Here is a 114,400-nt window from a genome sequence, read left to right on the forward strand (position 1 = left end):
CGCCGTCGGTGTCCGCGTCGCCCTCACCGTCGGTGTCCGCGTCGCATCGACCCAAACCGAGCCGGACCACACCGCACCGGGCCGCGCCCAGCGGGGCCACCCCGCCACCGGCCGCGCCCGTCACCGGGCCGAACGCGGCGGCTATGGCGCTGGCCGGCCTGTACGTCATCGCGTTCGGCGCCACGCTCTACCGGCTCGCCAGCCGGCGCGCGGGGGAACCACCCGCCGACGGCGACTGACGTCGCGCGCCCTCTACCAACCGGCCTTGCACGACTCGGAGAAGCCCGGCCGCCTTGGCCCAGGCCACCACGATCGCCAATCGGGGAGTTCGGCGCTGCCGCGGGTGCGGAACATCCGGGTACTCCTGCGGGCAGGCGCACCATCTCAGCCGCGAGCCGGCCGGCCGCCGTCGTTCGCCGGGTGGGTCCGGTTGCGTGGCCACGCGGCGTCGGTCGCCGCCCGCAGCAGCCACTCGAGCGGCCCGTGGCGGTGGCGGCGCATCCACCAGTGGCAGGCCGCCAGCTGCACGACGAAGAGGGTGAGGGCGATGGCGAGCACCCACGGCGGCGACATCCGGCCGACCAGGCCGGCGCCGTATCCGGTGAAGACGAGGGCGCAGACCAGCGACTGGGTGAGGTAGGCGGTGAGGGTCATCCGGCCGGCCGGTGACAGCGCGCGGGCCACCCGGCGGCCCCGGGCGCCGGAGACCCAGCGCAGGAGCAGCGCGGCGTAGGCGGCCGTGAGCAGCGGCGCGGTGACCATGTCCACGCCGAGAGCGAGCAGTTGGTAGGCGGTGCCGGGGTGCTCCAGGCTCGCGTGGGCGTAGACGATTCCACCGAGCAGCCCCACCGGCAGACCGAGCCGGACGATCCGGCGCAGTGTCCGTTCCCGGTGCGTGAGCTCGACCAGGAGGTTGCCCTTGCCGGCGGCCAGGCCGAGCAGGAAGGCGGCCAGGACGGCCGGCGCCTGGAAGAACACCAGCAGCGCCAGGACGTCCGGCAGCTGCTCCAGATAGGTGGCGACGACCGAGCCGGGGCCGCCCCGCAGCCCCTCGGTGGTGTGCCGCGCCTGCGCGCCGACCGCGGCGACGTCGATGCCGCCGCCGGCCGACTGTTGGACGGCGGCCAGGATCAGGTAGGCGGCCGCGGTGACGATGAGCAGGGCGATCGCCGCGCGGACCGCGTTCGCCGGCCGCGTCCGGCGGGCGGCGAGCAGGATCAGCCCCAGGCACGCGTACGTGGTGAGGATGTCCCCCGGGAACAGCACGACGGCGTGGAGGACACCGATCGCGAACAGCGCCCCGAGGCGGCGGAGGAACCGGGGTACGAGGCGGCTGCCACCGCGCGCCGCCGAAGCCGCCTGCAGGGTGAAGCTGTAGCCGAAGAGGAAGGAGAACAGCAGGTAGAACTTCGTCTCGAACAGCACCGCCACCCCGTAGCGGACGCCGTCGTCGAGCGGGCTGCCGAACCCGGGATCCTCGAGGCCGGTGCCGTGGTAGGCGGACGCGAAGTACGTGATGTTGACCATCAGGATGCCCAGGAGCGCGAAGCCGCGCAGCGCGTCGACGGCCGGGATACGTACCGCCGCTCCGCCCGGTGCCGCCACGTGCCGAACCTCCACCATGCCGCCTCCAAACTATCAATACTAAAACGATCGTTGCGCCGATGAACGTATCGTTGCTGATAGACTTTGAGGAAGTCACCTTGGCGGCAAGGAGAAGTGACAGTGGACACAGCAGAAAGCGGTTCGATCACCGTGCGACGGGGCGTTCCCGCGGGCGCCGAGCGCCGGGTGGCCGAGCTGTACTGGGAGGCGTTCGGCCGCAAACTGGGCGCGGCCCTGAACCCGCCGGAGACGGGACGGCGCTTCATCGCCACCCACCTACGACGTGACCGTGCGGTGGTCGCCCTCGCCAGGAACCGGGTGGTGGGCGTCGCCGGATTCAAGCTGGACGGCCGGGGGCTCACCGGTGGCGGCGCCACCGACGTCCTCAAGACCTACGGCGCGGTCCGGGGCCTGCCTCGGCTGGCGCTTCTCGCCCTGCTGGAACGCGACCCGGCGGCTGGGCAGCTCGTCATGGACGGCATCGCCGTCGACGCGGACCATCGGGGCCGCGGTATCGGCGGCGTTCTGCTCGCGGAGATCGTCCGCGTCGCTGCCGAGAATCGCTGCGGCCAGGTGCGTCTGGACGTCATCGACGTCAACCCGCGCGCCCGGGCGTTGTACGAGCGGCACGGGTTCACGGCGGTCCGCACCGAGCAGACCCCCTTCCTGAGGCGGCTGATGGGCTTCGGCGCCGTCACCACCATGCACCGCGATGTCGGCACGGCACGGAACCAAGCCCGGTGATCACCACCCGCCTGCTGGTCCATGCGATGGTGCGCGAGGACGGCACGGTCGACGCGGACGAGCTGTACACCATCGCGGGTGCCCTCGGCATGACCGACCAGCAAGTGCGTCTGTGCATCAAACGGCTCGTGGCCGAGGGCCGATTCACCCACGAGGGCCGCGGCCGGAGGGCGGTGCTGCGCACCACCGCCGACATCACCGGCGCCATCGCCCCGGAGACCGGTTACGTCCGGTACGCCTACCGCCAGGATCGCGGCGAGGCCCCGTGGGACGGCACCTGGCACCTACTCGCGTTCGCGATCCCCGAATCGGCCCGCGCCGCCCGCGACTCCCTGCGCGACACCATCCTGCGGCTGGGTGCCGCCGCGATACAGGGCGGACTGTACGTGACCGCCAATCCCGTCGCGCCGCACGTCGAGGCCGCCGCCCGGCAGCTCGGCGTCCTCGGCTCCCTCACCGTGCTCACCACCCGGGACCTGCGACTGGGCGAGCACCGCGATCCCGCCACGCTCGCCGCCCGGCTGTGGCCCCTCGACGACATCGCCGAGCGCTACGACCGGCTCGCCGCCCTCGCCCGGGCCGGCCTCGACCGGCTCGGCGACACCGCCCCGCTCGCGGAGACCGACCAGCTCGTGATCGCCCTCGAACTCGCCGCCGAGTTCACCGACGCCATGAATCCCGATCCGCTCCTTCCGCCCGAGCTGCTTCCGCAGCCCTGGAGCGGCACCCACGCCCGCCACCTCGCGGCCCTGTGCTGGACCCGCCTGCTCGAACGCGGACCGGAGGCGACCGGCGGGGCACGGCCCCGGCTGTTCCGGCTCTACGCCGACGTCATCCGCGAGGCGGCCCACCCCTGATGGCGAGGAGGGGGGTGGGCGCCTGCGATCGGGCCGGGCCGCTCCCGCAGAAGCGGCCCGGCCCGCAGAGCTCGCCGCCGGAGGCGCAGGGCGGCGTCCGGCCGTGTCCTATGCCGCCCGGGAGCGCTCCGCCAGCGTGTTGAGCAGGGCCGCGCCGGTGGCCGCGTCGCCGACCGTGACCACGAACGAGCGATCCGCGCTGCGCTCGACCAGCAGGCTCTCGCCGGCCCGAAGGACCACCCCGACCCGGCCCCGGCGTCCGACCCGCCAGCCCCAGCCGCCGAACTCACGAATCGGCCGGACCTCGGCGACCGACGCCCGCTCGACCTCCTCCAGCGGGATGTGGGTGCCCGGCCAGCCCAGCACCGAGCGGACGGTCAGGCCTGTCGCGTCGACCCGGACCGTGAAGGCGAACATCGCCGCGAACAGGGCGGCCAGCAGGACCGGCACGATCAGCAGCGCCCACTCGCGCAGCACGACGGCGAGCACGGCGACGACGGCGATCGCGAGGGCGCCGGCGATCAGGCCGGGGCCGCCGTCGGCGCGGTGGATCCAGACGGCGCGCTCGTCGCCGCCCAGCGCCAGGCGTGGGGCGTCCGGCCCGACGGGTCCGCCGGCCGGCTCGCGCGGGTCCTTCCGGACCAGCAGCGCCGCGACGACCGCGGGCGCCAGCGGCAGCACCAGCAGGCCGGCGACGGCCCAGCCGGGCAGTGTCGCCCGGCTCGCGTCGGTCAGCCCGCGCTGGACGCCGGCGGTGAACAGCAGCAGGCAGGCGCCGAAGCCACCGGCCCAGACAGCGGACGCCGCGACGAGCCGGCGGGTGGTCGCGGTGCTCCCCCAGAACCAGCCGATCGCGGCGAACAGCGCGAGGAGCAGCACCACCAGGACGCCGGTGCTGAGCGTCAGCGCTTTCAGGGAGGAGAACCCATCCGGCACGGACGACCGGCCGCCCCAGTGCGAGGCGAGCGGGTCCGGCAGGTCGTCACGCCAGGACCACACCACGGTGGCGGCGATCGCGACCAGCACGAGCGCGGTCAGTGACGAGAAAAGGACTGTCGTGCGGGACGGGGCGGTCATCGGCTCATCGCTTCCTTGAGCAGGGCGGTCAGGGTCTCGGCGGACAGGTTCGCGGCGCGGGCCGCGCGGACCAGGGCGGCCAGCGCGCTGTCGACCGGGGACAGATCGGCGGCCGCGCGGCTGGTGACCACCGCTCCCCGGCCCCGGCGCAACTCGATCAGGCCCTCGTCGCGCAGCTGCTGATACGCCTTGAGGACGGTGTGGACGTTGAGCTCCAGCGAGTCGGCGAGGTCCCGGGCGGCCGGCAGGCGGTCGCCGGGCACCAGGTCGCCGCGGGCCGCCGCGAGACGTGCCTGGGCGGCGAGCTGCGCGTAGAGCGGCTCGTCGCTGACGGGATCGATTCTCCAGAGCATGACTCGCAGACTACTTGTTCTAGGCCAACTAGAACAAGTTCATTTTGTGCCCGATCGGGCGCGGGCCGGTGAATCGATCAGGCCGGGCGCGGCATGCTGGAGACGGAATGCGCATCTACTACCAGGACGCCGACATCACGGTGGCCGCCTCGGGCGTCGAGGTGGGTGGCCGGCGATACCCGTTGGCCGAGATCGAGGGCGCCTGGCGGCAGGCTCGGCGCGCGGTCGGCCGCCGGGTGCTGACCTCGCTCGCGGTGCTGCTCGTGGTGCTCGCCGCCGAGGTGCTGATCGTGCTGCTCACCCGGTGGGTGTGGGCCGGGCGCACGCTCGCGGTGGTCGCCGCGGCGCTGCTGGTCCGGGTGGTCGCGCAGCTCATGGCCGGCACGTCGGCGCTGCAGGCGGTGGAGGACATCCGGCGCTACGGGCGCTCGCGCGAGCTGTGGGTCAGCGTCGCCCACGCGCCGGTGCTGCTGATCTGCACCGACGACGCCATCCGGTACGGCCAGGTCTGCCGGGCACTGACCCGCGCCCTGGACGACCGGGACGACCGGGGCTGAAGCGCATCGCACGATCGGGCCGACGCGACTGTCCACCACCCGCACGATCGGGACGACAGATACTGAAAACAACTACCGGTACGACCGGGGTTGAAAACGCCCCCTGCCGGGCAAGGTGGTCGTTACGGCGCCGCCCGGGTTCGAGTGGTCACGGTCCCCGTGCCCGGTCGTGACGGTCCGCCGGTCCCGCCCTGGATCACGATCCGGGCGGGGCGAGCGGCGGGCGCTCCTCGTCCCCCGGCCGCCGCTCCACCAGCCGGGCCAGATTGGCCAGGGCCATCCGGGTACCCGCCTCGTTGTCGGCCGGCCGAACCCCGCCGGGCAGGCCCTCGTGCTCGACGAGCACCTCGGTGCCGCCGCCGGCGTCGGTGAGCGTCGTGGTCATCGTCATGACGCCGGCGAAGCCGGGATCCGCGGTCTCGAACTCGATCACCTCGACCACCTGCTCGTCCGGGACGAGCCTGCGGAAATGACCGTGGTACGTGTCGGTGTGCGCCTCGGACTTGCCGGAGTTCTCCGGCGCCCGGTAGGTGAGCGAGACCCGGAACGTGCCGCCCTCGCGGGGGTGGAACTCGTGCACGTGGCCGGTCATCCCGTCGGGCACCCGCCACGCGGCGATCGCGGCCGCGTCCAGGAGCGCGCGGTAGACGACCGGGCGCGGGGCGCGGACGAGGCGGGAGACCCGGGTCGCGCTCATCGGACGAGGGTACCGTGCCCCGGGCGTACGCCTAATCGGTCGATCTCGATCCGCCGCCGCGCGGAGACCGCATGCTGAGCGCGCTCAGCACGATGACGGCGAAGCCGGTCAGCAGGTCGTTCCAGAGGGCGGTGGTGGAGTCGGCGTAGCCGCGGACGAACGGCGAGGCCATCACCCAGGCGCCGACCAGGGCGGTGACCACGCTGACCGGGCCGGTGCCGGCCGGGTGGACGGCCCGCAGGTAGGCCAGCGCCACCAGGGCCAGGCCGGCGATCACGTCGCTCCACCCGGCGTACGGCACGGTCGCCACGTTGTGGTCGAACAGCAACGGGGATGCGGTCAGCCAGGCGCCGAGCAACACGGTGAGCTCGCTCGGCGTGTGGGTGAGCTCGAAGATCACCCGCCGCCCGCCGCGGACCGGGTGCCAGTGCCGTAGAGGTGGGCTCAGGTGCATGGTTCTCCCCCGTTTCGGTTCGTCCCGGCTCTCGGTGCCCCGTTCACGATGCCACGTCCGGGCGGCCCGAACCCGCGCTCTCGGCATCCTGTGCCCGCTGACAGCCGGCCGGGCGACCTCGGCGCCGGCCCGAGGGATCATCGCGACGCGCCGGCGCCCGGGGGTCGGCCACCGGGCGTGGGCGACGGCGGCGGAGGGCCGGATGCCGCGACTGCTGGCGGACGCCTGCTCACCAGGTGACCGCCGGCGCCGGGGTGTACTCGAACCAGTCGAAGCGCACCGTGCCGGCCGCCGCGAACATGCCGATCACCCGGCCGGTGAAGCCACCGGTCACCTCGGTCGACAGGTAGCGACCGTCCAGCGTGGCCAGCGCGGTGAACGTGCCGTCCGGCTCCTCGACGCCGAGCGCGAGCGTGTCCGGCCCGTCGCACGGATCCCGCACCTCGCCGGCGAGCACGTCGACCCGCAGGATTACCGGCCCGGACGGCACACCCGGCACCCGGGATGGCGGCGCTGGACACCCCCGACCCTGCGCCGGGCTGCTGCCCGCGCGGCGGTCCCCGGCGCCGGCGGTCTCGGGCTGTGGATGTGCCACCAGGTGTGCGCGTTCGTCGGCCTGCACCGCGGTCCGGACCGCTGCGGTCACCGGGGAGCCGGCCGCAGGGCGGCGGTGAACCGCGCCGCCACCGCCGCCACCGCCGCGCGCAGCTCCGGTCCCTCCTCGACGGTGAACCGGAACGGCACGGCCGCCAGCCACTCCTGCGCGTACATCGCCGGGTTCCGCGTGCTGCCGGTCAGCACACAGCGGTCGCCGTCGGCCGCGAGCTGCCCCATCGGCCCCCGGATCCAGGGCGCCACCTCGCCGAACGGCGCGTGGAACACCAGCCGGACCGGGAATTGCCACCCCAGGCCCAGATGCCGCTCCAGCATGGCGACCGGGTCCAGGCCGGCGGGTGCGACGAAGTCCGGACCGATGTCCCGTACGGCGTGCACACGGTCCACCCGGTACGTGCGGACCTCGCCGGCGCGGTGCGAGTGGCACAGCAGATACCACCGCCCGAAACGGACCACCACCGCCCACGGGTCCACCTCGGCGTCGTAGCGGTCGCCGCCCTCCCGACCGTAGGTGATCACCACGCGCCGGCGGGCGGCGACCGCGCCGACCAGGGCGCTGGTGAGAGCCGGGCTGGGCCGGGACGCCCGCGGGTCGGGGGCGGCCGCGGCGTACGCCCGGAGAGCCGCCGCCTGCCGGCCCACGCCCTCCGGCAGCGCCCGGATCACCCGGCTCAGCGCGGCGCCCACCGGGTCCTCGGCGTCGATCGCGGCCGGCTGCCCGTCGAGGACCGCCATCACCAGGCCGAGCGCCTGCTCCTCGGTGAAGACCACAGGCGGCAGCCGGGTGCCGCGGCCGAGCCGGTACCCGCCGTACGGCCCGCGCACCGACTGGACCGGGACACCTGCCTCCCGCAGGATCGCGATGTACCGCCTGGCGGCGCGCTCGGTGACCCCGAGCAGCCCGGCCAGCTGATCGGCTGTCGCCCCGGGGCGGTCGCGCAGGATCTCCAGGGTGCGCAGGGCGCGGGCGGTCGGGCTCGGTCCCGTCGGCATGACCCGCACGGTACCGGAAGCCGATCGTCCGGAATCCCCGCTACGTTGATCTCCATGAGTGGAGAACAGATCGTGCTCGTCGGCGGATTGTGGACCGACGCGGCCGTGTGGGACCGCGTCGTGCCGGAGCTGGAGGCCCGCGGCCGGCGGGCCGCGCCGGTCCGGCTGACCGGGCGGACGCTGGACGAGCAGGTGTCCGAGGTGCTGGCCGTGGTGGACGCGGCGCCCGGCCCGGCGGTGGTGGCCGGGCACTCGGCGGCCGCCGCGCTGGCCTGGATGGCGGCGGACGCCCGGCCCGGCCGGGTCGTCAAGGTGGTGCTGATCGGCGGCTGGCCGAAGCCGGACGGCACCACGTACGCGGCCTTCTTCGAGATCACCGGCGGGGTGATGCCGTTCCCGGGCTGGGCCGCCTTCGAGGGCCCGGACTCCGCCGACCTGGACGAGCAGGCGCGGGCCGCCTTCGCCGCGGCGGCGGTGCCGGTCCCGGAGGGCGTGGCCCGCGGCGTGGTCCGGCTACGCGACGAGCGCCGGTACGACCTGCCGGTCACCCTGGTCTGCCCGGAGTTCGACCCGGACGACGTACGGTCCTGGATCGCCGAGGGCGAGCTGCCCGAGCTGGCCCGGATCAAGCACCTCGACCTGGTCGACATCGACTCCGGCCACTGGCCGATGCTGACCCGCCCGGCCGAGCTGGCCGGCATCCTGGCCGCCGTGTGACCGATCGACGACGGCGGCCTACCCGCCCTCCCGGGTTCTGACCCACCTCACCGCGGTGGCCGGCAGCCGCGCAGGGCGGCCGCCAACGGGTCCAGGCCCAGCGAGCCCAGCTCCAGCGCCGCGCGGTGGAACGCGCGCCGATCCCCGGAAAAGGCCGAGCGGCCCGCCAGCCACACCCGCTCACCCGCCTTGTAGGCCAGCGCCTGCCCGGGCCGGCCCAGATAGCGGGCGAGCTCGGCGGACGCGTACGGCCCCTGGTGACAGCGGTCGCGCAGCAGCTCCAGCGCCGCGTCCGGCGTCCACGACGCCCGGTCGCCGGACGGCATCGGCAGGCGCAGGTGCAGGCCGATGTCGAGCACCACCCGGGCCGCCCGCAGCAGCCGCATGAACAGATATCCCAGGCGGGCGCCCGGCTGGTCGTAGCAGCCGAGCTCGTCCATGAGCCGCTCGGCGTACAACGCCCAGCCCTCCTGCCCGCCGGCGAGGCCGCCGAGCAGGTTCAGCCGCTGCCCCGGTCCGCCCCGGCAGACCTCGTGGCCGAGCTGCAGGTGGTGGCCGGGGACGCCCTCGTGATAGGCGGTGCTGTAGGCGTACCAGGTGGGGAAGCCCGTCGCGTCCTCGGGGAGCGACCACCAGACCCGGCCCGGCCGGGTCAGGTCGCGCGACGGCCCGGTGTAGGCGATGCCTGACGACACGGTCAGCCGTGACTCGATGCGCCGCAGCGGGGCGGCGACGTCGAAACACACGCCGTCCAGCCGCTCCATGGTGGTCTCCAGCAGCTCCTGCAGCCAGGCGGCGAACGCCTCCCGGCTGGGCAGGACGCCGGGCGCGCCGGGGCTGTCGAGCCGGGCGATCACCTCCCGCACGCTGCCGCCCAGGGCCTTCGCCTCGGCGATCAGCTCCGCCTCGGTCGTCCGGAACTCGTCCCAGCCCCAGTCGTACAGCTCGCGCAGGTCGGGCTGGGCCGCGAGGAAGGAGCGCACCCAGAGCCCGTACCGCCGCGGACCGAACGCCTCCTGCTCGACGGCCCGCGGCGCCAGCTCCGCGGTCAGCGTCCCGGCCAGTTTCCGGTACGCCTCCCCGGCGCCCGCGGCCGCGGCACGCAACGACGCCCGCTGAGGTCCCTCGCCGTAACGGCCGGCCAGGGCGGCGTCGTCGCCGGCCCAGGTGTGGCAGCGCCGCGCGACCAGCTCCACCTGGCGCCGGGTCGGCAGGTGGCCACGGTCCGCGGCGAGCAGCAGGCTGCGCGCGTACCCGTCCAGGGCCGCGGGGATCGCGGCCATCCGGGCGCCGACCCGCGCCCAGCCGTCCTCGACGGCCACGCCCCCGGCGTCGCGGGCCGGCACCGCGGCCTCGACGGCCTGACGGACGAGCGCGAGCGGACCGGTGGCCGCCGCGTGCAGCTCGCGCAGGTCCTCCCCGGCGTCGTGGAACGCGATCCGGGTGCGCAGCCGCTCGGCGAGATGGGCGCGCAACGGGGCCACGACCGGCGGCGCGTCGCCCGCGGCCTCCAACTCGCGCAGGGCGCGGGCGGCGAGGCCGGCGCGGGCCTGGTGACCCTCCGGGCTGTAGTCGGTGAGCCGGTCGGCGTCCTGCTCGCCGGCCTCGACGACGGCGGTGCAGGGGTCGAGGGCGGCCAGGTCGCGCAGCAGCCGATCCGCGAACTCCTCGATCATGAGGGCCAGGCTAGACGGGTGGTCCGGCGGATGCGGCCTCACGGGCCGTATCGGGTAGCCCGACGGCTGCAGATCGGCACCTGGCTAATTAGCATGCCGGAATGGTCGAGCACGAGGACATGGGGCATCCATCGCCTCAGCGGCAGGACCGTTCAGCCCGGTCCCGAAGGAGGCTGGGTGGTGCGGAAACCGCGACAGTTGAATAGGCCGGCTCACCAATTGAGAAGAAGACCGTTATGGACCTGACACTAATGATCGGCCCTGCCGACCGGGGACAGAAGTTGAGAATGGCTGAGGTGGCCCAGGATCTTGCCGCGGTCCTCGGCTTCGACTTCGGGCCATCACCCGGCACGGAGGATCTGCATGGCGGCACCGAGGTGGCACAGGCCCGGCTGCAGTGGGAGTCCGGGGACAACGAGCCGTGGAACAGCCACCCGATCTTGCTCGACTTCGCTGTTACAGAGCCTCCCGAGCTGCCGTATGCGCATGCGTTGTTCGACCGGCTCGAAAGCCTGCGCCGCTATCGGCTCGTCCTATTGGTCGATCACGCTTGTGCCCGGTCAACACACTTTCCCTGTGCCAGCTGGTGACGAGTGAACAGGGCGAAGCGGCGGAACCTGCTGGTCCCGCCGCGCCGCCTTCCGCGCCGCGCCCCTGCGCAAGCCCGCGTCGCCGCTGACCCACGAGCCCGCGTCCCGACCACCGCCAGCCGTACCACCGCGATCCGCCTGTCAGCGACATCATGAGCGATCACAGCCATGTTCGAACCCGACGCGCCTGACCGCCGACCCGCCCCCAGCAGTGCCGGAAGTGATCGACAAGACGTGACCGGCGGGCGAAACCCGCGACAATCGAACAGGCGTCGAGCACCCCACCGACCAGCAAACGTTGTTCAGGGCCCGCTATCTCGGCGGCGTCCACTGGTAGTGCGTCGAGGTGGTGATGTCGTGGAAGCCGCACCGGCGCAGGATGGGTGCGCTGGCCGGGGACGCGTCGACGTGCAGCAGCCGGAAGCCGCGAGCGACGGCTTCGCGTGCCCGACCGGCGATCATGGCGCGGTAGAGTCCGCGCCGATCCGTTCAGTGAACCGGCTGGTCCACCCGCCGGTTGTCACAGCGATAGAAACGGTACGACCGCGTCCAGGAACCCGGCCGGCCGTTCCTGATGTACGTAATGACCCGCGGCGATCGTGACCAGCCGGGCGTTGGGCATCCGCGCCGCCGACGCCGCCAGGAACGCCTGCCGATCGTCGCTGCTGGCGCCGTCGACGATCAACGTCGGCGTCTTGACCGCGTCGGTGCCGTCCCACCACGCCGGATCCGGATGGGTCAGCTGAGCACGGATCGCATTGACCACCGCGAAGTCGAACGGCGTCGGCTCGTCCGGCGCCGCCAGCGGCGGCCGGTACAGATCCCCGGGCCGCGGCACGGTCGCGTCCTCCAGCACCAGTCGAGTGACCCGGTCCGGGGCCGCCTGCGCCACCAACACCGCCACGACCGCCCCCATGGAATGCCCGACCAGCGCGACGCGCTCCAGCCGCATCGCGTCCAAGAAGCCGAGCACGTCGTCGCGCATCAGCTCGAACGAGTAGTCGCCGGGTCGGCCACTGTCCCCGTGCCCACGCAGATCGAGCACGAACACCCGGAATGCGGCCGCCAGACCGTCCAACACCGGCGACCAGTCCAGTCCACTGTCACCCAGCCCGTGCAACAGCACCACGGGTTGCCCGCCGGCCTCCCCGGCCACCCGGTAACCAATGCTGACATCACCGACGTCCACCGATTCGATCACAAGGTCACCTTAGCGCTGGGACCCGGTCCCCGGCCTTCGCCGCTGTACCCGTTCGGCGCGCTACGCGAAGCTTGTCGGTCGAGTTCCGCTTGCCGGAGATCCGCCGGGCCTGCACCGCCGGCGGTGACCGGATAGTCGCCGCCGCGCTTGCCCGGCGAACGGCGCGTCACCGGCCGCCGAGGCCGCCGCCGGCGCCGCCGCGAACACGTGCGGTCAGTCCGCCACCAGCGGTGCGGCGACCTCCTCGGCGACGATCGCGGTGAACGCCTCTAACGCCGCCACGTCGTCGTACGGGTTCACGACATACTCCTCGGCCCAGGCGGCCGCGTTCGGGTATCCGCTGCCAGCAATGCGCTCGGCAGCGGCTTGGAGGTCGTACGCCGTTCGCCGGAGCTCGACGGTGGGACCCAGCAACGCCCAGTAGGCGCCTCGCGGGCCGTACGCCATCCCGACGCTGCCCGGATTGACGACCCGTCGCCGATTGACCAGGCGGTCGAACGGCATGTGCGTGTGCCCGCAGATCACCGTCCGCTCGGTAACGCCGCGCAACACCTGTTCCCATCGCTGGATCGGGGAATCGACCAGGATGAACTCGTCGTCGCGGCGCGGCGTCGCATGGCAGAACAGCGTCGGCCCCAGGCCGTCGACGTCGATGCTGACGGTCATCGGCAGATCCGCCAGCAGAGCGCGGTGCCGCTGCTCGAGCATCGGCAGGCACCCTGCCACGACTTCGGCTGCGGGGCCGGTGACGGCCTCACCGTCGAAGCCTGCGACCAGTTCCCGCTCCCCGTTGCCGTGGACCCACACCGCTTTGTCTCCCAACGAGACGAGCCGATCAAGGGTTTGCGCTGGCATCGGTCCCCCGGCGATGTCCCCCAGCAGGACGATCCGATCCACGCCGATCTGATCGACCTCGTCCAGGACAGCCTCGAGCGCCGGTAGATTTCCATGTATATCGGCAAGGACGGCGATTCGCATCCGACCATCATGGCCATGCTTCCGAGCTTTGGCAGCCCCACACCGGATGCCTACGATCACGGTGCGGGGCGTGCGCCCGGTGTGCCGCCGTCCTGCTGCCTCCCCCGAGGCTCGGGCCACCGTCCCGCCAACGCTCGACACCGGCGTGGGCCTCACGGGCGGTGGAGCACGATCTACGCTGACGGCCATGATGGAGAGGCCGACGCGGCGCTGGCAAGGTAAGGTGGCGGCCCAGGCGGCGGCCGTGGCCGCCGGAGATCTGGACCCGGCTGAGGCGTACGCCGCCGAACTGTGGCCGGCGGACTTCACGGCGGCCGTCGACGCCGCCCTGGACGCGTACGAACAGGACGTCGCGGGGCTGGACCCGGCGGCGGACGAAGCGCTCTGGGCCGCCGTGGAACGAGTTGTGCTGGGGTTGAACGCCGCCGATGAGCGCCATGGCGCCATCGAGACCGGGGAGCGCGAAGAGCTCGCCGAGTACGTCGACGCCGTGCTGACAGCCGCCGGCGTGGATGTCGCCGCCCTCGCCGCCCGGCGCGGCCTCGACCGGGCGGAGCTGACCGACTCCTGGCGTGCCTGGTGATCGTGCACTTCGACGGTGGCCGAGCTGGACGGTGCGCCGGATGCCGCCGGCGGCGAGCGCCGTCCGATGCCGGGCCGTCGCGCCTTTCGATGGACGCCCTTCACCGGTGGTCAGCACCGTAGGACTCGCGCCGCGTCCGGGTGAGGGCCGGGTGAACGCCCGGCGGCGTCGCGGGAGGCGGCCCGGGACGGTGGGGTCCCGGGCCGCCGGGCGCGTCACTGCAGGCGGAAGCTCTGCGCCGCGGTGCCGTTGCAGGTGTACTGGACCAGCTGGACGCCGTCGGACAGGGCGGCGGCCGGGACGTCCAGGCACTTGCCGCTGTTGCGGTTGACGAAGTGGTAGTAGCCGCCGCCCTCGGCGACCGGCTGCCACTGCTGGTTGGCGCCACCGCCGTACGTCCAGGTCTGGATCTTGGCGTTGTCGGCGGTGGAGACGTCTGTCACGTCGAGCGCCTGCGTGGCGTTGCCGCGGTTGTTGATGCGCACGTAACCGCCGCCGGTGGTGGCGAACTGGTACTGCTGTGCGGTGGAGCCGTTGCAGGCGTACTGCTGGATGGCGGTGCCGTTGACGGTTCCGGCCGACTTGGCGTCGACGCACTTGGCGCTGTTCCTGTTGACCACCGAGTACCACGTGGCCGGGTCGATGGTGTCCGTGGGCGGCGGCGTGGTGGTGCTCTGGCCGCCCAGCCACTTGATGCCCTGGATCAGCCACTGGTTCTGCTGGGCGCTGGCGAACGTCGACGAGGTCCGGGTGTTGGTGTCGTAGTTCATGCCGTTGTGCCCGAAGTTCGCGTACAACATCCTGTAGTTCTTGTTGGTCCAGGCGATCGGGTAGAAACCGCTGCGCCACTGCTGGTTCGGGTCGGTGCCGACCGGGAAGGTGGACGGGTCGAGCGAGGCCAGGATGTCGATGTCCGGGTTCTGCCGCAGGTCCTTGCTCCACGAGTACCACTCGCTGACCGACGACGGGATGGTGGCCGGCAGGCCGGCTGTGGACGGGTGGGTGCGGTCGTCGATCCGCAGCGTCTCGGCGGTCGGTCCCCAGGTGTTGGAGACGAAGTTGCCGGAGCCGAGGAAGGTGTTGTAGTACCAGCTCCACGCGTTCGCGTCGGTGGTGAACGCGCTCACGTGGAAGCCGAGGAAGCCGCCGCCGTTCTGCATGTACTGCTGGAACGCGGCGCGGCGTTCGGCCGGCGGCGCGTCGTCCAGGAACATGACGACCTGGACGCCGGCCAGGCCGGTGGCGCTCAGCCGGCTCCAGTCGGTGGTGGCCTCCCAGGTGAAGCCGTTCTGGGCGGCGGCCTTCGGGAACCAGTCCCGGGCCTCCTTGTCGAAGTCGATGTGCGCCGCGTCCCAGGTGCCGTTGTAGAAGGCGAGCACCTTGAAGCCGGTGGCGGCGGACGCCTCGGCGGTCCGCGCCACAAGGCCGGTGGCGACCACGGTGAGCAGGGCGATTGTCGCCACAAGGGCGGGCTTGAGCAGTTTTCGAGCCACGGGGGACACCTCGGGGAGGACGGGGGCGGAGGGGCGGCGCCGCTGGCGTTCATCCTCAGGTATCGATGACCGGGCCCGCAAGGTAAACACTCTTAATAGTTAATCTGACTGCCGGAAATCGTTGCGTCGTTACACTGCCTCGACCCCCGTTCGGCAACGCGATCCCCGGAATGGCTGCACATGTCCCTCTACAGCACCCAGCGCCTCAAGGCGCTCCGTATGATCGTCACCGGTGGCGGCACCGGCGGGCACACCTACCCGGCCCTCACCACCGTCAACGCCCTGCAGGCCCGGCTCGCCGAGACCGGCACCGCGCCCGAGCTGCTCTGGGTCGGCGTCGCCACCGGCCTGGAAGCCAAGATCGCCGCCCGCAACGGCATCCCGTTCAAGGCCATCATCACCGGCAAGCTGCGCCGCTCGACCAGTCCCCGCGACATCGCCCGCAACCTCGTCGACGCGTTCCGCATCCCGCTCGGCATCCTGCAGGCCGCGTTCACCGTCGCCCGCAACCGGCCCTCGGTGGTGCTCAGCACCGGCGGATTCGTCTCCGTCCCGATCGGGCTGGCCGCCTGGCTGTTCCGGGTGCCCTACCTGCTGCACGAGCAGACCCTGAGCCTCGGGCTGGCCAACCGGATCCTGGCCCGCGTGGCCACCCGCATCCTGCTCAGCCACGAGGCCTCGCTCGATCACCTGCCGGCCGGGGCCCGCAGCCGGGCGGTGGTCACCGGCAATCCGATCCGCCCGGCCGTCCTTTCCGGCGACCCCGGCAAAGGCCTTGCGGCGTACGGGCTGGACCCGGCCGTACCGCTCGTCCTGGTCACCGGCGGGGCGTCCGGAGCACAGCAGGTCAACCGGATGCTCGCCGGCGCGCTGCCCGACCTGCTGCCGTACTGCCAGATCGTGCACCAGTGCGGCGGCCTCAGCCTCACCGAGATGCACGAGGTGGCCCGCGGCCTGCCCGCCCACCTCGCCAACCGGTACCACGTGGTCGACTTCATCCACGACGAGCTGCCCGATCTGCTCGCCGCGGCCGCGGTCGTGGTGGCCCGCAGCGGGGCCGGCACGGTCGCCGAGCTGACCGCCCTCGGCAAGGCCTGCGTGCTGATCCCCTACCCGTACGCCGCCGGTGACGAACAGCGCATCACCGCCCGTCACCTCGCCCAGCACGGCGCGGCCCTGATGCTCGACGGCGACGAGGCCACCCCGGAACGGCTCCGCGACGCCGTCGCCGGCCTGCTCGCCGACCCCGGCCGGCGCACCGCGCTGGCCCGCGCCGCCGCGGACCAGGGCCGGCCCGGCGCCGCCGACCAGGTGGTCACCGAGATCCTCACGGTGGCCGCGACCGGAGCCGCCTGACCGGCGACGACATCGATTCATTTGCACCCGCCTACTAGAACGGCGGGATGCGACGAATCATGGTTGCCGCGGTCGCGGCGAGCGCACTGTTGCCGGGGGCGCCGGCGCCCGCCTGGGCGGATCCGCCGGCTCCCTCGGCGAGCGCGCCGCCACCCGGCTGGTCCGTGGACCACAAGACGCTGACCTGGACCAGCGACCGGCCGATCCCGCCCGGCGACGCGGCCGTCGAGTTCTGGTCCGGGGACCGGCTGCTGGGCCGGGCCGAGGGCGCCCCGGACCTGCGTACGTTCGTGCTGCCCGGGAGCCGCCCGGGCAAGCTGGCCGATCTGCGGGTCCGGATCGGCGGCAAGCGGGTCGACGCGGCGGCGCCGCGGCCCGCCCGGCGGCGCGCGGCGACTCCCCCGCCGGCCACGCCGGCGCTGCCACCCAACCCGGTGGACCCCGGCGTCAAGGGCCCCTACCGGACCACGAGCGGCGAGTACACGCTGCCCAGCGTGCAGCTCAAGGAGTACCCGGCCCCGGTCGAGATGCAGGCCGTGGTGGTCGCGCCGGTGAACGCGCCGGGCCGCCGGCCGCTGGCGCTGTTCCTGCACGGCCGGCACTGGACCTGCTACTCCGGAGACGACCTGAACTCGATCACGCTGGACTGGCCGTGCGCGGCCGGCGCCCGGGCCGTACCCAGTCATCGGGGTTATCTGCAGGCGCAGGAACTGCTGGCGTCGCAGGGCTACGTCACCGTGTCGATCTCGGCGAACGGCATCAACGCGCAGGACAACGACGTTCCCGACCTCGGCGCCCAGGCCCGCTCCTCGCTGGTCCGGATGCACCTGGCGCACTGGGCCGACTGGTCCGGCAGCGGCCGCGGCAGCGCGCCGGCAGTGGTGCGGTCGGCACCGCGGGCCGACCTGTCCCAGGTCCTGCTGATGGGGCACTCCCGCGGCGGCGAGGGCGTCAGCCGGGCCGCGCTGGACAGCCTCACCCCGCCCCCGGCCGCGCAGGACGACTACCACGGCGCGGTGCGCTGGACGATCCGTGGGCTGCTGCTGATCGGGCCCACCGCGTTCGGCCAGAACCCGCACCCCGACGTGCCGTCGGCGACGATCCTGCCCGGCTGCGACGGCGACGTCGCCGACCTGCAGGGCCAGATGTACGTGGACGCCACCCGCGGCCTCGGCTCCGGCCGGGCGCTGCACAGCGCGTTGTACGTGGTCGGCGCCAACCACAACTACTTCAACACCGAGTGGACGCCGGGGCAGGCCGCCGGCCCGGCCGTCGACGACTTCTTCAGCGACGAGCCGGACCCGTTGTGCACGCCCGGCGTGGCGCCGGCCCGGCTCACCCCGGCGCAGGAGCAGACCGTCGGGGCGACCTACATCGCGGCCGCGGCACGCCTGTTCGTCGGCGGTGACGACCGGGCGCGCCCGCTGCTGGACGGCTCCGGCGTGCGCGCGCCGTCGGCCGGGCCGGCCCGGGTGCTGAGCCACGCGGTCGGCGGGAACCGCAGCCCGGTGATCGTTCCGGACCGGTCCACCAGCGTACGCGACGGCCGTGTCTGTGAAGAGGCTCCGGACGACCCGGAGAGCGCCTGCCTGAGCGGTGACCCCACGTCCGGCGGATCGCCGCACTTCGTGCCGTTCTCGGTGCCCGAACCCGGCAGGTACGCGGTGGCCTTCGGTGGCACGGCGACCGCCACGCTGCGACCCGCGAAGGCGATGCCGGTGGCCGGGGCGCGGGCGCTCGCGCTGCGGTTGGTCGTGCCGCCGAACGCGCCGGCCACCTCGTTCGGCGTCGCGGTCACCGACGACCGCGGGCGGCGCACCACGCTGGGCACGGCGACGGTCACCGGGGTGCCCGGCACCGGGTGGACGGCGTCGTACTGGGCTCAGGAGGTCCGCCTCCCGTTGCCGCGCGACATCCGGGCGGTGGCGCGGCTGGACGTCACCCCGCACACCGGTGGGCCCGCCTGGCTGATCGACGCCTGGGGCTGGCGGCCGGGCACACCCGCGCCGCGACCGGCCGCGCTCGACCGGGTGGACGTGGGCGGTGTGACCGTTGACGAGGGCGACTCGGGCACGCGCACGTACCGCGTTCCGGTCACGGCGTACGGCCGGCTGACCGCCCACGTCCGGCTGTTCCTGACCGACCCGGCGACGTACGAGACGAAGTCCTGGGTGGCCGCGATCAAGCCGGGCAGCACCCGGCTGACCGTGCCGATCACGGTGGTGGGCGACGACACCTACGGCGGGGACAAGGCGTACGCGCTGACCGCGAAGGCGCTCCGCAACGCGGTGGTGGGCGACTACACCGGCGGCGTGTACGCGACGGAGGACGAGCCGATGCCCACGATCACGTTCACCCCCGACTCCGCCTCGGCGGCCGAGGGGACGTCGCTCACCTGGACGGCGACCCTCTCGGAGGCCGCCGGCGACTCCCTCTACCTGCTCCTGGTGCCGCAGGCGCCGGCAAGCTCGCCGGAACTGTCCTCCACGGACGTCGACCCGGAGTGGTTCAGCGCGTTCTCCGGCGAGGAGCCCACCCCCTCGCGCCCGCTGTCCGGCACCGGCCTGCAACTGTTCACGGTGATCGAGCCGGGCACCACGTCGGCGACGATCGAGGTGCCGACCGTGAGCGACGGCGTGGCGGAAGGCTTCGAACACGTACGCTTCCAGGCTTTCGTGTTCCCGCCGGACTTCGGCGACCAGATCCCGGTCGGCACGATCGACGGCACCGTGACCGACTGACCCGAGACGCCCGGGGCCGCCGGCCGGCCCCGGGCACCGCCGGCGGCGCGGATAGGATCTGCCGGTCGAAGGGGTGGGCGGACATGACGGACGTGGTGCGGACACTGCGGTGGTACGGCGGGATCGCCGTGGTGCTGTTCGGCGTCGTCCCGGCGGTGATGCTGAGCATGCTGGTGGCTCGCGGCAACACCCCGCAGTCGGTCGGCCTGCTGCTCGTCCCCGGGATTCCGCTGGTCCTGGCCGCGCTGACGCTGGCCTGGCGGGGCATCACCGGCGCCGATCCGGAGGTGAGCGCCCGGTGCATGCGACGCAGCATGGCCTTCGTCGCCGGCGCCGACCTGCTCATGCTCGGCGGCAACGCCCTGATCCGGATGGCCGCCGGCTGACACGGTCCGCGCGTCCCGGACTCCGGCTACGCGCCGGCCCCGGACCGGTCGCGCCCCGCCCCTGTTCGACCGGGTCATCCCGGAGGACGCGGGGCAGGGCGGGACCGGCCGGTCAGGCGGCGGCGACCGTGCCCGCCGCCACCTCGTCGAGCACGGTGCGCAGGATGTCGCGCACGTCCGAGACGAGGTGCACGGTCAGCGCCGCGAGCACGTCGGCCGGCACGTCGTCGAGGTCGGGCTCGTTGCGCTGCGGCAGGTAGACCTCGGTGAGGCCGGCCCGCTGGGCGGCGAGCAGCTTCTGCTTCACCCCGCCGATCGGCAGCACCCGCCCGGTCAGTGAGACCTCGCCGGTCATCCCGACCTCGGCGCGCACGTTGCGGCCGAGCAGCAGCGACACCAGCGCGGTGGTCATCGTGACGCCCGCCGACGGCCCGTCCTTGGGCACCGCGCCCGCGGGCACGTGCAGGTGGATCGGGTGGTCCAGCTGTTCCGGCGAGATGCCGAGCTCGCCGGCGTGCGCCCGCACGTAGGAGAGCGCGATCTGCGCGGACTCCTTCATCACGTCGCCGAGCTGGCCGGTCACCGACAGGCCACCCTTGTCGCCGGGCAGCAGCGACGCCTCGATGTAGAGGACGTCGCCGCCCATCCCGGTCACGGCGAGGCCGGTGGCCACGCCCGGGACGGCGGTGCGCTCGGCCGACTCCGGGGTGAAGCGGGGACGTCCGATCAGGTCCTTCAGGTCGGCGGCGTCCACCGTGGCGGGCAGCTCGCCCAGGGCGGCCTTGCGGAACGCCTTCGCGAGCAGGCGCTCGAACGAACGTACCCCCGCCTCGCGGGTGTAGTTCGCGGCGATCTCGCGCAGCGCCGCCTCGGTGACCGTCACCTCGCCGGGCGACAGCGCCGCCCGTTCCAGCTGGCGCGGCACGAGGAAGTCGCGGGCGATGGCGACCTTGTCGTTCTCGGTGTAGCCGTCGATCGCGATCAGCTCCATCCGGTCGAACAGCGCCTGCGGAATCGTCTCCAGGGTGTTCGCGGTGGCGATGAACAGCACGTCGGACAGGTCGAGGTCGAGATCGAGATAGTGGTCGCGGAAGGTGTGGTTCTGCGCCGGGTCGAGCACCTCGAGCAGAGCCGCCGCCGGGTCGCCGCGGTAGTCGCTGCCCACCTTGTCGACCTCGTCGAGCAGCACGACCGGGTTCATCGAGCCGGCCTCGCGGACGGCCCGCACGATGCGGCCGGGGAGCGCGCCGACGTACGTCCGCCGGTGCCCGCGGATCTCCGCCTCGTCGCGCACCCCGCCCAGGGCGACCCGGACGAACTTGCGGCCGAGGGTGCGCGCGACCGACTCGCCGAGCGAGGTCTTGCCGACGCCGGGCGGGCCGGCCAGCAGGATCACCGCGCCGGAGCCGCGGCCGCCGACCACCTCCAGGCCGCGGGACTCGCGGCGGGCGCGGACGCCGAGGTATTCGACGATGCGTTCCTTCACCTCGTCGAGGCCGTGGTGGTCGGCGTCGAGCACCGCGCGGGCCGCGCCGAGGTCGGTGTTGTCGGTGGTGCGCACGGTCCACGGCAGGTCGAGCACGGTGTCGAGCCAGGTGCGGATCCAGCCGGCCTCGGGGTTCTGGTCGCCGGCCCGCTCCAGTTTGTCCACCTCGCGCAGCGCCGCCTCGCGGACCGCGTCGGGTAGGCCGGCCGCCTCGACCCGGGCGCGGTAGTCGTCGGTGCCGTCCGCCTCACCGTCGCCGAGTTCCTTGCGGATCGCCTTGAGCTGCTCGCGCAGCAGGTATTCCCGGTTGCGCCTCTCGACCGACTCCCGTACATCGGTCTCGATCTTGTCGTTGACCTCGGACTCGGCCAGGAAGTCCCGGGTCCAGTCGATGAGCAGCCGCAGCCGGGCCTCGATGTCCGGGGTCTCCAGCAGCTCGCGTTTGCGGTCGTTGGACAGGTAGGGGGCCCAGCCGGCGGTGTCGGCCAGGTCGCCGGGGTCGTCGATGGCGCTGACCGAGTCGATGACCTGCCACGCCTCGCGGCGCTGCAGGACCGAGACGACCAGCTTCTTGTATTCGGCGGCCAGTTCGCGGGCGTGCGCGCCGGCGACGCCGGCCGGGACGGGCTCGGCCTCGACCCAGAGCGCGGCGCCCGGGCCGGTCACGCCGCTGCCGATCCGGGCGCGTACGCCGGTCCGCAGCACCGCCGCGGGTGAGCCGCCGCGGATTTTCCCGACCTGCTGGACGGTCGCCACCACGCCGTACGACGCGTAGCGGTCTTCGAGCCGGGGGGCGATCAGCAGTTCGGATCCGGCCGAGGTGCGCGCGGCGTCGACCGCGGCCTGGGCCTTCTCGTCCAGCTCGACCGGCACGACCATGCCCGGGAGCAGGACGATGTCGTCGAGGAACAACACGGGGAGTCGTTTGCTCGTCACCGGTACCTCCGAGGAGTTGAGTACGGTCGGCTCAACCAGGGCGGGTCGGAGGATCTTCCGGCGTTCACTGCCAGCGAAACTGACGATAGCCGCCGGTCGATATGGTGAGCCCCGTGAAGTATCGACTCCTGGCTATCGCCACCTCGCTCCTCGTGGCCCTGTCCCCGGCCACCGTCGCGCACGCCGCGGACGACCCCCTGCTCGACCAGCTGAGGGCCGTCCCCGGACTCTCCGTCGTCTCCGAGACCCAGGGCACCGGGTACCGGTTCTTCGTGCTGACCTACCGCCAGCCCGCCGACCACCGCCACCCCGGGGCCGGCGGCTTCGACCAGCGCCTGACCCTGCTGCACCGGTCGAACACCGCCCCCACCGTGCTCTACACCAACGGGTACGGTCTGGCCGCCAGCCCGCGCGCCACCCAGACCGAGCCGACGTCACTGCTCAACGGCAACCAGGTGTCGGTGGAGCACCGGTTCTTCACCCCGTCGCGCCCCGCCCCGGCGGACTGGTCGGATCTGGACATCTGGCAGGAGGCGACGGACGAGCACCGGATCGTCACCGCGCTCAAAGGCGTCTACTCCGGCCGCTGGATCCAGACCGGCGCCAGCAAGGGCGGCATGACCTCGGTTTACCACAGGCGGTTCTACCCCGGCGACGTCGACGGGGTGGTGGCCTACGTCGCGCCGGACGACGTGATCAACCCGGCCGACGCGGCCTACGACACATTCTTCGACGCGGTCGGTACGCAGTCCTGCCGCACCGCCCTGGACGAGGTCCAGCGCGAGGCGCTGCGCCGCCGCGACCGCCTGGTCGCTCACCTGGAGGCGGACGCCGCCGCGAACGGCTGGACGTTCAGCCGCAGCATCGGCAGCGCCGACCGCTCGTTCGAGATGACCGTGCTCGACTCGGTGTGGGCGTTCTGGCAGTACAGCACGGCCGCCGACTGCGCGGCGGTGCCCGCGGGCACCGCGACCGACGACGAGCTGTACGGCTGGATCGACACCGTGGCCGGCTGGAGCTTCTACACCGACCAGGGCCTGGAGCCGTACTTCCCGTACTACTACCAGGCCGCGAGCCAGCTCGGCTGGCCGAGCCTGCGCTTCGAGCACCTGCGCGGGCTCCGCCACTACCCGGACCTGTACACCGCGAACTCGTCGCTGCCGGCCGAGCTGCGCCGGGCGCACAACCCGCTGCCCATGCTCGACGTCGACTTCTGGGTGCGTACCGCCGCGGAGCGCATGCTCTTCGTCTACGGCCAGAACGATCCGTGGAGCGCCGAGCGGTTCACGCCCAGCAAGCGCGACTCCGCCCTGTACGTCGCGCCCGGTGCCAACCACGGCGCGAACATCGCCCGGTTGAGCCCGGAGGACGCCGCCCAGGCGACGGCCGCGCTGCGCCGCTGGGCGGGCGTGCCGGCGAGCCTGACGTCCGTAGCATCGGCGGGTCCGCCCCTCGACGACATGCTGGGTGACCGCCGCCGCCTCCGCTGACCGGCCGCGGGCGACCGCGAGCCGCGGCGCGGCTCGCGGTCGCCCGGCGAAGACCGACGAGGAGTCCGCTCGGCCGTGCCGTCAGGCGCCCGCTTGGGACAGGCTGAACGCGACCAGGAACCCGGCCACCGTGACCAGCCCGATGAGCAGGTGCGCGTCCTCGAACGCCTCCGGGATCATGGTGTCGGCGACCATGGACAGGATCGCGCCGGCGGCCAGCGCCGTGATGCCGGCCAGCACCGTGGCCGGCGCGTCGCCCAACAGGGTGTACCCGGCGACGGCGGCCAGACCGCTGATCACCGCGATGGCGGTCCACAGGCCGAAGACGAACCCCTTGCCGCGGCCGGCGGTGCGCATGCCGGCCGCGCTGGACAGGCCCTCCGGCACGTTGCTGATGAACACCGCGGCCACCGTGACCACGCCGACGGAACCGCCGCCGAGCAGGCTCGCGCCGATCACTATCGACTCCGGGACGCCGTCGAGCAGCGCGCCCAGGGCGATGGCCGTACCCGAACCGGACTGTTCCGTCTCGGACGGCTGCTGGGCGCCGGAGCGCTTGCGGTGCCGGGCGCCGCGCCGGGCCAGCAGCACGTTGCAGCCGGTGTAGACGATCGCGCCGGCGGCCGCGCCGAGAATGGTGGGCCGCAGGCCGCCGCGCTGGTTGGCCTCGTCGACCAGTTCGAACGCGACAGCCGACAGCAGCACCCCGGCGCCGAACGCCATCACCGACGCCACCACCCGCCGCGGCACCCGCACCAGGTACCCGACGGCCGCGCCGACCAGCAGCGCCGAGCCGGCGAGCAGCCCCCATCCGCCGGCTTGCAGCCACTGCGGCATCCCGGCCCCCTTTCCGTCTCGGACAGCCAGCGAGCGTGGATGCCCCGCGGAGCCCGGCCGAAACCATCGCCACCGTCACCAGCGCCGGTCACCTGCAGTCGCCGCAGTCCGCCATGGACGCCGCGCACCTGGGCTGACACCGGCTCGCGGCGCTGCCGGGGTGGCTCGGCGCCGGCAGCACGCGGGACCGCTCAGCGATCCGCGGCTCCGGAGGCGACAGCGCGGTGCAGCCGGGCGTCCAGTGACCACGTGCCGGCACCGACGATCAGCAGGAACAGGCTGCCGCACAACTGGGCCAGGTCGGTACGGGATTCGTGGACGAAGTCCCACCAGCCGGATGCGTCGCCGAACAGCGGGGCGGCACCCCACAGGATCGGCAGCTTGGTGATCAGCAGCGCGCCGATCATGTTCACGATCATCGGGACCGCGGCGAGCCGGGTGAGCAGTCCAGCCAGGATCAGCAGGCCGCACACGATCTCGAAGACGCCGTCGAGCGGCGCGAACAGGTCTGGCGCCGGGATGCCCGCCTTGTCGAAGCGGCCGGTGCCGAGCCGGTCCGGGTAGAGGAACTTCTGGATGCCCTCGAAGAGGAAGACCGCCCCCACGTAGAAGCGGATGAGGATCACCGCGGCCGGCGCGTCGGCGCCGCTCAGTCGCGCCAGCAAGGCTCTGCGCTGCGTCATGGACCATGCTCCTTTCCCGTCGTGGGCGTGCCGGGTACCGACATCCTCCCGCGAGAGGGCGGGGCGCCGACAGTCTTTCGCCCCACCGGCGGGCGGCGCGTCCGCACGGCGGCATCACGACCAGCCGGGCTCGGCGGCTCAGGCGTTCAGCAGCGCGGCCATCGCGTCGTTCTCCGAGGTCTGTTCGTTGACGACGTGCCTGGCCAGGCTGTGGATGTAGGCGTTGCCGGCCGGGCCGTCCAGCAGGGAACGGGACATGTCGACAGCGCCCCGGTGGTGCTCGATCATCAGGCGCAGGAAGACGGCGGGCGCCGTCCGCCGGTCGGCCCGGTCCAGTTCGGCCAGCTGGCCCGCGGAGAGCATGCCGTGGGCGGCCCCGTCGCCGGCCGGGCCGGGCGGCGGCTCGTTCCAGGCGGCCAGCCAGGCGTTGGTCTGGTCGATCTCGCGTTGCTGGTCGTGGATGACGAACTCGGCGATCAGCCGGATCCGCTCCGGGACGCCGCCCTTGGCGATCAGCGTGCGACTCATCCGGACCGCCTGTTCGTGGTGTTCGACCATCATCCGGGCGTAGTGGACGTCGATCCCGGACGGCCGGGCCGTTGCCGGCGCGGCGGCCGGCGCCGGCGGCGCCCCGCGGTCGCCGGTGTGCAGCAGGAAGACGGTCACGGCGGCGAGGGCCAGGACGAGCACGGCCGCGAGGCGGCGGACGATCACGAGAGGTCTCCTCCGGAAACGAACGGGCAACGGGCCGGCCCGGTCCGTCACGACCGGGCCGGCGCTACGGGGTCAGCCCCGCGTCTCCTCGCCGCTCTGGTTGCCGTTCGCGCCCTCGCGACCGGCCGGGGTGAGCGGGTTCATCTCGGTGAAGTCCCGCGGCACCAGGTCGAAGCCCTGCCAGTGCATCGGCATCGGGCTCTGGTCCTCGTCGCGCGGCACGTGGTGGAAGCCGACCCGGACCCACATCACCGGGTCGGTCAGCTTCTCCTTGTTCTTGACGAAGTCGACGACCGTCCTGGTGTCCAGCGGGCACTCGGGGTCGGCGGCGTTGTCGCTGGCCCACTTCTCGCACAGGTTCTTCTGGCTGAACGTGACGTCCGGCTTGGTCTCCGGGTGCCCCTCGTACTTGTCGCTCGCGCCGGGCGCCAGCTCGTAGGAGCGTGCGTGGCCGTCGGCGTTCTTGCTGGTCGGGCTGACCACCCGCCAGAAGCGCTGGTTCACCTTGGAGAACGAGCCCTCGCTGGCGATCGTCTTGTGCGTGGTGGTCAGGGCCGCGGTCATGCTGCCCCGGCCGGTGGTCGTGGTGTCGTACTGCTCGACCTTCTCGCCGCCCTTGCCGGCGATGTTGAAGTCGACCCGCCAGAACGCGTTGTGGTAGTGCATGGTCGCGTAGTCCTTGGCCGCGCCGTTGCCGATCGGCCAGCCGTTGTCGCTGGTGGAGTACTCGCTCGGGGCCAGGTCGCCGGTGGCGCCGAGCCGGGCCGAGATCTGGCCGTCGTCGTGCAGCCGGTACTCGGTGACGTACTCGTACCAACCGAGCTTGCTGACCGTACGCAGGACCAGGTCGTGTCCCTGCTGAGAGTAGACCTTCTCGGTCGGCTCCTCGGACTCGTCGTCCCACTGGTAGTCGTGCAGCCGGTAGGCGAGGCCGCGCGGCTCGGCGCTGACGCAGAGCACGTCGCGCTGCTGCGGGTCGCTGCCGCCGTCGGAGCCGACCCGGATCGAGCCGCCCTTGCAGTCGTCGCCGGTCAGCGTCTCCAGGCCGTAGCCGCCGAGCCCGATCGCCGTGAGGTCGTCGTACTCGGTGTCGCCGTTGTCGTACGGCACGTTGAGCTGCGCCATCCGGATCGAGTCGAGCACCTGCACCGGCTCGGGATAGCGCTTCGTGGCGACGTAGACGTGGTCCAGCACCAGACCGGCCTTGTCGTTGATGCGCCAGCACAACTGCCAGGTCGTACCGTTGGGCAGCGTCTCCTTGACCATCGCCGAGGCGCCGCAGGGCGTGGCCTCCGGGGCGGCCTGGGCGGCGGCGGGCACGGTCAGGCTCAGCGCGGCCGACGTCAGCAGGGCGACGGCTCCGGCGGTCTTTCGGTACCTCATGCTGCTGGGTTCTCCGCTCACTTGAGGCGGGCGACCTGGCGCCCGGACAGATCGACGACGATGTCTGTGACGTTGATGAAGTGACCGTCGGCGGTCTTCACGATCAGCTGGACGCAGCGGCTCTTGCCGCACTGGGTGGCGCCCCGGTCGGCGGGCTTGGACGTGTAGATGTGCGCGGTGGGGACGAGTCCCGCCGTACCGCTGAGGTCCTGTCCGGTCGCCTTGCGGTAGGCCGCCTTGAAGTCCGCGCCCAGCGGGTCGGCGACCAGCAGGTCGAGGGCGGCCTTGGCCTCCTGCGCGGACGCCGGCGGCTGCATGCCGGCGGCCGAGAACGACTTGGCCAGCTTGCCCGTGGTCAGGTCGACGACCTGCTTGAACAGCTTCTCGCTGGCGTAGTCGTAGTAGTACAGCTCCGCCTGCCGGCCGGTGCCGTCGGCGTCCAACTCGGCGGCCAGGTACTCCGGGCCCGGCTTGCCGTTCACGTCCTTGGCGCCCGCGGCCAGTTCCGGGGTGAGCGCGGCCGCGCGGGCGCGGTCCACCTCGGTGCCGGTCAGCGGGTCGCTGCCGGTTCCGCTGGCGGGCTCGGGGACGGGGCTCGGGTGCGAGACCCGCGGCTGCTCGGCCGCCACGCCGGGCGCCGGCGGCGGCGTGCCCGGCGCGGCGTTCGCCTGCCACGACGCCAGCCCGAAGGCGCTCACCGCGCTGACTGTCGCGATGCCGAGGCCCCAGCCCCATTTTCGAAAACGATCCACTGTCGGCGTTCCTCCCCGTCGCTTGGGCAGTGCGCCGTGAACGATCGCGACAGGCGGGTGAAATCCATGTGAGCCGCATCGGCCCGGCCGGCGCCGCCACTCCCCGTGACAGTCCAATGTGCCTGCTCAGCTCACGGATCGGTGACGAACGGCGGAAACAAATATTTCATCGCCAGTTCTCCGTTCGCCGACCCCTGGAAGGAAGCGGGCTCCCGGAAGGAAGCGGACGGGGCAGCCCTGACCGGGCGGCGGCACCCGCCATGGCGTCGCGCCGGCCGGGCCGGACGCTGTCCGGTGAGCACCCGCCGTCGCCGTCGGGGCCGGGGGAAGGCGAACGCGGGGCGGATGCCGCGCGCTCAGGGGCTCACGGCCGCGAGCGGGACGACAACGAGCGGGTCGGGCACGGGGTGCCGCGGTCCAGGGCGTACCTCGCCTCGATGGTGAACGTGCCGGCGGTCTGCGCCACCAGCTCGGTCCAGGAGCCGCTCCGGGTCAGACAGGCCCGCGGCGTCGCCCCGGTCACGGCCAGCCACGGCGACCAGGCGATACGCAGCAGCGTCGAACCCGGGCGGGGCAGGTGGACGGTGACCGCCGCCGGCCCGGCGTAGGTCACCGTCGCCGGGGTCGAGGCGAGCGGGTCGGAGCCCTCCACCTGGTACACCCGCCAGTTGGCGTCGCTCCAGACGAGTGGCAGCCACGGCTGGCCGGCGGTGATGATCTGCGCCTCGGCGACGCCGGCGTTGTCCGGTTCCGCGGTGGGCAGCACGACGAATCCGACGCTCCACTCGTGCAGCCAGTCGCGGTAGGTCCGCGCGGTCAGCGTGCCGTCGTAGAACAGCGGATTGCGGTGGACGTCGGCCTGGCGGTTCCAGCCACGGGCGAGATTGACGTACGGCGCGAGGCCGACCGCCTCCCAGTGTGAGCGCAGCGGTACCACCTCGACCCGGCCCTGCCCGGAGTTGAGGCGCTGGAGCTCGGCGATCAGCGGCTGGGCGTCGGCGACGACGGCGGGCGCGGCCGAGGTGCGGGCGTAGTCGGCGAGCGGCTGGATGACCGTCCAGGCGGCCAGGGCGGTGGCCGCGCCGTACGTCACCATCGTCCTGAGGTTCTTGATCTTGCGAAGTTCCGCGGCGCAGATCAGGAAGGCCGCGCTGACCAGGACGGCGAGCCGTTCGACGTTGCTGCCGATCGGGGTGGGCAGGATCCAGCACAGTACGACGCCGGCGGCGTACACCCAGGCCCCGGCACGCACGGTCCGCCAGGTGGCCGGGGTCAGCACCGCGACGGCCACCGCGGCGGCGGCCGTGAACAGGGCGGCGTACCACGGGAACGGCTGCACGCCGGAGAACGGGAACAGCACCGAGGTCACGCCGATGACCACCGGCGGCCCGGCCGCCAGCCAGACCGCGTCGCGCCGCCGGCCGGTCAGGAACAGGGCCGCGGCCAGCACCTCGATGAACAGCCCGGCCACCGGGCTGCACAGGGTGGCCACGGTGCCGAAGACCGCCGCCAGCACCGGCCGGGGACGGTTTTGTCCGTTTCCGGTCAGCAGACAGAGGGCCGCGGCCAAGGCGAAGACCAGACCGAGGAGGTACGTGACGCGGCCGGCGGCCAGGTTGCCCCAGACCGCCACCGACAGCCACAGGGCCGGCAGCAGGGGCCGCGGGATGCCCGAACGCATCAGCACCAGGCCGGCCAGCACCGCGGTGCCGGTGCAGGCCAGCACGCCTGTGGTGCGCACGCCGAGCCAGGCCATCAGGTACGGCGAGAGGACGCTGTACGAGGCCGGGTGGATGCCGCCGTACCAGGAGAGGTTGTACGCCGACCCGGGGTGCTGGCGGACGAACGCGGTCCACGCGTACTGGGCGGCCAGGTCGCCGGCGTCACGGGCCAGCCACAGCCCCCAGGCCAGGCTCAGCACGCCGGCGAGCAGCCCCGCGAGCAGGTCGGGCCGGGCACGCACGCGGTCCAGGAGTGCCATGAGGTCGTCTCTGATCCGTTCGTCCGATCCGCCGTCGGCCGGAGCAGCGCGGGCCCGGCGGCAGACCGTAACATCCGGCGTCTGAAAAAGGTCAGCGGGTGCCGGGGGAGAGACGATTCACCTGGTGGTGGGCTGTGGCCGAGCGTCCGTCCGGGCTTGATCGCCGAACGTGGCCCAGATGTGCTTGGTCTGTTCGGTGGCGTACCAGCCGACCTCGACCGCGAAGCTCTGCGCCAGCAGCAGGCCCCGCCCGCCCGCGTCGATCGGCCGGGTGTCGGCCAGCTCCGGGATCGTGGTGAGGTCGTGGTCGGCGACGTCGAGGACGAAGAGCTCACCGGTGTGCAGCAGGCGCACCTCGGTCGGCGGGCGGCCGTGCCGGATGGCGTTGGTGGCCAGTTCCGTGGCGACCAGCACCATCCGGTCGGGAATGTCGTCGAGCGGCCCGCTGCGCGCGTCGCTGTGCTCGGCCAGCGCCGCCTGCAGTGCCGCGCGCAGGCTGCGCAGCTCGGCGCTGGTGTCGAGAACCCACAGGTGCAGTAGTTCGGCGTCCGGAGGTGGCGGTGACGTGCGGAGCTGGGTCATGGACGCGGGATGCCCGAACGGATGCGTTTCGACACCGGTCCGGCGTCACAGACGGCCGAGATGTGGCCCACGTCGTCCGGCCGGATCCGCGACGCCCCTGGACAGCGGCGGCGATCCGCCACGACCCCGGGACGGTGACAGCCGGTGGGCCACGCCGGGTGAAGCCGCTCGGGCAGACTGGCGGCCATGGCTGACCTGACCGATCCGAAGACCGCGCTGCGTCACTACCTCCAGGAGGCCCGCGACGGCCTGATCTGGAAGCTCGACGGGCTGAGCGAACGCGAGGCGCGACTGCCCCGCTCGTCGACCGGCAACAACCTGCTCGGCGTCCTCAAGCACTGCCTCAACGTCGAGGCCGGCTACTTCGGGCCCACCTTCGGGCGTGCGTTCCCGACGCCGCACGAGCTGGTGCCTCTGGAGGCGTATGACGATGACCCGCAGGCGGACTGGTACGCGCGGGAGGACGAGACGAAGGACGGGCTGATCGACCTCTACCGTCGCGTCGGGGCCTTCGCGGACCAGACGATCGAGCAGCTGCCGCTCGACGCCCGGGGGCGCGTGCCGTGGTGGCCGGACCGCCCGGACGTGACCCTGCACCACATCATCGTCCGGGTGACCTGCGACCTGGCCCGTCACGCGGGCCAGGCCGACATCATGCGCGAGCAGCACGACGGTGCGATCGGCTGGCATCCGGAGAACACCAACGTCACCGACGGCTACGACTGGCCGGCGTATGTCGCAAGGCTGACCGCGCTCGCCGACCGGTTCGCGTAGGCGCCCGCTCGTGGCGCGCCGCGACGGCCCGGCCCGGTGACGGCCCCGCCCGGACCGGGCCGCCGGCGATCGCCGGTGGCCCGCAAGAGCCGGTCCCGCCGTCGGATCAGGCCGGTGGCGTCCAGAGTTGGTTGGCGGCGGCCAGGCAGTCCCAGATGTGGATCTGCTGGCCGTCGTCGGGCTTGACCTCGGAGACGTCCAGGCACCGCCCGGACTGCGGGTTGCGGACCGTCCGGTCGCTCTGGACGACCCAGTTCTGCGCGGCGCTGCCGTTGCACGTGTACAGCTGCACCTTCGTGCCGTTGGCGGTGGCGCCGCCGGCCACGTCCAGGCACTTGCCCGACTGCGGGTTGCGCCAGACCTGCCCGGTGATCGCCCACGTCTGCGCGCCCGAGCCGTTGCACGTCCAGAGCTGGATCTTCGTGCCGTCGGCGGTCCCGCCGTTGTCGACGTCCAGGCACTTGTTCGCGAACCCGCGGACCGGGCCGGTGCCGCCGGTGGAGCCGCCGAGCTCCTTGATCCGGATGTCGCGGAACGACACGTGGTCGGCGTCGCCGTGGTTCTGGATGCCGATGTGGCCGGCCAGCGACCGTACCGGATCGGGGTTGGTGAAGTCGTTGATCCTCACCCCGTTCAGGAAGATTTGCAGATGCTCGCCCTCGACCCGGATCTCGTAGGCGTTCCACTCCCCCGGCGGGTTCAGCGCGGCGTCCCGGGCCGCCGCGTCGGCGCCCTGGAACGTGTAGACGCTGCCGGTGGTGCGGTCGGGCGTGTCCGTCGCGTCGATCTGGATCTCGTAGCCGTTGTTCACCGCGGACCACGGGTCGGTGGAGGGCGGGAAACCGATGAAGACGCCGGAGTTGTCGTCGCCTGCCAGTTTCCAGTCGAGCTTCAGCGAATAGTTGACGAACTGCTTCGCCGAATACCAGTAGAGGCCCATGCCGCCGTACGACGAAAGGGTGTTGTCGGCGCTGGTGAAACCTCCCGGACCGGCCTGCGACCAGCCGGTGCTCAGCGGGGTGTAGCCGGCCTCCGGGCGGCAGTCGGCGTGCGACCGGCCGGCCGCGTAACGGATGCCGCCGAGCAGGTGGGCCCGGAAGGCGGGATCGGTGTACGACTCGACGGTGTGCCCGCCACCGGTGTAGAACGACCGGCCCGCGCTGAGCGTCTTGCACCACGCGTGCGGGTGGTCCGCGCCCATCCCGCCGCCGGAGTAGGAGCTCTCGTCGAGGGTGGCCAGCACGTGCGCCGTGTCGCGCGGATTGGTGCGGTAGTTGTACCACTCGTCGGTACGCGGCCAGGTCTGCGGCAGGTGCGCGGTGGCCGCCTGCGCGCGGTCTTCGACCTTGACGTTCGCCTGCTGGATCGCCGGGTGCGAGGCGAACCAGGCGCCGACCAGGTCGCCGTAGAACGGCCAGTCGTACTCGGTGTCGGCGGCGGCGTGCACCCCGAGGTAGCCGCCACCGGCGCGGATGTACGACTCGAACGCCGTCTGCTGGGTGGCGTCGAGCACGTCGCCCGTGGTGTTCAGGAACACCACGGCCTCGTACCGGGAAAGGTTCGTGGGGTTGAAGTCGGCGGCGTTCTCGGTGGCGGTGACCGTGAAGCTGTTGGCGGCGCCGAGCTCCCGGACGGCCTGGATGCCGGCCGCGATCGAGTCGTGCCGGAAGCCCGCGGTCTTCGAGAAGACGAGTACGTCGTAGGGGGCGTCGGCGGCCGCGGCCGCGGGCGCGGGCGCGGGGAGGAAGGCCGTGGCCAGCACCGCGCCGAGCAGGATTCTTCTGATCATGGCAACGTCCAGAGTTGGTTGGCGGCGGCCAGGCAGTCCCAGATGTGGATCTGTTGGCCGTCGTCGGGCTTGACCTCGGAGACGTCCAGGCACCGCCCGGACTGCGGGTTGCGGACCGTCCGGTCGCTCTGGACGACCCAGTTCTGCGCGGCGCTGCCGTTGCACGTGTACAGCTGCACCTTCGTGCCGTTGGCGGTGGCGCCGCCGGCCACGTCCAGGCACTTGCCCGACTGCGGGTTGCGCCAGACCTGCCCGGTGATCGCCCACGTCTGCGCGCCCGAGCCGTTGCACGTCCAGAGCTGGATCTTCGTGCCGTCGGCGGTCCCGCCGTTGTCGACGTCCAGGCACTTGTTCGCGAACCCGCGGACCGGGCCGGTGCCGCCGGTGGTGAACGTGAACGCGTCCACGTCGAACAGCGCCCCGGCGCCGCCGGAGAACGTCAGGTACAGCGTGGTGGTGCCGGCCGGCGGGTTGGTGATCGGGGTGCTGACGTCGGTGAACACGTTCCACGCTCCGGTCACCGGCACGGTCGCCGAGCCGAGCACGGTCCCCGTCGCCGAGCCGGCGCGGACCTGCAGGGTGCCGCCGGCCCCGCCGGAGGAGACCCGGGCGCTGAAGGTCTTGGCGTTCGCCAGGTGGTACGTGTCGAACGCGATCCAGTCGCCGTTGTCGATGTTGCCGACCGTCCTGCCGCCCTCAGCCTCCGGCTTGTCGATGGCGGTGACGCCGGCCGAGGTCCGGAAGTGCTCGGCCTGCCGGTGCCGCGGCTGCAGGATGTGCTGCTCGTGGGTGACCAGGCCGCCGTTGTCGGCGTACTCGGCGTCGAAGATCGGGAAGATGTTCGCCGCCGCGTCGTGCTCGCCGTCGACCGGGATGGTGATCGTGCCGGTGCAGCCGTTCGCCGAGGTGATCTGATGCCCGTGCTGGTCGTGTCCCAGCACGTAGGTCATCTTCGCCCGCGCGCAGGTGACCGTCCCGTCCTCCGGGTCGCTGATGCTCAGGCGGTACGGCACGGTGTCGCCGAAGCTGACCAGCTGGCCGTCGACCGGTGCGTCGATGGTGACCGCCGGCGCGGTGTTGCCGACCCCGACCTGCACGCCGCCGGTGCCGGTGGCGCCCTGCGGGTCGGTCACGGTGAGCGTGACGTTGTAGGTTCCGTTGCTGGTGTACGTGTGCGCCGGGTTCGCGGCGGCCGACGTGCCGCCGTCACCGAAGTTCCACGCGTAGGTGAGCGCGCCGCCCTCCGGGTCGGAGGAGCCGGCCGAGGAGAAGTTCACTGTCAGCGGGGCCTGCCCGGACGTCCGGTCGGCCGAGGCGACGGCGGTCGGCGCCTTGTTGCCGCCGCCCACGTAGTCGTACCGGTAGAGCGCCGAGTTGGCGTCGCCGTTGAAGTACCCGGTGCCGTAGTCGAGCACGTAGAGGGCGCCGTCCGGGCCGAACGCCAGGTCCATGACCTGCTTGCCGTTCCACGCGAAGTTCGCGATCTCGTTGATCGACCCGTCGGCGTTCAGGTGGATCGGCTTGATCCAGCCCCGGCCGAACTCGGCGGCGAAGAAGTGACCGTCCAGATCCTGCGGGAACTTGGTGGCCGACGGGTTGGCGGCGTTGTAGCGGTAGACCGGGCCGGCCATCGGCGATTCCGAGCCGCCGGCGCCGAACTCCGGCGGGGTGCCGGCCTCACCGCCGTACCGGATCCAGGCGGCCTTGGCCGGCGGCAGCTTGCTCAGCCCGGTGTTGCGCGGAGAGTTGTTGACCGGCCCGCCGGCACAGTCGAACCTGGCGCCGGTCGTGCCGGTCGCGAAGTCGAAGTCGGCGTACGTCTCGGCGGTGGTGTTGGTGCCGGTGCAGTACGGCCAGCCGAAGTTGCCCGGCCCGGTGATCCGGTCGAACTCGACCTGGCCGCCCGGTCCCCGCGCGGAGGCGGCGCCCGCGTCGGGGCCGTAGTCGCCCACGTAGACGACGCCGGTCGCCTTGTCCACGCTGAGCCGGAACGGGTTGCGGAAGCCCATCGCGTAGATCTCCGCCCGGGTCCCGGCGGTGCCCGGCGCGAACAGGTTGCCGGCCGGCACCGAGTACGACCCGTCCGCGTTCACCTTGATCCGCAGGATCTTCCCGCGCAGGTCGTTGGTGTTGCCGGCGGTGCGCTGCGCGTCGAAGGCGGGGTTCCGGTCGGCCCGCTCGTCCAGCGGCGAGTATCCGTCGGACTGGAACGGGTTGCTGTCGTCCCCGGTGGAAAGGTAGAGGTTGCCCGCCGCGTCGAAGTCGATGTCACCGCCGACGTGGCAGCAGATGCCGCGGGAGGCGGGCACGTCCAGGATGGTCTTCTCGGCGCTGAGCTTCCAGTCCGCGGTCAGCGTGAACCGGGACAGCCGGTTGACGCCCTGCCAGGCGGAGAAGTCGGTGCCGGTGTCGGGCGAGTCGCCGGCCGGGGTGCTCAGCGGCGGCGCGTAGTAGAGGTAGATGAACCGGTTGCCGGCGAAACCCGGATCGACGCCGACCCCCTGCAGTCCTTCCTCGTCGTGGTTGTACACCGGGAGCGTGCCCACCACGGTGGTGAATCCGGCGGCGTCGGTACGGCGCAGCGTGCCGTTGCGGGCGGTGTGCAGCACCGACCGGTCCGGAAGCACCGCGAGGCTCATCGGCTCGCCCACCTCCGGTTCCCCTTTGGCGAGCGTCACCTGCTGGAAGTTGCTGGGATCGATGTCGTGCGCGGTGGCCGGGGCGGGCGCCACGAGGAGTGCGGCGGCCAGGAGAGCCGCGAAGGCGGCAGCTCGCATAGTCAGTCCCTTCCTGATCGGGACATTCCGGTGTACGACGTTGTCGCACCCGAGGCCCTACGGATCGATGAACGCGCGTGCCGATCGGCCCGGTTCCGCGGACAGCTGGGCCGTTGTTAACGGGACATTAAAAGTTCTGAATGCCTCTGTCCATCTTTCCCATCGACACTCATCAACTTTTGTCACAACCAGCAAAAGTTCGGGTCCGGCTCACTCGTGGCGCGGTCGTGACTCGGTGCGAGGCTCGTCGATCCTCTGGTGCCCGATACAGCGGTGGGAGATCACGTGTTCTCCTGGCGGCGGCACGGGATGCGCACGGTTGCGGCTGGGTTCCAGCGCTGCCACGGCCCTGCGATGACCACCGCGGAGGCCAGCTGAGAAAGCCGGGCTGGTGCTCATGGCGGCAAAAGCCGCCGATGAGCACCAGCCCGGCGGGGGAAGCCGGCTCTCCGCTGCACCCAGCCGCGGGAACGCCCACCCGGGAGCCGTCGTCCGATCCGGCCGATGGCGGGTGAGCGCCGCCGGTGCTAGCTCACCGCGCAGGCCGCGCCGTTGAGCGTGAACGACGTGGGCTTCGCGGCGTTTCCGGTATGGGTCGCCTGGAAGCCGATGGAGACCGAGCCGTTCGGGGCGATGACCGCGTTGTAGGCGGCGTTGCGCGCCGTCACCTGTCCGGACGGCGCGGAGTAGGTGGCGCTCCACCCGGACGTGATGGTCTGCCCGGCCGGCAGGGTGAAAACCAGGGACCAGCCGTCGATGCTCCCGGCGCCACTGTTGACGATGGTGATCGTCGAGGTGAGGCCGTTGTTCCAGGCGTTGACGGTGTCGGTGACCCGGCACGCCCCGGTGACCGGAGGCGACGACGACGGCGGGACCGACGGCTCGGCGGTGATCCCGAAGAAGGCGATGGCCGCGGCGGCCATGCCGCTGGAGGGCAGGGTGTGCCCGGCGCCCTGGACGCTGTACGCCTCGACCTGGACGGCGCCCGTGGCGTCGGCGTACCGGCGGCGGTTCCAGCCGGGCTGCGGGGTGTCGCTGGACGTGGGCGTCTGGCTGAGCCCGAACACGTTGGTCCACTGCTCGATGGACTCCTGGAGCAGCTGGTACGGCACCAGCGTGTCGGCGGTGCCGTGCCAGAGCTGCACCCGCGGGCGTGGACCGCTGTAGCCGGGGACGACCCGGCGGACCGCGTCGCCCCACTGCTGCGGCGTACGGTTCATCGCACCGCCGGTGCACCGGCTCGTGCCGGGCGGATAGTCGGCGGCGCCGGCGAAGCAGTCGAACGGCACGCCCATGAAGGCCGCTCCCGCCTTGAACAGGTCGGGGTAGAGCGCGAGCAGGTGCTGGGTCATCATGCCGCCGGACGAGCTGCCGGTGGCGTACACCCGGTTCAGGTCGCCGCCGTACTGCCGCCCGGCGTAGGAGACCATCGACGCGATGGAGACCGGGTCGCTGCCGCCGTCGCGTGTCTTCGCGGCCGTCGACCAGGTGTCGAAGCACCTGCCGAAGCCGGCCTCCTGCATCGCGGACGGGTAGATCACGATGAACCCGTACCGGTCGGCGAGCGAGGCGAACTCGCTGCCGGAGTAGAAGCCGGGACCGGAGCCGCCGCAGCCGTGCATGGCCACCACGATCGGCGGGCTGGCCGGGCGGACGTCCGGCACGTAGACGTGCATGCGCATGCCGCCGGGGTTGCTGCCGAACGCGGTGACCTCGGTCAACGAGGCCGCGAACGCCGGTCGTGCCGCCGGGACGGCCAACCCGGCCACGGCCAGCGCGCCGGCCACGGCCAGCAGCACCTTCCGTCTGATCTTCATCCTCGTGACTCCTCGGGGAAGAGGCGCGGGCAGCGGGCGCCGGCGCACACCGCTGTGCCCGGCCGTCTCGCGTGACCCGGCGCCACAGGCGTCGAATGTCACTTAGCTTCCTCGGCGGTCACAAAACTGTCAATCGAAGTTGATCGATTCAGCCGGTGGCGCGGCTCGATCGGCGGTCTACAGTCGGGAGTCGACACCACCGAGATCTTGCGGAGCGCCGCCCTTGACCAGCCCGTACGACATCGAGGAGATCTTTCCCGACGACGCCGCGGACCCGGTGCGGCTGCCGCGCCGGCAGGCCGGCAGCTCGTCCCAGGAACTGGCGGTGACGTTGCTGGCGGACTACACCCTGCGCACCAGGGCCTGGATGCCGTCGGCCGCGGTCGTCGCCCTGCTGTCGGAGAGCCGCGTGAGCACCGCGGCGGCCCGCGCCGCCATCAGCCGGCTCGCCCGCCGCGGGGTGCTCGAGGGCCGCCGGGACGGCAGGCAGAGCTCGTACCGGCTGACCGTGGCCGCCGCCACGTTCCTTGCCGTCGGCGGAAGCGCCATCGTCTCGCCCGCCGACGGCGATCCGCCGTGGGACGAGCATTGGACGCTTGTCGCCTTCTCGTTGCCGCAGACCGAAAGCGCCCAACGGCGAGGGCTGCGCGCGCAGCTGCGGTGGATGGGCTTCGCGCCGTTGTACGACGGCCTGTGGGTTTCGCCGCGTGATCGCACCGACAAGGTCCGGGCGCAACTGGCCCCCTTCGCCCCCGGCGCCGTCACCGTGTTCCGTGCCCGGCACGTCGACGTGCGGGCCGCCGGCGGGCGGGCCCCCATCGACGCCTGGGACACGGCGGCGATCGCCGCGGAGTACGAGTCGTTCGTCCGGCGCTGGAGCCCGACGCCGCCCCGGATGGAGGCCGGGGAGGTCGCCGGCGCGGAAGCGGTTCGCGTCCGTACCGACGTCATGGACACGTACCGGCGTCTACCCATCCTCGACCCCCAGCTGCCCGGCCGCCTGCTGCCGCCGGGCTGGCTGCGCGGACCGGCCCGCAAGCTGTTCGTCGCCATCTACGACGGGCTCGCGGAGACCGCCGAGGGTCATGTCCGCGCCGTCGCCGCCCGCTTCGCCGTCGCGCCCCCGCCCGGCATCCGTGCGCACACCGTGGCGCAACTGGCAGCCGGTCTGCCGCGGTCCGGGTGACCGTCCGACGGGGTACGGGCCGGGCGCCGGCTCGAGGTGACCAGCCAGCACAGCCACCCGGAACAGACGGTCGCCCTGCCGGGCGAGAAGACCATCGGCCGGTTCATCCCGGTCAGCTGCCCGAGCGGCTCACCGGCGGCGGCCTGGCCCAGGCGACCACCGCGAACGGCATGGTCACCGGGATGGCCGACGTCTACACGCCCTGAGCGCCGGCGGCGGCCGCCACGGTCAGCGCCCGCGCCGCGTGGTGGTTCATGTCCAGCTCGCTGTGGATCACGTCGAGGACCGTCCGGTCCGTCCCGATCACGAACGTCATCCGCCGGGTGCCGAGCGCGCCCGGGCCCAGCTTGCGCTTCACGCCGTACGCCGCGATGGTCTCCGAGCCCGGGTCGGACAGCAGCGGATAGTCGAAGGTGTAGGTCTCCGCGAACTGCTTCTGCTTCTCCACCGGATCCCGGCTGATGCCGACCCGCTGCACGCCTGCCGCGCGGTACTCCGCCGCCAGGTCGCGGAAGTGGCAGGCCTCCGCGGTGCACCCCCTGGTCATCGCCCCGGGGTAGAAGAACAGGACGACGGGCCCCTCCGCGAGCAGGTCGGTCAACCGCCGCGGCGTGCCGTCCTGGTCGGGCAGTGCGAAGTCGGGCGCGAGGTCGCCCTTGCCGATGCTCATCCGATCAAGGGTACGCAAGCTGTAATACCGTGGCACGAGGACGGCATCCGCGCCGGCGAAGGAGTGGCACGTGTCGACCTGACCCCGCGCCCCGAGGACCTCGACCCGATCGAGACCGCCTCCGCCGACGAGCTGCGCGCCCTGCAACTGGACCGGCTGCGGTGGACGCTGCGCCACGCGTACGAGAACGTGCCCTTCTACCGCCGCACGTTCGAAGCGGCAGGCGTCCACCCGGACGATTGCCGCAGCCTCGCGGATCTGACCCGCTTCCCTTACACCACCAAACAAGACCTGCGGGACAACTATCCGTACGGGATGTTCGCCGTCCCCCGCGACCGTGTCGCCCGCATCCACGCCTCCAGCGGCACCACCGGCCGGCCCACCGTCGTCGGCTACACCCGCCGCGACCTCGACACCTGGTCCGGCGTGATGGCCCGGTCGATCCGCGCGGCCGGCGGGCGCCCCGGGCACCGGGTGCACGTGGCGTACGGATACGGGCTGTTCACCGGCGGGCTCGGCGCCCACTACGGCGCCGAGCGCCTGGGCTGCACTGTCATCCCGGTCTCCGGCGGCATGACCGAACGACAGGTCCGCCTGATCGCCGACTTCGAGCCGGACGTCATCATGGCCACCCCGTCCTACCTGCTGACCATCCTGGACGAGATCGAGCGCCAGGGCCTCGACCCGAGGAGCACCAGCCTCAAGGTCGGCATCCTGGGCGCCGAGCCGTGGACCGAGGACATGCGCCGCGAGGTGGAGAGCCGCCTGGACATGCACGCCGTCGACCTCTACGGGCTGTCCGAGGTGATCGGCCCCGGCGTCGGCCAGGAGTGCGTCGAGACAAAGGACGGCCTGCACGTCTGGGAGGACCACTTCTACCCGGAGGTGATCGACCCGTCGTCCGAGCGGCCACTGCCCGACGGCGAGACCGGCGAGCTGGTGTTCACCTCGCTCACCAAGGAGGCGATGCCGATCGTCCGGTACCGCACCCGCGACCTGACCCGGCTGCTGCCCGGCACCGCCCGGCCGATGCGCCGGATGGAGCGGGTGACCGGCCGCAGCGACGACATGATGATCCTGCGCGGGGTCAACGTGTTCCCCACCCAGATCGAGGAGCTGATCCTGCGGGTGCCCGGCCTGGCGCCGCACTACCAGTGCGTGCTGGACCGGCCGGGGCGGCTTGACGAGCTGACCGTCCGGGTGGAGGCGCGCTCCGGGGCGGCCGGGGACAGCCCCGGCCGTACCCTCGAAGAACTGATCAAGAACACCGTCGGGGTTTCCGCGCGGGTCGAGGTGGTGCCGCCGACCGTCCTGGAACGCTCGATCGGCAAGGCCCGCCGTATCGTGGACAACCGCCCCCGCTGATCACCGCCGACCTCCCGGCGACGCCGCGCGGACGGCGACCGGCGCCGCTCGGAACCCGCCGCCTGCCTCCCGGCGACGCCGCGCCGAGCCGACGGCGGCCGACCGCCCCGCCCGGGTCACCTCGCCCGGGAGCCGAAGGTGACCTCGACGAGCGGGCTGTTCGCCACCCAGACCTCCAGCTCCTGGCCCGGCTTGCTGGTGAACTCGCTGAGCGGGGCGAGCAGCCCGGCCAGGACCTTCTCCCGCTCGACCGGGTCGGTGACCGGGCGGGCGGTCGCCGGCAGGTCGGCGGTCGCCGACTCCTTGAGGTGGAACGTGAATTCCGGGTGTGCGACGAGATTGGCGTACCAGTCGCGGGGGCGGCCGGGGGTGCCGGAAATGTAGTAACGGCCGTCCACCCGGTGGAACCAGATTTCGATCCGGCGCGGTTCGCCGGTCCGGCGGCCGACGGTGGTGATGTCGATGACCCGGTCCTGCGCCAGCGCCGTGGCGACCTCGTCGCTCATGCTCGCTGCTCCCCTCGTGCGGTGCCGATAGCCTAGTGAGCCTATCGATATTCCCGCCTTATGGCGACCGGCCGACGCGGCCCGACCCGGTCACCGTCGCCGGACCGGTCGCGAGCCGTTCCTCCGCCGGCCCGAGCGACCGCCGCCGGCCAGCTGACCGCCGCCGGCTGACGCCAGGCGTGTCTCCGACGGCCCGAGGGACCCCTGACCGCCGGCCCACCGCCGTCGGCCTGTCCGTCGACACACCCCGCGCCCGGCCGCGACCCGGCGGCCGCCGGTCAGGGACGTCTCATGCTCTTGCCGGGCCCCGGCGCCCGCGGGCGTCGGGCGACACGACGTTTCCGGCGCAAGGGCATTCCGATTGATTGTCTGTAATATCACGCAGAGTTGCTATTCAGTCACAGATTCACTACAGCTGAGGTATCGATCGGTGTAGGGAGGTCGCTTGTGTGCGGAATCGTGGGCTGGGTCGACTACCAGCGGGACCTGCGGCGTGAGGGCGCGGTGCTGCGCGCCATGACCGCGACGATGAGTCTGCGCGGCCCCGACGCGGAGGGCATCTGGCTGGATCAGCACGTCGGCCTCGGCCATCGCCGGCTCGCCGTGATCGACCTGAACACCGGCGCGCAGCCGATGACTGTCGAGCACGACGGGGCGACGATCGCCGCGGTCACCTACAGCGGCGAGATCTACAACTACCGGGAGCTACGGGCCGAGCTGCGCGGCCTGGGGCACGAGTTCCGCACCGAGAGCGACACCGAGGTGCTGCTGCACGCGTACCTGCAGTGGGGGTCCGCGTTCGCCGAGCGACTCAACGGGATGTACGCCTTCGGGCTCTGGGACCCGCGCGAGCAGGCGCTGCTGCTGGTCCGCGACCGGATGGGGATCAAGCCGCTCTACTACCGCCGGATGGCCGATGGCGTGATCTTCGCCTCCGAGCCGAAGGGGGTGCTGGCCCATCCGCAGGTGCCGGCCGTGGTCGACAGCGACGGACTGCGTGAGCTGATCGCCATGGTGAAGACCCCCGGCCACGGCGTCTACCGGGACCTGCGGGAGGTCCGGCCGGGCGAGCTGATCCGGGTCGACCGTTCCGGGCTGCGCGCGACCCGGTACTGGACGCTCACCGCCCGGGAGCACACCGACGATCAGGCGACCACCGTCCGGACCGTCCGGGAACTGCTCGACGACATCGTCGGGCGGCAGCTGATCGCCGACGTGCCGCTGGGTGTGCTGCTCTCCGGCGGCCTCGACTCCTCGGCCATCACCGCGCTGGCCGCGAAGGCGCTCGGCGCCGCCGGGGCGGGACCGGTGCGCTCGTTCGCCGTGGACTTCGCCGGCCAGGCCGAGAACTTCCGGGCCGACGAGATGCGCGAGACCCCCGACACCCCGTTCGTGCACGACGTGGCGCGGCACGTCGGCGCCGACCACAGCGACATCGTCCTCGACTCGCCGGCCCTGATGGATCCGCTGTACCGCGGCGCGGTCCTGACGGCGACCGACCTGCCGTCCCCGCTCGGCGACATGTACACCTCGTTGTACCTGCTGTTCCGCGCGGTCCGGGAACGGTCGACCGTCGCCCTGTCCGGCGAGTCCGCCGACGAGGTGTTCGGTGGCTACCGCTGGTTCCACGACCCGCAGGTGGTGGCCGCCGACACGTTCCCCTGGGTCGCCGCGTTGCAGGCCCTCTCGCCCGGCCCCCAGGTGCAGCTGTTCGCCCCGGACGTGGCCGGCAAGCTGGATCTGCCCGGCTATCAGGACGCGGCGTACCGGCAGGCGCTGACCGAGGTCGAACACGTGGACGGCGAGTCCCCGGCCGAGCACCGGATGCGCGAGGTGAGCCATCTGCACCTGACCCGGTTCGTGCAGATCCTGCTGGACCGCAAGGACCGGATGAGCATGGCACACGGCCTGGAGGTACGGGTGCCGTTCTGCGACCACCGCCTGGTCGAGTACGTCTACAACGCGCCGTGGCGGTTGAAGACCTTCGACGGCCGCGAGAAGAGCCTGCTGCGGGCGGCCACCGCGGACGTGCTGCCGGCCTCGGTGGTGGCCCGGCGCAAGAGCCCGTACCCGTCCACCCAGGACCCCGCCTACGAGCAGATGCTGCGCACGCAGACCCGCGCGGTGCTGGCCGACCCGGACTCGCCGCTGCGTCCCCTGATCGACGACAAGCTCGCCGGCCAGCTGACCGGCGGCGAGTACGAGGGCAGCTCGCTCGCGCCGCTGCGGCACAGCATGGAGATGGTGCTGAGCCTCAACGAGTGGCTGACGCGCTACCCGGTGAGTCTGCGGCTCGACTGATCCCCGGTGCTGGCGGTGCCGTCAGAAGTGCACGCGGCAACGTGTAGCACCCCTCGGCATCCGCATGGATTCTCTGGACATATCCGGCGAAGAGCCGGGTATGCCGCGTTCCCCTCAGAAGGGAGCGTCATGTCGGACGCCGCACCGGCGCCACGCCCGTCGCTGGGCTACCACCCCGCCCTGGACGGCATCCGGGCGCTCGCCGTCACAGCGGTCCTGCTCTTCCACGGCGGGGTCACCGCCGTGGCCGGAGGCTTCCTCGGCGTGGACACCTTCTTCGTGCTGTCCGGATTCCTGATCACCGCGCTGCTGCTCGGCGAACACGCCCGCACCGGCCGGATCGATCTGGCCGGGTTCTGGACCCGGCGGGCCCGGCGGCTGCTGCCGGCCCTGCTGGTGATGCTCACGGCGACCGTGCTGGCCGGCCGGGCCCGGCTCGACCCGGACGCGCTCGGGCTGCTGCGCGCCGACGCGTACGCCGCTCTGGCCTACCTCGCCAACTGGCGGATGATCTTCCGGGGCAGCGGTTACGTGGCGGTCACCGCGGCCCCCTCGCCGCTGCAGCACACCTGGTCGCTCGGCATCGAGGAGCAGTTCTACCTGCTCTGGCCGCTGTTGCTGGCCGCCCTGACCGTCCGGCTGACCGCCCGGCGCGCCCGCGCGGCGCTGCTGATCGTCTGCGGCGCGGGGATCGTCGCCTCGCAGCTGCTGTGCGCCCGCCTGGGCGGGCCGCCGTCGATCGCCCGCGCCTACTACGGCACCGACACACGCGCGCAGGCCCTGCTGATCGGCGCCGCCCTCGCCGCCGTCCTGGCGCGGGGGCACGCCACGACGCCGCGCCGGTGGCCGGGCGTGCTCTGCGCGGCCGGCGTGCTCGTCACCGGACTGCTGTGGCACTTCGCCGACGAGCAGGCGGCCTGGCTGTACCACGGCGGCCTGACCCTCGCGGCCGTGGCCGGCGCCCTGGTGATCGCCCACGTGGTGACCGGCCCGGACTCGCTGCCGGCACGCCTGCTGGGCCTGGCCCCCCTGGTCCGGCTCGGCCGGGTCTCCTACGGCGTCTACCTCTGGCACTGGCCGCTGTTCACCTTCGTCACCGCCGACGCCACCGGACTGTCCCGCTGGCCGCTGCTGGCCGTCCGCCTCGCCGGGACGCTCGCGGTCGCCGTTCTCGGCTACCACCTCGTCGAGCGGCCGATCCGGCACGGCGCTCTGGGCCGGATCCTGCCCCGACGGGCGCCGGCCCTGGTCACCGCGTCCGCCGTGGCCCTCACCGCCGTCATAATCAACTGGCCGGCCGCGCCGCGACCGGTCACCGCGGCGCCGGCCGTCGTGATCCCGGCCGTCGCGCCGCCCGGCGCCACGGGGCGGGCCGGGCCGCCGGCGCCGGTCGACCGGGCCGGCCGGCCACCCGGCGCCGGACGGCAGCCCCGGGTCACCTTCCTCGGCGACTCCGTGACCTGGACCATCGGCACCTACCTGCCGGAACACCCGGGCCTGTGGACCAGCGTCCGCGCGATCCAGGGCTGCGGCATCGCCACCCTGCCCGACCTGCGGCAACTCGGCACGCCGCACACCAACTATCCCGGCTGCGCCACCTGGCGGCGGCGCTGGCGCGGCGCGATCGCCAAGGACAACCCGGACGTGGCGGTCATCGGGCTCAACCGCTGGGAACTCATGGACCGCCGTTACCACGGCCGCTACCAGCACGTCGGTGAGCCGGACTACGACAGCTACCTGACCGCGCTGCTGAACGAGGCGGTCGCCCTGGCCGGTGCCGGGGGCGCCGCGGTCGTCCTGCTCACCGCCGCCTACACCCGGCGCGCGGAGCGACCCGACGGCGGGCTCTACCCCGAGGACCAGCCGGAACGCGTGGACGCCTGGAACCGGCTGCTGCGCGCGGTGGCCGCCGCGCACCCCGGGAAGGTCACCGTCCTGGACCTCAACCCGGTCGTCTGCCCGCGCGGCGCGTTCACCTGGACCGTCGGCGGGCTGCGGGTGCGCAGCGACGGCCTGCACTACACCCCCGCGGGCGTCCAGCGGCTGATCGCGCCCTGGCTGCTGCCCCGGCTCGCCGCCATCGCCACCGGCCGGTGAACCTGTTCCGGCCGGTGTGAAAGCCGGCAGCGGGGGGATCCGACAGGCTGGGCCCGACGGGGCGGCAGGGAAGATGTCATGGCAGAAGCGCGGGAAGCGGACGTACGACCGCGGAAGCGGCCGCTGGCGGACGCCATCGTGACCTTGGCGGAGACGCCCGACCACGTCGCCGGCATCGACGCCCGGTTCAAGCAGATCGCCCGCCTCGCCGCGGACCGGGTGGGCGCCGCCGACTACGCCTCGGTGACCACCCTGCGCGGGCGGGAGTACACCATTGTCGCCGCCAGCAGCGAGGTGGCCATCGCCGTCGACGAGGCACAGATCAGCGACCGGGTCGGTCCGTCCCTGCAGGCCCTCGACACCGGCGAGCCGGTCGGCGTGCCGGATGTCGCGGCGACCATGGACTGGCCCGGCTTCCACGCGCTGGCGCCCACCCTGGGGCTGCAGGCGTCGGTGTCGGTCCCGCTGCACATGGGCCGGGGAGCGCCGGGCGCCGTGCTCAACCTGTACGGCCGCGACGACGTCGCGATGCAGCCGCTGATCTTCGGGGTGGCCCAGTTGTACGCCGTCCGCCACGAGCTGACGATCGGGACCACACCGGCGGCGCCCGCCGACCCCGGCGCCGAGGAGCTGCTCGGCGGGTACGCGGAAGCGCTTGCCGTGCGGGCCACCATCCAGCTGGCGATCACCCTGCTCGCCGCCGGGCGCGGCAGCTCGCCGGGCGACGCCTACGCCCACCTGTGCCTGCGGGCGGCGGCCGCCGGGACGCTGCTGGGCGAAGCCGCGACCACCGTGGTCGAGCAGCATCTGTGAGAAACCGCGGCGCACCGGCGGCCACGCGGGTGCTCAGTCCGGCCGGTTCTCCGCCGATGCGCAGGACGTGAAGATGAGTCATCGTTTGTTGGCGCTGGGTACCGGAGGCGTGGTGAGCACCGCCGTCGTGCTCGTCGCGGTCGGCTCCTGGCAGAGCGACGCCTTCGCCGACCACACCGAGGCCAAGGTCGTCGCCCAGAACACCGAGAACCTGAACCGGATCACCGCCGACGTCACCACGCTGGTGCACTCGGTCGGCGACCAGGTGCAGGGCGCCGTCAACCAGCAGATGACCGCCGCCGACACGTTCCTGGCCCAGCACGGCGGCGCCCGCCTCGCCGCGGCGACCACCCGGTGGACGGCCACCAACCAGGTCACCAAGGCGAAGAAGGCGGTCACCCTGCCGCGGATGGCCGTCGAGGGCGACTGGCTGGGCCGCGAGACCTCCTCCGCCCAGCGCTTCGTCGCGCAGACGAAGGATCTGGTCGGTGCTGAGATCACCGTCTTCCAGCGGATGAACGAGGCCGGCGACCTGCTGCGCGTCGACACCACGATCAAGGGCAACGTCGGCACGTACATCCCGGCCGTCGGCGCGGACGGCAAGCCCACCGCCGTGGTGAGCGCGATCGTGTCGGGCAAGGGTTACCGCGGCGTCGCCCAGGTGGTCGGCGTCCCGTACATCACCGGCTACGACCCGATCAAGGACGCGTCCGGGAAGGTGATCGGCGCGCTGTTCACCGGCGTGCCGCAGTCCACCGCGCTGGCCGGCCTGACGTCGGCGATCGCCACCGAGAAGGTCGGGGCGAACGGCTGGACCTCGGTCTACAGCACCGCCGCCGTGGACGCCGGCCGGGTGGTCGCCTCCAGCCTCGACGGGGAGACCGGACAGACCCGGCTGGACGCCACCGACGCGAACGGCGCCGAGTACGTCCGGCAGATCCTGGCCAAGGCGCCGAAACTCTCCGGCGACGACACCTGGCGGACCACGTACCAGCTGCCGGGCGCCTCGAACGGCACGACCGGCGCCACCACGACGACCGTCACCTACTACCAGCCGTACCAGTGGGCGATCGCCGTGGGCGGCTACGACGCCGACGCGCAGGGCGCGATCGAGGCGGTACGCACCGGCCGGCGCGACATGCTGTTCTCGTTCGTCCTGGCCGCGGTGCTGCTGGCGGTGGCCGGCGCCGTGCTGGCGGTGGTGCAGGCCCGCGTCATCGGGCGGCGGCTGCGCGGGCTGACCGACGCGATGAGCCGGCTGGCGCACCGCGATCTGACCGTCCAGGTGGACGTGCAGGGCTCCGACGAGATCGCGGTGGCCGCGCAGGGGCTGAACAGCGCCGTGACCGAACTGCGCGAGGTGGTGACCGAGGTGACCAGCGCGGCGCACGAGGTCTCGGCGTCGGCGCAGCAGGTGGCCGCGAACGGCGGTGCCCTCGCCAGCTCGGCGGACGCGGCGGCGAACCGGGCCGGGTCGGTCAACACGGCCGCCGAGGGCGTCTCCAGCGCGGTGCAGACCGTCGCGTCCGGCGCCGAGGAGATGGGCGCGTCGATCGCTGAGATCTCCAGCAACGCGCAGGACGCCGCGTCGGCCGGCCGCGACGGCGTTCAGCTGACCGCCGCGGCCGCGGGCGTCATCGCCGAGCTGCGCGGGTCGACCGCGGAGATCGCCGGCGTGGTCCGGCTGATCGCCGGCATCGCCGAGCAGACCAACCTGCTGGCGCTCAACGCCACGATCGAGGCGGCCCGGGCCGGCGACTCCGGCAAGGGCTTCGCCGTGGTCGCCGGCGAGGTCAAGGAACTGGCCCAGGAGACGGCGCGGGCGACCGACGACGTCACCGCGCGGGTCGCCGCGATCGAGGCCGACACCACTCGGGCGGTGGCCGCCATCGAAGCGATCACCGGCCGGATCGCGCAGGTCAACGACTACCAGACGGCGATCGCCGCGGCCGTGGAGGAGCAGGCCGCGACCACCGCCGAGATGGCCCGCAACATCGCCGAGGTGGCAGCCGGCAGCCGGGACATCGCCGAGGGCATCGGGGTGGTCAGTGGCGCGGTCGACGGCACCCGGCGGACGGTGGCCGCCTCGCACGAGGCGGCCGGTGAGCTGAACGCCACCGCGGGCCGCCTGACCGGGCTGGTGGGCCGCTTCACGGTCTGAGACCGGCGCCCTCACGGCGCCAGGACGCCGCGGTCGCCGGCCGGGTGGTCCACGCCCGGCCGGCGCCGAGCGCGGGTGGCGCGGCCAGCCAGCCGGGGGTCGCGAGAATGGTTGGTATTACGGCGCACCCCGGCAGTGACCGGCCGCCCTCAACGCCGTCGGGACCTTGCCGATGAGTTCGGATGAGACGTTGGGCGGAGGTGACGGCCCGCATGGTTCCGGACCAGGTCGGCGACTGGGTGCTGCACGATCTGCCCCGGCTCAACACCGCGATCCTGGACGGCCGGGCTCCACCCGGCCTGCTGGTCACCGAGGCGGACCAGCGCGTCCTGCGCCACCTGCCGGACCCGGGCCGGCTGGCGCCCGGGCCGGCGCGGCGGCTCGTGGTGCAGCTCGGGCTCCTCGGCGCCTCGGTCGCACGCCACTACCAGGAGCGGACCCCGGACGGCCGGCGGCATCCGGAACGCGCCTTCGAGCCGCTCCTCACCGGCGAGCAGCGGATACCCTTCCGGCGCTACTTCGCCGCCCTGGCCGGCCGGACCGGCACCGGCCACTACGGCCGGGACAGCTACGCGTCGCTGGTGCGGTGGAACGTCGGCACGGTCCGGGTGCGGCTGCGTGGCGAGGTGGTGGCCGAGCTGCCCGGTGTCTTTGACGACGGGCGCATCCGCAGCTACACCGGCACGCCGGGCGAGGAAAGCTTCTTCCTGCTGGTCAAACAGGGTGAGGCGATCGAGTCGGCGGTCAACCGCGAGCTGCTGCCCCTGACCGGCGCCGGGGCGGGGCCGCTCGGCGAGGAGGCGGGTCACCGGGTACGGCAGGCCACCGCGCTGCTCGACGGGCTGCGCCGCCTGCTCGTCGAGTTCGCCACGCGCCCGGCTGGGCAGACCATGACCGCCGAGGCGTTCATGGACGTCTTCCGCCAGTTCGCCGCGCACTGGGCACCGGACGACATCCCGCCCAGCGGGGCGCTGGATCCGGAGGCGCTGAAACGCGACTTCCTGCTCGGCATCGCCCTACCCGGCTACGACCAGCAGGCCAGGCGGCTGTTCCCGGCGCTGCTCGACCAGGAGCGCGCCGAGATCGGCGCGCTGATGGAGGCGCCGCCACTGCCGGACCGGCTGCTCGCCGACCTCGGGTCCGGAGACTCCGGCCTGGCGCTGCCCGCCGAGCAACTGCGGCGGCTCGTGGCCCGCCGGCCGGTCCTGGCCGACTGGTACCGGCTGCTCGCCATGCACGCCCAGGTCTCCGGGGCACACCTCATGCTGAGCAGGAAATTCCTGTTCAAGCCCCAGGAGCGGCGGGAGGCGGCCGGCCTCGGTGATCCCGGGGTGGTGTCGAACCGGACCGGCACGACAGGCATGACACAGACGCACCTGGAACGTCTCACCCGGGCCCGGCAACGGCACGCCCTGGCCGCGCTGCGCCCGGTGCTGATCGGGCGAAATCCGGAAACCGCAGGTCACCCGGGAGTACGTTGCCCACGGGAGGCGGCCGCACCGGTCACGGTGGAACTGGTCGGCTGACTGCGACAGAGCCGGGGGCGGGGTGGAGACCGAAATCGACGCCGAGGGCCGCCGGGGCATGCGCCGGCCGATGCCCGAACTCGGGCGCGACCAGTTGATGGCCCTGATCGACCACACCTCCGCGGTGATCTACATGCGCGGCGCCGACGGCCGGTACCTGCTGGTCAACAAGGAGTACGAGCGCCGATTCAAGCTGCGCCGCGAGGAGATCGTGGGGCTCACCGACCACGACCTATTCCCGCCGGAGGTGGCCGACGCGTTCCGGGACAACGACCTGCAGGCGCTGACCGGGGGTGTGCCGATCCAGATGGAGGAGCACGCGCCTGGCGACGACGGCGTGCGCACCTACCTGACCGTCAAGTTCCCGCTGACCGACGACGCGGGCCGCTCGTACGCGGTGGCCGGCATCTCCACCGACATCACCGAACACAGCCAGGCCGTGGCCGCCCTGCGGGACAGCGAGAAACGGTTCCGCCTGCTCACCGAGCAAGCTCAGGACATCATCTTCCGGTACCGGCTGGCCCCGGCCCCGGCGATGGAGTACCTGAGCCGGGCCGTGGAACCGATCACCGGATTCACCGCCGAGGACTTCTACGCCGACCCGGACCTGATCCGGGACCTGGTCGAGCCGGAGGACCTGCCGGTCTTCGAGAAGTCGTGGCAGGCGGCCTCGTCTCCGGCCACCGTCACGTACCGCCTGCGCCGCCGCGACGGCGAGGTGGTCTGGATCGAGCAGCGGGCCGGCCCGGCCACCGGCGGAACCGGCGAGCCGGTGGCCGTGGAGGGCATCCTGCGCGACGTCAGCGAGCGGATCGCCGCCGAGCGCCGGCGCGCCCAGCTGGAACAGCAACTGCGCCAGTCCGAGCGGCTGGACTCGCTCGGACAGCTCGCCGGTGGCATCGCCCACGACTTCAACAACATCCTCGCGGTGATCTCCGGCTACGCCGACATGCTGATCGACGAGCTCGGCGACAGCCATCCCGGGCAGCCGGACGCCGTGGGGATCAAGCAGGCCGCCGGCCGGGGCGCCGCGCTGACCCGCCAGCTGCTGCTGTTCAGCCGCTCCGAGCCGTCGAAGTCGGAGCTGCTCGATCTCAACGCGGTCGCCTCGGACATGCTGCGGCTGCTCGGCCGGACCCTGGGCGAGGACATCGAGCTGGGCACGGCGCTGACCCCTGGCCTGCCGCCGGTGGTGCTCGACCGCGGCAAGTTCGAGCAGGTCGTGATGAACGCGGTGCTCAACGCCCGGGCCGCGATGCCGTCCGGTGGCCGGCTGACCATCAGCACCGGCCTGGAACACGACGGCGGAGGCGCCGACCTGGTCTGCCTCGCGGTCACCGACACCGGCTGCGGGATGACGCCGGACGTCCTGGCCCGCGCCTTCGAGCCGTTCTTCACCACCAAGGGCCGGGGCAGCGGTACGGGGCTGGGCCTGGCCACCGCGTACGGCGTGATCACCGACGCGGGCGGCACCATCACCCTGGAGTCGGAGCCGGGTCGCGGTACCACCCTGCGGGTCCGCCTGCCCGCCGGCGCCGCGGCGGCCTCCGGCACCGGCCCGAGCGGCCCGGCCGGTTCCACCGGGCCCGGGGACGGCCGGCGGGTCCTGGTGGTCGAGGACGAGGCAGCGGTCCGCGACATCGTCTCCCGGCTGTTGATGAAGGCCGGCTACCAGGTCTTCTCGGCGCCCCACCCGGCCGAGGCGCTGCGTCTGTGCCGGGACGAGGCGCTCGCCTTCGACGTGCTGCTCACCGACGTCATCATGCCGGGCATGTCGGGCACCCAGCTGGCCGCGGAACTCCGGCGGGACCGCCCCGGGCTGCCGGTGCTGTTCATGTCGGGCTACACCAGCGGCCCGGCGCCCGGTGGTCAGGAGCTGCCCGCCGACGCGCCGCTGCTGCGCAAGCCGTTCGAGAGACAGGCCCTGCTCGACGAGGTGCACCGGCTGGTCACCGGGCGCACCTGAGCACCGGCGACGAGGCACTGGGCGGCGCGGGCTGGGCGGGCCCGCGCCGCCCCGGGCTCAGCGGGCCTCCGCCGCGTACAGCGAACCGATCTCCTCGTCGGTCAGCGCCCGGCCGAAGGCATGGACCTGATCGACGGCGCCGGACCAGTAGTCGGTCCGGTTGCCGGCATACTTGGCCCGGCCGACCGACAGCGGCCCGGTGCTGACCACGCCCGGCCCGGCCGTCGTGGTCGCGACCCGCTTGCCGTCCACGAACAGCCGGATCTCGCCGGTGGCGTGGTCACGGACACCCACCAGGTGGTACCACCGGTTCAGATCGGGGGTGACGGCCAGCCGGGCCCGGTTGCCGCCCGGCGTGCTGAACGCGAACGCGCCCTGCCCGTACTGCAGGTAGAACGGGTTCTCCACCCGGCGGCCGTCCTGGCTGACCGCTGTGGCGTAGTTGCCCGGCAGCTTGTCCAGGGTGACCCAGGCCGCGATCGTGTAGTCCTTCGTGGTGTCGACGACCGGCGCGGCGGTGTCCGCGTAGTCCCCGTCGCCGTCGAAGCGCAGCGCGGAGCCGGTCACCCCGGGCGTCCACGCGGTGTTCCCGGTCAGCGTCAGGTCGCTGCCGCCACCACTGTCCTTCGCCACCGTGCCGGCGCCCTCGTCCAGGCTCCAGTCGCCGTGACCCGGGAAGTCCGCGGGCGAGGTGGGATTCGCGCCGGCCGCGATGACCTTGCGGTTGACCGCCCGTACCGCCGCGGGGTCGACCTTGATCTCCCGCCGGTCGTACGTCCACAGGCCGTTCAGCTCGGTCTCCAGGTCGGTGATCTGGGTGTAGACCGAACCGGACAGCTCCGCGCCGGCAGCCTCCAGGTAGAACCGCTCGGTGTTGTCGACGTACTTGGCGGTGAGCGCGGCCTTGTCCGCGACGCCGCTGTAGATCACCGCGGGCGTGCCCGGCCACATGTGCCCGGGAGTGCGCAGGGTGAACCCGCCGTGCTCGCCGTCCATGGCGATCCGGGTCGCGTCCGGGTAGGCCGGGTCGGTGTTGTTGTAGTCGTGATGGTCGATGACGTCACCCTTGCCGGAGTCCCCCTTGGAGGCGCAGCAGTTGACGCCGCTGTGCGCGTTCACGATCCGGGACGGGTCGGCGGCCTTGACCTGCTCGGTGATCTGGCCGGTCGCGGTGCGGTCCCACTCGCCCCAGCCCTCGTTGAACACCACCCAGCCGATCACCGACGGGCTGTCGTGCAACTGGTCCATCATCTCCCGGCCCTGGTTGTACCAGGCCTGCTGCCCGGCCGTGCCGGTGATGTCGGCGGACACGAAGTCCTGCCAGACCAGCAGGCCGAGCTCGTCGGCGTGCCGGTACCAGCGGGCCGGTTCCACCTTGATGTGCTTGCGGACCGCGTTGAAGCCGAGCTTCTTCGTCTCCACCAGGTCGAACCTGAGCGCGGAGTCACTCGGCGCGGTGTAGAGACCGTCCGGGAAGAAGCCCTGATCCAGGGTGGCCAGGGAGAAGATCGGTTTTCCGTTCAGGACCAGCTTCGGGAAACCACCGACATCGCGTACGGCGACCGACCGCATCCCGAAGTAGCTGCCCACCGAGTCCCGGCCGAGTGTCACGTCCAGGTCGTACAGGTAGGGGTCGTCCGGGGTCCACAGATGCGGCCTGGCGATGGGCAGGCTCAGCTGCGTCCCCACGCCCCCGGACACCGTGCCCACCTTGCGGCCGGTGGAGTCCCGGGCCACCGCGGTGACCCTGGCGCCGGCCTTCGCGGACGCCGACGTGACGGTCACCTTCAGCGAGCTGGTCGCCAGGTCCGGCGTGGTGACGACGGCGTCGATCCCGGCGTCGGCGACCGGCTCCAGCCAGACCGTCTGCCAGATGCCCGACGACGGGGTGTAGACGATGCCGCCCGGGTTCAGCGACTGCTTGCCCTTCGGCTGGTCCGGCCCGGTCACGTCGGTGACCTCGACCAGGATCTCCTGCTGTCCACGACCGCGCAGCGCGTCCGTGATGTCCGCGGTGAACGCGGTGTAGCCGCCGGTGTGCTCGGTGACCAGGGTCCCGTTGACGTACACCTCGGCCTGGTAGTCCACGGCGCCGAAGTTGAGCTTGAGCCGCTGGCCGGAACCGATCCTCCAGCTCTTCGGCACGGTGACGAGCTTGCGGTAGAACATGTGCGACTCGCGGCGCTCGATGCCGGACAGCTGCGACTCGACCGGGAACGGCACGATGATCTGCTCGCCCAGCTTCCTGCCGAACACCGGCTGCTCGGCCGCGGTGGCGCCGGCGAACTCCCACGGGCCGTTCAGGTTCAGCCAGTCGTCGCGGACCAGCTGCGGGCGCGGATACTCCGGCAGCGGGTGCCGCTCGTCGAGCTTGTCGGCCCACGGGGTGGTCAGCCGGTGGCTGGAGCGGTTCGTCGCGGAGCGGACGATCTGTGGAACGGTCTCCCCGCCGACGGCCAGGCCGCCGTTGCCGTCGTAGCTGATCCGCACCTTCTGACCGGCCTGGATGGGCTGGGCGAGGGTGACGGTCAGCTTCGTGCCGCTCCTGGTGACCGACGAGACCGGCATCGGCGTGGTGTCGGCCTCGACGACCAGGTGCGCGGTGGTCTGGGCGACCGCGGTGACCGGCGCGTCGAAGGTCGCGGCCACCTTGCGGCCGTCCGCGCCGACCTCGAAGGACACCGGGAACACCGGGAAGTCGTCCGGCGGGGTGAAAGCGCTCTCCGGGACGATCTGCCTCGCGAGCCCGGCGGCCGACCAGCGCAGGAACAGGTTCGCGCCGCCCACGTCCTGGAACATCTCGACGCGCACGTCGTGGCTCTCGCCGGCGACCAGGTGCACCGGCGCGCTGGTCTGCTCCACGTCCCAGTCACCGACCCAGTGGTCGATCACCGGCTTCTCGTCCAGAGAGAACCGGAACCCGTTGTCGCCGATCATCGAGAACGTGTAGTCCCCGGTCGCCGGGGCGGTGAGCTTGCCGGTCCAGCGGGCGGTGGTGTGCTCGGTGCGTCCGAGGAACGACTGGAAGCTGCCGGTCAGATCGGACAGGTCGATGTTCGGGTCCAGCGAGACGCCGCCCAGCTGGGCGAAGTCGCGGGCGCCCGGGGCGGACATCCGGAAGTACTCACCCTTGAGGCCGTGCACGGTGACGGCGGCCTGTGCGCCAGCCCGCGCGGCCCGCGCCTCGGACGGCGCCGCCTGTGCCGCGGCCGGCACGACGAGGAGGGACAGGACCAACAGGACGGCCAGGAGCGGTGCTCTCCACGGCGATCGTGGCATCGAGTGTTTCCTTTCGACCGACGATGTAACACGTTCACATTGAGGCAGTTACATGTGTCATGTCAACGAAAAGAAACAGGAACAAACGCGTTCGTACGACCGGAAGCACGCTCGCGGGAGGCGAGAAGTCTGATGCTGCGGGGCTCGCAAACCAGGAACCGGCGCTGCCGCCAGCTCTTACGGTGGACCTGTTCCGTCGCTCTCCCGGGCGGCGTGCCTCTCGCCTCGCTCGCTCTGTCCGTGAAGGGTTGTGGTGACGCCATGTCGTCCCTCGGCAATCGCCTGAGCATGCGTTCGGGCCTGCTGCTGGCCGCGACGGCCGGCCTGCTCGTCGCCGTCGCCGTCGGCGTCATCGGCATCGTCCGGATGTCGGGCATCGCGGATCGGAAGGACAACGCGCCCTCGGTCGCGGCGGCCGCCGCGAGCGCCCGGACCGCCATCGTCGTGACGCTGCTCGCCGGCATCCTGCTGGTCGCTGGGTTGACCTCGCTGACGGCCCGGATGGTCGCCCGCCGGCTGGCCGCGCTGGAGGCGATGATGTCCGCGATGGCCGCCGGAGATCTGCGTCCCCGCCCGGCGGACAGCGGCGCGGACGAGATCGGCCGGATGTCCCGCTCGGCGGGCGCCGCTGTCGATCACCTGCGCACCGTGCTGCGGACCCTCGCGGAGGCCAGCTCCGGGCTGGCCCGCCGGTCCGAGGACATGCAGGCGGCCAGCCGCAACCTGTCCGACGGCGTGGAGCGGATCTCCAGCCGGGTCACCTGGATCGACCAGGCCGCCGGGGCGGTGACGGCTGGCGTGCAGGCGGTCGCCGGCGGCGCGCAGCAGATGGGCGCGGCGATCCGGGAGATCGCGGTCAGTGCCGGCCAGGCGGCCGAGGTGGCGTCCAGCGCGGTCGGCGCCGCCGCTGACGCGGAAATCCTGATGACCAAACTCGACGCCTCCTCCGCGGAGGTCGACAGCGTGGTGAAGACGGTCACCGCGATCGCCGAGCAGACCAACCTGCTGGCGCTCAACGCCACCATCGAGGCGGTCGGCGCCGGCGAGCCGGGCAAGGGCTTCGCCGTGGTGGCCTCGGAGGTAAGAGACCTGGCCCAGGAGACCGCGCGGGCCATCGAGGACATCTCCCGAAGGGTCGAGGCGATCCAGCGCGACGCCAAGGAGGCGGTCGGGTCGATCGCCGGCATCGGGCAGATCGTCGGCGACATCACCGACCTCCAGAACACCATCGCCTCGGCCGTGGAGCAGCAGAGCGCCACCACCCGGGGGATGACCGACGACCTGGAGCGAGCCGCCGACGGCACCTCGGACATCAGCACCCAGCTCGCCGAGGTCGTGCACGTCACGTCGAGCACCCAGGACGCCGTGGACGCCAGCGAGACCGCCGCCACCGACCTGTCCCGGATATCGGCCCAGCTCCAGGACATCATCGGCACGTTGCGCTACTGACAGGACACCCATACCGCGGCGGTGATCGGTGGGCGGCCCTGCCCGCCGGTCGCTGAACTCGAGCCGGCGCCGGTCCGGTCCTGGCGATCAGGGTTGGTCGCCAGGACCGCTCCAGCACCATCCGATCTCCACACCCTCGCCCGTGTCGCACCCGTCAACACATGCGCGTCGCTGTTCGCTCGTCCACTGCCCTTACCACTCGGCTACGGCCGGATCGCGGTAGAGCGCCAGCAGGTCATCCGCATGCTGTGCGCCAACAGGCTCCAGGCGGAGGCGGTCCGTCGTGCGGACACCGACGTCTGACATTGCCCTATCTCACTGCGCGACGGCTGATGCCGCATCCTCTTTTGCCGCGGACAGCGCCCGCTCCCCGAAGATCTGACAACCGTCGGTGGGGGCGCCTTTCCCGTACCAGACGTCGTGGACCGCCCGCAGACCGTCGTCCCCCGCTTCTGTCCCCGAGCATCTCGTCCCGCGGGTACAGCCGTACCAACAGGTGGTGGCCTCTCATGCCGGCCTCGCCCGCAGCACGACCCGGGCGGCCTCGGCCATCCGGACCGCCTCGGCCCGCAGCGCCTGGCGTCCCTCCGGGGTGAGCGCGTAGTGCCGCCGGGCCCGGCCGTTGACGACCTCGTCGCGGACCACCTCGATCAGGTGCTCCCGGGCCAGCCGGTCGAGCGCCTGGTAGAGCGTGCCGGTGGCGAGCGTGACGCGTTGCCGGGACAGCTCGGCCACGCGCGCCATGATCGCGTAACCGTGGCGGGGCTTGTCCTGGAGCGCGGCCAGGATGAAGTACGTCGGCTCCCTCACGGTTCCACTATATACAACTGAACTACCTATCACGGCGTCCCGCCACCGTCACCTCTCGGCCGACCTGTCCCGTCCGGAGCGTCGGAAGTGCCCGATCGCACTGGCGGAGATCCGCTCCGGGTCGACGGTCGGGCGCGGTCGTAGCGGATGGTGGTGCGCGGGTCGGCGCGGCGGGCGACGATCTGGACGTCGCGGAGGCGGACGCGGGCGTCGAGCACGGTGGTCGCCCGGCGTTCAGGCGGGGTCCGGACGCGCGGCGACCTCCATCGCCGATCGGCTAGCCTGGCCGGTGATGAACCGAGATCTCCTCGCGGCCCGCGACCTCGTCGCCGGCCTGGCCGAGCGCGCCGGGCGGCTGCAGCTGGAACGCCGCGACACCCTGCGGGTCGGCGCCCCCAAGGCGCACGTCAACGACGTCGTCTCGGACGTGGACATCGCCAGCGAACGCCTCATCGTCGACGCGATCGGCGCGGCCTGGCCGGACGACGCGGTGCAGGCCGAGGAGGGTCACGGCCACGCCGGCGCCAGCGGGTGGACCTGGGTCGTCGACCCGTTGGACGGCACCCGCAACTACATCAGCCGGACCGGGCCGTGGTCGGTGTGCATCGCGCTGTACCACCAGGACCGGGCCCGGATGGCGGTCGTGCACGAGCCGGTGGCCGGGGAGACGTTCAGCGCGGTCGACGGCGGTGGCGCGCTGCTCAACGGCGAGCCGTTGGCGGTGACCGGCGGGCCGTCACTGGAACGGGCGCTGGTGGGGGTCAGTTTCCAGCCGAACCCGGCGACCAAGGCCCGTGCCGGCCGGGTGATCCGCGAGCTGCTGCCGCTGGTCGGCGACATCCGGCGGGTGCCGGCGGCGCTGAACCTGGTGTACCAGGCGGCCGGGCGCCTCGACGGCGGGCTGGCCTTGGACACGAACCTGTGGGACATCGCGGCCGGCGCTCTCGTCGCCCGGGAGGCCGGAGTTGTCCTCGGCGGGCACGGCCCGGACTTCTCCACCGAGCTCACCATCGGCGCCGCGCCGCTGCTCTGGCCGGCGCTGTCCGAGCAGGTCCGCGCGACCGCCTGAGCAGGTCAGCAGTCGAACACCGACCAGCAGATGTCGTTGCGCAGCCGCTGGTCGTCGAGGACCAGCTCGCGGATCGGCGCGGGCAGCCGGTCGCGCTGCCACCGGCACTCCAGGCGCCCGGCGGCCTCGCCGCCGCCCGCCCGAGCCGCCTTGATCGCGTACGCAGCGGCGCCGAGCTCGTGCGCGGCGACGTGGGCGACGACCGCGGCCTGCCCGGCGGCGTAGGCGGCGAACCGGGCCGCGCCGCGCAGGTCCCGGGCCGCGCCCATGGCATGGCCCCCGGCCGCGCGCGCCCGCATCATCCCGACCTCGCCCCGGGTCCAGGCCCGGGCCTGCTCGATCGCGTGCCGCGGCCGCGGGTCGCCGGGCCGCACCGATGCGAACAGGCCGAGGACGTGCTCGGCACATGCGGCGGCCCAGAGCGCGAGCAGGTGGTGATCGTCGTCGGTGAGCGTCCCGCCCCGGCGGATGGTCACGAAGCGGGGATCACGAACCCCGGGCAGGATCATCGCGCCGTACCAGGGCAGGCGGCGGTCCCACGCAGCGAACCGTCGAGTGTGCTCATCAATCGAGCGACCCGCCCGCCCCCGCCCGGCGCCGGCGGATAGCGGCGGAGCACGCCGACGAGCACCGGAGTCGCGCGCCGCCGCGACCGGTCCAGCAGCGCCTCCCCGGCCGCGGGGTCGCCGCCGGCCTGGATCTCCCCGACCCGCGCGGCGCTCGCGGCGGCCCGCAGGATGTGGCCGACCTGGGTGGCCCGGGCGATGGGGTGCAGGTAGGCGGCCGACGCGGCGTCACCGGCCGCTCGCGCGGCCAGGCGCGCGGCTTCGCCCGGCGCGGCGCGGGCGGCCCGATGCGCGTCGAGCGAGGTGACGCGCTGCAGGTTCGTCCGCCTCGCCCCGTCGACGAACGCCCGGGCCGCGGCGATCGCGGCCCGGGGGCGTGGATCGTCCGGCACGGCGTGCTCGAAGACCGGCAGCACGTCCTCGGCGTGCTGGGCCGCGTAGTGCGCCACGGCGCGCAGCTCGTCCATGGTCAGGTGGAAATCCCCGGGTGCCATGCCCATGAATCGTATCGCTGAAATCTCGGTGGAGACTTTCGTCGTCGAACAGCAGAAGAGTGCCGTACAACCCTCAATCCCCGCGCGGACCGACGGGCGGTCGGCCGGCTTTCGCCGGCATTGCCCGGCCCGGCGCGGTGGTCGCGTACCGCTAACTGCCGGTTTCGATCGTCTCCTGGCGCGCCAGGCGGTTGTTGCGGCGGCCGTATCCGAGATAGACCGCCAGGCCGACCGCCATCCAGGCGAGGAAGCGCAGCCAGGTCTCGACCGACAGGTTGGTCATCAGGTAGAGGCAGGCCAACGCAGACAGCACGGGCAGCGTCGGCAATCCGGACGCCTGGGTCGAATCGGCTCACCCGGGCCACCGGGATGATTAACCCCGGGCGGTGTCGTTGGAATGGTCGAGACGGAGGAACAGATGATCACGCACCCGGGTGAACCGCACGACACCGCCCTGAGCGGCCGGCTGAACTGGCTGCGCGCCGGGGTGCTCGGCGCGAACGACGGCATCATCTCCACCGCGGGCCTGGTGATCGGCGTGGCCGCGGCGACCGCCTCGGCCGCCCCGGTGCTGACCGCCGGCATCGCCGGCCTGGTCTCCGGGGCGGTGTCGATGGCGCTGGGCGAGTACGTGTCGGTGAGCAGCCAGCGTGACACCGAGCGGGCTCTGCTGGAGAAGGAGCGCGGCGAGCTGGCCCAGTTCCCCGATCAGGAGCTGGAGGAGCTGGTCAAGCTGTACGAGGCCAAGGGGCTCAGCCCGGCGACCGCTCGGCAGGTGGCCCGGGAGCTGACCGAGAGGGACGCCTTCACCGCGCACGCGGACATCGAGCTGCACCTGGACCCGGAGGCGCTGACCAACCCGTGGCAGGCGGCCGGCGCCTCGGCTGTCGCGTTCACCACCGGCTCGCTGCTGCCGCTGGCGGCGATCGTGCTGTCCCCGCCGGGGATCCGGATCCCTGTCACGTTCCTGGTGGTCGTGCTCGCGCTGGCGGTGACGGGCGGGCTGAGCGCCTGGCTGGGAGGCGCCCGGCGCCGGCGCGCGGCGGTGCGGCTGGTGGCCGGCGGGTCGCTCGCGATGGCCGTCACGTTCGGCGTCGGCGAGCTGGTGGGGGCAGCCGTCGGATGACTGCCGGCCGAGCCCGGTGACTACGTCCGACCATCCGCGCACAGGCGCCGGATCGCACCGTTCCGGGCACCGGTCCGGTCGCCGGGGTGTAGACCCGAGGTGTGGGCACCGAGCTCGGCACCAGAGATCCCACACGGCAGCCGATCAACCGCCTCGTCCAGGCGGTCGCCGACACCACCGACTCCCCGATGGCGATGGCCTACCTGGTCGTCGGCAGCGCCCTGCGGGTGATCGCCTGCCGCGGCCTGGATCCGATCGCCGTCGGTGACCAGCTGTCGCTGGACGGGTCGCTGTCCGGCGTGGTGGTCCATACCGGGCTGCCGCTGATCATCAACGACGTCGGCGCCGACGTCGGTCTCGCCGGCCGGGACCTGGTACGCAGCCACGACCTCAAGGCGTACGCCGGATTCCCGGTCCGGGACGAGGGTGGCGCGGTGATCGCGGTCCTGGCGGTCGCGGCGCATCAGCCGCGGCACTGGACGGTCCGGCAGTTGCGCTGCCTCGACGACGACGCGCAGATGCTGGCGGACGTGCTCTCCTGCGGCGTCCGGCAGACCCGGGCGCGGGCCGGCGCCGCGAGCGCGACCCGCGACCTCGTCGACCTGCTCGCGGTGATCGGCAGCTACGCCGAACTCGCCCTGGGTGTGCTCAACGGGCCGGCGCCCAGCCGCTCCGAGATCAGCGCCGCCCGCGACGATCTCGAACAGATCATCCGCGCCGCCGAGCAGGCCGCCCGCCTGGCGCGGCGCCATCCGCCGGCCGGCCTCACGGACCCGCGCTGAAATCACCCTTCTCCGGCGCCGCGAGCGGGTACTCCTCGTCGTCGCGGGCGGCCAGCAGTTCCAGGGTGTGGCGGTACCGCTGGACGGTGATCTCGCCGTGGAGCAACTGGGCGGCCATCGCGCCCTCCAGGGTGGTCGGCGGCTGCGCCGCGGAATCCGGGCCGGGACGGTCGGGTTCCGCGCCGGACGCCTCCTGCGCCGGCTCGGTGTCGGGCCAGACGGCGACGATCACGCTGACCAGCAGCACCGCGGTGAACAGCAGCAGCGCGAGCATGGCTACCACCTCCATGGTGTCCACCCTGCTCCGGCGGCGCCCCGAGGGGCAGGGACGAAAGTCCCGGACACCCCCCTCTTCCTGGAGTCCGGTGCGGCACCGCCGCCGGATGCGGGCCGATCGGCCCTGCCCGGTACGCCCGGATCATCCGATCGTGGAGGGTGAGCGGAAGGGAGAAACGCGATGATCACGCGACCGCGGCTGTCGCAGCGCGGTCGGCTACCTCGTACCAGTACCACCCCAGCCACTGAAGCGGCCATCCCCGCCGAACCCGGCGGTCCGGCCGTCGCGCCCTCACCCGACCAGGAAGACCGGGCAGTGCGCGTGGTGCAGCAACGCCCGGCTCACCGGTCCCAGCCTCGTCCGTCCCGGCGCACGCCCCACCACGATCGCCGCGGCGTGCGCCGACGCGGAGACCAGTTCCTCGGCCGGGTTGCCGGCCACCGTCCGGTTCCGCACCCGGACCGCCCCGACCAGCTCGGTCCGGTCCGGCGTCTCCCCCGGCTGCGCGGCGACCCGCAGCTGCACCACGTCGCAGCCCCGGACACCGGCCTCCCGCACGGCGAACTCGGCCGCCCGGCGGGACGCCGCCGATCCCTCCACGCCGGCCACCAGGGGCCGGGCCGCCAGCTCCGGACCGGGGGGCCAGCCCGCCTCGCGCACCACCAGGACCGGGCCGGGATGCCGGGCCGCGACCCGGTCGGCCACACTGCGGCCCAGCACACCGCGGGCGGCGCCGTGCCGGTGCCCCACCACGAGCAGGTCGGTGGCGGCGGCCTCGGCGAGCAACACCTCCACCGCGCCAGCCCCGGCCGTGACACGCCCGGAGACCGGCACCTCGGGGGCGAACTCGTGCACCCGGCCGGTGAGCCGCCGCAGCAGCCGGTCGTCGCGGGCCGGGACGCCCGCGTGCACGATCAGCAGGGCGGCCCCACTCAGCTCGGCCTCGATCGCCGCCAGGTCGGTCACGACGTGGCTGTTGGGCAGGTCGTCCACCCCGACGACCACGGTCCCCGCCGGTGGGGCCGGGGCCGGCGGGACGTGCGGTGCGGGCGGGGCGTACGGATCCGCGTACGAGAAGGAGCCGAGGTAGCGGTTGATCACCTCACCGTAGGCATTGGTCCGGTCCGATCCGCCGGCCCGGTGCCGGGCCTGCTGTTGTGCTCGGTAGTTGCCGAGGTCGCTCATGGCTGCCTCCCGACCTCATCGGTGCTCTGCGCGCCGGGACCGACCGGCGCTCCCTCCTTCCATGTCAGCGCGAAAGTGCCGGCGCGCACAGTGCGATTGGTCCTGTCCTTCCCGCAGCGGCCGCAACTCGTCGCGGGCCGGCTCCCGCGACCAGGGCGCGAGGTCCCGCCCCTGGTTCCGGGGCCTTCTGGCACGCCTTCCGGCACACGCGAGGTGTCGCCTGCCCGGATGCGGCAGCATGATGCCGATGACGCACCGCGCCCCGGGCACCGGCATCGAGCCGGTGGCGATCCGCCGCCACCGGCGGGCCGGCCGGATCGGCCGCAACGGGATCTCACAGCACGCCGCCGCCTTGCCGCCCCAGTCGGCCGGTGCGGCATGACGGGTCCGCGCGACGCGGGCGAGCCGGCGCCCGTGGGCCAGACTGTCACGTTGGTGGAGGGGTCGACGTTCTGTCTGTCCGACGCGGCCGGCGATGTCGATCCGGGTAACCGGCACGGCTTGTTCGTCCGGGACGCGCGGGTGCTGTCGCGGTGGCTGCTGCGGCTGGACGGGCACCGGCCGCAGCCGCTGAGCGTCCTGGCGCCGGACGCGTACGCGGCCCGGTTCGTCCTGCGACGTCCGCCACCGGCCGGGTCGGCCGACAGCACGGTGCTGCTCACCCGGGAACGCCTGGTCGGTGACGGCCTGCGCGAGACGGTGCAGGTGGAGAATCTCGGCCGCGAGCCCACCACCTGTGTCCTGTCCCTCGTCGTGGAGGCGGATTTCGCCGATCTGTTCGCGGTCAAGGACGGCCGCGCCGCCGGCAGCGGCGCGGGAACCGTCGTCAACGGTGCGGAATTGCGGTTCACAGCCCGCGCCGACGGTGGCCGCCGGCTGCGGGTCACCGTCTCCGGCGATCCGGTGGTCACCCCGGGCGGATTCAGCTGGCGGATCGTCGTACCGGCCCGCGGCGAGTGGAGCACCGAGATCGTCGCCGAACCGATGGCGGCGGGCCGTTGGATCAACCCCGGGTTCGAACGCGGCCAGCGCGTCGACCACAGTGCGGCCGCCCGCAAGCTCCAGGCGTGGCGGCAGGCGAACACCCGCGTCGACGCCACCGACCCGGCCCTGGCGGCGGTGCTGCGCCGCACCGAGACCGATCTCGGAGCGCTGCGGATCGCGGGCCCGCGCAGCGGTCTTCCGGTCGTCGCGGCGGGTGCGCCGTGGTTCATGACCCTGTTCGGCCGCGACAGCCTGCTCACCGCCTGGTCGGTGCTCCCGCTCGGCCTCGATCTCGCCCTGGGCACGTTGCAGGCGCTGGCCGCGACCCAGGGCCGCACCACGAACCCGGTGACCGAGGAGCAGCCGGGGCGCATCCTGCACGAGTTGCGGCTCGGCCCGGACAGCGACCGCGTCCTGGGCGGCAGCCACTACTACGGCAGCGTGGACGCCACACCGTTGTTCGTGATGCTGCTCGCCGAGGCGTGGCGGTGGGGCGCCGACGAGGCCACGATCCGGCGATTGCTGCCCGCCGCCGACGCCGCTCTGGAGTGGCTCGACGGGTACGGCGACCGTGACGGTGACGGCTTCGTGGAGTATCAGCGCGCCACCGATCGCGGCCTGGCCCACCAGGGCTGGAAGGACAGTTCCGGCGCGATCGCGTTCGCCGACGGCACGCCGGCGCGTACGCCCATCGCGTTGTGCGAGGTGCAGGCGTACGCGTACGCGGCCTGGCGGGCCCGCGCAGATCTGGCGCAGGCGTTCGGCGACGACCGGCGGGCCGACCAGTGCCGGCGCCGGGCGGCCGGGCTGCGCGCCGCGTTCACCGACCGGTTCTGGCTGCCCGACCGTGGCTGGTACGCCCTCGCCCTGGATGGCGCGAAGGCTCCGGTCGACGCGCTGACCAGCAACCCGGGTCACGCGTTGTGGACCGGCATCGTGCCGGACGAGCACGCGGAGCGTCTGGTGCGGCGGTTGTCCGGGCCCGACCTGGACACCGGGTACGGCCTGCGCACCATGTCCGCGAGGATGGGCGCGTACAACCCGATGAGCTACCACAACGGCTCGGTCTGGCCGCACGACACCGCGATCGTGGTCGCGGGCCTGCTGCGCTACCGGCACGTTCCCGGCGCGGTGCTCCTCGCCCACCGGCTGATCGACGGCCTGCTGGAGGCCGCGACCGCGTTCGGCGGGCGGCTGCCCGAGCTGTTCTGCGGCTTCGACCGCGCCCGGTTCAGTCCCCCGGTGCCCTATCCGACCTCGTGCTCACCACAGGCGTGGGCCGCCGCGGCGCCGCTGCTGCTGCTGCGCGCGGCGCTCGGGTTCGAGCCCGACGTGCCAGCGAGGAGGTTGCGGGTGACGCCGCGGCTGCCGCGCCGGTGGGGCCGGCTGCGTCTGACCGGGTTGCGGCTGGGTCCGGCGACGGTGCGGGTGACCGCCGAGGGCGACCGTGCCGAGGTCGAGGGCCTTCCGGCCGGCTGGAAGCACTGACCCCGAGGGCGGTGATCGGCGCGGCGGAAGGCCCTGGCGCGGTCTGGTCCCGGTCCGGCACCCGGCCGGGGTGCCGGACCACTTCGGAGGTGACCACGAACGGGGTCACCCCCTGCCGGCGGATCGGGGCCGTCGACGGTGCGCTCAGCCCTTGATCTGCTTGCGGCCGCCGTTCGCGGAGATGGCGATCCGGCGGGGCTTGGCCTTGTCGGACACCGGGATCTTGAGAGTCAGCACGCCGCCGTCGTAGCTCGCAACGAGGTTCTCGGTGTCGAGGGTGTCGCCGAGGAACAGCTGGCGGCTGAACACGCCCATCGGCCGTTCGCTGATCACCACCTCGGCGCCGTCCCTGGTGTGACGCCGGCGCTCGGCTTTGACCTGCAGCACGTTACGTTCGACGGTGACGTCGATCGAGCCGGGATCGACGCCGGGCAGGTCGAAGTACACGTAGAAGGTGTCACCGTCGCGTTCGGCATCGACGTGCATCACCGCGGGCCGGCTGCTGGTGCCGGTGAACTGCTCGAACACGCGGTCGAGGTCACGGAACGGGTCGGTACGCAGAAGCATGGCCATCTCCTCCTCGGTGCTCCTTCACCAGAGCGGGTTCCGTCCCGGGGATCTCCCAGGAGTTGAGCGCCCTTGACTCAACTTTCTTCTACCAATACAACGACCACATGCCTTCGTCAAGTCCGCCTCGAGGATCCTCTGAGGCGCACCGCGGCGAGCAGCCCGACCTCAGTGACGTGTCAACCCCGCGCGGGGCCCCCGGGACGGCCGGATCAGCCGGTGAGCGGCACTCGCCAGGTCACCAGCGTGCCGACGCCGTGCGGGCCCGGACCGATGCCGAAGCTGCCGCCGAGATCCTCGGCCCGCCGGCGCAGGTTCATCAAGCCGCCGCGGGCCCGGGCCGGATCGGCGCCGATGCCGTCGTCCTCGACGCGGACCATGACCTCGCCGGCGTGGGCGGCGACCGAGACCCGCACGCTGGTCGCCTCGGCGTGCCTGGCGGCGTTGGCCAATGCCTCCCGCAGCACCGCCAGCACCTCGGGCACGATCTCGTCCGGGACGGCGCTGTCCACCGGCCCGCAGGTGTCCAGAGCCGGCCGGAAGCCGAGGTTTCCGGCCGCCGTGTCGACCAGGTCGCGGATCTCGCGGCGCAACGACGTGCCGACCGGGGTGCGCAGCTCGAAGATCGAGCGCCGGATGTCGCGGATGGTGTCGTCCAGGTCGTCCACCGCGGCACTGATCCGCTTGGCCGCGTCCGGATGGGCGACGTGCTGCACCGTGGCCTGCAGCTGCATGCCGGTGGCGAACAACCGCTGGATGACCACGTCGTGCAGGTCGCGGGCGATCCGCTCGCGGTCCTCGAACACCGCCAGCTGCCGGCGCTCCTCCTGTGCACGCACCCGCTCCAGGGCCAGCGCGGCCTGCCCGGCGAAGGTGGACAGCAGCACGGCGTCCTCGTCCCCGGCGACCTGCCCGGCGGGCTGGGTCACGATCAGCACCCCGTGCAGCGCGTCGGCCCCGGTCAGGGGCGCGGCCAGGGCCGGCCGGGCCGGCACCTCCCCGGGCCAGTCGGCGGCGGCGCGCAAGTTCTCCACGACCTGGTAACGCTCCTGCCCGAAGGCCGCGGGGGCCGCCCGGTCCACCGGCACCAGCTGGCCGGCCAGCCCGGCGAAGGCGGCGTCGGCACCGTCGGCCACCTCGATGGTGTACCGATCGGCCGCCTCGTCGGAGAGCAGTACCAGGACCAGCTCGGCGGCGGACACCTCGCGGGCGCGGCGCGCGATCAGGCGCAGCGCCTCGGTACGTTGCACCGTGCCCAGCAGCACGCTGGTGATCTCGGCGGTCGCGGCCAGCCAGCGCTCCCGCCGCCGGGCCAGCTCGTAGAGGTTGGCGTTGTCCACGGCGATGCCGGCGGCCGCGGCCAGGGCGACCACGATCTCCTCGTCGTCGTCGGTGAACTCGGCGGCGCCGCGCTTCTCGGCCAGATAGAGGTTGCCGAAGATCTGCTCGCGGGTCCGGACCGGGACACCGAGGAAGCTGTGCATCGGCGGGTGATGCGGCGGGAAGCCGTACGAGTCCGGGTGCCCGCGGATGTCCGGCAGGCGGACCGGCTTGGGATCGCTGATCAGCAGCCCGAGCACCCCGCGGCCGCGCGGCAGGTCGCCGATCCGGGCGTGCCCGGCCGGGTCGATGCCGTGAGTGATGAAGTCCGACAGACTGCCGTGGTCGGGCGCCAGCACGCCGAGAGCGCCGTACCGTGCGCCGGCCAGAGCGCACGCCGCCTGCACGATCCGCTGCAGCGTGCTGCGCAGGTCGAGGTCGGTGCCGATGCCGACGACCGCGTCGAGCAGGGCGCGCAGGCGCTCGCGGCTCGCGACGACGTCACCGACCCGGTCGAGCATCTCCTGCAGCAGCTCGTCCAGCCGGATCCTGGACAGTGGAGACAGACCCAGGGACAGCGGTTCCGGTCGTTTGCCGTCGGCCGTCTGCTCGACCATATCGGTGAGCCTAATGACCACCGCCGGGTCACGTAATCGGTTCCCGATGTGGATCATCGCCCGCGCCGCGGCACGCCCCAGGCCGCCGCCCCGCGGGGACAGCACATCTGTCTGTCCTTTGTGAAGGCCTGTCCTATCGGGTGTCCGAGCCGGTCACCGCCGCGCGGCCCGCCTCCAGCCGGGCGACCGGCACCCGGAACGGCGAACAGGAGACGTGGTCCAGGCCGGCGTCGTGGAAGAAGCGCACCGAGGCGGGGTCGCCGCCGTGCAGCGGCGGGTCGATCAGCCGAATGGTGACCGGCAGCCCGTCCATGGCGGCGAACAGCTGCTCGAAGTCGGCCTGCTGCAACGGCAGCCGGCACAGGCCGATCCCGGTGGCGCCGAACCGCCGGGCCCGGGCCGCATCGGCGCCGGTGTCGGCGTTGGCGTGCACCTCCAGCCGGGCCACCTGGTCCGCGTGCGCCATCAGCTGCTGGACGGCACGCAGCAGCGCGTTCCCGCACGGCATGATCTCGCCCTCGGAGAAACGTACGACCTTGGACGGGCGCACCGGCACCGCGCCGGCGTAGACCCGGCCGTTCGCACCGTCGATCGAGATGACGTCCCCGGCGCGCAGCCGGTGGCCGGCCACCGTGCACGAGTCGGTGCCGATCTCCACCTGGTCGGCGCCGCACACGCAGGTCCTGCCCATGCCGCGGGCCACCACCGCGGCGTGTGAGGTCTTCCCGCCGCGGGCGGTGAGGATGCCGGCCGCGGCGATCATGCCGGGCAGGTCGTCCGGGTTGGTCTCCCGGCGCACCAGGATCACCGGCTCGGTCGCGGCGGGGGCCGCCGCCGAGTCGAACACCACCGCGCCGACAGCGGCGCCGGGCGACGCCGGCACACCTGTGGTCAGCGGTGGCGGGGTGGCCTGCTCGTCGAAGCTGGGGAGCATCAACTGGGCCAGTTGCTCGCCGGTGACCCGGCGCAGCGCCTCGTCGCGGGTGATGACACCCTCCTCGACCAGTTGCGCGGCGATCACCTGGGCCTGCGGGAAGGGGCGGCCGGTGTGTGTCTGGAACACCTTCTGGTACGACTGGACCAGGTCCCGCAGCCGCGCGGCGTCCAGCTCGCCCTCCCCGAAGCCGGCCCGTTCCGCCTCGAACGCCTCGGCGGGCACGTCCAGGCCCATCCTGGTCATCTCGGCCAGGTTGGCACCCTTGCCGCCGAGCAGGCCCTTGAGATCTTTGTGGCCGTCGATGAAGTCGTACACGTGTCCAGCCACCCTGAATCCCCGCCCTTGCTGCCTCGTCGTTGTTCCTCCTTCGTTGCTAATCCCTGTGGGAGCCCGCGGAACAGGGCCGTCGGCCCGGCCCCGCCGGGCCCTCAAGCCCTGTCCGGCTGCCTCGCACCGGCGTTGCGATGAAAGGCAGGGGCCCCCGAGGAGGCCCGCACCCCACCAGGACGAGACGGGAGACATGTCATGAAGGCGAAGACCGGAGACCACGTCGTGATCGAGGTCGAGGGCCCGCACGGTCACCGGCGCGAGGGCGTCATCACCGTGGTGGGCCGGGCCGACGGGTTGCCGCCGTACCAGGTGCACTGGCTCGACGACGGGAACACCACGCTGCTGTTCCCGGGCCCGACGGCACGGATCGAGCCGGGCCCGTGACGGGGCCGGATCGGCAAGGCGAGCGCCGGTCTCCCGGCGCTCGCCCCCGTCGTCCGCTCAGTACGCCGCGCACGGCTCGTGCGGGTGGTCGATGGCCGTCCACGCTCCTCTCCAGTAAGGAATCGCGGCCGTACCGGCACGGCGCGGTCGGGACCTGTGGCCCTGCCCGGCGAGCCCCGGCGGTCTGACGATGCGGGGAGAACCCGCGGAAGGAGAGGAGACGATCTGATGCCGGTCCGGGTCGTAGCTGTCCGCGTCGCCGTCCTCCTCTCCCGTGCCTTCCCTCAGAGTCGTCCCGGGTGGTCCGGCGTGGCAGGGGCCAAGGTCCCGGCCGTGCCGCCAGGAAGCCGGGCCGGTGCGGGCAGGCTCGCGGCCGGGCCGGATGAGAATCGAGGGCCTGCTCCCCTGCCGGATGCCGTGACCGGGAGAGACACTGGAGTCAGGAGCCCCCACCGGAGGCACAATTCGTCGTCGAGACGGACGGCGGCGGGACGTCCTGGGATGGTGAGTCATGGACACACCGGCCGATCACCTGGCAACGGCGATCCGCGAGCGGCTGCCGGAGGGCGCGCAGTGGCGGGTCCGGCCTACCGGTGACCTGCACGCGGTCGATGTGATCGGCTCGGCGGGCGCCGCGGGCCCGGTGGTGGCGGCCGCGGTCACCGACGACGCGCACGCCACAGACGTCCTGGCACACGCTTGGAACCGCGCGTCCGAGCTCGGCGCGACCTTGCGCGCGGTGCACGTCTGGACCGGGCTCGGCACGGCGCGGTGCGGTTTCCGCAGCCACCCGGACCGGCCGCCGGGCGCGGACCTGCTGCTGTCCGAGGCGCTGTACGAGGTGCTGGCCGCCGACGAGGTGGACGCGGCGGAGCGGGAGATCCTGCACGACCCGGACCCGGCACGCGCGTTGCGTACGCTCAGCACCCAGGTCGGGCTGCTGGTCGTGGCCGCGGCGAGCGAGCCGATGACGCCTGACCGGCCGTTCGGGGAGACCGTGGGCGACCTGATCGGGCGGACCGCGTGCCCGCTGACCGTGGTCCTGTAGGGCGATGTCGAGAAAAGGACATGAGCGTATGCGAAGGGCCGACGAAACCGCGCCCGCACCGGAGCCCCGGACGGCAGGTCCGCCCGGGGCTCTACGGTCGTTTGTCCTGGTCAACGCCGGGTAACCGGCGCAGATGGCACAAAGCGACACCGCCGTGGTCGCACGGCGCACGCTCGTGGTGATCGGGCTGGTCCTGGCGACGGCGGCCGCGCTGCTGCTCGTCCAGCACACCCGCCGGGTGCTGACCTGGATCCTGATCGCCGCGTTCTTCGCCGTGGCCCTGCACCCGGCCGTGAACTGGGTGACCCGCCGGGCCGCGTTCGGCCGGCGGTGGCTCGGCACGCTGCTGGTGTTCCTCGCCGCCGCCGCCCTGCTCGCCGGCCTGGGCGCCGTCTTCGTGGTGCCGCTGGCGCGCGAGGGCAGCGAGCTGGTCGCGAACTTCCCCAGGATCGTCGCGGACCTGCGCAGCGGGCGCGGGCCGGTCGGTGAGCTGATCGTACGATTCCACCTGCTGAACTACGCCCGGGACAACGCCGACAAGATCCGCGAGTACGCGACCGACCTGGGCGCGCCGACGCTGGCGTTCCTCGGCTCGGTGGCCACCGGAGTGGCAGGCGTCGCCACGATCTTCGTCCTGGCCTACCTGATGGTGCTGGAAGCGCCGAAGGTCGTCGAAGGCTTCCTGGCGCTGTTCGCGCCGCGCCGGGCCGCGCACATCCGCGCGGTCGGTCACGACTGCGCCAAGACCATCACCGGCTACCTCACCGGGAACCTGCTGATCAGCGCCGTCTGCGGCACGCTGACCTTCCTCACGCTGCTGGCCCTCGGCGTCCCGTACGCCGGTCTGATCGCCCTGTTCGTCGGCCTGGCCGACCTCATCCCGCTGGTCGGCGCCACTCTCGGCGCTGTCGTCGCCTGCCTGGCCGCGTTCACCCAGTCGATCACCGCGGGCCTGGTCGTGGCCGCCTTCTTCGTGCTCTACCAGCAGGTCGAGAACCACCTGCTGCAGCCTGTCGTCTTCGCGCGCACCGTGCAGCTCAACCCGCTCACCGTGCTCATCGCGATCCTGATCGCCGCGGAGCTGGCCGGCATCCTCGGCGCGCTGCTGGCCATCCCGGCCGCCGGCATCCTGCAGATCCTGGCCCGCGACCTCTGGGACACGCGTCGCGGCCGTCCGAAGACCGAGCCGACCGTCGGCGAGGACCACGACCCGGCCGCGACGGCCGCCGCCACCGCCGCGGGCCGGGAGGCGACGACGACCGCCTTGTCCCCGCCGGCACGGGCACGCGGATCTCGCTGACAACCGCTACGCCGTGCCGTCCGCGGGCAGGCGTTCCGGCGGCCCGAGCCGGGCGATCGTCTCCCGTGCGCCGGCGACGCTCTCCGGCTCGTCCGCGTCGCCGGCGGGCAGCCCGTCGAGCAGCCGGTCCGGGCTGCGGCCACCGCACCTCGCCACCGGTCGCGGGCTCCGGGTGGCACTCGGCGAGCAGGTCCAGGCAGGCGTTGGTGGCGATCCGGTACAGCCAGGTCCGGAACGTGGACCGCCCCTCGAGTCTTGCCGGCTCCCGCGGAGCGGGCACGGCCGATGCCGTACGGGCTGGTCATCGCCCCGTCACACGCCAGCTATATGATCTTCATCCATTCCATCGAAACGGGGGAATGTCTTGAGAAGATTGCTGGCCATGGTCGGAGTGACGGCTGCCGTGCTGGGCACCGTCGTGGCCGTGCGGGTCGCCGTCCCGCAGCAGCCGCCGCCGATCGTGCGGACGGCGGCCGCCGAGCCGGACGGGCTGGGCTACCAGCGCGAATCCATCCGCATGCTGACCTGGAACATCTGCGGCGAGGCGGGCGGGAGCCGCGGCAGTTCCTCGTACTGTCCATGGCGCTCACGACCGCAGGCGAAGGCCGCTGCCATCGAAACCATCGTCCGCGAGCGCGACCTCAACGTAATCATGCTGGAAGAGGTCTGCTACCCGGACGACGCCGCCGGCCGCGGCGGCGACCGGAACGACCTGGCACCGCTGATGGCCGCGCTCGGCTCCGGCTGGACCTACCGCACCGCCGTCGTGGCCCGCCCGGACGGCCGATCCGACTGCCGCGGCGGCGACCTGGTCGGCACCGTCGGTGAGGTCATCGCCGTCCGCGGCGCCATCACCTCGTCGACGGTCACGCCGCTGCTCGTCGCCGGTGACCCGAAGTACTATCCGGACGCGGACACCAAGCGCACCTCCAACCTGCTCTGCGTGCGGGTCGACGGCTGGCAGAACACGCCCTGCGTCACCCACCTGCTGCACAACAACGACACCGAGTACGCCCGCGAGACCGCGTCGCTGAAGCAGAAGATCGGCGCTGTCTCGCTGCCGGTGCTCGGCGGTGACTTCAACACCATGCAGGGTTCGGCCGCGACGTCGCCGATCCGGCCGCTGTTCGACGCGTACCCGGAATGCGACCAGCAGGCCTACACGCCCGGCGACGCGGTCAACGAGATGACGCACTTCAACAGCACGGACACCGCACCGGCGGTCGCGCAGCAGAAACTCGACTACGTGTTCGCCACCTCCGGATTCACCTACTGCGACTCGCTGACCGAATTCGCCGACAGCAACGCCAACACGGCGGCCGCGGACGACCCGCCGGGCCTGTCGGACCACGCCCCGGTCGTCGCGTTCACCCGCGGGCAGTCGCTCACCTGGAAGTTCGACGAGACCGGCGGCAACAGCACGGCGGACAGCTCGGACAACGACCTCACCGGGACGCTGTCGACAGGCGTCACCCGCTCCACCGAGCGGGCCCACTCGCTGCGCTTCAACGGCTCCGGAAGGGTGACCAGCGGCGTCGACGGCACCGTCAACCAGTTCGACACCCGGCGCGGTCTGACCGTGTCCCTGTGGGCGAAACCGGACGCGGCAGCTCCCACCGGCTCCCTGATCAACCAGCCGGACAACAACGGCAGCCCGCTCGACGTGTCCTACACCGGCGGCAAATGGCGGTTCGCCATGGTGACGGCTGACGCCGCCGGCGCCGCCTCCGACCAGGTCACCGCGACCGCCCAGACCGGCGTGTGGACACATCTGCTGGCCACCTACGACCCGGTCGCCGGCAAGATGAGCCTGTTCGTCGACGGCGCCCTCGCCGGCACCGCGGCGCACACCAAACGCGTATCGAGCGGAACGCCGGTCATCGCCGGCGACGGGTATCAGGGTGGCCTCGACGACGTGCAACTCTTCCCGTACGCCCTGACCAGCACGGAGATCACCAAGCTGCGCGCCGGCCAGAGCATGCTGCCGGCCGTGCCGACCGGCACGGTCACCATCCCGGCGACCAGCACCGGCGACCCCGGCTGCCACCAGAACGGCGGGTACGGCAAGGTGGCGTCGCTGACCCCGCGGCTGAGCGCCGTCGTCAGGCACGACGACCCCACGGTCCCGGTCCGCGGCGAGTTCTCCATCTGGGACAACACCGACCCGGACCAGCCGCAGCCGATCCGCCTGGGCGGGCCGGGCTCGGCCAGCGGCTACGTGACCGGCTCGGGCACCGTCTCGGTGCAGCTGCCCGCGCTGATCGCCGGCCACGCGTACGGCTGGTACGTCCGGGCCTCCGACGGGACCAACGTCTCCACCACGGCCCCGGTCTGTCACTTCGTGGCCGCCGCTTCCTGACGGCGTGCCCTCGGCCGAGCCGACAGCCCGGCCGAGGGCACCCCGCGTGTCGCCTGAGCCACTTGGACCTGACCCGACGGCAGCGGCCGGGTCAGCACCGCGGGGACCCATCGCCCGCCAGCCCGCGCCGACGCGGGCGCCCACGGTGTGCCTTCCGGGACCGCCTCGCGGGCAGTTTCCGGCTCGGGCCGGTCCCGCGCCGAGCGCCGGTCCTGGCGGCCGCCGCTCCCGCGCAGAGGCTAGGCGCGATGTACGCGAATAAATCTCGTGGTGCGTTGTGATCTGGACCACCCCGGTCCTACCATCCAGTAACCTCGATGGGAACACCGCGGGGTTTCGCATTCTTCGGAGCATTCGTCCTGCTCATCCACCAGGGGAAGAACACATGCGCCTCACCACAACAACCGTCGGAACAGGCTCCACCGGCTACTTCCCGCGAATTCTGGGCGCGGCGGCCGCGGCCACCGCGCTCGTCGTCAGCGCCACCGCCTCGGTCGCCTCCGCCGGCCCGGCGGCGACTGCCGCCGCCCTGCGCGAGGTCATGTTCGTCGGCAACAACTGGGAGGGCACCGCCGACGTTATCGACTCGCGCGGCCACTTCGCCAAGATCGGGCGGGTCGACGTCGTACCGGACAAGGCCCAGCGCCTCGCCGAGATCTACCTCAATCCGATCAAGCTGATCTACTTCCTCGGCATCCGCTCCGGACCGGGTGAGGGCCACGACCAGCTCGTCGACGACCTCTACTCCACCCCGGACGGCACCGCGCTGGTCGCTTCGCGCCCCAGCTTCGCCGACGTGGTCTCGATCGACCTCGCCACCGGAAAGCTCAAGTGGCGGTTCCCGGTCTCCGGGTACCGCGCCGATCACATGGCCGTCTCCCCCGACGGCACCAAGGTCGCGGTCTCCGCCTCGACCGCCAACACCGTGCACGTGCTCGACATCAACACCGGCGCCCAGGTCGGTTCGTTCGCCACCGGCGACAAGCCGCACGAGAACGTCTACACCGACGGCGGCCGGTACCTGTGGAACATGTCGATCGGCAACGTCGAGACCGACCTGGACAGCCCACTGCTGGACTGGACCAAGGGCGACCGGCACCTCACCGTGGTCGACACCGGCAACTACCGGGTGGTGAAGACGATCGACATGCGGGCGCGGCTCAACGCCTTCGGCCGCTCGGACCTGTCCAACGCCGTACGGCCGGCGGTCTTCAGCCCGGACTCCGGCACGTTGTACTTCCAGGTGTCGTTCTTCAACGGCCTGGTCGAGTACGACGTCGCCACCGACAAGATCACCCGGGTCAGGACGCTGCCGAAGAACCCGGCCACCAGCGACGATCGAACTACCTTCGTCAACGACTCGCGCCACCACGGCCTGTCCATGAGCCCAGATGGCGGCAAGTTGTGCGTCGCCGGGACGATGGACGACTACACCACCGTCGTGGACCGCGCGAGCCTGCGGGAGGGGCCGCTGGTCCCGGCGTCGAAACCCTACTGGGCCACGGTCAGCGGCGACGGGCGTGACTGCGTGATCTCCGAGAGCGGCGCCGACCAGGTCACCGCCATCGACTTCGCCACCGGGCAGAAAGTCGTCTCGGTCCCGGTCGGCGATCACCCGCAGCGCGTTCGTCTCGCCCACGTCCCGGTCGGCTGGACCAGCCCGGCCGGCTGACGGTCACCGACCGCCGGGACGCATCACACCCCACAGCCGATGCAGCGGCCGGCCCGGAGGTCCGGGCCGGCCGGCCGGTGCAGCTGCCGACCGCCGGGCTGGACCACTCCGCGCCGCCCCCGACCTGACGCGGCGCACGACGGGCCTCGCTCAGCGGCGACCGCCGCCCGGTGCGATGCCGCATCGTGCCGGTTGGCAAGGTGTCCTTCACCTCTGCGCTCGCGGCTGGCCGGACGAGGCCGCGCGGCGGCGCCGCGGAGCCCCGTCACCTGACCGGTCTCACCGTGCGCCAGCCGGCCGAGCGGCCGAGAAAGAGACGGTGCCGCAGCTCATCGGAAGTCGCCGCAGCAGCACGCGGGCGATGTCCACGACCACCGAGAGGTCACTGCTCGCGGCAATCTCGAAGTGGTCGCTGTTCCCGTCGCCTCCGGCGAGGGGCCGCACCGACACGCCGTCCGCGCTGTCGGCGCCGACGACGGCCACGGTCATCGCGCCGTGGAGCGGGCGGGTGGGCGGAACCACCGCGACGTACGTGGTCGGCGACGAGACGGTGTCGAGGAACGCGGCGAGCCGGGTCGCGGCCCCCGGGTCGTCGCACGACGCGACGATGACCGACGGGCCCTCGGATCCCGCGCTCTCACACAAGCGGGTCACGGCCTGTATCGCCGAGTCCCGCAAGACGACCTGACGGGCGCCCCGGGCGGCGGCGATCTCGAACGGGGTGCCGGCGGGCTGGTGCAGCCCGACCCGCGGCGGCCGCAGCGTCACGCCGGGACCGGCCGGAACCGGGTACCTCAGGCACTCCAGCGGCCCGGGACGCCCGAACAGCCAGCCCTGCCCCCAATCGGCGCCCAGCGACCGTGCCGTACGCAGGTCGGCCTCGGTCTCGATGCCTTCAGCGATGACCACCGCACCGGTACGGCGAGCCGCGGCGCGCACGGCCCGGCAGGTCTCTCGCGTCGCGGCGGCCGACGGATTGTGCACCAGGTGCATGTCGAGCTTGATCACCTCCGGCTCGATGATCGGCAGGAACGCGAGGGACATGGGGTCGGCGCCGACGTCGTCCAGGGCGATGCCCCCGCCGCACGCCTCGATGGCTCCGGCCACGTTCAGCAGCGCACCGGGCACGGTCGGCAGGCCGCGCTCGGTGTACTCCAGGATGAACCGGAAGGGCAGATAGCCGGTCGACAGCTCCAGCATCCGCGGGGACATGGGCTGATCGAGCACCGCGGGCTCGGCGTTGACGAACAGCACCGGTGGGGGGACCGTCGCGGCCAAGGCGCACTCAATGGCACGTTCGCTGCACAGCATGTCCATCTCACCCAGCCGCCCGGCGAGCCGGGCGGCTTCGAACAGCTGGTCCGGCCGCTCCAGCCCCGAGCCCGCCGGCCCCCGTGCCAGCCCTTCGACGGCGACCACCGCGCCGTTCGCCAGGTCGACGATGGGCTGGAACAGCGGGGTGACGAGCCGGTCGCGCAGCACCAGATCGACGGCGGCATCGCTCTCCGCGCGCATTTCGGTCGGCGAATCAGCGGTTCTCGTGGCCATCGTGTCCCCTCCGGCGGAATCTGCGACACCCTGTTATCGGCCGCACGGAGCCGCAGTCGAGGCAAGTTTCCGCGACGAGATCGACCCTGAGCCGGTCGCCTCCCGCGCGATGTGATCAACCGGGCCCGTACGACACCGGAAAGGCGCACCGCTCTCGGGGGCCCGCCGGGCGAGACGGTGCCGCGGTGAGCGAGTCCCGGTCACCTCCACCGGCCATTACGGCATACGGACTCGATTCACATCCCGGCGGATCGGTGACCTGCTCGGCGAGCACGGCCATCTCACGCACCGGCAGATCGAGGGAAGGCTCGTCGACGGCGGCGCCGGGGTGCACACCGTCCGGCTGGCGCTCAAGTTGGCCTGGGAACGCGGATCACTGACGTATCGCAATCGCAGCGGCGCATGGAACCGGGAACTGCGAACGTTCGCGGTGACCGCGAACGCCCATCACGGTTTGGACCGGGACACGGCGACCGTACGACTGGTCGAGGCCTACTTCGATCGCTACGGTCCCGCCTCCTTACGCGACGCGACATGGTGGTCCGGCTTGGCACAGGCCGCGGTGGTGAACGCCCTCGACCGGCTCGGGCGTCCACTGACGGCAGCGCTGACGCCCTGGAGCACCGCCGCGCTCTACCTCTTCCGGGATCGATTCGAGGAGTTCACCCGGACGGGCACGAAGGCGTCACCCGCACAGGTGGACTTCTTGGCGCACGAGGACGTCGCTCTCAAGGCGTACGCCCAGACCCGGGTCCGCTACCTCGGCGGAGTGGGCGAACGCGCGGCGTTCAACCAGATCGGCGAGGCGTTGCCGGCTGTCCTCGTCGACGGCCGGGTGGTAGGAACCTGGAGTTGGGACGCGCGCCGGCGGGCGGTGCGATGCGCCTACCACCGGACCGGCGCCCCGCCGCTGGACCGGGAAGCCATCCGGGCAGCAGCGGAGCGCGTGACCGCGGGACTCCGCCGGGGTTACGACGACAACCGGGTGAATCGCGCGGGTGACCCCGAGGCGCCGCAGCTGATACCGTCCGCGACGCCCTGACGTCCAACCCGAGGTCGGCCCATGCTCCCGCTGCCCAGTGCCGCGACCCTGCCCGACATTCAGCGCTACGTCGCCGAGATGGAGAAGGAACGCGGATTCGCCGATCGTGGCGTCATCGACCAGTGCCTGCTCCTCGGCGAGGAGGTGGGCGAACTGTTCAAAGCCGTCCGCAAGTCCCAGCACCTGCCCGTGGGCACCACGTCGATCGTCGGCACGGTCGACGAGGAGCTCGCCGACATTCTCATCTTCGTCTGTGCGGTGGCCAACCGTTACGGCATCGACCTGGGCGACGCGCTGCGCCGCAAGGAGCAACACAACGAGCAGCGTGTCTGGTCCTGACAGGCTTCGTGGCGGCGGTGACCGTCACTAACAGCGGAACGACCCCCTTCAATGGCTGGACGCTCGCGTTCGCCCTGGCCGGCGACCAGCGGATCACCTCGGCGTGGAACGCGGTTTACACACAGGACGACCGAGTGGCCACCGCGCGCAACCTGCGGTGGAACGCGGAGCTCGCCCCGGGTGCCAGCCGCGAGATCGGGTTCCAGGGCACCTGGAGCAGCCCCGGCCCGGCGCCGGCCGGGTTCACCCTGAACGGCCTGCCCCGTACCACCGCGGGCGGGTGACGCCCGCGCCGCGTGACACAGCCGCCGGCCTGCTCGGCGGACGCCCGCGGCTGCGGCGCCCGCTGCTGGGGCCCTCGGTGTGAGCACCGGTACCCTGACCGGCGGAGGCGCATCGCGGCCGCGCCGGTAGCGGTCGCGGCATGGTACAACAACTCCACATAGGGGGAGACTGCCGTGACCGAGCTTGAGCCCGCCGCAGAGGTGGGCCGGATGGCGGTGACCGGCGCCCGGCCGGCCGGCCCCGCCGCTGTGGCCGCCTGAGCGTGGAAGAGTTCGGTGCCGCTCTGCGCGGCTGGCGGAACAGGGTGACGCCGGATGTGGTGGGGCTCCCGCACGGCGCGCCGCGCCGGGTACCGGGCCTGCGCCGGTCGGAGTTGGCGGCGCTGGCCGGCATCTCGGTCGAGTACGTGGTCCGGCTCGAACAAGGCACGGCGTCCACCCCTTCGGCGCAGGTGTGCGCCGCGCTGTCCCGCGCGTTGCGACTCTCCGACGACGAGTACGCCCACCTGCTCCGCCTGGCCGGCCATGCCGCCGGCCCGTCCCGGGTGCCGCGGCGGATCCCGGCCGGCCTGCTGCGGATCACGGACCAGCTGGCCGCCAACCCGCTGGCGCTCTTCGACGCCACCTGGCAGCTGCTGCACTGGAATCCGCTGTTCGCCGCCACGTTCGGCGATCCCACCCGGCGCGAGCTGACCGACCGCAACGTGCTGGTCTGGGAGTTCCTCGGCGAGTTGCCCCGGGTCCGGCAGACCGCGGACGAGCAGGCTGCCTTCGCCGAGTCCCTGATCGCTGACCTGCGCGCCACCACCGGCCGCTACCCGGACGACCCGGACGTCGCGGTGTTGATCACCCGGCTGCGGCACAGCCCGCGCTTCCGCGAGCTGTGGCAGCGGCCGTCGGTGGGCAGCCACGAGAGGGCGCACAAGCTCGTCGAGCATCCCGAGGTGGGCCTGATCGCGCTGGACTCCGCCGTGCTCACGACCCAGGACACCGACCTGCGCCTGGTGGTCTACACGGCCCGCCCGGACACCGACGCCCGCGGCAAACTCGACCTGCTGGCCGCGATCGGGGTGCAGACGATGTCCGGGACGGCTGGGTAGTACCGCCGTTACCACCAAGAGCCGTGGCTCCCACCCGCTGCCGTACCGGCGGATTCTGGGATCCGCGAACGGCGCGCATCGCCGCTTCCCGGAACTCGAGGAGTCCGCATGACCACGACTTTCATCACCGGCGCCAACAGGTCACTCGGCCTGGAGACGGCCCACCGGCTCGTCGAGATCGGCCACACCGTGCTGCTCGGCGCCCGCGATCCGGAGCTCGGGCACGCCGCCGCCGCGTCGCTCGGCGCACGCTTCGTCCCGATCGACGTGACCGACGACGCCTCGGTGGCGGCCGCCGCCGCGGACGTGGCCGCCCACGAGGGATCCCTCGACGTCCTGATCAACAACGCCGGCATCCTCGGCCGGGTCGGTCCGGTCGACGACTACACCGCCGCCGACATGGCCGAGGTGCTGCAGGTCAACGTGACCGGGGTCGTCCGGGTCACGCACGCCTTCCTGCCGCTGCTGCGCAGGTCGGCGCACCCGGTCATCGTCAACGTGTCCAGCGGCATGGGCTCGTTCGGCCTGACCCAGGACCCGGACCGGATCGAGTCCCGGTACTCGTTGCCGCTCTACTCCGCGGCCAAGGCCGCCGTCACGATGCTCACCACCCAGTACGCCCGGGAGCTGCCGGACTTCCGGGTCAACGCCGCCGACCCGGGCCAGACCGCCACCGACTTCACCGGCGGCCTGGGCCACAGCGTCGCCACGGGAGCCGAGGCCATCGTGGCCCTGGCGACGATCGCCCCGGACGGCCCGACCGGCCGGCTCATGGACCGCTCCGGCCCCCTCCCCTGGTGATGCACCCACCTGGGGGGCGCTGGTCGCCGTCGTGGGCACGGCGCAGCGGCCACGCCCGGGTGGCCAGCGCCGCCTGGACGCCACGGGGTCCCTCAGCCCGACTCGTGCCCTTCTCCTGCGGGCGCTCGGCGACCGCGACCCGATGATCAGTCCGGCTGCGGACGTGCGCCGCCGATCTCCGGCTGCCGCCATATTTCCCACGCCACGAACGCCACGCTGACCGCGGTGACGGCCGCCAGGATGGTCAGCGCGGGCACGGCCGGCGCCATCGGGATGAGCGCGGTCAGGACGACCGAGGTGACCAGGCGGTCGGTGGCGATCTCGTGGTGATCACGCCATCGGTACAGCACCTCGCCGGCGTAGAACAGCGCGGCGCCACCGCAGAGCGACAACCCCGACAGCGGTTGCAACGGTTCCTCGGCGAGAGCGATCGCCTGGCCCACGCCGAGGCTGTACCAGATGATGCCGGCGACCAGCGGCAGGTGCAGATAGCTGTATGCGTCCCGGGCGAGCCGGGCGCGTTCGGGTGGCGGAGCCCGGCGCAGCCGTGCCGCCGCACCGTGTTTCAGCCCGAAGTACGCCCACCACATCGCAGCCGAGACGAGAACGCCGAGGACCACGGCGACCAGGACGTCGGTCCGGCGCAGGTCGCCGGTGGCCGCCCGGCCCATCTGGTAGATGGATTCGCCGAGCGCGATGATGATCATCAAGCCGTGGCGTTCGACGAAGTGGCCGGGTCGCACGTTGAAGCCGCCCATGCCGAACAGGGCCGGGCCACCGAAGTCCACGAGCACCGCACCGAGCCACAGCATCTCTCGCCGGGGCGATTCCTGGGTCGCGGCCAGCACGACCAGTCCCGGGCCGATGAGCAGGGTCGGCAGCAGTCGCAGGAAGGAGCGTCGCCGTCGCGTGTCCCTGCGCGCCGAGTAGATCAGCAATACGACGTGCAGCAGGCGCACCGTGAGGAGCGCCAGCGCGAAGATCATTGCCTCGTCGCCGAACGCCTCGACCAGGGAACTGGACGCGACCAGCATCGCGGACATGGCGAGGAAGATCAGCGTCCGTGCCAGGTTGCCCGACTCCGCCGAGGTGTTGGTCAGCCAGGTGTAGCAGACCCACGCCCACCAGATCGCCACCAGTGTCAGGACACCGTGACCGAACCCGGTCCAGGAGGGGTGTTCCTCGATGAGATGCGTCACCTGCGACATCGAGTAGACGAAGACCAGGTCGAAGAACAGTTCCAGGGCACCCACCGCACGGTCGTCCGCAGGACGCTGCGGCGGCTCCATGGCGGGTTCGGCGTCGGCCGGTCGCACGTCGTGCTCCGGCCGTACGCGATCAGGCTGTGGCAGGTCGATGGCGGCGCCCGGCCGCTGCCGGAGTCTGGCGGGGTACCCGGCGCAGACGCAGGCCGAGCAGCAGCAGCGTCACACCGAAGGCGATGGCCGCGATACCGATCAGCACGATCAGGGTCAGGACTCCGGCGGCCGGCCAGACGACCAGCAGAACGCCGAACAGCACGGACAACGCGCCGCTCAGGGCGAGCAGCCACTCGTGCCGCATCTCCTTGCGGAGTTGGATTGCCGCGACGATGTCCAACCCGCCGGCCACCATGGCCCAAAGGGCGATCACCCAGAGCAGGGCGAGCGCGGTGATACCGGGCCAGACGACCGCGAGGATGCCGGCCAGGATGCCGGCGATACCGCGGGCCACAAGCCAGGCGCGGCTGCCACGTGCGCGCCTGTCGTCCCTGTTGCCCAACGCTGCGACCAGAGTGAACGCCCCGTCCACCAGCGCGTAGGCGCCGAAGGCGATGACCAGTGCGAAGATGGTGATCGCGGGCCAGACGAGGGCGAGCACACCGAACAGGATCGCGGCGACGCCACGCAAGGCCACCGCCCACCAGTGACGGCTGAGTGTCTCGAACATGACGGTTTCCTCCTGGACGTCACGTAGAGGACCGCTGCCGATCGGCAGCATGTCCGAACTTGGCAAGGTGGTCATGGATCAGGCGAACGGCCATGGACCCCTCGCCGACCGCGGACGCGACCCGTTTGATCGACCCGCTGCGGACGTCGCCCACCGCGAGGACGCCGGGGCGGCTGGTCTCGAGCATCGCCGGCTGCGGCGCGTCGGTGCGCACCTGCGCTCCGGTCAGCACGTAGCCACGCTCGTCCAGGGCGACACCGGACGCCAGCCAGCCGGTGCACGGCTGCGCCCCGATGAAGACGAACAACACCGTCGTCGGGATCTCCCGCCGTGCGCCGGTCCTGGTGTCGCGCACGCCGAGCGCATGCAGCCGGCCGTCGTCGCCGTTCAACTCGGTGATCTCCGTGTGGCGCAGTACTTCGACGTTGGGCAGTCGCTCGATCTGGTCCACCAGGTACCGGGACATGTCGCGGTTCAGATCGTCGTGCAGGATGATCAGCTGTACCTTCGCGGCGTGCCGGGCGAGGAAGACCGTGGCCTGGCCGGCCGAGTTGCCGCCGCCGACGACCGACACCGGTTGCCGCTCGCAGAAGACCGCCTCCATGAAAGTGGCGGCGTAGTACACGCTGGTGCCCTCGAACTCCGCGAGGCGCGGCACGTCGAGTTTCCGGTACCGCGCGCCGGTGGCGATGACCACCGTCCGGGTCCGCAACTCACGCCCGTCGTCGAGGTACACGATCTGGTCGCTGTCGTGCCATCCGAGCCGTACCGCCTCGACCGGTACGTTGAGGTCGGCGCCGAACTTCTTCGCCTGCACCACGGCGCGGTCGGCCAGTTCGGCGCCGGAGATGCCGGCCGGGAAACCCAGGTAGTTTTCGATCCGGGAGGAGGTACCGGCCTGCCCGCCGGTGGCCACCGCGTCGAGGACGACCGTCGCGAGTCCTTCGGAAGCGCCGTACACGGCGGCGGCCAGGCCGGCCGGCCCCGCGCCGACCACGACGACGTCGCACACGGCCTCGTCCTGGCCCGAGCTCCGCAGACCGGCGACCCGGGCCAGTTCCGCGTTCGAGGGGTTGCGCAGCACTTTGTCCCGCCAGATCACCACCGGGGTGTCCTTCGCATCGATGGACAGCCGGCGCAACAGCTCCTCGGCGCCCGGATCCTCCTCCAGGTCGATCCAGGTGTGCGGCACCCGGTTACGGGCGGCGAGTTCACGCAGGCGGCGGGTGTCCGGGCTGAACCGAGAACCGACGATCTTGATGCCGGTGATGCCGCCGATCAGCAGTTCCCGACGGGCAAGGAAACTGCGCAGGATCAGGTTCCCGAGGTCGGGCTCCTCGCGGACCAGTTCGTGCAGCGCGTGCAGGGGCACCGCGAGAACCTCGCCGGGTTCCTGCGCGACCATCGAGACGAAGGACGGCTGGCCGGTGAGCAGGCCCAGTTCGTCGAGAAACCGGCGGGGCCCGTGTACCCGGATCGTCCGGGCTTTCGGGGTGCCGTACCCCTCGATCACCGCGACCGTGCCGGACAGCACGACGAGGAAGTCGCGATCCCGCTGGCCCTCGGCCACGAGCACGTCGCCGCGCTGGACCGGCCGCTTCTCGCCGCGCCCGCTCAACAGTCCGATCTGCTCGTCGGACAGGCGGGGATAGGCACCGGCCAGATCGGGTGTCTCGGCGAGCCGCTCCTCGTTCGGGTTCACGATGCGCTCCGCAGGATCTCGTCCACCCAGCTGCGCAGGGCCGAAGCGGGTGCGGCACCGGCCCGGCGGGCCAGCACCTTGCCGTCGCGCATCAGGATCAGCGTGGGTACGGCCTGGATGGTGAACCGCTCGGACACCTTCGGCGCCTTGTCCACGTCGACCTTGACGAGTTTGACCTTGCCGGCCAGGTCACGGGCCACCTGTTCCAGCGCGGGGCTGACCTGCCGGCACGGGCCGCACCAGGTCGCCCACATGTCCACCAGGACCATGATGTTCGCCCGCTCGGCCACGTCGTCGAAGTCGTCGTCGCCGGCGTCGGCTATCCAGGGCAGCGGCTTGTGACAGTTGCCGCAGTGCGGGACGCCCTCGGCTGCCGCGAGGACCCGGTTCTTGCGCGCGCAGTTCGGGCACTCGATCACCTTGCTGCCGATCACCTTGCTGTCCACGTCATCCCTCCGGTGGGTTCTCGTAGGTGACGTTCAGCTCGCCGTCGATCACGTCCACCCGGATCACCGCGCCGTCCCGGGCGTCCCCGGCGAGCAGCGCCCGGCCGATGCGGGTCTCCACCTCGCGGGCGATGAACCGGCGCAGCGGCCGGGCGCCGTACACCGGGTCGAAGCCCTGGCGGGCGATGAACCGCTGTGCCTCGTCGGTGATCTCCAGTGTCATCCGCCGCTCGGCCAGCCGCTCGCGCAGCTCGTTGAACATCAGGTCGACGATGCGCTCGACGTCGGGCTGGGTGAGCGGCTTGAACAGCACGATGTCGTCGATGCGGTTGAGGAACTCGGGCCGGAAGTGCCCCCGTAGCTCGCCCATGACCAGTTCGCGGCCCTCGGGCTTGATCTCCCCGGCGTCGGAGATGCCCTCGATCAGGTACTGGGAGCCGATGTTCGAGGTCATGATGATCACAGTGTTGCGGAAGTCGACGGTACGGCCTTGCGCATCGGTGAGCCGCCCGTCGTCCAGAACCTGCAGCAGCGTGTTGAACACGTCCGCGTGCGCCTTCTCGATCTCGTCGAAGAGCACCACGGAGTACGGCCTGCGCCGGACCGCCTCGGTGAGCTGGCCGCCCTCTTCGTATCCGACATATCCGGGCGGCGCCCCGACGAGCCGGCTCACGGTGTGCCGCTCCTGGTATTCACTCATGTCGATCCGGACCATGTTGTCCTCGGTGTCGAACAGCACCGCGGCCAGCGTGCGCGCCAGCTCGGTCTTGCCGACTCCGGTCGGTCCCAGGAAGATGAACGACCCGATCGGCCGGCGTGGGTTCTTGATGCCGGACCGGGCGCGAATGATCGCGTCGGTGACCAGCTGCACGGCCTCGTCCTGCCCGATCACCCGCTCGTGCAGGATCTGGTCCATCAGCAGCAGCTTCTGGCGTTCGCCCTCGGTCAGCCGGCTGACCGGGATGCCCGTCCACCGGGAGACGATGCCGGCGATCTCGGCGTCGGTGACCACCTCGCGGAGCAGCCGCTTGTCGCTCTGCTTCGCGGCCAGCCGCTGTTCCTCGGCCTGCAGCCGGCGTTCCAGCTCCGGTAGCTTGCCGTGCCGCAACTCGGCGGCCCGGTTGAGGTCGTAGTTGCGTTCCGCCTGTTCCGCCTCGTGCCGGATCTGTTCGATCTCCCGGCGCAGATCCTGGACCTTCCTCAGGGCCTGCCGTTCGGCGTCCCATTGGGCGCGCAGGGCGTCCACTTCGGCGCGCAGGTCGGCGAGTTCCTTGCGGAGCTGGTCGAGCCGGGCCAGGCTGGCGGGATCCTCCTCCTTCGACAACGCCGCTTCCTCGATCTCCAGGCGGGTGAGGCGCCGGGTGAGCTCGTCGAGTTCGGCCGGCATCGAGTCGATCTCGGTACGCAGCATCGCGCACGCCTCGTCGACCAGGTCGATCGCCTTGTCCGGAAGGAACCGGTCGGAGATGTACCGGCGGCTGAGGACCACCGCGGCGACCAGCGCCGCGTCCTGGATCTTCACCCCGTGGAAGACTTCCAGCCGCTCCCGCAGTCCGCGCAGGATCGAGATGGCGTCCTCCTCGGACGGCTCCTCGACCATCACCGGTTGGAAGCGGCGCTCCAGCGCAGCGTCCTTCTCGATGTGCTTGCGGTACTCGTCAAGCGTCGTCGCGCCGATCATGTGCAGTTCGCCGCGCGCGAGCATCGGTTTGAGCATGTTGCCGGCGTCCATCGCGCCCTCGGGGCCGCCCCCGGCGCCGACGATCGTGTGCAGCTCGTCGATGAACAACAGGATGCGTCCCTCGGCGGCCTTCACCTCGGACAGCACGGCCTTGAGCCGTTCCTCGAACTCGCCGCGGTACTTCGCGCCGGCCACCAGGGAACTCATGTCCAGCGCGAACACCACCTTGTCCCGCAGTCCCTCCGGCACGTCACCGTTGGTGATCCGCTGGGCCAGGCCCTCCACGATGGCGGTCTTTCCGACGCCCGGTTCACCGATGAGCACCGGGTTGTTCTTCGACTTGCGGGACAGGATCTGGACCACCCGGCGGATCTCGCCGTCGCGCCCGATGACCGGGTCCATGGCGCCGGCGGCAGCGTCGGCGACCAGGTCGCGGCCGTACTTGGCCAGCGCCTCGTAGGCGACCTCCGGCATCGCCGAGGTCACCCGCTGGTTGCCCCGGATCTTCGTCAGCTCCTGGAGGAAGCCGTCACGGGTGAGCCCCACCTCGCTGAGCAACCGGCCGGCGGTGGAGCTTCGTCCCTCCTCCAGCATGGCGATCACCAGGTGCTCGACGGAGACGTACTCGTCCTTGAGCCGTTTCGCCTCGCGTTCGGCGGCGTCGAACAGCCGGGACAGGCGCTGGGTGACGAAGATCTGGCCGGGTGCGGCGCCAGGCCCACTGACCCGGGGACGCCGCTCCAGTTCGGTCTCCAGCTGCTCCCGTAGTTTGTCCGGGTCGACGCCGGCCGCCGAGAGCAGCCTGGGCACCAGCCCCTCGGGCTGCTCGATCAGGGCGAGCAGCAGGTGCTCGCCGTCGATCTCGATGTGGCCGAACTGCAGCGCCTTGGTCTGGGCGTCGTGCAGGGCCTCCTGCGATTTCTGGGTCAGGCGGTTCAGGTCCACGATCTGCCTCCGGTGCGTCGAGAGGTCGTGACACGAAGTTCACGCTCGAGGGCGGCCACGCGGTCGAGGAGGTCGATCACGAGACCGAGGGCGGCATAGTTGACGCCCAGGCCGGCGCGCAGGCGCCGAACGCGGGCAAGAGCGAGCACCTGGTCGCGGCCGAACCACAGGTTTCCGGCGTCGTCACGCTCGGGCTCGAGAATGCCCAGCGCGACGAGCCGTTGGACCATCTCGGGGTGCACACCGCCGGTGTGACAGAACGCGGTCAAGCTCTGACAGCCCAGCGTGTGCCCCGGTGTCCGGGTGAGGGGGTAGGTCATGGCTGCCTCCGCGGGTCGAAGGTGGAGACGGCGGCGAGTTGCTCGAACATCTGCCGCTCCTCGTCGGACAGTTTGGGCGGGACCATGATGCGGGCCTCGGCGTACAGGTCGCCCGGCCGGCCGCGCGGATTGGGCAAGCCCTGTCCCTTGAGCCGCAGCCGCCGGCCGCTGGACGTACCCGGGGGAACCCAGACCTTTCCCTCGCCGCCGGGGGTGTCGACCGCGACGGACGCGCCGAGTGCGGCCTCCCACGGTGCCAGCGGCAGGGTGACGGTGATGTCCCGTCCGTCGACCCGGTACCGCGGGTGCGGCGCCAGCCGCACCACGAGGTAGAGGTCGCCGTTTGTCGCGCCGTCGCCGCCGCGGCCGCCCTGGCCGCTCAGCCGGATCCGCTGGCCGTCGGTGACCCCGGGCGGGATCCGCACGTCGAGCGTGCGGCTGCCGTCCGGGCCGGACAGCGTGACGGTCCGGTGGCCGCCGGCGTACGCCTCCTCGACCGGCAGTTCGATCTCGGCCTCCTGGTCCGCGCCTGGAATAGGACCGGAGCGACCGCCGCCGCGGCCGCCGAACATGCCGCCGAACATGGCCTCCAGGTCGATGTCCTGGAAGCCACCGGACCGGGTGTACACGTGCTCCGCAGGACCGCCGCCGCGACGCGCGTGTCCACCGCCGCCAGCCGCCGCGCCCGCCCGCGCGCGTGCCCAAGTCTGCCGATCCATGTCCGGCGGCACCTGGCGGAAGTCCGGGCCGAAGGCGTCGTAACGGCGCCGCTGTTCCGGATCGGAGAGCACGTCGTACGCCTCGGAGATGTCCTTGAACCGCTCCTCCGCGGCCGGATCCTTGTTGACGTCGGGGTGATAGGTCCGGGCCAGTTTGCGATACGCCCGCTGCATGTCGTCGGCGCTGACGTCTCTGGATACGCCCAGCGTCTCGTAGAAGTCGCGGGACGGGGCCATTCAGGCTCCCTTCGCCACGACCACCGCGGCGGGCCGCAGCGGGCGTTCGTCAGTGCCGTAACCGGGTCGGACGACCTGCAGGATCGTGCCCGGCGCGGCGTCGGTGGCCGGCAACGCGGCCACCGCCTCGTGCCGGCTCGGGTCGAACGGCTCGTTCAGGTCGGCGCGTAGCGGATAACCGAGGTCGGCGAGGACGGCCAGTGCCTGTTCGCGGACGGCTTCCAATCCCGAGATGATCGAGGCCGGTTCGGCGGTGGCGTGCTGCAGGGCAAGCTCCAGATTGTCGAGGACGGGCAGCCATCGCGCCGCCACCCGGGTCCGCTCGTCCTCGCGCTCCTGGTGGACGTCGCGCGCCATCCGCTTACGCAGGTTGTCGTAGTCGGCCACCGCCCGCCGGTAGCGTTCGTCCGACTGGGCCAACTGGGCGCGCAGCTCGGCGGTCTCGTCACGGCCCTGCGGGGCCGTACCGTCGGCGGCCGGTTCCGGCGGGCCGGAGGGTGCGGCCGCCCCGGTCGCGGCCGGCTCCCGTTCCTGATCGGTCATCGTCGGTCATCCGGCCGTGAATTCGGCGTCGATCACGTCGTCGTCCTGCCTTCCCGACGAGTCGCCCCGTGAGGATGAGTCTTCGTGCGCGCCATCGGCCGCCGGGCCACCGGCACCGGCGCCGAGGCCGTGGTAGACCTGTTGCAGTTCCGAGGTGAGTGAGCGGAGCCGGTCGAGCGGCGCGTCCTCCTTGATCGCCTGGCGTGCCTCGTTGACGAGCATCTCGGCGCGGCCCTTCTCGTGCACGGGGACCGCGTCGCCCAGTTCGTTCAGCCGCCGCTCCACCTGGTATGCCGCCGAGTCGAGCTCGTTGCGGGCGTCGATCGTCTCGCGCATCCGGGCGTCCTCACCACGATGGCGTTCGGCGTCCTGGACCATCCGGTCGATCTCGCCCTTGTCCAGGTTGGAGCTCTGGCTGATCGTGATGCGCTGCTCGGCGTTGGTGTCCTTGTCCTTGGCGGACACATTGAGGATGCCGTTGGCGTCGATGTCGTAGGTGACCTCGATCTGTGGCTCGCCACGTGGCGCGGGCCGGATGTTCTCGAGCCGGAACTTACCGAGGACCCGGTTGTCGTCCGCCTTCTCCCGCTCGCCCTGCAGTACCACCACGTCCACGGCGGGCTGGTTGTCGGCTGCGGTGCTGAAAGTCTCGGTACGCCGGGCCGGAATGGTGGTGTTGCGGCCGATGACCTTCGTCATCACGCCGCCCATGGTCTCGATACCCAGCGACAACGGGGTGACGTCGAGCAGCAGGACGTCCTTGACCTCACCCTTGATGATCGCGGCCTGCAGAGCGGCGCCGAGCGCGACGACCTCATCGGGGTTGACCGTCATGTTCGGGTCCTTGCCGCCGGTGAGCCGGCGGACCAGCTTCTGCACGGCCGGGATCCGGGTCGAGCCGCCGACGAGGATCACCTCGTCGATGTCGTTCGCGGTCACCTTCGCGTCGGACATGGCGCGCTCCACCGGCTCGAGACACCGCTCGATGAGATCGTTGGTGAGGTCCTCGAACTTCGCGCGGGTGATCGTCAGGTTGAGGTGCTTGGGGCCGTTGGCGTCGGCCGTGATGAACGGCAGGTTGACCGTCGTCTGGGTGACCGACGACAGCTCCACCTTGGCGTGCTCGGCAGCCTCGAAGAGCCGCTGCAGAGCCTGCGGGTCGCGGCGCAGGTCGATGCCGTCCGTCTTCTGGAACTCGTCGGCCATGTGATCGACGAGCCGACGGTCGAAGTCGTCGCCGCCCAGATGGGTGTCGCCAGCGGTGGAGCGGACCTCGACCACGCCGTCACCGACGTCCAGGATGCTGACGTCGAACGTGCCGCCACCGAGGTCGAAGACCAGGACGGTTTCGTGTTGCTTCTTGTCGAGGCCGTACGCCAGCGCCGCCGCGGTCGGCTCGTTGATGATCCGCAGTACCTCGATCCCGGCGATGCGGCCGGCATCCTTCGTCGCCTGGCGTTGCGCGTCGTTGAAGTAGGCCGGCACCGTGATGACGGCCTCGGTGACACGCTCACCCAGGAACTTCGACGCGTCCTCGACCAGCTTGCGCAGCACGAGGGCGGAGATCTCCTCGGGCGCGTAGAGCTTGTCGCGGACCTTGAACCGGACCGCGCCGTCGGGGCCGGGGACCACGTCGAAGGTCACCGTGTTCAGTTCGCTGGACACTTCGTCGAAGCGGCGTCCGATGAAACGTTTCGCCGAATGGATGGTGCCTTTGGGGTTCAGGATCGCCTGCCGGCGGGCCAGCTGACCGACCAGTCGCTCACCCTGCTCGGTGAAGGCCACCACCGACGGGGTGGTCCGTGAACCCTCGGCATTGGGGATGACTGTCGGCTGCCCGCCTTCCACCGTCGCAATCACCGAGTTCGTGGTGCCGAGATCGATCCCGACCGCCTTGGGCATGACGCCCTCCTCCAACATCTCCAACATCGCGAGTGGGGTTGAGGTATCCGCGGGGCTGCGTCACCGGGATACATACCGGGCGCAGGGTCAGTTCCCCCTACCTCCACAGCACCAGCACCCCCCGGGGGGCGTCAATTGGCAGATCTGCCACCCACCCTCGCCGATGAGGGCATCCGACAGCGGTTGGTCGACGAGCTGAGGTGGAGACGAGTGAGCCCGGCGTCGCCGGCGCCGAAGGGCTTTCGGTAGTCCTGCCAATCGACAATCCCCCGCCGAGTTGGTGGGATCGGGACAGGACGTACCGCCGCGACGTGGGTGAGGGTCGCTCGGATGACGATCATCGAGGAAGTACCGACCGACGAGTGGCGCTCAAGCCCGCTGCCGAATTCACCGGCGCCCGACCCGGGCCCGGTCGGTGTGCCCGCACTCGGCCGGCAGCTGTCCCATGTCGCGCGGCCGCACCTGCTGTCTCGTCTCGACGCCTGGCACGCCCGCCTCACCGTCGTGTCCGCGCCGGCCGGCTGGGGAAAAACGACCCTGCTGGCGTCGTGGACACACCACCAGCGAGGCCGTGCCGTCTGGGTCGCCGGTGGCAGCAGGGCCGGGTTCTGGCACCGGCTGACGACCGCGGTCGCCACCAGTACACCGATCGCGTCCGAGGCGGCCGCCACCGCCGATCCGGCGGACGGCCCGGCCCGGCTCGCCGGAATGCTCGGGTACATGTCGTCACCGCTGGCGATCGTGGTCGACGACTGCAACGACGTCGCCAACCCGGACGCGCTGGCAGATCTGGCGCAGGTGGTACGGACCAGCGACGGGCCGGTGCGGCTGGTGCTGGCCTGCCGCGGGACTCCGGCGCTCCCCCTGCACCGGTGGCGGACGGACCGGCAGCTCGTCATGCTGGGCGAGGACGAACTCGCCCTCTCCGTCGACGAAGCAGCCGACCTGTTCGCGGGCCAGCAGGTGGCGCTGCCCCGTCTGGCCATCGCAGACCTGCGCGCCCAGATGGAGGGCTGGGTCACCGGGCTCCGGCTCGCCGCCACCGCCCTGGCGCACCAGGCCGAGCCGGTCCAGGCGCCGCTGGACGCCGGGGTGATCGACCTCGTCGCCGACTATCTCGGCGCCGAGGTGCTGGCCCGGCTCGATCCCCAGGTGCGCCGCATGCTGGTGGAGGCGTCGGTCGCCGAGCGCCTGACCGCAGACCTGCTCAATACGCTCACCGGCCGCGTCGACGGCGCCGCCGTCCTGGCCGACCTGCAGCGGCAGGGCGTGTTCATCCGCCGGTGCCCCGCCCCCGGCGACTGGTATCGGCTGCATCCGATGCTCAGCCGGGTGTTGTACCGGGAATTCACCCGGCACGATCGCGACCGGGTCGGCCGTGCCCATCGCCGGGTGGCCGACTGGCATCGCGTTCAGGGACCGCCGGTCGAGGCGCTGCGGCACCTGCTCGCGGCCCGCGAATGGGAGCGGGCGGCCGACGTGCTGCACCGCCATTGGCCGGACATCACGATCGGCAGCCGTCGGCTCGACGTGGCGCCCATCGTCACCTCCATGCCCGGTCCCGACCCGCCGGCGCACGTGGTCCTGGCGATGGCGGCGGAACGGCTCGACGCCGGCGACACCGCCTCCGCCCGCCATCTGCTGCACCTGGCCGAGGCGGCCCCGGACGAGGGCGAACCCGCGGCGTCCATCATGACGGCCTTCCGGCTGGCCACCGCGAGACTCGACGGTCATCTGCACCGCGTGTGCTCGACGGCGGCCGAGATCCTGGCCGAACCGGCTCCGGAATCCTCCGCGGCGGGCATGCTGCGGCCGCTCGCCCTGCTGTCGCTGGGTGTGGCGAAGCTGCACCTCGGGCAATCGACCGAGGCGGGCTGGTATCTCGGCGAGGCGCAGACCCTTGCCCGGCAGCGCGACCTCGATCATGTCGAGATCAGCGCCACCAGTCATCTGGCGGCCCGGTATGCGGCGCTCGGTCATCTGCACGACGCGGTCCGGACCGCCGGGGAGGCGCTCGAGCTGGGCTCCCGGCGGGGACTCGGGCAGCTGACCGACCTGAGCTGGAGCAGGTTGGCGCTGGCCGAGGCGTACTTCCAGTGGGACCGGCTCGACGACGCCTGGTGCTGCGCCGACGCGGCCCTGGACAGCTCCTGCGGCCACCGGCTGATCCAGCTCACCGCAACGATCCTGCAGACCCGCATCCGGGTGGCCACCGGCCGGCTGACCGAGGCGCACGACGCGCTGCGGGCCGCGCACCACGAATCCGGCACCGCGGACCTGCCGGCGCCGGCCCAGCGCGCCCTGGCCCTGGCGGAGGCCGAACTGCGACTCGCGTGCGGCGACCCGGCTGCCGCCCACGAGCGCCTGGCGTCCTGGCCGGACGACGCGGAGCCGTTGCCGGCCCAGGCAGCGGTCGTCGAAGGAGGCGTCCTGCTCGCCGAGGGCCGGCCGGCCGCGGCGAGCACCGTCGTCGCGCCGTACCTGACCCGCGCCGAGGCCGGCACGTCACTGACCTGTCGGGCCTGCGCCGGTCTCGTCACCGCGCTGGCCGGGGAGGCAGCCGGGCACCGGGATCAGGTCATGCACGGTCTCGGGGTGGCGTTGAAGGTGGCCGACGAGGAAGGGCATCGGCGCTGCTTCGCCGCCGGCGGGCACGTGGTACGGGCCCTGATCGAGTCGGTGGCGCCCACGATGTCCGCGTACCCGCCGGTGATCGCCGCCCTCACGGCCACGGTCGACCCGCTGGTCGCGGAGGCGGCCGGGCCGCACCTGCCGTCGCACCAGGGCGCCGGGTCCTCCGTCACCGGCACTCTGGTGGAGCCGTTGACCAGCCGGGAACGGACCGTGCTGCGGTATCTGCAGGGCACGCTCTCGCATGTCGAGATCGCAGCTGTGCTGTACATCTCGGTCAACACGGTGAAGACGCACGTGAAGAACATCTACCGCAAGCTCGGCGCCGGCCGGCGCAAAGAGGCGGTCCGGCTGGCGCGCGAGCTGCGCCTGCTGTGAGTTCACGCGACAGGTGACCGGTCCGGCCTCCTCGAGGAGTGCCCGGACGGGACCGGGTGCGTTCGGGGGTGCGGCGCCAGCGCGCGTACCAGCCGCGAGAAGCCGGCACGACGTCCAGATCCCGCTGATACCGGCACTTCCTCCCGTGCGGGCGACCGCGCACCCCACATCTGCGCGGGCGCGGGCGATCGTCCTTGTCCCCCGGCCGGGATGAGATCCCGTCGACACCTTCGGCTGGCGGAATCACCCGCTCAAGGTGACCCGTTCTCGCCCGCCCCGACGCGACGATATTGAGGCGGACCCACTGGAGGAGGAACGGGTCTGCGTATGCGCGACGCGGAGGAGATCTCGTGTTCGATCCGCTGGACCACCCTGGAATCCCGGTCGACCACCATGGCCGGCACTGGCACGAATTCGACGTCGAACCGGTCGACACCCGCGGGACCGACCCCTCCACCCTTCGCCGGATCGGCATGGTGGCGGCCGTCGAAGCGAATGCCGAGCATTTCGACCGGCAGTTCGCGAACCGCGTCGCGGACGCCGACGCACGCCGGTCGGTGAGCAACCTGGGCGACGCGACCGCCGAGCGGCGCCAGCACATAGCTGGGGTACGGGCACCGGCCCGTAGCGCGGGGGAGGACGCGATCGACCGTGAACGGGCGGCGTTCGACATGGCCGGCTGGGCCGCCCGCAACGAGCACGAGCCGGACCGGTCGTCGGCGTACCGGCAGCAGGCGTGGCAGCACCTGGAACGCCTGCGCCGCTACGCCCAGGTCGGCGACCGCGCACATCTGCCCTGGGCCGATCAGGTCGCCGACGAGGTGGACGGGGTGTGGCCCCCACGGGCCACTGCGCCGGCTCGCGGCCGGACCCCCTCCGCCCCGGCGATGCAGCCGCTGTCGCTACTGCACGACTGGATGGTGCAGGCTGCCGACCGGTGGGCAGCCGGGTACCCGCCCGAATCCCTCGAGGGCGGTTGGGAGGCACTGGTCGTGCACGAGTCGGCGAGCTGCTATCTGTACTACGCATTCATGGCCGAAGAGGACGACCGGCGGCTACGGCCGATGTGGGAACTACATCTGCAGATGCAGCTGGCACATCTGCGCGCGGCTTCGGATCTGCTACGCCGCTACTCCGGCCGCGACTCGCAGGAGGTGATCGGCGAGGGCCTGCCCGAGCCGGTGACTCTGCGAACCGACCACCCGCTGGTCTGGGTCGACGACGAGCCGGATCGGCCGCAACGGAGCCGCAGGCGCCCGGAGAGCGGGCCGGACGTGCTGGAACTGCTGACCGCGCACCACGCTCGGATGAACCGGCTGTGCGGCCGTGCCGCCGGGGCCACCGGAGACGAGGCGCTCATGGCGTTCGGTGATCTGGCGCGGTTGATCGCGGTGCACGAGATCGCGGAGGGGCGGATGATCCACCCCCTCGCCCGGCGACTGCGCCCGGACGAGCATCTGGCCGACCGTCTTCTCGACGAGGAGAGCCGGATCAGCGACGCACTGTCCGACGCCGTGCGCGCCGCCGCCCACGGCCACCTCGACGACACGATCGCCGGCCTGCGCGACCTGGTGACCGCTCACTCCCGTCACGAGGAACATGCCGAGTTCCCGCAGCTCCGCAGGAACGTGCCGGTGCGGGAGCGTAGGGAGATGGGTCGGGCGGTCCGCGTGGCCGAGGCGGCAGCCGCCGCTGAAGCGGGTGCGCGGGACCCGGCGCGGGCCGTGGCACAGGCGGCGGACCGCGTCCGCGACGCGCTCGCCAACTTCTCCTGAGGCGCAGGGCCGCTTCTACCCTGCCACGGGTGAGCCGGAGTCACCCAGTCCGGACCGAGGATCCAGGCAGGCCCCAGCCCGAACCATGGCGCGAGCGGGTCGGCACGAATGACGAACGAGGGGTCTTGGAGGACCGGCATGTCCAGCACAGTAATCAGCCAGAGCGATGAGGACATCCAGCGTGAGGTACTGCACGAGCTGAAGTGGGACGCCGAGATCGCGCCGAACGAGATCGGCGTGACCGTGCAGAAAGGGGTGGCGACGCTGACCGGCACGGTGGACGCGTTCAGCAAGAAGTGGGCCGCCGAGCGCGCGGCGCTTCGTATTCGCGGCGTGAAGGCCGTCGTCAACAACATCGAGGTACGCCTGGCGCCGAGCTACGAGCAGACCGACGTCGAACTAGCCCGATCCATCACACGGGCGCTCGAGATGGACTCGCTCGTACCCGACGACATGGTGAAGGTCTCGGTGTCCGACGGCTGGGTCACCCTGCGCGGCGAGGTGACCTGGGATTATCAGCGGCAGGAGGCGGAACGGGTGGTCCGGTACCTCACCGGCGTCAAGGGGGTCAGCAACCTCATCACCGTGCGGCCGCATGCCGGCCCGTCGCCCGAGGAGCTCAAGAAGAAGATCGAGGACGCCCTGGTACGCACGGCCGAGACAGACGCGGGACGGATCCACGTCGCCTCCCAGGGCAGCAAGGTGATCCTGACCGGGACCGTAAGGTCGTGGGCGGAACGCCACGAGGCCGAGCGTGTCGCCTGGTCGGCACCGGGTGTCACCGAGGTGGAGAACCTGATCAAAATCAACCCCTGAACCGCGATCCAGTTCGGCCGCGGTGCTGGTCCATTGACAGGCACCGCGGCCGCTGTATGCGCCGTTGAGGTCAGACCAACATGCGCCGTTGAGGTCAGACCAACGTCTCGTCCACGTAGCACCAGCGCCAGTCCTCGCCGGGCTCGAACGACTGGACGATCGGATGACTCACGGCATGTGCGTGCGCCCGAGCGTGCCGCATTGGTGACGAGTCACAGCAGCCGACATGCCCGCAGGTCAGGCACAGCCGCAGGTGCACCCACGTAGTACCCAGACGCAGGCATTCGTCGCAGCCTTCCGGGGTCCGTGGGACGACCGGCCGGATCATGGCGACGTGCGGGTCGGTGGTTAAGGTCATGGCTCACGCTTCTTTCGTCGGCTGCCGCTCATCCGAGCGAATCCAGCAGGCGCCGGCACGCCTGACCGCACTTGCGGCAGGCTTCGGCGCAGATCAGGCAGGCTTCGTTCTCCGAGGCATGTTTCCGGTGTTCCTCGTAGCCCTCGCGGCAGGTCTCGATGAGCGCCCGCAGCACCGCCTCGGTCACCGCACGGTCGTAGGCGGTGGGCCGGGACAGCACCCGCACCGCCGCAGTGGCCATGTCTGCGCAGTTGAGGGCTGCGCCGGTGGACTTGCCCAGGTGCGCCGCGGACGGGTCCCCGATGCAGGCGTCCGCGCAGGACGTACCGCTCTGCGCGCAGTTGAGGGTCTCCGTGACGGCGATCAGCAGCGCGTCCTCGTCGATGCCCGGCAACGGGCGGGGATGGGCGTTCAGGATGGCCGCCACGTCCGTCATCCGACTGCGCTCCTCATCGTGTGGCTCACATCAGCTCGTCGAAGATCCGCATGGCCCGTTCCCAGTGCTCGCTCTGCGGGTTCTTCACCTCGGGGTCGGTGATCTTGAAGATCTTGGCCAGTACCAGGCCGAGTCCCCCGACGATCTCGGGCAGCTGCGTTTGGGTCTCCTCGCTGGGTGCGCGGTCCAGCGGCGGGTACGTCGCCAGCCGGTCCAGGATCGGCTTCAGTTCGATCTCGTCGTCCATCTTCCGAAACTCGTGGATGTTCTCCTGGAGCCCTTTGGTGATCGGCAGGTCGTACGGCTCGACCAGATCCCGGAGATTGGCCGACGCCTTGGCCTGCCCCATGAGGAGCAGGTCGTAGAGCTTGTGCTCCACGAAGTCGGAGAAACGTTTGAGGTCGTCCTTGTCGACGTCCAACTCGGCGGCGAGCCTGAAGAAGCGTTCGAACTTGGCAACTCCGAAGACGGGCATACGGGTAGGTCCCTTCTCAGTATCCGGTGCCGTACCGCGACGGCGGGACGGGGATCGGCCGGGCGTCACGGTCCAGCCGGGCCGACCGGTGCCACAGGACGACCAGCCACGCGATCCCGATGATCGAGATGACCGCCAGGCCGGCCCATTCCATGACGGTGAACAGATTGACCTGCTCCACGCTCGGCTCGATCAGCCAGCCCTGCGGCGACGGGCGTACCTGCTCACCTTCGGCCAGCAGCAGGGTCAGGTACAACGCGACGCTGTGCATCGAATCCCACAGACCGTGCAGGACGGACACCCCGAGGTACGCCAGGATCAGCTTGCCGGTAATGGTGAAACGGCCGTGCCGCGAGGTGGCGAACAGTATCCCGCCCAGGATGGCGGTCCAGAGGCCGTGCCCCACCGGTGCCAGCAGGCTGCGGATCAGCTCGGTCTGCACGAGTTGGATGATCGACAGGCCGTCGACGGTGAAGAGGGCGGTGAAGGCGTAGCCGGCGGATTCGAAGGCGGCGAAACCGAAGCCGACGGCCGCGCCGAGGATCATCCCGTCGCGCAGCGACCGGGTCTGCAGGTGACGGGTCAGCACCATCAACGCGACGACTTTCACCGCTTCCTCGATCAACCCGACGCCGAAGAACAACCACGGTGACGGGTACAACAGGTACGCCTCGAGCACCGATGCGCCCAGCACACCCAGGACGCCGCCGGTGAGGAACGTCGAGAAGACCAGACCCGCGGTCAGTTCGCCGGTCCCCCGGCGTTCGAACGCCCACGCGACGAAGGTCACCGGCACCAGGAAACTGCCGAGCAGGACCAGGGTGGGGATCAGATTGGGGTTGCCGGTGAGGAAGATGACCGCCACAGTGGCCACCCAGAGCACCAGTCCGACGAGGAAGATGCGCAGCCACATCCGGCGTGTCCGCCGCGGGACACTCTGCTGGCCGCGCACGACCTCGACCACGACGGGCCTCCTGTCGGCTGCGAAATGATCGTCTTTGACGCGCAACGCGGTTCATGGCAGGCGTGCTATCAAGAACGCGACGCATCCGATATCCAGGATTCCGTGGCCGGGGGTCGACGTCGATTGGCAGCATTGCCAATGTCGCCGCCCGGGATCGGTGCGCGGCGGTCGGCACTCGTCGCCGAAGCTGTCGATGAGCAGGGTGAGACCGATGCCGGAGATCCGGTTGTCCTTGGTGACGCTCCTGCCGTGCTGGGCCGGGCGCAGGCTGTCCTCCCCCGCATTTCGGGGGATGCGAAGCAGCTGCACCCGACGGCGACCGGCAGAGCTGCCCGGGCGGGAACGGCCTCAGGAGCCGGCGAGTTCGTGGGGGATGTAAAGGGCCTCGTGCAGTGACCGCACCGCCGCCACGGTCCGGCTCGGCGCACCGAACTTGGCCCGGATGTGCTCGAGGTGAGCGGCGACGGTGCGCTCGGTGATGAACAATCGGCTGGCGATGTGCTGGTTCGGACGCCCGTCGATGAGGAACCCGAGAACCTCCAGTTCGCGGCGGGTCAGGCCGTGCAGATCGCCGGCCCGGGACAACACGACGAGGGCGCTGAGGTAGGACGGCGGCCCCGGGCGGCAGGCGATACCCGTGACCTTCATGTAGTCGTCCTGGTTCTCGGCACCGGGGTTAGGGCACAGAAACGCGACGTGCGTCCGGTGGTCCGCAAGTTTCCCGACGGCCGTGGGCACCACCAGGGACTCCCCCATGAGCAGCGGGTGCGAGGGCAGGCCCGGCACCCGGTGCACACTTCCGACGCGGTCCACCGCCACCGACGCCCGCGCCTCCGAGACCAGGGCGGCGAGGCCGACCACCGTGCTCATCGGGTCGATCGCATCCGTCAGCATCGGCGCCACCATGCCGATCGCGTCGCGGGCCTCATCGCTGGGGTGGTCTGGCGAATCCGTCAACAGCGACATCACCCCGAGTCGCCGGCCGTCTCGGGTCACCAGCGGCACGCCGAGACCCTCGCGATATCCGGCCGGCCACCAGAGCTCGGCCCAGGACCGGTATTCGAGGGCCGGGAGCGGCGCGTCCCGCAGGCACATCGGCCGCCGCCGCCGGAACAGCTCGACCGCGTCGACCTGCTCGGTGAACGATGGTGATTCGAGGTACGAGTAGCCAGGACCGTCGTGACCGACCGCCGCCGCGGTCACATGCCGCCGCTCCTCGGGATCGAACATCCCGATCCAGCCCGCGGTGAACGGGACCAGCCGTTGCAGCGGCTCCCACAGACCGTCCAGCAAACGGCTCGAGTCGCCGGCGGCGGCGGACATGTGACTGATCTCCACAGCAAGTCTCACCGCGCTTGCCACAACGTCTGGCATGACGCTCCATCCCACCAGCACCCGATGGCCGCGGCCCGGGCCCTCCCCGTTCCGGAAGCGCGGGCGTCGAGGGTTGAGCACGACCTTCTCGCAGTTGTGCCCCTTGGTCTCGAACACATCGAAGCCGTGCGGCGCCTGATCGAGCCGCAGCCGATGCGCGATGACCCGGGCGGATCGATCTCGCCCCGCCGGACGCGGTCCATCGGCGTTCCCATATCACGCTGGACGTGGCACTGCCCGAGGCGCAACTGGCCCAACCCATCGCCGGCCTGCTCGACCTCGTCGGGATGCGCCATAGAGGTCGGAACGTTTTCCGGACGGCGCAGGCACATTTGTCTGACGTTCCGCGGCATGATCACCGCCCCGCGGACTCATCGGATCTTGCTCGTCGTCACACCCGGCTCACCCTTGTGGAGCCGGTAAGTAAGCCGCAGGCAGGGCCCGACCGGCATACCAGGTCGGGATAGCCGGTACACCCATACCGTGATGAGATTTGGTTTCTGTATGTGCACGGTACCGGCCGCGTTGAAAGCGGCGAGACGAAGCGATGCCCTCATGACAGTTTAGCAGTCGCCGGCCCTGCGACACCGGCCACGGCGGGTAACCTCACCCCAGGATCCAGCCAGCGGCACCCGCGGCGAACAGCCCCGAGCGGCGCGGCCACCGCGCCCACAAGGCCGCCCTCCACCTGTCCGCGTGCGCCAGCCTACGCGCGTGTCCAGAATTTGATCTAGGGCTGCTTCGGCAAGCGTAGGCGCATGACTTCGCACATCGGGCATGTATCGCCCCGATCTGGGTAGTTGGTCGCGGGATTCGCCCGGATGAACCGGCGAGGAGTGCCGATGGCCACCAGTGAACAGCGTCGGTCGGAGATCGTTGTCGGGTTGGTGGCGACCCCGCCGGACTACCCGGCCCAGGTCGTCGTGCGGCTCGCCGCCGAGCTCGCCGACCGGCTGGCTGAGCGGGTGGACGCGGATGTGCTGTGGACGGTCCGGGAAGGCTGGGGCGAGGTGGCGCCGCGACGCGACGGCGGCGTCGACGCGCTGCTCGACGATCTTGCCCACCGGCGCGCCGAAGCCGGATGGGACGTCGCGATCTGCCTGACCGACCTGCCGCTGCACATCGGGCGGACGCCGCTGGTCGCGCACGTCTCCACTCGACGCCGAGTCGCGGTGGTGTCGCTGCCCGCGCTGGGGCTGCGCCAGCTGCGTGCGGTCCGCGCAGCCGTCCCGGATCTCGTGAGCCGGCTGCTCACCGACATCTCCGACGACCGGGTGCCGGCGGCCGGCTGGGCACCGGCCGAGTTGTCCGGCCGGATTTCCGCCATCCGGCGCGTGGTCGGCGAGGCCGACGCCGGGGAACTGGGCTACCTGGCCCCGCGGTTGATCGGCCGGATGCGGCTGCTGACCGGGATGGTCCGGGCCAACCGCCCGGGGCGTGCCCTGCTGGGCCTGTCCAACCTGCTGGTCGGCGCGTTCGGCACGGCCGCTTTCGCGCTCACCACGAACACCATCTGGCAGATGGGCGACGCGCTCGGCGGGCTGCGCCTCACCGTGATCATGCTGCTCGGCCTGACCGCCCTGGTGACCTGGCTGATCGTCGCCCACGACCTGTGGGAGAAACCGGACCGGCGGACGCCGGCCGAGCTGGCCCGGCTGTTCAACGCGGGCACGGTCCTCACCCTCACCCTGGCCACCACGGTGTCCTACCTGGTGCTGTTCACCGGAACGGTCCTCGCCGCGGCGCTGCTGATCGACACGTCCGTGCTGGAGCAGACCCTGCAGCGGCCGGTCGGCTTTGCCGACTACTTGGTGCTCGCCTGGATCATCAGTTCGCTGGCCACCGTCGGCGGCACCATCGGCTCCGGACTGGAGGACGAGGACACCGTTCGGGCCGCGGCATACGGCTATCATCCCGAACCCGGCGGCTGGCAGGACCAGAAGGACACGTAAGTGCCACCCCGGTGCCACCAGGCAGATCCGGTCGGCGTCACGGCTTGAGCACGGTCTTCTCGTAATTGTCTGCTTGCTCTTCAAGATCTCGGAGCCGCGCTCCGCCTCGTTCAGCCTCAGCGTATGGGTGATGAGGGGTCGGGTCGAGCACCCGGGCGCCCGTCGAGCGAGCAGACCGCGAAGTCGTGGCCGGCGTGCCGGGCCGGCACGACCATCAACCTTGGCCCTCACCTTCCAGCACGCCGGGCAGATCTTCACGGCGCGTACGGTCGGCGGTGACTCGTCGTCGATTCACCTCCGCCAGGTGAGCCGACTTCACCTCGGGCCTCCGTAGCGTCGGCGGTGATGCAGAAAGAGGGAGGTAGCCACAAAGAGGGAGGTAGCCCACGATGGCGGAACTAGCATTCATCGACAAGGTGGCCGAGCGGGCCGGTGTGCCCGACGAGACCGCCCGGTTGCTCACGAAGGGCACTCTGCTGACCCTCGCGGCCCGGATCAGCGGCGGTGAGGCCCACGATCTGGCCGAACGCGTACCGGACGAGCTCCGCCCCTACCTGATCAAGCCGACCGAGCCGGCCGAGTCGTTTTCCTACGACGAGTTCATGCGCCGTGTCGCCGAATACGCCGGGGTGGACCGGCCGACCGCCGAGCGCGGCGTGGCGGCAGTGCTGTCGGCACTGCACGAGACGGTGGGACACAAGGAGTTCACCGACGCGACGGCCCAGCTGCCGAGGGAGTTCGGCGAGCTGGTGGCGACCGCGTCAGCGGTGCGCTGAACGGGTCCGCGCGGGCATGTCGCCCGACGGGTCGTCGCCCGGCCTGCTCGCTCTGGCCGGGGGGCGCCTGTCGGCCTCCATGGTTCGGGCAGGCCGGTACCCGCCGCCTTCCACGCCCAAGCCCATGGTCACCCGGACGAGACGGCCGGAGCGTCGTCGAACCGACTACCTGCCCTGGCTCGGACGGAAGCTGTCGCCGGACAGGATCGGCACGACGTCGCTCATGTCAAGCTCCGCCGCGACCTCCACGTCCTGCTGATAACCCGCTTCGACAAGTTCCCGGCCGCCGACGCAGTCGAGCAGCGCCGCGCGGACGTCCACCGCGACGTGCCGGTACGCGGCCGCTGCGGCCTCGGCCTCCGGTGAGACTCCGGTGACACCCTGATCTGTCAGGCCTTGAACGTACGCTCCGGCGCCCCACAGATCCTCCACGGCTGGGCGCAGGGAACCGTCGGGCCAGCGCTCGCCGGCCGCGATCACGGCCACCGCCGCTGTGTCCGACAACTGCCGCGTTGTCCACCGCGCAGCCGCCGCCGCATTGCGCAGCGACACGCCGATCACGATCGAGCCGGCCTCCGCCAGGCGGCGAGCGATGGTGGAACCGTTCGGCGACGGCAGCACCAGCCGCTGAAGCTCTTGCGCGGCACGGATCGTCGACGGTGACAAGCTGACCGGCTGATCGGGGCTGACCTGAGAACGGCCGACCGCCAGCACCGCCTGGCGCCTCGCGGCGAACGCCGCGGCACGCTCGTCTCGCCATCGGTACGGGAAGACCTCGACGCCCCGATCCGCGGCGACGCTCAGGGCGGTGGTGAAGGACAAGACGTCAACCACGGCGACGATTGACGCTCCCGGCCCGACGGCGTCCGCGCCCGACGGGCCCCAGTCGCATCGCATCCGATGCGCGGTCTGTGTCATGGAACCGGCCATATTAATGATCATCTCAAATGGCGCCGCGGCGACTTCGGGTTTGGCCGGGCGGCGCGTGGCTCGTTGGATGTACTTGTTGTCCTGGTTGACTGGCCGGATGCGGATGGAAGAGATTCAGGGCATCGCGGAGGCGCTGGGTAGCAAGATCGTGGCGACCTCGGTGTTGGCGGGCGGCTTCTCTCACGAGACGTGCCTGCTCACGCTTGCTGATGGGCGGGTCGTTGCGCGTTTCGGAGGAACAGACCCGGTGGTTGAGGCAGGGGTCATGGCCGCGGCCCGTCGGCATGTGCCGGTTCCGGACGTCTTGGTGGTCATGCCCGGTGGGGATGAGCTCGGACGACCCGCGATGGTCATCGAGTACGTGGATGGCGTTGTTCTGAGCAGGGTGCTCGCTCGAGGTGCCCTTGGTCGATCCGACGCCGATGAGTTGGGGGCCGAGGTAGGCAGGGTCGTCGCCGGGGTCGCTGCGGTCGAGTTCGACCGGCGAGGTTTCTTCGTTGACGCAGACCTCACCGTCAAGGAGGAACAGCCATGGTCACAGCAGCTCGTCGAGGCCGCCCAGAGCTGTATGGCCGCGGTCCCCGAGAGCCGCCTCGACGGCGTGACACGCCGTGCTTGGGTGCAGCTGTGCGAGGCCAGCGCGCCGGTGTTGGAGAGCGTCGACGATCACAGCCGGCTGGTGCATGCCGACATCAACCCGAAGAACATCTTGGTTTCTCGAGTCGGCAGCGGTTGGCGGGTGGAGGCGCTGCTGGACTGGGAGTTCAGCTACTCGGGTTGCCCGTATGGCGATGCCGCGAACATGGTCCGCTTCGGAGCCGACTATCCCGAAGGCTTCCTGGAGGGCTTCCGTGCGGGCTTCGCAGAACACCAGCCTGCGAACCTGCCGCTTGTCGAAAGCTGGGCTCATACGGGCCGGGTCCTCGACATGTTCGCGTTGAGTGACCTCGTGACTCGCCCGGTGGGGCACGCGGTCGCCGACCAGGCCGCCGAGCAGATCCGGCTCTGGGTTCGGCACGGCGTTCCGGACCGGGATCAACTGCATCCGGCGGCCGCGGATGCCAGTCGGAGCGGGAGGCCGTGAACCTTTACCACCCCTTCCCCGTTGCTCGTCCCGGCGGCCTCGACCGATATCCCATCGGAATCCGTCGCCGGCCCTGTGCTGGCCGAGGAAGGCGAACTCCGTGCCGGCGGCGGCGAGGCCTCCGCACCGGGTGATGGCGTCGCCGACGACGGCCCGGACACCGTCCGAGTCGAGCTCGACCACGGCGAAGTTGGGATACGCGCAAGCATGGATCCGCTCACGGCCGATATTCAGTGTGCAGCAGTCGCCCAGGCGGCCGGCGCCATGGCCGTCGCGGGCCGCGGCTGCGCGCGGTTCGCCAGCACGTCGGCGAACACCTCGACCACGACGGGGTCGAACTGGGTGCCGGCGCAGTCCCGCAGTTCGGCGATGGCCGCGTCCACGCTGCGCGCCGCCCGGTGCGGCCGCCCGGAAACCATGGCGCCGAAGGCATCGCACACCGCGATGATCCGTGCTCCCAGCGGAATGTCCTCGCCCGCCAGACCGTCCGGATATCCCGTCCCGTCGAATCGCTCGTGGCTGGCACGTACCAGACGGGCGGCCCGCTGCAGTGCGGGCGCCGCGCCGATGATGCGTTCGCCGACGACGCTGTGGTTGCGCACCGAGGCCCACTCCTCATCGGTGAGCGGTCCGGGCTTGCGGAGGATGGCATCCGGGATGGCGATCTTGCCGAGGTCGTGGAGCGCCGCGGCCTCGATCAGGGCGGCGAGTTCGTCCGCGGGCAGATCCATCGCCTCGCCGACCGCTTTGGCGTGCCTGGCCACCGCGTCGAGGTGCCCGCTGAGGTCCGGCCGGCTCTCCAGCAGGACCCGCCGAAGCACGTCGCTCGTCTGCTGGCCGGGTGACGGGCGGCGACTCGACTTGTTGCCGTACATCCGCTGGTCGGCGATGCGCATGGCGACGTCGCGCCGGTCGGCTTCGCGGGGCAGGACGATCGAGCCGTACGAGCAGCCGACGGTGAAGCCCTCACCGGTTTCGGTCAGAGCGCCGGCGGCCTCGGCCAGGAAGGCGAAGGCCTCGTCGTCCGCCGCGTCGATCAGCACGCAGAACTCGTCACCGCCGAGCCGGTAGCTCAGGCCCCGCCCGCGCATCGCCAGCCGCAGTTTCTCGCCGAGGCGTTGCAGCAGGTCGTCGCCGGCCAGGTGGCCGAACGTGTCGTTGTAGTACTTGAAACCGTCGAGATCGAAAAAGGCGAGGATGTACGACCTGTCGTCTTCCTTGGCCCGGGCGAACGCCCGGTCGAGGTCGTCGACCAGCTGGCGCCTGTTCGCCAGACCGGTCAGCGCGTCGGTCAGCGCCTCACTGCGGCTGGCCGCCAGCATCTTCAGATTGTCGCCGAACGTGCGGGCGAGCCGGACGATGAGGGCAACCAGGCAGCTGGCCGCCAAGACGACGCAGAACGTGTTGATCGGCCGGTAGTTGGCCGACACCAGCAGAGCCAGGGCGACCACCGCGAACCCGATCGGCGGCGCGATGGTCCACCGGCCGGCCGACCGCTGGACGCGGTCGGCGCGGCTAGGTCGCCACGCCCCCCAGGCGAAGATCATCGCTCCCCAGGGCCACAACACCGTGGTGATCGTGTAAAGCGCGACGGTGACCAGGTTCGAGTCGCCGACCTCAGCGAAGAAGATGACGTCGGCGGTCAGGAAGAGACCCATGCCCGCCGCAATGGGCCACCATGTCCGGACCCCGGACGCGATCATCGCGGCGCCGATCAGGCCGATCAGGCTCAGGTCCGCGATCGGAAAGGCCAGAGTTACGGCGACCGCGAAGGCGCCCTGTCCCATCGAGGCCAGCACCGGCGGGAAGACCACCGCCGCGCCGACCGCGGTCAGACTGAGGGCGCCGATGACGCCGTCCAGCCACGCCCGGCGACCGCCGTCACCGGCCCGTCCGCGCAGCAGGAGCACGAGTCCGGCGGACGCCCCGACGAAGAACAGCAGAAAGCCGAGTTCGGCGAAGGACGGGTACGGCGGATCGTCGGACGGGTAGATCGCGACGGAATAGTAGACCTGCCCGATCGTCCAGGACGTCAGGCCCGCGGTCAGAGCGATCCACGCCGCCCGCTCCTCGGCACGGAGGACACACCGCGCCAGCATGATCACACAAGGACCCACCAGGAACAGATCGTAGATCCAGCGCGCGAAGAATTCGGTCACGTCCGGGCCGCCGAACGACGTGAACGCCTGGATCTCGTACACGACCGTGAGGGCGACCATGACTCCGAGAGACAGCGCGACGGGACGCGGAGTCAGCGCACGGCGGCTCGGGACGGCACGACGGATCATGGGCCCCCTATCGGGCGGTCCCGGCCCGGACTGAGCATCCTGCGCCGTGCGGCATGACCTGTGCCGGATCCTTGACTGCTCCGAGATATCCAGGGAAGCTGACATTTCGATAAGCATCAATGGATTGTCCGGCGCTGGAGGTTTGTGATGAGTGCTCGACGGTGGGGGATGCTGCGGTCGGGCATGACCATCGGGGTAGCCATGTCGGTCGTAGCGGCAGGGCTGACCACCCAGGCCGCCGCGACGCCGGCCGTGGCGGCCACCGGGCTCACGTTGTCCGTCGACGTGTCCGCCGCCCGGCACGCGATCAGTCCCGACATCTACGGGTTGAACGGCGCCGATCCGGCCTTCGCTGCCGAGATCGGCATGCCGGTGGCGCGCTGGGGTGGCAACGCGAGCAGCCGCTACAACTTCAAGAACCACACCTACAACACCGGCAGCGACTGGTACTTCGAGAACATCGTCGCCGGGGTCGGGAACACACTCGAATCGTTCGTCACGATCAACCGGAACCGCGGCACCAAGCAGATCGTCACCGTTCCCATGATCGGCTGGGTGGCGAAGGATTCACCTTCGTCGCACCCGTTCGCCTGCGGTTTCCCGGCGACCCGCTTCCCCGCGCAGGACGGGTTCGACCCGTGGGACGCGAACTGCGGCAACGGCAAGCTCGACGGCACGGACATCACTGGAGCCGACCCCACGGACACCTCGATCCCGGCGGACGCGTCGTTCGCCGGCGAGATGGCTTCGTACCTGGTGAGCCGGTTCGGCACGGCGGCGCGGGGTGGCGTCCGGATCTACGAGCTCGACAACGAGCCGGTGCTGTGGAGCTCCACGCACCGCGACGTGCACCCCCAAGCGGTGACATACGACGAGCTGGGCAGCAAGGGCACGGCCACCGCCGCGGCCATCAAGGCGGCCGATCCCGGCGCGGCCGTGCTCGGCCCGTCGGGCTGGGGCTACTGCGAATGGGTGGCGTCCGGGTCGGACGGGTGTGCGCCGGGTGCCGACGCCGCCGCGCACGGCGGGCTCAACCTCTCCCAGTGGTACCTGAAGAACATGAAGGACTTCGGCGACGCCCACGGCGGTAGGCGTTTCCTGAACTACTTCGACCAGCACTATTACCCGCAGATCAGTGGCGGCAAGGACCCGGAGGCGAACGCGCTGCGGCTGCGGTCCACCCGTTCGCTGTGGGATCCCACGTACGTCGAGGAGTCGTGGATCGGTCCCAGTGGCGTCAACGCGCCGCCGCTGCAGTTCATCCGCACGATGAAGGCGTGGGTCGCTCAGTACTACCCCGGCACGAAGGTCGCCATCACCGAGTACAACTGGGGCGCGCTGGACGACATCAACGGCGCGTTGGCGCAGGCCGACGTCCTCGGAGTCTTCGGGCGTGAGGGCCTGGACCTCGCGACCATGTGGGGCGAGCCGCAGCCGACGCAACCCGGCGCCTACTCGTTCCGCATGTACCGCAACTACGACGGTGCGGGGAGCCGGTTCGGCGACGTGAGCGTCTCGGCAACCAGCAGTGACCAGGGGCAACTCGCGTTGTACGCCGCCCAGCGCTCGTCCGACAAGGCGCTGACTCTCATGATCGTAAACAAGACCGGCGACAACCTGACGTCGTCCCTGTCAATAGCAGGTTTCCGCGGCAGGGGAACGGCGCAGCGTTACACCTACAGCACAGCCGATCTCACTTCCATAGTACGCAACGACGACCTCGCAACGACGCAGCCCAGCATCAACGCGACATACCCGGCGAACTCCATCACCTTGCTGGTCCTGCCGCGACGCTGACGCCGACGCATCTTCGGTGCTCAGTGGACGGGTTCGGGCGCTTCCCCGCCACCTTCGCCTCCACAGTGGCCATCCACTCCGCGAATCGCCGGTTCAGGCCCTGCTGCCGGACTACGCGACCGCCCTGACGGCGCACCAGTGTCGGCCGAGCCGACCTCCCCGCCACTCCCCTTGCCGAGCTGTCTCCCAGCGGTCGCTCCCTTATCGTTCCGGTCGGCGACGCCCGCCGCAGGTTTTCTACGCCGGGCGCGAGGAAGCTGTCGCGGCCTACCAGGCCGTCGCCGAAAGGATCGTGGAGCTGCCGGTCCCCGAGGCGATCGCCTACATCGACGAAAACCTCCGTGGGGTAGAGCGCTACTTGCTGCGGCTGTACCCAGGACGTCCCGGACGGGAATCGTGACCGGCAGTCGGCCCCGGCCGTGGCCAACCGGTTGATCGCGACCACCGGCGCACTGTTGCTCGCCACCGACTTCCTGCCGTGGCACCGCGTGCGCTGGCGTGTGCCAGGGCGGCGCGGCCCACGCCTCGGCCGCCAACGACCAGGGCATCCACGCCGTCGCGGTGCCGATCAGGTAGCACCGGGCCGCGGCGCGGCTCCCGATTCCGGGGAACCACGCTGGAACCGTACCGAAGAATCCATCTAATGCGGGAATTCAGGAATATTTGCCCGCAGATGGGGAAGGTGCCCCGCGCCGGTACCGGCCGACGAGGGGCGCGTGCTTCATGGCGAATCGAGATCTGGTGGTCATCGGGGGCTCGCTCGGCGCTCTGGAGGCCGCCACCACCCTGCTCGCGGGCCTGCCCCCGGACCTGCACGCCACGCTGCTGGTGGTCATCACCCCGGCCCGGGAGCGGGACGCCGCGCAGTTCGATCGCTCCGGTCCGCTGCCGGCCGCCGTGGCGGTCGACGGCGAGGCGCTGCGACCGGGGCGGGTCTACGTCGCCGGCCCGGACCGGCACCTGCTCGTCGGCCCGGACGACCGCCTACGGCTCAGCGCCGCCCCGCAGTACAACCGGCTCCGCCCGGCGGTCGACCCGCTGCTGCTGAGCGCCGCTCGCTGGGGCGGGCCCCGGGTGGTCGGCATCCTGCTCTCCGGCATCTTCGACGACGGCATCGCCGGCCTGGCGGCAATCGGCATGCGCGGCGGGCTGCTCGCCGTACAGGATCCCGAGGACGCCGCCTACCCCGACCTGCCCGGCACCGCCGTGCGCATGCGCCCGCACCAGGTCGGGACGGCCGCCGCCCTGGCGGTCGCCCTGCCCGGACTGCTGGCGGCACCGGCCGCCAGGCCCACCGCGCTCGACCCCGTGCTCCTTGCGCAGACCGACATGCTGATCCGCGATACCTCGCCCCTGAAGGCCGATACCGGGTCCGGTCAGCCGGGTGCGGTCGACTGCCCGGACTGCGCCGCGACCGCCACGCGAAGGCGGCGGCCGCGGCGTGCACCCCGGACATCGGGCGGGTCCATGATCGTGGTTGACGAGGCACTGCTGCGCGATCCGGTGCGGCTCGCGGCGGTGGACAGTGCTCGCCGGGCGCTGGCCCTGCTGCCGGTCGCGCTGAACGGGGTGGCGGCGCTCGCGGCGCGGCTGGCCGAGGCGCCGATGGGGGTGGTGACCCTACTCGGGGACGAGGAGGAGTACTTCGTCGGCGTGCACGACCTGCCGCCGGCCCTGAGCGAGCAGGGACACAAGCCCATGGCGTACTCGGTGTGCAAGTACATGGTCAGCGCGAACCGCCCGGTCTGCTCCGGCGACATGTCCCGGGAGCCGGACCTGCGGGAGCATCTGCTCGCCACGCAGTACGGCGTACGGGCGTTCCTGGGCGTGCCGTTGCACGACGACGCCGGCCAGGCGGTCGGGTCGCTCACGGTGCTCGACACCGAGGCCCGGCAGTGGTCCGACGAGCAGGCCGCCCTGCTCGCGGAGATCGCCGGGCTGCTGCGGCCCGGCGCGCCTCCCGGGCCGGTGGCCGCCGGCGGGATGGACAGCGCGTCCCTGCTGGAGAGCACGCCGGAGGCGTTCCTCGCGGTGAACCGCGACGGTGTGGTGGTGAGCTGGAACCGCGCCGCCGAGGAGATGCTCGGCTACACCGCCGACGAGGTGCGCGGCCGGCACCTGGACGAGAGCGTGCTGCCCGACTACGACGGACGTCCGATCAGCGTGGCCCTGACCCGGCTGTTCTCCACGTCGCCGCGCCGCGGGGTGTCCCGGCGGGTGACCGTGCGGCACCGGAACGGCCACCGGCTGACGGCCCAAGCGGCGCTGTCGGTGGTCGGCTCCGCCGACGGGCCGATGGCCTGCGTGTTCCTCACCGACCTGACCGGGCAGACCGCCGCCGAGGAGGCCGCCGACCGCAACAGCAGCTTCCTGGCGGCCCTGTTGGAAAGCCTGACCGTCGGGGTGATCGCCTGCGACAACGAGGGCCGGCTGGTGGTGGTCAACCGCGTGCTGCGGGAGGCGCAGGGGCTGCCGCCGGTCGGCAAGGTGCCGACCGACTGGCCGCGGATGGTGACCGGCACCCTGCTGCACCCCGACGGGACGCCGATAAGCTGGGAGCGAACCCCGCTGATGCGCGCCCTGCACGGCGAGACCGTGCCCGCGACCGACGTGGTGGTGGAGATGCCCGGGCACCGGCCGCGGACGTTCTCGACCACCGCTCAGCCGATCACCGGCTCCGGTGGCCGCATGCTGGGCGCCGTGGCGGTCGGCCGCGAGATCACCACGATGCGCCGGGTGGAACGGTTCCGCACCTGCCATTTCGCCGTGGCCGAGGCCATCGCGGCGGCGAACGAGCCGCCGGTGGCCGCGCCCGGTGTCCTGCGGGCGGTGGCCACCACGCTGGGCTGGCCGTACGCGGAGCTGTGGCTGATCGACCAGAGCGGCGAGCACCTGGACTCCGTGGGCCGCTGGAGCGCGCCGGACTTCGAGGAACTTGTGGACTACACCGTGGTCAAAGGTGTCGGCGTCACCGGCCGGGTCTGGGCCACCGGCCAGCCGTTGTGGGTTGCCGACCTCGCCGACGCCGACTGGCTGTACGCCCCGGAGAGCCGCGCCCGCACCGAACTCGGCGTGCGGCTGGGTATCCGCACCGTGCTGTCCGTGCCGGTGCGCAACGGCAACACCATGCTCGGCGTGCTCAGCTGTTACTCCGCCGTCATCGAACCGGACCAGGACATTCTCACGGTGCTGCTGGACGGGGTCGCCGCCCAGTTCGGGGTCTTCGTCGCGATGTGCCGGGCCACGGAGCTGTCCCGCCAGCTGGAGCGCGCCCGGGAGGACTTTCTCGCGCTGATCGGCCACGAGATGCGTACGCCGCTGACCTCGATCGGGGCCAACGCCGCCATACTGGGCGAGGAGACCGCCGGCCTGGACGAGGACAGCCGGCAGATGGTGCAGTCCATCGAGCGCAACACCGCGGCACTGCGAGGCATCGTCGACACCCTGCTGGATCTCGCCGGGCTGGAGGCCGGTCACATCGGCCTCACCGTCCGGGACGTCGACCTGGCCGCTCTCGTCACCGACGCGGCGAACGCCGCCGAACCGACCGCCGCCGACAACGGCGTACGGCTGAGCACGGACCTGCCGGAGCGGCTCGGCATGACCGGCGATCCGGCACGGCTGCGACAGGTCGTCGACGACCTGCTCTCGAACGCGATCAAATACAGCCCGGACGGCGGCGACGTGCGGGTACACCTACGATCCCACGGCACCACCGCGGAACTGCGCGTCACCGATACCGGCATCGGCGTGCCCAGCCACGAGATCAATCAGCTCTTCGCCCGCTTCTACCGGGCCAGTAACGTCCGCCATCAGGGCGTTCCCGGCAGCGGACTCGGACTGAGCCGGGCGCGCACCATCATCGAGATGCACGGCGGGACCATCACCATCACCGGCCACGAACCGGCCGGCACCGCCGCGGTCGTCCGGCTACCGCTGCGCAACGAGCGGGCTTGACGCTGACGCGGCGTCAACCCCGCGTGCTGTCGCATGTTCCCGGGCTGATGTCTACCACGAGCGGCACCGCAGAGATCCCGCCCCCGGCACGGGGCCGGGTGCTGTCGGTACGATCGCGGCATCGCCGAGGGGCACTGGAGGACGCATGGCTCGATCACCTGAGGCGGCCGCGGGCGCTCCCGTACCCCCGGCGTGGACGCGACGGCCGGCGAACCTCGCGCAGGCGGTCACCGCCGAACTGGTGAGTCGTATCGTCGACGGCGTCCACCCGCCCGGCACCGCGCTGCCCCCCGAGCCTGTCCTTGGCGACAGCTTCGGGGTCAGCCGGACGGTGGTGCGGGAAGCGGTGAAGATCCTTCAGGAGAAGGGCCTGGTTCAGGTCCGCCAGGGCGCGGGAACCCTCGTCACGGCGCCGGCGATGTGGGACATGCTCGACGAGATGGTCCTGAGTGCGAGCATCGCCCAGGACGACGGCGTGGTCATCCTGGATGACCTCGTGGTGACCCGCCGGCTGCTGGAGTCGGACATGGCCAATGTGGCCGCCCGCATGGCGGACGCGGACA

General features: G+C 71.8%; 95 protein-coding genes and 3 pseudogenes (1 of these 98 cut by a window edge). 45 read left to right on the forward strand and 53 right to left on the reverse strand.

Annotated elements, in window-relative coordinates; all coding sequences use genetic code 11:
• Positions 1–239: pseudogene (locus Asi03nite_RS00880) on the forward strand (hypothetical protein); the annotation flags it as partial.
• A gap of 145 nt (positions 240–384) precedes the next feature.
• Here Asi03nite_RS00880 and Asi03nite_RS00885 read toward each other — a convergent pair.
• Entirely contained in the window at positions 385–1,623 is a 1,239-nt protein-coding gene (locus Asi03nite_RS00885; RefSeq protein ID WP_203676241.1) for a DUF418 domain-containing protein, read from the reverse strand.
• A gap of 102 nt (positions 1,624–1,725) precedes the next feature.
• Here Asi03nite_RS00885 and Asi03nite_RS00890 point away from each other — a divergent pair, with 102 nt between their 5' ends.
• Positions 1,726–2,349, forward strand: coding sequence for a GNAT family N-acetyltransferase (locus Asi03nite_RS00890; RefSeq protein WP_203676242.1), 624 nt, complete (start codon positions 1,726–1,728; stop codon positions 2,347–2,349).
• Entirely contained in the window at positions 2,346–3,206 is an 861-nt protein-coding gene (locus Asi03nite_RS00895) for a PaaX family transcriptional regulator C-terminal domain-containing protein (RefSeq protein ID WP_203676243.1), read from the forward strand. The genes Asi03nite_RS00890 and Asi03nite_RS00895 overlap by 4 nt, the downstream gene beginning before the upstream one ends.
• A gap of 108 nt (positions 3,207–3,314) precedes the next feature.
• Here Asi03nite_RS00895 and Asi03nite_RS00900 read toward each other — a convergent pair whose 3' ends face one another.
• Positions 3,315–4,283, reverse strand: coding sequence for a hypothetical protein (locus Asi03nite_RS00900; RefSeq protein ID WP_203676245.1), 969 nt, complete (start codon positions 4,281–4,283; stop codon positions 3,315–3,317).
• Complete coding sequence (locus Asi03nite_RS00905) at positions 4,280–4,636, reverse strand: GntR family transcriptional regulator (RefSeq protein WP_203676246.1); 357 nt, start codon at positions 4,634–4,636, stop codon at positions 4,280–4,282. Before Asi03nite_RS00905 ends, Asi03nite_RS00900 begins: the two co-directional genes overlap by 4 nt.
• A gap of 107 nt (positions 4,637–4,743) precedes the next feature.
• Here Asi03nite_RS00905 and Asi03nite_RS00910 point away from each other — a divergent pair, with 107 nt between their 5' ends.
• Positions 4,744–5,193 carry a DUF6232 family protein gene (locus Asi03nite_RS00910; protein WP_203676248.1) on the forward strand — a complete coding sequence of 150 codons (450 nt, stop codon included), beginning with the start codon at positions 4,744–4,746 and terminating at the stop codon, positions 5,191–5,193.
• 196 nt (positions 5,194–5,389) lie between these two features.
• Here the strand turns inward: Asi03nite_RS00910 and Asi03nite_RS00915 are convergent, their stop codons facing one another.
• From Asi03nite_RS00915 to Asi03nite_RS00930, 4 genes are all read right to left on the reverse strand, one after another.
• Positions 5,390–5,890, reverse strand: coding sequence for an SRPBCC domain-containing protein (locus Asi03nite_RS00915; RefSeq protein ID WP_203676255.1), 501 nt, complete (start codon positions 5,888–5,890; stop codon positions 5,390–5,392).
• A gap of 31 nt (positions 5,891–5,921) precedes the next feature.
• On the reverse strand, positions 5,922–6,344 hold the full coding sequence (locus Asi03nite_RS00920; protein WP_203676257.1) for an SPW repeat protein: 423 nt from the start codon (positions 6,342–6,344) through the stop codon (positions 5,922–5,924).
• A gap of 229 nt (positions 6,345–6,573) precedes the next feature.
• Complete coding sequence (locus tag Asi03nite_RS37595; RefSeq protein ID WP_239102252.1) at positions 6,574–6,834, reverse strand: beta-xylosidase family glycoside hydrolase; 261 nt, start codon at positions 6,832–6,834, stop codon at positions 6,574–6,576.
• 152 nt (positions 6,835–6,986) lie between these two features.
• Positions 6,987–7,952 carry a helix-turn-helix transcriptional regulator gene (locus Asi03nite_RS00930; protein ID WP_203676262.1) on the reverse strand — a complete coding sequence of 322 codons (966 nt, stop codon included), beginning with the start codon at positions 7,950–7,952 and terminating at the stop codon, positions 6,987–6,989.
• Between the two features lie 54 nt (positions 7,953–8,006).
• Between Asi03nite_RS00930 and Asi03nite_RS00935 the strand changes: the two genes are divergently transcribed.
• On the forward strand, positions 8,007–8,669 hold the full coding sequence (locus Asi03nite_RS00935) for an alpha/beta fold hydrolase (protein ID WP_203676264.1): 663 nt from the start codon (positions 8,007–8,009) through the stop codon (positions 8,667–8,669).
• A 47-nt stretch (positions 8,670–8,716) separates the two neighbouring features.
• On the opposite strand, the gene Asi03nite_RS00940 is transcribed toward Asi03nite_RS00935, so the two are convergent.
• Positions 8,717–10,345: a DUF885 domain-containing protein gene (locus tag Asi03nite_RS00940; protein ID WP_203676266.1), complete on the reverse strand. Its 1,629-nt coding sequence runs from the start codon at positions 10,343–10,345 to the stop codon at positions 8,717–8,719.
• A 236-nt stretch (positions 10,346–10,581) separates the two neighbouring features.
• Here Asi03nite_RS00940 and Asi03nite_RS00945 point away from each other — a divergent pair, with 236 nt between their 5' ends.
• A complete protein-coding gene (locus Asi03nite_RS00945) occupies positions 10,582–10,935 on the forward strand; it encodes a hypothetical protein (RefSeq protein WP_203676268.1) in 354 nt (117 codons plus the stop codon).
• Positions 10,936–11,247: 312 nt separating this feature from the next.
• Here the strand turns inward: Asi03nite_RS00945 and Asi03nite_RS00950 are convergent, their stop codons facing one another.
• The 3 genes from Asi03nite_RS00950 to Asi03nite_RS00960 all read right to left on the reverse strand — a co-directional run bounded on the left by Asi03nite_RS00950 (position 11,248) and on the right by Asi03nite_RS00960 (position 13,114).
• The gene (locus tag Asi03nite_RS00950; protein ID WP_239102257.1) at positions 11,248–11,397 is read right to left on the reverse strand and encodes a hypothetical protein; all 150 of its coding nucleotides are present in this window, start codon (positions 11,395–11,397) and stop codon (positions 11,248–11,250) included.
• Between the two features lie 58 nt (positions 11,398–11,455).
• Positions 11,456–12,136, reverse strand: a complete 681-nt coding sequence (locus Asi03nite_RS00955) for an alpha/beta fold hydrolase (RefSeq protein ID WP_203676271.1) — start codon at positions 12,134–12,136, stop codon at positions 11,456–11,458.
• Positions 12,137–12,349: 213 nt separating this feature from the next.
• Positions 12,350–13,114 carry a metallophosphoesterase family protein gene (locus tag Asi03nite_RS00960; protein ID WP_203676272.1) on the reverse strand — a complete coding sequence of 255 codons (765 nt, stop codon included), beginning with the start codon at positions 13,112–13,114 and terminating at the stop codon, positions 12,350–12,352.
• A gap of 187 nt (positions 13,115–13,301) precedes the next feature.
• Here Asi03nite_RS00960 and Asi03nite_RS00965 point away from each other — a divergent pair, with 187 nt between their 5' ends.
• On the forward strand, positions 13,302–13,697 hold the full coding sequence (locus tag Asi03nite_RS00965; protein WP_203676273.1) for a hypothetical protein: 396 nt from the start codon (positions 13,302–13,304) through the stop codon (positions 13,695–13,697).
• 215 nt (positions 13,698–13,912) lie between these two features.
• Here the strand turns inward: Asi03nite_RS00965 and Asi03nite_RS00970 are convergent, their stop codons facing one another.
• The gene (locus Asi03nite_RS00970; RefSeq protein ID WP_239102258.1) at positions 13,913–15,190 is read right to left on the reverse strand and encodes a ThuA domain-containing protein; all 1,278 of its coding nucleotides are present in this window, start codon (positions 15,188–15,190) and stop codon (positions 13,913–13,915) included.
• A gap of 180 nt (positions 15,191–15,370) precedes the next feature.
• On the opposite strand from Asi03nite_RS00970, the gene Asi03nite_RS00975 reads away from it, so the two are divergent.
• The 3 genes from Asi03nite_RS00975 (at position 15,371) to Asi03nite_RS00985 (ending at position 19,673) form a co-directional block, all read left to right on the forward strand.
• Entirely contained in the window at positions 15,371–16,546 is a 1,176-nt protein-coding gene (locus tag Asi03nite_RS00975; RefSeq protein ID WP_203676274.1) for a UDP-N-acetylglucosamine--N-acetylmuramyl-(pentapeptide) pyrophosphoryl-undecaprenol N-acetylglucosamine transferase, read from the forward strand.
• A gap of 47 nt (positions 16,547–16,593) precedes the next feature.
• Complete coding sequence (locus tag Asi03nite_RS00980) at positions 16,594–19,287, forward strand: hypothetical protein (RefSeq protein ID WP_203676275.1); 2,694 nt, start codon at positions 16,594–16,596, stop codon at positions 19,285–19,287.
• Positions 19,288–19,370: 83 nt separating this feature from the next.
• Entirely contained in the window at positions 19,371–19,673 is a 303-nt protein-coding gene (locus Asi03nite_RS00985) for a hypothetical protein (protein WP_203676276.1), read from the forward strand.
• A gap of 112 nt (positions 19,674–19,785) precedes the next feature.
• Here Asi03nite_RS00985 and lon read toward each other — a convergent pair whose 3' ends face one another.
• Positions 19,786–22,095: an endopeptidase La gene (gene lon / locus Asi03nite_RS00990; RefSeq protein ID WP_275409292.1), complete on the reverse strand. Its 2,310-nt coding sequence runs from the start codon at positions 22,093–22,095 to the stop codon at positions 19,786–19,788.
• 113 nt (positions 22,096–22,208) lie between these two features.
• Between lon and Asi03nite_RS00995 the strand changes: the two genes are divergently transcribed.
• A complete protein-coding gene (locus Asi03nite_RS00995; RefSeq protein WP_203676277.1) occupies positions 22,209–23,585 on the forward strand; it encodes a S28 family serine protease in 1,377 nt (458 codons plus the stop codon).
• Positions 23,586–23,666: 81 nt separating this feature from the next.
• On the opposite strand, the gene Asi03nite_RS01000 is transcribed toward Asi03nite_RS00995, so the two are convergent.
• From Asi03nite_RS01000 to Asi03nite_RS01030, 7 genes are all read right to left on the reverse strand, one after another.
• Positions 23,667–24,422 carry a ZIP family metal transporter gene (locus tag Asi03nite_RS01000; RefSeq protein ID WP_203676278.1) on the reverse strand — a complete coding sequence of 252 codons (756 nt, stop codon included), beginning with the start codon at positions 24,420–24,422 and terminating at the stop codon, positions 23,667–23,669.
• A 191-nt stretch (positions 24,423–24,613) separates the two neighbouring features.
• Positions 24,614–25,105: a DoxX family protein gene (locus Asi03nite_RS01005; RefSeq protein ID WP_203676280.1), complete on the reverse strand. Its 492-nt coding sequence runs from the start codon at positions 25,103–25,105 to the stop codon at positions 24,614–24,616.
• Between the two features lie 138 nt (positions 25,106–25,243).
• The gene (locus Asi03nite_RS01010) at positions 25,244–25,819 is read right to left on the reverse strand and encodes a DUF305 domain-containing protein (protein WP_203676281.1); all 576 of its coding nucleotides are present in this window, start codon (positions 25,817–25,819) and stop codon (positions 25,244–25,246) included.
• A gap of 72 nt (positions 25,820–25,891) precedes the next feature.
• Positions 25,892–27,202 (reverse strand): copper amine oxidase, encoded by a 1,311-nt coding sequence (locus Asi03nite_RS01015; protein ID WP_239102259.1) that lies wholly within the window; start codon positions 27,200–27,202, stop codon positions 25,892–25,894.
• Between the two features lie 17 nt (positions 27,203–27,219).
• Complete coding sequence (locus tag Asi03nite_RS01020) at positions 27,220–27,954, reverse strand: hypothetical protein (protein ID WP_203676282.1); 735 nt, start codon at positions 27,952–27,954, stop codon at positions 27,220–27,222.
• A gap of 364 nt (positions 27,955–28,318) precedes the next feature.
• Positions 28,319–29,935, reverse strand: coding sequence for a DUF8823 domain-containing protein (locus Asi03nite_RS01025; protein ID WP_203676283.1), 1,617 nt, complete (start codon positions 29,933–29,935; stop codon positions 28,319–28,321).
• Positions 29,936–30,052: 117 nt separating this feature from the next.
• A complete protein-coding gene (locus tag Asi03nite_RS01030) occupies positions 30,053–30,517 on the reverse strand; it encodes an ATP-binding protein (RefSeq protein WP_203676284.1) in 465 nt (154 codons plus the stop codon).
• A 186-nt stretch (positions 30,518–30,703) separates the two neighbouring features.
• Here Asi03nite_RS01030 and Asi03nite_RS01035 point away from each other — a divergent pair, with 186 nt between their 5' ends.
• The gene (locus tag Asi03nite_RS01035) at positions 30,704–31,291 is read left to right on the forward strand and encodes a DinB family protein (protein WP_203676285.1); all 588 of its coding nucleotides are present in this window, start codon (positions 30,704–30,706) and stop codon (positions 31,289–31,291) included.
• A gap of 106 nt (positions 31,292–31,397) precedes the next feature.
• Here Asi03nite_RS01035 and Asi03nite_RS01040 read toward each other — a convergent pair whose 3' ends face one another.
• From Asi03nite_RS01040 to Asi03nite_RS01050, 3 genes are all read right to left on the reverse strand, one after another.
• Positions 31,398–33,080, reverse strand: coding sequence for a ThuA domain-containing protein (locus Asi03nite_RS01040; protein ID WP_203676287.1), 1,683 nt, complete (start codon positions 33,078–33,080; stop codon positions 31,398–31,400).
• Positions 33,077–35,857: a PQQ-dependent sugar dehydrogenase gene (locus tag Asi03nite_RS01045; RefSeq protein WP_203676294.1), complete on the reverse strand. Its 2,781-nt coding sequence runs from the start codon at positions 35,855–35,857 to the stop codon at positions 33,077–33,079. The genes Asi03nite_RS01040 and Asi03nite_RS01045 overlap by 4 nt, the downstream gene beginning before the upstream one ends.
• A 527-nt stretch (positions 35,858–36,384) precedes the next feature.
• Complete coding sequence (locus Asi03nite_RS01050) at positions 36,385–37,674, reverse strand: extracellular catalytic domain type 1 short-chain-length polyhydroxyalkanoate depolymerase (RefSeq protein ID WP_203676296.1); 1,290 nt, start codon at positions 37,672–37,674, stop codon at positions 36,385–36,387.
• A gap of 223 nt (positions 37,675–37,897) precedes the next feature.
• On the opposite strand from Asi03nite_RS01050, the gene Asi03nite_RS01055 reads away from it, so the two are divergent.
• Positions 37,898–38,860, forward strand: a complete 963-nt coding sequence (locus tag Asi03nite_RS01055) for a PaaX family transcriptional regulator (protein ID WP_203676298.1) — start codon at positions 37,898–37,900, stop codon at positions 38,858–38,860.
• Between the two features lie 193 nt (positions 38,861–39,053).
• On the opposite strand, the gene Asi03nite_RS01060 is transcribed toward Asi03nite_RS01055, so the two are convergent.
• A complete protein-coding gene (locus Asi03nite_RS01060; protein ID WP_203676300.1) occupies positions 39,054–39,530 on the reverse strand; it encodes a peroxiredoxin in 477 nt (158 codons plus the stop codon).
• A gap of 63 nt (positions 39,531–39,593) precedes the next feature.
• Here Asi03nite_RS01060 and paaK point away from each other — a divergent pair, with 63 nt between their 5' ends.
• Entirely contained in the window at positions 39,594–40,895 is a 1,302-nt protein-coding gene (paaK, locus tag Asi03nite_RS01065) for a phenylacetate--CoA ligase PaaK (RefSeq protein WP_203676309.1), read from the forward strand.
• 116 nt (positions 40,896–41,011) lie between these two features.
• On the opposite strand, the gene Asi03nite_RS01070 is transcribed toward paaK, so the two are convergent.
• Complete coding sequence (locus Asi03nite_RS01070; RefSeq protein ID WP_203676317.1) at positions 41,012–41,401, reverse strand: nitroreductase family deazaflavin-dependent oxidoreductase; 390 nt, start codon at positions 41,399–41,401, stop codon at positions 41,012–41,014.
• A 447-nt stretch (positions 41,402–41,848) separates the two neighbouring features.
• On the opposite strand from Asi03nite_RS01070, the gene asnB reads away from it, so the two are divergent.
• The 6 genes from asnB (at position 41,849) to Asi03nite_RS01100 (ending at position 52,265) form a co-directional block, all read left to right on the forward strand.
• Positions 41,849–43,702 (forward strand): asparagine synthase (glutamine-hydrolyzing), encoded by a 1,854-nt coding sequence (gene asnB / locus Asi03nite_RS01075; RefSeq protein WP_203676318.1) that lies wholly within the window; start codon positions 41,849–41,851, stop codon positions 43,700–43,702.
• Between the two features lie 129 nt (positions 43,703–43,831).
• A complete protein-coding gene (locus tag Asi03nite_RS01080) occupies positions 43,832–45,799 on the forward strand; it encodes an acyltransferase family protein (protein ID WP_203676319.1) in 1,968 nt (655 codons plus the stop codon).
• A 78-nt stretch (positions 45,800–45,877) separates the two neighbouring features.
• Positions 45,878–46,612 carry a GAF domain-containing protein gene (locus Asi03nite_RS01085; protein WP_203676320.1) on the forward strand — a complete coding sequence of 245 codons (735 nt, stop codon included), beginning with the start codon at positions 45,878–45,880 and terminating at the stop codon, positions 46,610–46,612.
• A gap of 73 nt (positions 46,613–46,685) precedes the next feature.
• Positions 46,686–48,773 (forward strand): methyl-accepting chemotaxis protein, encoded by a 2,088-nt coding sequence (locus tag Asi03nite_RS01090; protein WP_203676321.1) that lies wholly within the window; start codon positions 46,686–46,688, stop codon positions 48,771–48,773.
• A 182-nt stretch (positions 48,774–48,955) separates the two neighbouring features.
• Positions 48,956–50,299, forward strand: coding sequence for a hypothetical protein (locus Asi03nite_RS01095; protein ID WP_239102261.1), 1,344 nt, complete (start codon positions 48,956–48,958; stop codon positions 50,297–50,299).
• 22 nt (positions 50,300–50,321) lie between these two features.
• Positions 50,322–52,265: a hybrid sensor histidine kinase/response regulator gene (locus tag Asi03nite_RS01100; protein WP_239102262.1), complete on the forward strand. Its 1,944-nt coding sequence runs from the start codon at positions 50,322–50,324 to the stop codon at positions 52,263–52,265.
• Between the two features lie 57 nt (positions 52,266–52,322).
• Here the strand turns inward: Asi03nite_RS01100 and Asi03nite_RS01105 are convergent, their stop codons facing one another.
• A complete protein-coding gene (locus Asi03nite_RS01105) occupies positions 52,323–55,544 on the reverse strand; it encodes a LamG-like jellyroll fold domain-containing protein (RefSeq protein WP_203676322.1) in 3,222 nt (1,073 codons plus the stop codon).
• A 261-nt stretch (positions 55,545–55,805) separates the two neighbouring features.
• On the opposite strand from Asi03nite_RS01105, the gene Asi03nite_RS01110 reads away from it, so the two are divergent.
• Positions 55,806–56,993 carry a methyl-accepting chemotaxis protein gene (locus Asi03nite_RS01110; RefSeq protein WP_203676323.1) on the forward strand — a complete coding sequence of 396 codons (1,188 nt, stop codon included), beginning with the start codon at positions 55,806–55,808 and terminating at the stop codon, positions 56,991–56,993.
• Positions 56,994–57,500: 507 nt separating this feature from the next.
• Here the strand turns inward: Asi03nite_RS01110 and Asi03nite_RS01115 are convergent.
• Positions 57,501–57,803 (reverse strand): PadR family transcriptional regulator, encoded by a 303-nt coding sequence (locus tag Asi03nite_RS01115; protein ID WP_203676325.1) that lies wholly within the window; start codon positions 57,801–57,803, stop codon positions 57,501–57,503.
• 292 nt (positions 57,804–58,095) lie between these two features.
• Here Asi03nite_RS01115 and Asi03nite_RS01120 point away from each other — a divergent pair, with 292 nt between their 5' ends.
• Positions 58,096–58,872 carry an inositol monophosphatase family protein gene (locus Asi03nite_RS01120; RefSeq protein WP_203676329.1) on the forward strand — a complete coding sequence of 259 codons (777 nt, stop codon included), beginning with the start codon at positions 58,096–58,098 and terminating at the stop codon, positions 58,870–58,872.
• Positions 58,873–58,877: 5 nt separating this feature from the next.
• Here the strand turns inward: Asi03nite_RS01120 and Asi03nite_RS01125 are convergent, their stop codons facing one another.
• The 3 genes from Asi03nite_RS01125 to Asi03nite_RS01135 all read right to left on the reverse strand — a co-directional run bounded on the left by Asi03nite_RS01125 (position 58,878) and on the right by Asi03nite_RS01135 (position 60,260).
• Positions 58,878–59,381 carry a putative immunity protein gene (locus Asi03nite_RS01125; protein ID WP_203676330.1) on the reverse strand — a complete coding sequence of 168 codons (504 nt, stop codon included), beginning with the start codon at positions 59,379–59,381 and terminating at the stop codon, positions 58,878–58,880.
• The gene (locus tag Asi03nite_RS01130; RefSeq protein WP_239102265.1) at positions 59,378–59,932 is read right to left on the reverse strand and encodes a putative immunity protein; all 555 of its coding nucleotides are present in this window, start codon (positions 59,930–59,932) and stop codon (positions 59,378–59,380) included. Before Asi03nite_RS01130 ends, Asi03nite_RS01125 begins: the two co-directional genes overlap by 4 nt.
• A 151-nt stretch (positions 59,933–60,083) precedes the next feature.
• The gene (locus Asi03nite_RS01135; RefSeq protein ID WP_275409293.1) at positions 60,084–60,260 is read right to left on the reverse strand and encodes an amino acid permease C-terminal domain-containing protein; all 177 of its coding nucleotides are present in this window, start codon (positions 60,258–60,260) and stop codon (positions 60,084–60,086) included.
• A gap of 90 nt (positions 60,261–60,350) precedes the next feature.
• Here Asi03nite_RS01135 and Asi03nite_RS01140 point away from each other — a divergent pair, with 90 nt between their 5' ends.
• On the forward strand, positions 60,351–61,058 hold the full coding sequence (locus tag Asi03nite_RS01140) for a VIT1/CCC1 transporter family protein (RefSeq protein ID WP_203676333.1): 708 nt from the start codon (positions 60,351–60,353) through the stop codon (positions 61,056–61,058).
• 101 nt (positions 61,059–61,159) lie between these two features.
• On the forward strand, positions 61,160–61,840 hold the full coding sequence (locus Asi03nite_RS01145) for a GAF domain-containing protein (RefSeq protein WP_203676335.1): 681 nt from the start codon (positions 61,160–61,162) through the stop codon (positions 61,838–61,840).
• Here the strand turns inward: Asi03nite_RS01145 and Asi03nite_RS01150 are convergent.
• Positions 61,824–62,129 carry a hypothetical protein gene (locus Asi03nite_RS01150; RefSeq protein WP_203676337.1) on the reverse strand — a complete coding sequence of 102 codons (306 nt, stop codon included), beginning with the start codon at positions 62,127–62,129 and terminating at the stop codon, positions 61,824–61,826. The genes Asi03nite_RS01145 and Asi03nite_RS01150 overlap by 17 nt on opposite strands.
• Before the next feature lie 279 nt (positions 62,130–62,408).
• Positions 62,409–63,302: a universal stress protein gene (locus Asi03nite_RS38370; protein WP_203676339.1), complete on the reverse strand. Its 894-nt coding sequence runs from the start codon at positions 63,300–63,302 to the stop codon at positions 62,409–62,411.
• 247 nt (positions 63,303–63,549) lie between these two features.
• Between Asi03nite_RS38370 and Asi03nite_RS38375 the strand changes: the two genes are divergently transcribed.
• Together Asi03nite_RS38375 and Asi03nite_RS01160 are read left to right on the forward strand one after the other, a co-directional pair.
• Positions 63,550–63,684, forward strand: coding sequence for a hypothetical protein (locus Asi03nite_RS38375; RefSeq protein ID WP_275409295.1), 135 nt, complete (start codon positions 63,550–63,552; stop codon positions 63,682–63,684).
• 53 nt (positions 63,685–63,737) lie between these two features.
• Complete coding sequence (locus Asi03nite_RS01160) at positions 63,738–65,774, forward strand: amylo-alpha-1,6-glucosidase (protein ID WP_239102288.1); 2,037 nt, start codon at positions 63,738–63,740, stop codon at positions 65,772–65,774.
• A gap of 144 nt (positions 65,775–65,918) precedes the next feature.
• Here the strand turns inward: Asi03nite_RS01160 and Asi03nite_RS01165 are convergent, their stop codons facing one another.
• The 3 genes and pseudogenes from Asi03nite_RS01165 to Asi03nite_RS01175 form a co-directional block, all read right to left on the reverse strand.
• On the reverse strand, positions 65,919–66,341 hold the full coding sequence (locus Asi03nite_RS01165; RefSeq protein ID WP_203676342.1) for an Hsp20/alpha crystallin family protein: 423 nt from the start codon (positions 66,339–66,341) through the stop codon (positions 65,919–65,921).
• A gap of 212 nt (positions 66,342–66,553) precedes the next feature.
• Positions 66,554–68,278, reverse strand: a complete 1,725-nt coding sequence (locus Asi03nite_RS01170) for a GAF domain-containing sensor histidine kinase (RefSeq protein ID WP_239102269.1) — start codon at positions 68,276–68,278, stop codon at positions 66,554–66,556.
• Positions 68,279–68,543: 265 nt separating this feature from the next.
• Positions 68,544–69,341: pseudogene (locus Asi03nite_RS01175) on the reverse strand (PEP-utilizing enzyme); the annotation flags it as partial.
• 399 nt (positions 69,342–69,740) lie between these two features.
• Between Asi03nite_RS01175 and Asi03nite_RS01180 the strand changes: the two are divergent.
• The 3 genes from Asi03nite_RS01180 (at position 69,741) to Asi03nite_RS01190 (ending at position 72,277) form a co-directional block, all read left to right on the forward strand.
• Entirely contained in the window at positions 69,741–69,929 is a 189-nt protein-coding gene (locus Asi03nite_RS01180; protein WP_203676344.1) for a DUF1918 domain-containing protein, read from the forward strand.
• 511 nt (positions 69,930–70,440) lie between these two features.
• Positions 70,441–70,977, forward strand: coding sequence for a universal stress protein (locus Asi03nite_RS01185; RefSeq protein ID WP_203676345.1), 537 nt, complete (start codon positions 70,441–70,443; stop codon positions 70,975–70,977).
• A 133-nt stretch (positions 70,978–71,110) separates the two neighbouring features.
• Positions 71,111–72,277 carry an AI-2E family transporter gene (locus Asi03nite_RS01190; protein ID WP_203676346.1) on the forward strand — a complete coding sequence of 389 codons (1,167 nt, stop codon included), beginning with the start codon at positions 71,111–71,113 and terminating at the stop codon, positions 72,275–72,277.
• A 6-nt stretch (positions 72,278–72,283) separates the two neighbouring features.
• On the opposite strand, the gene Asi03nite_RS37605 is transcribed toward Asi03nite_RS01190, so the two are convergent.
• Complete coding sequence (locus tag Asi03nite_RS37605) at positions 72,284–72,433, reverse strand: hypothetical protein (protein WP_239102272.1); 150 nt, start codon at positions 72,431–72,433, stop codon at positions 72,284–72,286.
• 226 nt (positions 72,434–72,659) lie between these two features.
• Here Asi03nite_RS37605 and Asi03nite_RS01200 point away from each other — a divergent pair, with 226 nt between their 5' ends.
• Both Asi03nite_RS01200 and Asi03nite_RS01205 read left to right on the forward strand, forming a co-directional pair.
• Positions 72,660–74,636 (forward strand): LamG-like jellyroll fold domain-containing protein, encoded by a 1,977-nt coding sequence (locus Asi03nite_RS01200; protein ID WP_203676347.1) that lies wholly within the window; start codon positions 72,660–72,662, stop codon positions 74,634–74,636.
• A 385-nt stretch (positions 74,637–75,021) separates the two neighbouring features.
• Entirely contained in the window at positions 75,022–76,308 is a 1,287-nt protein-coding gene (locus Asi03nite_RS01205; protein ID WP_203676348.1) for a YncE family protein, read from the forward strand.
• A 279-nt stretch (positions 76,309–76,587) separates the two neighbouring features.
• Here the strand turns inward: Asi03nite_RS01205 and Asi03nite_RS01210 are convergent, their stop codons facing one another.
• Positions 76,588–77,856, reverse strand: a complete 1,269-nt coding sequence (locus Asi03nite_RS01210) for an EAL domain-containing protein (protein ID WP_203676351.1) — start codon at positions 77,854–77,856, stop codon at positions 76,588–76,590.
• 202 nt (positions 77,857–78,058) lie between these two features.
• On the opposite strand from Asi03nite_RS01210, the pseudogene Asi03nite_RS01215 reads away from it, so the two are divergent.
• The 5 genes and pseudogenes from Asi03nite_RS01215 to Asi03nite_RS01235 form a co-directional block, all read left to right on the forward strand.
• Positions 78,059–78,898: pseudogene (locus Asi03nite_RS01215) on the forward strand (DNA glycosylase AlkZ-like family protein); the annotation flags it as partial.
• 21 nt (positions 78,899–78,919) lie between these two features.
• A complete protein-coding gene (locus Asi03nite_RS01220; protein WP_203676353.1) occupies positions 78,920–79,237 on the forward strand; it encodes a MazG nucleotide pyrophosphohydrolase domain-containing protein in 318 nt (105 codons plus the stop codon).
• Between the two features lie 8 nt (positions 79,238–79,245).
• Positions 79,246–79,521 carry a cellulose binding domain-containing protein gene (locus tag Asi03nite_RS01225; RefSeq protein ID WP_275409296.1) on the forward strand — a complete coding sequence of 92 codons (276 nt, stop codon included), beginning with the start codon at positions 79,246–79,248 and terminating at the stop codon, positions 79,519–79,521.
• Positions 79,522–79,784: 263 nt separating this feature from the next.
• The gene (locus tag Asi03nite_RS01230) at positions 79,785–80,621 is read left to right on the forward strand and encodes a helix-turn-helix domain-containing protein (RefSeq protein WP_239102274.1); all 837 of its coding nucleotides are present in this window, start codon (positions 79,785–79,787) and stop codon (positions 80,619–80,621) included.
• A 108-nt stretch (positions 80,622–80,729) separates the two neighbouring features.
• Positions 80,730–81,422: an SDR family NAD(P)-dependent oxidoreductase gene (locus tag Asi03nite_RS01235; RefSeq protein WP_203676361.1), complete on the forward strand. Its 693-nt coding sequence runs from the start codon at positions 80,730–80,732 to the stop codon at positions 81,420–81,422.
• Positions 81,423–81,568: 146 nt separating this feature from the next.
• On the opposite strand, the gene Asi03nite_RS01240 is transcribed toward Asi03nite_RS01235, so the two are convergent.
• From Asi03nite_RS01240 to dnaK, 9 genes are read right to left on the reverse strand one after another with little or no spacing between them, the layout of a single operon-like run.
• Entirely contained in the window at positions 81,569–82,738 is a 1,170-nt protein-coding gene (locus tag Asi03nite_RS01240) for a low temperature requirement protein A (protein WP_203676362.1), read from the reverse strand.
• A 22-nt stretch (positions 82,739–82,760) separates the two neighbouring features.
• On the reverse strand, positions 82,761–83,402 hold the full coding sequence (locus Asi03nite_RS01245; RefSeq protein WP_203676364.1) for an HdeD family acid-resistance protein: 642 nt from the start codon (positions 83,400–83,402) through the stop codon (positions 82,761–82,763).
• On the reverse strand, positions 83,371–85,053 hold the full coding sequence (locus Asi03nite_RS01250) for an FAD-dependent oxidoreductase (RefSeq protein WP_203676366.1): 1,683 nt from the start codon (positions 85,051–85,053) through the stop codon (positions 83,371–83,373). Before Asi03nite_RS01250 ends, Asi03nite_RS01245 begins: the two co-directional genes overlap by 32 nt.
• The gene (gene trxA / locus Asi03nite_RS01255) at positions 85,050–85,499 is read right to left on the reverse strand and encodes a thioredoxin (protein ID WP_239102276.1); all 450 of its coding nucleotides are present in this window, start codon (positions 85,497–85,499) and stop codon (positions 85,050–85,052) included. Before trxA ends, Asi03nite_RS01250 begins: the two co-directional genes overlap by 4 nt.
• Position 85,500: 1 nt before the next feature.
• Positions 85,501–88,125, reverse strand: coding sequence for an ATP-dependent chaperone ClpB (gene clpB, locus Asi03nite_RS01260; protein ID WP_203676368.1), 2,625 nt, complete (start codon positions 88,123–88,125; stop codon positions 85,501–85,503).
• The gene (locus tag Asi03nite_RS01265; protein ID WP_203676370.1) at positions 88,116–88,445 is read right to left on the reverse strand and encodes a chaperone modulator CbpM; all 330 of its coding nucleotides are present in this window, start codon (positions 88,443–88,445) and stop codon (positions 88,116–88,118) included. Before Asi03nite_RS01265 ends, clpB begins: the two co-directional genes overlap by 10 nt.
• Complete coding sequence (locus Asi03nite_RS01270) at positions 88,442–89,401, reverse strand: DnaJ C-terminal domain-containing protein (RefSeq protein ID WP_203676378.1); 960 nt, start codon at positions 89,399–89,401, stop codon at positions 88,442–88,444. The genes Asi03nite_RS01265 and Asi03nite_RS01270 overlap by 4 nt, the downstream gene beginning before the upstream one ends.
• Positions 89,402–89,944 (reverse strand): nucleotide exchange factor GrpE, encoded by a 543-nt coding sequence (locus tag Asi03nite_RS01275; protein WP_203676380.1) that lies wholly within the window; start codon positions 89,942–89,944, stop codon positions 89,402–89,404.
• A gap of 6 nt (positions 89,945–89,950) precedes the next feature.
• The gene (gene dnaK, locus Asi03nite_RS01280) at positions 89,951–91,846 is read right to left on the reverse strand and encodes a molecular chaperone DnaK (RefSeq protein WP_203676384.1); all 1,896 of its coding nucleotides are present in this window, start codon (positions 91,844–91,846) and stop codon (positions 89,951–89,953) included.
• A gap of 330 nt (positions 91,847–92,176) precedes the next feature.
• Between dnaK and Asi03nite_RS01285 the strand changes: the two genes are divergently transcribed.
• The 3 genes from Asi03nite_RS01285 to Asi03nite_RS01295 all read left to right on the forward strand — a co-directional run bounded on the left by Asi03nite_RS01285 (position 92,177) and on the right by Asi03nite_RS01295 (position 97,446).
• On the forward strand, positions 92,177–94,855 hold the full coding sequence (locus tag Asi03nite_RS01285) for a winged helix-turn-helix domain-containing protein (protein WP_203676385.1): 2,679 nt from the start codon (positions 92,177–92,179) through the stop codon (positions 94,853–94,855).
• Positions 94,856–95,205: 350 nt separating this feature from the next.
• On the forward strand, positions 95,206–96,630 hold the full coding sequence (locus Asi03nite_RS01290) for a hemerythrin domain-containing protein (RefSeq protein WP_203676386.1): 1,425 nt from the start codon (positions 95,206–95,208) through the stop codon (positions 96,628–96,630).
• A 138-nt stretch (positions 96,631–96,768) separates the two neighbouring features.
• Positions 96,769–97,446, forward strand: coding sequence for a BON domain-containing protein (locus tag Asi03nite_RS01295; protein ID WP_203676387.1), 678 nt, complete (start codon positions 96,769–96,771; stop codon positions 97,444–97,446).
• A gap of 94 nt (positions 97,447–97,540) precedes the next feature.
• On the opposite strand, the gene Asi03nite_RS01300 is transcribed toward Asi03nite_RS01295, so the two are convergent.
• From Asi03nite_RS01300 to Asi03nite_RS01320, 5 genes are all read right to left on the reverse strand, one after another.
• Positions 97,541–97,804, reverse strand: coding sequence for a UBP-type zinc finger domain-containing protein (locus tag Asi03nite_RS01300; RefSeq protein WP_203676389.1), 264 nt, complete (start codon positions 97,802–97,804; stop codon positions 97,541–97,543).
• Positions 97,805–97,832: 28 nt separating this feature from the next.
• Positions 97,833–98,240, reverse strand: coding sequence for a four-helix bundle copper-binding protein (locus Asi03nite_RS01305; RefSeq protein ID WP_203676391.1), 408 nt, complete (start codon positions 98,238–98,240; stop codon positions 97,833–97,835).
• 25 nt (positions 98,241–98,265) lie between these two features.
• Positions 98,266–98,715 (reverse strand): DUF1931 family protein, encoded by a 450-nt coding sequence (locus Asi03nite_RS01310; protein WP_203676392.1) that lies wholly within the window; start codon positions 98,713–98,715, stop codon positions 98,266–98,268.
• Positions 98,716–98,731: 16 nt separating this feature from the next.
• Positions 98,732–99,679 carry a PrsW family intramembrane metalloprotease gene (locus tag Asi03nite_RS01315; RefSeq protein ID WP_239102277.1) on the reverse strand — a complete coding sequence of 316 codons (948 nt, stop codon included), beginning with the start codon at positions 99,677–99,679 and terminating at the stop codon, positions 98,732–98,734.
• 348 nt (positions 99,680–100,027) lie between these two features.
• A complete protein-coding gene (locus Asi03nite_RS01320) occupies positions 100,028–101,053 on the reverse strand; it encodes a LuxR C-terminal-related transcriptional regulator (protein WP_203676393.1) in 1,026 nt (341 codons plus the stop codon).
• A gap of 842 nt (positions 101,054–101,895) precedes the next feature.
• Here Asi03nite_RS01320 and Asi03nite_RS01325 point away from each other — a divergent pair.
• Together Asi03nite_RS01325 and Asi03nite_RS01330 are read left to right on the forward strand one after the other, a co-directional pair.
• Positions 101,896–103,005 (forward strand): hypothetical protein, encoded by a 1,110-nt coding sequence (locus Asi03nite_RS01325; RefSeq protein ID WP_203676394.1) that lies wholly within the window; start codon positions 101,896–101,898, stop codon positions 103,003–103,005.
• Between the two features lie 389 nt (positions 103,006–103,394).
• Complete coding sequence (locus Asi03nite_RS01330; protein ID WP_203676395.1) at positions 103,395–103,781, forward strand: DUF2267 domain-containing protein; 387 nt, start codon at positions 103,395–103,397, stop codon at positions 103,779–103,781.
• Positions 103,782–103,946: 165 nt separating this feature from the next.
• Here the strand turns inward: Asi03nite_RS01330 and Asi03nite_RS01335 are convergent, their stop codons facing one another.
• Positions 103,947–104,615 carry a 2-phosphosulfolactate phosphatase gene (locus tag Asi03nite_RS01335; protein ID WP_239102279.1) on the reverse strand — a complete coding sequence of 223 codons (669 nt, stop codon included), beginning with the start codon at positions 104,613–104,615 and terminating at the stop codon, positions 103,947–103,949.
• Between Asi03nite_RS01335 and Asi03nite_RS01340 the strand changes: the two genes are divergently transcribed.
• On the forward strand, positions 104,590–105,795 hold the full coding sequence (locus Asi03nite_RS01340; RefSeq protein WP_239102280.1) for a phosphotransferase: 1,206 nt from the start codon (positions 104,590–104,592) through the stop codon (positions 105,793–105,795). The two genes, Asi03nite_RS01335 and Asi03nite_RS01340, sit on opposite strands and share 26 nt — an antisense overlap.
• A 230-nt stretch (positions 105,796–106,025) precedes the next feature.
• On the opposite strand, the gene Asi03nite_RS01345 is transcribed toward Asi03nite_RS01340, so the two are convergent.
• Entirely contained in the window at positions 106,026–108,014 is a 1,989-nt protein-coding gene (locus Asi03nite_RS01345) for a diguanylate cyclase (protein WP_203676397.1), read from the reverse strand.
• A 216-nt stretch (positions 108,015–108,230) separates the two neighbouring features.
• Between Asi03nite_RS01345 and Asi03nite_RS01350 the strand changes: the two genes are divergently transcribed.
• The 3 genes from Asi03nite_RS01350 to Asi03nite_RS01360 all read left to right on the forward strand — a co-directional run.
• Complete coding sequence (locus Asi03nite_RS01350; protein ID WP_239102282.1) at positions 108,231–109,880, forward strand: glycoside hydrolase family 44 protein; 1,650 nt, start codon at positions 108,231–108,233, stop codon at positions 109,878–109,880.
• Positions 109,881–110,603: 723 nt separating this feature from the next.
• Positions 110,604–113,837, forward strand: coding sequence for a chemotaxis protein CheB (locus Asi03nite_RS01355; RefSeq protein ID WP_203676403.1), 3,234 nt, complete (start codon positions 110,604–110,606; stop codon positions 113,835–113,837).
• 145 nt (positions 113,838–113,982) lie between these two features.
• Positions 113,983–114,400: the 5' portion of a FadR/GntR family transcriptional regulator gene (locus tag Asi03nite_RS01360; protein WP_203676404.1), read on the forward strand. It continues 353 nt past the right edge of the window; 418 of the gene's 771 nt are visible here — the first part of the coding sequence; it begins with the start codon at positions 113,983–113,985; its stop codon lies beyond the right edge, outside the window.

It is taken from the genome of Actinoplanes siamensis (genome assembly GCF_016862395.1).
Taxonomy (GTDB): domain Bacteria; phylum Actinomycetota; class Actinomycetes; order Mycobacteriales; family Micromonosporaceae; genus Actinoplanes; species Actinoplanes siamensis.

Bases quoted from the DNA above. Each gene is read 5' to 3' on its own strand.
- Asi03nite_RS00885 (WP_203676241.1), bottom strand. From the start codon at position 1,623: ATGGTGGAGGTTCGGCACGTGGCGGCACCGGGCGGAGCGGCGGTACGT.
- Asi03nite_RS00900 (WP_203676245.1), bottom strand. From the start codon at position 4,283: ATGACCGCCCCGTCCCGCACGACAGTCCTTTTCTCGTCACTGACCGCG.
- Asi03nite_RS00905 (WP_203676246.1), bottom strand. From the start codon at position 4,636: ATGCTCTGGAGAATCGATCCCGTCAGCGACGAGCCGCTCTACGCGCAG.
- Asi03nite_RS00910 (WP_203676248.1), top strand. From the start codon at position 4,744: ATGCGCATCTACTACCAGGACGCCGACATCACGGTGGCCGCCTCGGGC.
- Asi03nite_RS00915 (WP_203676255.1), bottom strand. From the start codon at position 5,890: ATGAGCGCGACCCGGGTCTCCCGCCTCGTCCGCGCCCCGCGCCCGGTC.
- Asi03nite_RS00920 (WP_203676257.1), bottom strand. From the start codon at position 6,344: ATGCACCTGAGCCCACCTCTACGGCACTGGCACCCGGTCCGCGGCGGG.
- Asi03nite_RS00930 (WP_203676262.1), bottom strand. From the start codon at position 7,952: ATGCCGACGGGACCGAGCCCGACCGCCCGCGCCCTGCGCACCCTGGAG.
- Asi03nite_RS00935 (WP_203676264.1), top strand. From the start codon at position 8,007: ATGAGTGGAGAACAGATCGTGCTCGTCGGCGGATTGTGGACCGACGCG.
- Asi03nite_RS00940 (WP_203676266.1), bottom strand. From the start codon at position 10,345: ATGATCGAGGAGTTCGCGGATCGGCTGCTGCGCGACCTGGCCGCCCTC.
- Asi03nite_RS00945 (WP_203676268.1), top strand. From the start codon at position 10,582: ATGGACCTGACACTAATGATCGGCCCTGCCGACCGGGGACAGAAGTTG.
- Asi03nite_RS00950 (WP_239102257.1), bottom strand. From the start codon at position 11,397: ATGATCGCCGGTCGGGCACGCGAAGCCGTCGCTCGCGGCTTCCGGCTG.
- Asi03nite_RS00960 (WP_203676272.1), bottom strand. From the start codon at position 13,114: ATGCGAATCGCCGTCCTTGCCGATATACATGGAAATCTACCGGCGCTC.
- Asi03nite_RS00965 (WP_203676273.1), top strand. From the start codon at position 13,302: ATGATGGAGAGGCCGACGCGGCGCTGGCAAGGTAAGGTGGCGGCCCAG.
- Asi03nite_RS00975 (WP_203676274.1), top strand. From the start codon at position 15,371: ATGTCCCTCTACAGCACCCAGCGCCTCAAGGCGCTCCGTATGATCGTC.
- Asi03nite_RS00980 (WP_203676275.1), top strand. From the start codon at position 16,594: ATGCGACGAATCATGGTTGCCGCGGTCGCGGCGAGCGCACTGTTGCCG.
- Asi03nite_RS00985 (WP_203676276.1), top strand. From the start codon at position 19,371: ATGACGGACGTGGTGCGGACACTGCGGTGGTACGGCGGGATCGCCGTG.
- Asi03nite_RS01000 (WP_203676278.1), bottom strand. From the start codon at position 24,422: ATGCCGCAGTGGCTGCAAGCCGGCGGATGGGGGCTGCTCGCCGGCTCG.
- Asi03nite_RS01005 (WP_203676280.1), bottom strand. From the start codon at position 25,105: ATGACGCAGCGCAGAGCCTTGCTGGCGCGACTGAGCGGCGCCGACGCG.
- Asi03nite_RS01015 (WP_239102259.1), bottom strand. From the start codon at position 27,202: ATGAGGTACCGAAAGACCGCCGGAGCCGTCGCCCTGCTGACGTCGGCC.
- Asi03nite_RS01025 (WP_203676283.1), bottom strand. From the start codon at position 29,935: ATGGCACTCCTGGACCGCGTGCGTGCCCGGCCCGACCTGCTCGCGGGG.
- Asi03nite_RS01030 (WP_203676284.1), bottom strand. From the start codon at position 30,517: ATGACCCAGCTCCGCACGTCACCGCCACCTCCGGACGCCGAACTACTG.
- Asi03nite_RS01035 (WP_203676285.1), top strand. From the start codon at position 30,704: ATGGCTGACCTGACCGATCCGAAGACCGCGCTGCGTCACTACCTCCAG.
- Asi03nite_RS01040 (WP_203676287.1), bottom strand. From the start codon at position 33,080: ATGATCAGAAGAATCCTGCTCGGCGCGGTGCTGGCCACGGCCTTCCTC.
- Asi03nite_RS01045 (WP_203676294.1), bottom strand. From the start codon at position 35,857: ATGCGAGCTGCCGCCTTCGCGGCTCTCCTGGCCGCCGCACTCCTCGTG.
- Asi03nite_RS01050 (WP_203676296.1), bottom strand. From the start codon at position 37,674: ATGAAGATCAGACGGAAGGTGCTGCTGGCCGTGGCCGGCGCGCTGGCC.
- Asi03nite_RS01060 (WP_203676300.1), bottom strand. From the start codon at position 39,530: ATGAGCATCGGCAAGGGCGACCTCGCGCCCGACTTCGCACTGCCCGAC.
- Asi03nite_RS01070 (WP_203676317.1), bottom strand. From the start codon at position 41,401: ATGAGCGACGAGGTCGCCACGGCGCTGGCGCAGGACCGGGTCATCGAC.
- Asi03nite_RS01080 (WP_203676319.1), top strand. From the start codon at position 43,832: ATGTCGGACGCCGCACCGGCGCCACGCCCGTCGCTGGGCTACCACCCC.
- Asi03nite_RS01085 (WP_203676320.1), top strand. From the start codon at position 45,878: ATGGCAGAAGCGCGGGAAGCGGACGTACGACCGCGGAAGCGGCCGCTG.
- Asi03nite_RS01090 (WP_203676321.1), top strand. From the start codon at position 46,686: ATGAGTCATCGTTTGTTGGCGCTGGGTACCGGAGGCGTGGTGAGCACC.
- Asi03nite_RS01095 (WP_239102261.1), top strand. From the start codon at position 48,956: ATGAGACGTTGGGCGGAGGTGACGGCCCGCATGGTTCCGGACCAGGTC.
- Asi03nite_RS01105 (WP_203676322.1), bottom strand. From the start codon at position 55,544: ATGCCACGATCGCCGTGGAGAGCACCGCTCCTGGCCGTCCTGTTGGTC.
- Asi03nite_RS01110 (WP_203676323.1), top strand. From the start codon at position 55,806: ATGTCGTCCCTCGGCAATCGCCTGAGCATGCGTTCGGGCCTGCTGCTG.
- Asi03nite_RS01120 (WP_203676329.1), top strand. From the start codon at position 58,096: ATGAACCGAGATCTCCTCGCGGCCCGCGACCTCGTCGCCGGCCTGGCC.
- Asi03nite_RS01125 (WP_203676330.1), bottom strand. From the start codon at position 59,381: ATGATCCTGCCCGGGGTTCGTGATCCCCGCTTCGTGACCATCCGCCGG.
- Asi03nite_RS01130 (WP_239102265.1), bottom strand. From the start codon at position 59,932: ATGGCACCCGGGGATTTCCACCTGACCATGGACGAGCTGCGCGCCGTG.
- Asi03nite_RS01140 (WP_203676333.1), top strand. From the start codon at position 60,351: ATGATCACGCACCCGGGTGAACCGCACGACACCGCCCTGAGCGGCCGG.
- Asi03nite_RS01150 (WP_203676337.1), bottom strand. From the start codon at position 62,129: ATGGAGGTGGTAGCCATGCTCGCGCTGCTGCTGTTCACCGCGGTGCTG.
- Asi03nite_RS38370 (WP_203676339.1), bottom strand. From the start codon at position 63,302: ATGAGCGACCTCGGCAACTACCGAGCACAACAGCAGGCCCGGCACCGG.
- Asi03nite_RS38375 (WP_275409295.1), top strand. From the start codon at position 63,550: ATGACGCACCGCGCCCCGGGCACCGGCATCGAGCCGGTGGCGATCCGC.
- Asi03nite_RS01165 (WP_203676342.1), bottom strand. From the start codon at position 66,341: ATGCTTCTGCGTACCGACCCGTTCCGTGACCTCGACCGCGTGTTCGAG.
- Asi03nite_RS01170 (WP_239102269.1), bottom strand. From the start codon at position 68,278: ATGGTCGAGCAGACGGCCGACGGCAAACGACCGGAACCGCTGTCCCTG.
- Asi03nite_RS01180 (WP_203676344.1), top strand. From the start codon at position 69,741: ATGAAGGCGAAGACCGGAGACCACGTCGTGATCGAGGTCGAGGGCCCG.
- Asi03nite_RS01185 (WP_203676345.1), top strand. From the start codon at position 70,441: ATGGACACACCGGCCGATCACCTGGCAACGGCGATCCGCGAGCGGCTG.
- Asi03nite_RS01190 (WP_203676346.1), top strand. From the start codon at position 71,111: ATGGCACAAAGCGACACCGCCGTGGTCGCACGGCGCACGCTCGTGGTG.
- Asi03nite_RS01200 (WP_203676347.1), top strand. From the start codon at position 72,660: ATGGTCGGAGTGACGGCTGCCGTGCTGGGCACCGTCGTGGCCGTGCGG.
- Asi03nite_RS01205 (WP_203676348.1), top strand. From the start codon at position 75,022: ATGCGCCTCACCACAACAACCGTCGGAACAGGCTCCACCGGCTACTTC.
- Asi03nite_RS01210 (WP_203676351.1), bottom strand. From the start codon at position 77,856: ATGGCCACGAGAACCGCTGATTCGCCGACCGAAATGCGCGCGGAGAGC.
- Asi03nite_RS01220 (WP_203676353.1), top strand. From the start codon at position 78,920: ATGCTCCCGCTGCCCAGTGCCGCGACCCTGCCCGACATTCAGCGCTAC.
- Asi03nite_RS01235 (WP_203676361.1), top strand. From the start codon at position 80,730: ATGACCACGACTTTCATCACCGGCGCCAACAGGTCACTCGGCCTGGAG.
- Asi03nite_RS01245 (WP_203676364.1), bottom strand. From the start codon at position 83,402: ATGCTGCCGATCGGCAGCGGTCCTCTACGTGACGTCCAGGAGGAAACC.
- Asi03nite_RS01265 (WP_203676370.1), bottom strand. From the start codon at position 88,445: ATGACCTACCCCCTCACCCGGACACCGGGGCACACGCTGGGCTGTCAG.
- Asi03nite_RS01270 (WP_203676378.1), bottom strand. From the start codon at position 89,401: ATGGCCCCGTCCCGCGACTTCTACGAGACGCTGGGCGTATCCAGAGAC.
- Asi03nite_RS01275 (WP_203676380.1), bottom strand. From the start codon at position 89,944: ATGACCGATCAGGAACGGGAGCCGGCCGCGACCGGGGCGGCCGCACCC.
- dnaK (WP_203676384.1), bottom strand. From the start codon at position 91,846: ATGCCCAAGGCGGTCGGGATCGATCTCGGCACCACGAACTCGGTGATT.
- Asi03nite_RS01285 (WP_203676385.1), top strand. From the start codon at position 92,177: ATGACGATCATCGAGGAAGTACCGACCGACGAGTGGCGCTCAAGCCCG.
- Asi03nite_RS01295 (WP_203676387.1), top strand. From the start codon at position 96,769: ATGTCCAGCACAGTAATCAGCCAGAGCGATGAGGACATCCAGCGTGAG.
- Asi03nite_RS01300 (WP_203676389.1), bottom strand. From the start codon at position 97,804: ATGACCTTAACCACCGACCCGCACGTCGCCATGATCCGGCCGGTCGTC.
- Asi03nite_RS01305 (WP_203676391.1), bottom strand. From the start codon at position 98,240: ATGACGGACGTGGCGGCCATCCTGAACGCCCATCCCCGCCCGTTGCCG.
- Asi03nite_RS01310 (WP_203676392.1), bottom strand. From the start codon at position 98,715: ATGCCCGTCTTCGGAGTTGCCAAGTTCGAACGCTTCTTCAGGCTCGCC.
- Asi03nite_RS01320 (WP_203676393.1), bottom strand. From the start codon at position 101,053: ATGCCAGACGTTGTGGCAAGCGCGGTGAGACTTGCTGTGGAGATCAGT.
- Asi03nite_RS01325 (WP_203676394.1), top strand. From the start codon at position 101,896: ATGGCCACCAGTGAACAGCGTCGGTCGGAGATCGTTGTCGGGTTGGTG.
- Asi03nite_RS01330 (WP_203676395.1), top strand. From the start codon at position 103,395: ATGGCGGAACTAGCATTCATCGACAAGGTGGCCGAGCGGGCCGGTGTG.
- Asi03nite_RS01345 (WP_203676397.1), bottom strand. From the start codon at position 108,014: ATGGTCGCCCTCACGGTCGTGTACGAGATCCAGGCGTTCACGTCGTTC.
- Asi03nite_RS01350 (WP_239102282.1), top strand. From the start codon at position 108,231: ATGAGTGCTCGACGGTGGGGGATGCTGCGGTCGGGCATGACCATCGGG.
- Asi03nite_RS01355 (WP_203676403.1), top strand. From the start codon at position 110,604: ATGGCGAATCGAGATCTGGTGGTCATCGGGGGCTCGCTCGGCGCTCTG.